This is a genomic window from Pseudomonas sp. USHLN015 (assembly GCF_037153275.1).
GTDB lineage: Bacteria > Pseudomonadota > Gammaproteobacteria > Pseudomonadales > Pseudomonadaceae > Metapseudomonas > Metapseudomonas tohonis.
This window is the reverse complement of record NZ_JBBCKP010000007.1, coordinates 56367-169827: the sequence shown is the minus strand read 5'-3', so window position 1 is coordinate 169827 and position 113461 is coordinate 56367. Positions and strand designations below refer to the sequence as shown.

The window sequence follows — 113461 nt, the reverse complement described above, 5'->3', positions numbered from 1 at the left end:
CTGCCGAGCCGGCGGCCGTGGTTGAAGCCCAGCTGGGTTTCGGTGATGCGCGGGCTGGAGCTGTCCAGCAGGGCGTTCTCGATGTAGTTGCGGGTTTCCAGGTGGGCGAGGCCGAGGCTGAGGCCGGTCTTGCTGACGCTGTCGCGGTGCAGGACGCGGTCGGCGCGCAGTTGGTGGGTCTTGCTTTCACCGTCGGTGACGAAGGGGAATCCGCTGCTCTCGTTGCGGGTACGGTAGTAGCTCTGGCTGTAGGCGTAGCTGAAGCTCCACCAGCCCTACGGCAGGCTGTAGGCGCAGCTCTGGTTGGCGGAGTGGCGCCAGCGGTCGCTGACGGCGTCGCCACCGGCGCGCAGGCTGAGCTGGTCGGCCAGGCCCAGGGGGCTGTCCCATTCCAGGCTGGCGCCCCACTGCTGTTCGCCGGTACTGCGCTGGCCGTCGTTGTGGCGGTTGAAGCCGACCCGCCAGGGCTTGCCGGGCTCGCCCTTGAGCTGCACGCGGCTGCCGCCCACTTCGCTGCCGGGCACCAGTTCCAGTTCGGCGGGGCGCGAGGGCAGGCGGTTGATCTGCTCCACCAGTTGCTCAAGTTCCCGCAGGTTCAGCGGCTCGCCGGTCTGCGCCGGGGAGGCCAGGGCCAGTTCGCGGTCGCTGGCGATCGCCGAGCCTTCCACGCCCTCCAGGCGACCTTCGACGACGATGACGTCCAGTTCGCCGTCGGCCAGGTCCTGCTGCGGCAGGTAGGCACGGGAGGTGACGTAGCCGCGGTCGATGTAGTGCTGGGTGATGGCCTTGAGCAGGTCGTTGAGGCGCCCGCTGTCCAGGCACTGGTGTTCGAAGGGCTTGAGCAGTTCGCGCTGGCGCGCCTCGCTGATCAGGTGCACGCCCTGCAGGCGGATGCGCTGGATGTCGAAGCACGGACCCTGTGCCTGGGGCTGGCTGGGGGCCACCGGCTCGGCGCGGCCGGGCAGTTGCTGCAGTTCCTGCAGGCGCTTGCGCTGCTCTTCCAGCAACCGCTCCTGGCGGTCGCGGATCAGGTCCCGATCGCCTGGAAGCGGCTCGGCAGCCTGCAATACCAGGGGCATCGAAAGTAGCGGTGAAAACAGCGCGAGAAAGGTCGAAAGACGCACGGCGAGCAGTCCTTGCAAGGGCCTGGCGAAACAGGCGCCTATGAGAGCAACTCGACAAAGACCGGCCTATCGGCCCTGGCCTGATGAGGCCAGGGGAAATTTCTCATGCAAAGGAACGATGCTGTGGCTCACCTGTAGGTCCACCGGGCAGGAGCTGCCGATTGCCCAATAAAAAGCCCCCGCCGGATCGCTCCGGCGGGGGCTTTTCAGTTACTGATCGAAGATCAGACCTTGCTGCGCTCGTAGCGCTTGCGGTCGTTCTCGTTCAGCATTTTCTTGCGCAGGCGGATGGACTTCGGCGTCACTTCCACCAGCTCGTCGTCGGCGATGAATTCCAGCGCCTGTTCCAGGGTGAACTTGATCGGCGGAACCAGGGCGATGACTTCGTCCTTGCCGGAAGCGCGCATGTTGTCGAGCTTCTTGCCCTTGGTGGGGTTGATCACCAGGTCGTTGTCACGGCTGTTGATGCCGGCCAGCTGGCCTTCGTAGATCTCGTCGCCCGGGGCCAGGAACAGCTTGCCGCGGCTCTGCAGGGTTTCCAGCGAGTAGGTCAGGGCGGTGCCGGTGGCCATGGAGACCAGTACGCCGTTCTGACGGTTGCTGACTTCGCCGGCCTTGATCGGGCCGTAGTGGCTGAAGGTCGAGGTCAGGATGCCGGTGCCGGAGGTCAGGGTCAGGAAGTTGTTGCGGAAGCCGATCAGGCCACGCGCCGGGATGGTGTACTCCAGGCGCACACGGCCCTTGCCGTCGGGGATCATGTTGGTCAGATCGCCCTTGCGCAGGCCCATCTGCTCCATCACCGAGCCCTGGTGCTGCTCTTCGATGTCGATGGTGACGTTCTCGTAGGGCTCCTGCTTCTCGCCGTCCTTCTCGATGATCACCACTTCCGGACGGCCCACGGCCATCTCGAAGCCTTCACGGCGCATGGTTTCGATCAGTACGGACAGGTGCAGCTCACCGCGGCCGGAGACCTTGAACTTCTCGGCGGACTCGCCCGCTTCGACGCGCAGGGCGACGTTGTGCAGCAGTTCCTTCTCCAGGCGGTCCTTGATGTTGCGGCTGGTGACGAACTTGCCTTCCTTGCCGGCGAAGGGCGAGTCGTTGACCTGGAAGGTCATGCTCACGGTCGGCTGGTCGACAGTCAGGGGCGGACGGGCTTCGACGTTCTGCGGGTCGCACAGGGTGTCGGAGATGAACAGCTCTTCCATGCCGCTGACGCAGACGATGTCGCCGGCTTCGGCTTCGGCGACTTCGACGCGCTGCAGGCCGGAGTGACCCATGATCTTCAGGATGCGGCCGTTGCGCTTGGTGCCGTCGTCGCTGATGGCGACCACCGGGGTGTTGGACTTGATCTTGCCGCGGGCGATGCGGCCGATGCCGATCACGCCGAGGAAGCTGTTGTAGTCCAGCTGGGAGATCTGCATCTGGAACGGGCCGTCGACGTCGACGTCCGGAACCGGGACGTGGTCGATGATCGCCTGGAACAGCGCGTCCATGTTGTCGTCCATCTTCTCGTGGTCGAGACCGGCGATGCCGTTCAGGGCGCTGGCGTAGACGATCGGGAAGTCGAGCTGCTCGTCGGTGGCGCCGAGGTTGTCGAACAGGTCGAAGATCTGGTCGATGACCCAGTCAGGGCGCGCGCCCGGACGGTCGATCTTGTTGACCACGACGATCGGGCGCAGGCCGGCCTTGAAGGCCTTCTGGGTCACGAAGCGGGTCTGCGGCATGGGGCCGTCCTGGGCGTCGACGACCAGCAGCACGGAGTCGACCATCGACATCACGCGCTCTACCTCACCGCCGAAGTCGGCGTGGCCGGGGGTGTCGACGATGTTGATGTTGTAGCCGTTCCACTTGATGGCGGTGTTCTTCGCCAGGATGGTGATGCCGCGCTCTTTCTCCTGGTCGTTGGAGTCCATCACGCGCTCGGATTCCGCTTCTTTGCGGTCGAGGGTGCCGGAGAGCTTCAGCAGCTTGTCGACGAGGGTGGTCTTGCCGTGGTCGACGTGGGCGATGATGGCGATGTTGCGTAGTTTTTCGATCACTTGTGTATCTCGATCAGAGGATTCGGTTCGCCGCTGAGTCTAGGCGGCCTGTATGAAAAGCGTTCGATTCAGCCCGCCCACTGGTCGGGGGGGCGGTGGCGGATGCTGCCGCCGTACAGCCCGGGCTGTTTAGGTCGGGCGATAAACGCGCACATTGGCATGCCCCTCGCTGAGCAGATGGTGAGCATGCAGGCGGCTCATGACGCCTTTATCGCAATACAGGAGGTACTGGCGGTTTTCGTCCAGTTCCTTGAAGCGGCTGTTGATGGCGTAGAACGGCAGGGCCTGGACTTCGATGCCGGGCAGCTCCAGCGGTTCATCTTCCTGGGCATCGGGATGGCGGATGTCGATGACGATCTGGCCCGGCAGCGCCTCGCCCACCTCTTCCACCTTCAGGTCCTGGCCCAGTTCCTCGATCACGCGGTCGATGGGGATCAGGCGGGCACGCTCGATGGCACGCTCCAGCACGGCCATGTCGAACTGCGCCTCTTCGTATTCGATGCGGCTCTGCTTGGCGCGGGTGGTCGGGTTCACCGAGATCACGCCGCAGTACTCGGGCATGTGCTTGGCGAACTCGGCGGTGCCGATCCGGGTGGCGGTGTCGATGATGTCCTGCTTGTGGCTGGCGATCAGCGGGCGCAGCACCAGCATGTCGGTGGCCGAGTCGATCACCGAGAGGTTCGGCAGGGTCTGGCTGGACACCTGGGAGATGGCCTCGCCCGTGACCAGCGCCTCGATGCGCAACTGCTCGGCCATGCGCGTGGAGACCCGCAGCATCATGCGCTTGAGGATCACGCCCATCTGGCTGTTGTCGACCTTGCCGAGGATCTCGGCCACCACTTCCTCGAACGGCACGCTGATGAACAGCACGCGCTGGGACCGGCCGAACTTCTCCCACAGGTAGTGGGCCACTTCCATCACGCCCAGCTCGTGGGCGCGGCCCCCGAGGTTGAAGAAGCAGAAGTGGGCCATCAGGCCACGACGCATCATCTGGTAGGCGGCGACGGTGGAATCGAAGCCACCGGACATGAGCACCAGGGTCTGTTCCAGCGAACCCAGCGGGTAGCCGCCGAGGCCGTCGTGCTGGTGATGGATGACGAACAGGCGCTGGTCGCGTACCTCGATGCGCACTTCCACTTCCGGGTTCTTCAGCGAGATGCCGGCGGCGTTGCACTCGCGACGCAGGCGGCTGCCCACGTGGCTCTCCAGCTCCATCGAGGTGAAGGTGTGCTTGCCGGCGCGCTTGCAGCGCACGGAGAAGATCTTCCCGGGGATCTGGTCGGCGTAGTGCAGCTTGCACTTTTCCAGCACGTCGTCGAAGTCGCCGAGCGGGTACTCGTTGACCTCGAGGAAGTGGGTGATGCCCGGGGTGCAGGTGAGGCGCTCGATCATCTCGGCGAGGAGCTTCGGATCGGTTTGCGTCGTAACCAGCTCCAGGTTGTCCCAGATGCCGCTCACTTCGACTTCCGGGTCGAGATCACGCAGCACCACGCGAATGTTCTTCGCAAGCTGGCGGATGAAATGCTTGCGCACCGGCCGGCTCTTGATGGTGATTTCGGGGAAGACCTTGATGATGAGTTTCATGAAAACAGCGCTTGCTGGGACAACGGAAAAAGAGGGGCGCGGATTATAGCGGAAATTGTTCAAGCTTTGACCAAAATCAATCACACCCCCTGAACGCGCACCAAACAGGTGCAATCACGACGTGCGGAGCACGGAATTGGTGCGCAAAACTGTACACAATCGATCTTCAGCCCCCGGCCTGCCTGTGTTCTAGGGCGCTTGCCCATTCCAGGGCACTGGCACGCAATTTGCTCCCTTGTGAGGCAGGTTGCCCTGGCGGACTATGCCGCCCCGGCTTCACCTTTTATTGGGGGCTCAAACTTTTCCAGCTCCCCATTCACCTGGAGGACACCATGTCGAAGTCGCTTCAACTGATCAAAGACCATGACGTGAAGTGGGTAGACCTGCGCTTCACCGATACCAAAGGCAAGCAGCACCACGTGACCATGCCGGCACGCGACGCACTCGACGACGAGTTCTTCGAAGTCGGCAAGATGTTCGACGGCTCGTCCATCCACGGCTGGAAAGGCATCGAAGCCTCCGACATGATCCTGCTGCCGGTCGACAGCACCGCCGTGCTCGATCCGTTCACCGAAGAGCCGACCCTGATCCTGGTCTGCGACATCATCGAGCCGAGCACCATGCAAGGCTACGACCGCGACCCGCGCTCCATCGCCAAGCGCGCCGAGGAGTACCTGAAGACCACCGGTATCGGTGACACCGTCTTCGTCGGCCCGGAACCCGAGTTCTTCATCTTCGACGAAGTGAAGTTCAAGTCCGACATCTCCGGCTCCATGTTCAAGATCTACTCCGAGCAAGGCTCCTGGATGACCGACCAGGACGTCGAAGGCGGCAACAAGGGCCACCGCCCGGCCGTCAAGGGCGGTTACTTCCCGGTTCCGCCGTGCGACCACGACCACGAAATCCGTACCGCCATGTGCAACGCCATGGAAGAGATGGGCCTGGTCATCGAAGTTCACCACCACGAAGTGGCGACTGCCGGCCAGAACGAAATCGGTGTGAAGTTCAACACCCTCGTTGCCAAGGCTGACGAAGTCCAGACCCTGAAGTACTGCGTGCACAACGTGGCCGATGCCTATGGCAAGACCGCCACCTTCATGCCGAAGCCGCTGTACGGCGACAACGGCTCGGGCATGCACGTTCACCTGTCGATCGCCAAAGACGGCAAGAACACCTTCGCAGGTGAAGGCTATGCCGGCCTGTCCGACACCGCCCTGTACTTCATCGGCGGCATCATCAAGCACGGCAAGGCCCTGAACGGCTTCACCAACCCGTCGACCAACTCGTACAAGCGTCTGGTTCCGGGCTTCGAAGCACCGGTCATGCTGGCCTACTCCGCCCGCAACCGTTCCGCCTCGATCCGTATCCCGTACGTATCCAGCCCGAAAGCACGCCGCATCGAAGCGCGCTTCCCGGACCCGGCTGCCAACCCCTACCTGGCCTTCGCCGCCCTGCTGATGGCCGGCCTGGACGGCATCCAGAACAAGATCCACCCCGGCGATGCCGCCGACAAGAACCTGTACGACCTGCCGCCGGAAGAGGCGAAAGAGATCCCGCAGGTTTGCGGCAGCCTGAAAGAGGCGCTGGAAGAACTGGACAAGGGCCGTGCGTTCCTGACCAAGGGCGGCGTGTTCAGCGACGACTTCATCGATGCCTACATCGAGCTGAAGAGCGAAGAAGAAATCAAGGTGCGCACCTTCGTGCACCCGCTGGAATACGACCTGTACTACAGCGTCTGATCCGGCAGCCTGCACAGGCAGCGTGCCGCGCGAGCGGCACGGACTAGAGAGGCCTCCTTCGGGAGGCCTTTTTTTGTCCCGGGAATGGGCCCCGTGCGCTCGGCATCGGCCACGCCGCAAGCGCAGCGCACTCCGGACGGATCACGATTTTCCGGCTGCGCCGCACAGCCGCATCAGGCCGAACTTGCCAGCCCGGCGCGCCGGTGCAACGCTTAGCGGCATCATCCAGAGGAGACCGGCCCATGCGCCTCCTGCTCACCTGCCTGCTGTTGTCGCTGACGCTTTCCGCGACGGCGCAGATCTACAAGTACACCGACGCCAACGGCAACACGGTCTTCACCAACCAGCCGCCGGATGGCACCCGGACCGAAGAGGTCACCCTGCCCACCACCAACACCGTGGAAGCGCAGAAGCCCGCCGCCACGCCCGCCGCCGCGAAGGACCAGCCAGCCGAGGCGGCCTACCAGGAACTCCGCCTGACCGACGTGCCCAGCGACGAAGCCCTGCGCGCCAACAACGGCACCTTCTCCGTCGGCGTGCACCTGGTGCCGCGCCTACGCACCGGCCACCGGCTGCAACTGCTGCTGGACGGCAAGCCCGAGGGCCAGAAGGTCAACGTGCCGCGCCTGCAGGTGGTCAACGCCGATCGCGGCGAGCACAGCCTCGCGGTCCAGGTGCTCGCAGGCGACCAGGTCGTGCAACAGAGCGAGACCATCACCTTCACCGTGCAGCGGGTCAACACCAGCAGCCCCGCGCTGCGCCCGCCGCCCCCTCCGAAACCCACTCCGAAGCCAGCCACCTGACCCATGCGCACGATCCTGTTCTGCCTGCTGTTCACCTGCCTGCCGGCGATGGCCCAGGTCTACACCTACATCGACGAGGAAGGTAACCGCGTCTTCACCGACCGGCCCAAGCCCGGCAACGCCGAGCGCATCGAACTGGCCCCCTCCAACGGCATGACCGCCCAGCCGGCGGCCCCGGCCGTACTGCCGCCCGCCGCCATCCCCCGCGAACTGGGCTACCAGGTGCTGCGCATCCTGGTACCCGAGCCGGACGCCACGGTGCGCGACATGGAGGGCAACCTCATCGTCACCGCCATGAGCGAGCCCGGCCTGCGCGACGGCCACAACTACCGCCTGGTGCTCGACGGCAAGGCCCAGGGCGAACCCGGTCGCAGCCCGGTCTTCCCGCTGAGCAACCTGGATCGCGGCACGCACCAGTTGGCGGTGGAGATCATCGACGACAAGCAACGGGTGGTGGAGCGCACGCCGAACCAGCCGGTGCACATCATGCGCATCACCCTGGCGCAGAAACGCCAGGCGCGCCCCTGCAAGAAGGCCGACTACGGCGTACGCCCCGAATGCCCGCTCAAGGACAAGCCCAAGGAGCCGGACAAGGGCATCATCGGCATCCTCCCGTTCTTCTGATCCCGCGACGCACCGCAATGGTGCGTCAGGCTGCACCGATTTCTATACTCTCCCCATTTTGGTTCGCCCGCATGCCGCCGCACTGCGCTGAAAAGCAGCCGCAAGCGGCTGGCGGCCTGTTCCAGCGCGTCTTTTCAGGGCTTGGTTTGCTTCTTGCATTTTCCTGCCCATCGCCGAGATGCCCGACCTATGACCATCAACGACGCCCTGCACCGACTGCTGCTCGACAACCTGACCACCGCGGTGATCCTGCTCAACGCCGACCTGCGGCTGGAGTACATGAACCCGGCGGCGGAGATGCTCCTGGCCGTCAGCGGCCAGCGCAGCCACGGCCAGTTCATCAGCGAGCTGTTCACCGAGTCGCCCGAGGCCCTGACCTCGCTGCGCCAGGCGGTGGAACAGGCGCACCCCTTCACCAAGCGCGAGGCCATGCTCACCTCCCTCGCCGGGCAGACCCTGACGGTGGACTATGCGGTGACGCCCATCCTCAACAAGGGCGCCACCCTGCTGCTGCTGGAAGTGCACCCGCGCGACCGGCTGCTGCGCATCACCAAGGAAGAGGCCCAGCTGTCCAAGCAGGAAACCACCAAACTGCTGGTGCGCGGCCTCGCCCATGAGATCAAGAACCCCCTGGGCGGCATCCGTGGCGCCGCCCAGCTGCTTTCCCGCGAGCTGCCGGAAGAGCACCTGAAGGACTACACCAACGTCATCATCGAGGAGGCCGATCGCCTGCGTAACCTGGTGGACCGCATGCTCGGCTCCAACAAGCTGCCGTCGCTGGCGATGACCAACGTCCACGAAGTGCTGGAGCGTGTCTGCAGCCTGGTGGAAGCGGAGAGCCAGGGCGGCATCACCCTGGTGCGCGACTACGACCCAAGCATCCCGGACGTGCTCATCGACCGCGAGCAGATGATCCAGGCCGTGCTCAATATCGTGCGCAACGCCATGCAGGCCATCTCCGCCAACAACGACCTGCGCCTCGGGCGCATCACCCTGCGTTCGCGCACCCTGCGCCAGTTCACCATCGGCCACACCCGGCACCGCCTGGTGACCAAGGTGGAGATCATCGACAACGGCCCGGGCATCCCGCCCGAGCTGCAGGAAACCATCTTCTACCCCATGGTCAGCGGGCGCCCGGACGGTACCGGGCTCGGGCTGGCCATCGCCCAGAACATCATCAGCCAGCACCAGGGGCTCATCGAGTGCGAGAGCCATCCCGGCCACACCGTCTTCTCGATCTTCCTGCCGCTGGAACAAGGAGCCGCATCCTCATGACTCGTAGTGAAACTGTCTGGATCGTCGATGACGACCGCTCCATCCGCTGGGTCCTGGAAAAGGCCCTGCAACAGGAAGGCATGACCACCCAGAGTTTCGAAAGCGCCGACAGCGTGCTCACCCGCCTGACCCGCCAGCAGCCGGACGTGATCATCTCCGACATCCGCATGCCCGGTGCCAGTGGCCTGGACCTGCTGGCGCGCATCCGCGAGCTGCACCCGCGCCTGCCGGTGATCATCATGACCGCCCACTCGGACCTGGACAGCGCGGTGGCGTCCTACCAGGGCGGTGCCTTCGAATACCTGCCCAAGCCCTTCGACGTCGACGAGGCGGTCTCCCTGGTCAAGCGCGCCAACCAGCACGCCCAGGAGCAGCAGAGCCTGGAAGCCCCGGCCAACCAGCCGCGCACCCCCGAGATCATCGGCGAGGCACCGGCGATGCAGGAGGTGTTCCGCGCCATCGGCCGCCTCAGCCACTCCAACATCACCGTGCTGATCAACGGTGAATCCGGCACCGGCAAGGAGCTGGTGGCGCACGCACTGCATCGCCACAGCCCGCGTGCCGCCTCGCCCTTCATCGCCCTGAACATGGCGGCGATCCCCAAGGACCTGATGGAGTCCGAGCTGTTCGGCCACGAGAAAGGCGCCTTCACCGGCGCGGCCAACCAGCGGCGCGGCCGCTTCGAGCAGGCCGACGGCGGCACCCTGTTCCTCGACGAGATCGGCGACATGCCGGCCGACACCCAGACCCGCCTGCTGCGGGTGCTGGCCGATGGCGAATTCTACCGCGTGGGCGGCCACACCCCGGTGAAGGTGGACGTGCGCATCATCGCCGCCACCCACCAGAACCTGGAAAACCTGGTGCAGGCCGGCAAGTTCCGCGAAGACCTGTTCCACCGCCTCAACGTCATCCGCATCCATATCCCGCGCATGTCCGACCGCCGCGAGGACATCCCCGCGCTGGCCCGCCACTTCCTCGCCCGTGCGGCCCAGGAGCTGGCCGTGGAGCCCAAGCTGCTCAAGCCGGAGACCGAGGAATACCTGAAGAACCTGCCCTGGCCGGGCAACGTGCGCCAGCTGGAGAACACCTGCCGCTGGATCACCGTCATGGCCTCGGGTCGCGAAGTCCACGTGGACGACCTGCCGCCGGAACTGCTCACCCAGCCCCAGGACGCGGCGCCGGTCACCAACTGGGAGCAGGCCCTGCGCCAGTGGGCCGACCAGGCGCTGGCCCGCGGCCAGTCCAGCCTGCTGGACAGCGCCGTGCCGTCGTTCGAGCGGATCATGATCGAGACCGCGCTCAAGCACACCGCAGGCCGTCGCCGCGACGCCGCCGTGCTGCTGGGCTGGGGCCGCAACACCCTCACCCGCAAGATCAAGGAACTGGGCATGAAGGTGGATGGCGGCGACGAGGACGACGGCGACGACGCCTGATCGGCCCGGCTCCACCCTCCACTCCGACCTCGCGGGCCTGCTGGCCCGCGAAGCATTTCAGGCGGCCACCCCGCCTCACCGCGTTGTAGGAGCGAGTTCGTTCGCGACGGACCGCCAGCCGGTCCTTGGAAGCCCCTCGGAAAGGCCGCCCGCGAATGGATTCGCTCCTGCTCCCTCCCCCCGCGTCTTTCTCCGTGACGCCAGCTTGAAGCCCGCCCGCTGTCCGGGACGCACCAACGCAGGCGGCAGCCGGGGAAAACGTTCACGACTGGTGCCATGCACCGCTTCGGCGCATCAAAAATGTGCTCAGAAAATGTTCAGGACCTGACTGCCGCCCGCCTGGAGACGGGCATTCCATGATGCTCCCGAAAAAGCCATGAAGGGCCAGAGCCCAATAACCACGGGGCCTCTGGCCATGAGGCGCGAACTCCAATGGAGGTGGACAGGGGCCGAATGCGAAAACTGGCACAGCCTCTGCATTGGTAGAGACAACCGTTTTCGGGGACCTTGGTACAGGCAGGCCGGGGATCCCTCTTTTATGCAAGACCCTTCACTGCCCCGCCGTCGCGTCGAGCCGAGCTCCGCGGGCGAGCGGTGAAGGACGATGGTTTTGGGGGCCTTGGTACAGGCAGGCCGGGGAATCCCCTTTCTTACAGCGCCACGCTGTCACGACGGCTTCGAGCCGGGACAGCGCAGCGACGACCCGTTTCGGGGGCCCAGGTACAGGCAGGCCGGGGATTCCCCTTTCTTATCCCGCCCGGGAGCCGAGACAACGGCCCCGGACAGCAGCGACGACCCGTTTCGGGGACCTTGGTACAGGCAGGCCGGGGAATCCCCTTTCTTATCCCTCCCGCAGGCTGATCTGCAGCCGCCACTTGCCATCCACCTCGGCACCGCTCCACTCCCCATGCAGGGGGCGGGTCGCCACGAAGTGCAAGAGCAACCCATTGCGGGTCATCTGCAAGCGCCAGTTCAGCGCCTTGCCACCCAATTGCAGGCGGCCCTTCTGCGGCTCGGCGCTGGCATCGAAGATGAAGGCCAGCGCCCCATCCATGTGCTCGGCACGCTGGCGCGGCTCGCCGTCGAACCACAGCGCCAGCCCGTCGGGCAAGGCCTCCACCCGCTCCAGGTGGATGGGCCCCGGTGCGGTCAGGCGGCCGATCATCAGCCCGACCAGCAGTCCGAAAATCGCCAGCGAACCCAAAAACCGCGGCCACATGCGCCGCCTCGGGTCCTCATCGGGAGTAGAATGCCGCCGGTTTTGGGGCAGGGGGCCACGCATGTTTCACGTCATCCTTTTTCAACCGGAAATTCCGCCGAACACCGGCAACATTATCAGGCTGTGCGCCAACTCGGGCTGCCACCTGCACCTGGTCGAGCCCCTGGGTTTCGAGCTCGACGACAAGCGCCTGCGCCGCGCCGGGCTGGACTACCACGAGTACGCCACCCTGCAGCGCCACGCCGACCTGGAGAGCTGCCTGGCGAGCCTGGGCCACCCCCGCGTGTTCGCCTTCACCACCAAGGGCACCCGGCTGTTCCACGAGGTCGCCTTCGAGAAGGGCGACGCCTTTCTCTTCGGCCCGGAAAGCCGCGGCCTGCCGGAAAAGGTGCGCGAGGCCCTGCCGCCCGAGCAGCGCCTGCGCCTGCCCATGCGTCCCGGCTGCCGCAGCCTGAACCTGTCCAACAGCGTGGCCGTGGCGGTCTACGAGGCCTGGCGCCAGCACGGCTTCAGCCTGGACTGAACCGGGCGAACACGCGCCCACAAAAAAGCGCCCCGAGGGGCGCTTTTTCTTCATCCAGCGTGGATCAGGCGTTGGCCGGAGCTTCGCCGGCGGCCTGCAGGCGCGCCATTTCCTGCGCGTACAGGGCGTCGAAGTTCACCGGAGCCAGCATCAGTGCCGGGAACGAGCCGCGTACGACGAGGCTGTCCAGGGTTTCGCGGGCGTAGGGGAACAGGATGTTCGGGCAGAAGGCGCCCAGGGTGTGGCTCATGGAAGCCGCGTCCAGGCCCTTGATCAGGAAGATGCCGGCCTGCTGCACTTCGGCGATGAAGGCGGTTTCTTCGCCGTTCTTCACGGTCACGGAGAGGGTCAGCACCACTTCATGGAAATCGCCGTCCAGCGACTTCTGGCGGGTGTTGAGGTCCAGCGCCACGCTCGGGGTCCACTCCTGGCGGAAGATCTCGGGGCTCTTGGGGGCCTCGAACGACAGGTCACGCACGTAGATGCGCTGCAGCGAGAATTGCGGGTTCTGAGCTTCCTGGGAAGCGCCGTTGCTTGCTTGTTCAGTCATGGCAGAGCCTTCTTGTTCGTACGTTTTCGAGTGGGGTCACGCCTTGAGCAGAGCATCCAGCTTGCCCGCCCGCTCAAGGGCATAAAGGTCGTCACAGCCGCCCACATGGGTCGAACCGATCCATATCTGCGGCACCGAGGTGCGGCCCGCCTTGCGGGTCATCTCGGCGCGGACGTCGGGCTTGCCATCGACCCGGATCTCTTCGTATTGGACGCCCTTGCTGCCGAGCAATTGCTTGGCCCGGATGCAGTAGGGGCACCAGTCACTGGAGTAGATGACGACGGCAGCCATGTTCACTTCACCAACGGCAGGTTTTCGCCACGCCAGCTGCCGATGCCGCCGGACAGCTTGAAGGCGGTGAAACCGGCTTTCTGCAGGTCACGGCAAACGGTACCAGCGTGCTGGCCCATGGTATCGACCACTATGATGGTCTTGTCCTTATGCTTATCCAGCTCCGCAAGGCGAGCAGCCAGCTTTTCGTAGGGGATGTTCAGCGAGTCGACGATGCGGCCGCTGGAGAAGTCCTTACTGCTGCGCACGTCGAGGACGATGCCCTGGCCGCTGTTGACCAGCGCGGTGAGCTCGCGGGTGCTGATGCTGCGGCCGCCACGGCGCAGTTCGTGGGCGATCAGGAGCACCAGCAGGACGACGAAGGATGCGCTCAGTACATAGTGGTTGGTGGCAAATTCAATCAGGTGGGCGAACATCGACGGGTCCCGGGACGGTAAAATGCCGGCCAGTATACACAGCACCACAGGTCCACCAAACCCCGCACGGCGGTGACGCACAAGGAACTTGTACGTAAAATGCCGCTCCCTTTTTGATCTTCTTGTGCCATGCGAGTCGGACTTATGACAGCCACGCCCAAACCCCTGGTTCTGATCATCCTGGACGGCTTCGGTCACAGTGACAGTCCCGAGTACAACGCCATCTACGCCGCCACCAAGCCGGTCTACGACCGCCTGCTGGCCACCCAGCCGCACGGCCTGATCTCGGGCAGCGGCATGGACGTGGGCCTGCCGGACGGGCAGATGGGCAACTCCGAGGTGGGCCACATGAACCTCGGCGCCGGCCGCGTGGTTTACCAGGACTTCACCCGCGTCACCAAGGCCATCCGTGATGGCGAGTTCTTCGCCAACCCCGTGATAGTCGAGGCCGTGGACAAGGCCGTTGCCGCCGGCAAGGCCGTGCACTTCATGGGCCTGCTTTCCGACGGCGGCGTACACAGCCACCAGGACCACCTGGTCGCCATGGCCGAGCTGGCCGCCCAGCGCGGCGCCGAGAAGATCTACCTGCACGCCTTCCTCGACGGCCGCGACACCCCGCCGAAAAGCGCCGAGCCCTCCATCGAGCTGCTCGATGCCACCTTCGCCCGCCTGGGCAAGGGCCGCATCGCCAGCCTGATCGGCCGCTACTTCGCCATGGACCGCGACAACCGCTGGGACCGCGTCGAAGCCGCCTACAACCTGATCACCGAAGGCCAGGCCGAATTCACCGCCGCCAGCGCCCGTGAAGGCCTCGCCGCCGCCTACGAGCGCGGCGAGAGCGACGAATTCGTCAAGGCCACTCGTATCGGCGACGCCGCCCCGGTGCAGGATGGCGACGCGGTCATCTTCATGAACTTCCGTGCCGACCGCGCCCGCGAGCTGTCCCGCGCCTTCGTCGAGCCCGGCTTCAAGGAATTCGCCCGTGCTCGTGAAATCGCCCTGGCCGGCTACGTGATGCTGACCCAGTACGCCGCCAGCATCCCCGCGCCCAGCGCCTTCAAGCCCGAGTCCCTGGACAACGTGCTGGGTGAATACCTCGCGGCCAACGGCAAGACCCAGCTGCGCATCGCCGAGACCGAGAAGTACGCCCACGTGACCTTCTTCTTCTCCGGCGGCCGCGAGGAGCCCTTCGAAGGCGAAGAGCGCATCCTCATCCCCTCGCCCAAGGTCGCCACCTATGACCTGCAGCCGGAGATGAGCGCCCCCGAGGTGACCGACCGCATCGTCGACGCCATCGAGAACCTGCGCTACGACGTGATCATCGTGAACTACGCCAACGGCGACATGGTCGGCCACACCGGCGTCTTCGAGGCCGCGGTCAGGGCCGTCGAGTGCCTGGACACCTGCCTGGGACGCATCACCGCCGCCCTCGACAAGGTCGGCGGCGAGGCGCTGATCACCGCCGACCACGGCAACGTCGAGCAGATGGAAGACGAAGCCACCGGCCAGGCGCACACCGCGCACACCTGCGAGCCGGTGCCCTTCATCTATTACGGCAAGCGCCAGGTCAGCCTGCGCGAAGGCGGCGTGCTCGCCGACGTGGCCCCCACCCTGCTGACCCTGATGGGCCTGCCGGTGCCGGCCGAGATGACCGGCAAGAGCATCGTCGAACTGAAATGACCCACGCGCCGACCACCGGCGCCGCGGTTTCGCATCGAACGCCCCGCAGCTCAGGCTTCGGGGCGTTTTTTTTGCCGAGCGCGACGGGCATACTAGGCCCGTCTTCTTCCCTGGTGCCGCACGCCCCCATGTTTCGCGCCCTCACCCTCATTCTCCTTGCCTGCCTGCTCGCGCCGGCCGTCGCCGACGAGCGCGCGCAGACCCAGCAACAGCTGGACCAGGCCGCCAAGGACGTCACCGAACTCAAGAAACTCCTCAAGCAGCTGCAGGAGGAGAAGTCCGGCGTGCAGGCGGACCTGAAGAAAACCGAATCGGAGATGGGCCAGCTGGAAAAGCAGGTCAAGGACCTGCAACAGGAACTCGACAAGGGCGAAGGCGAAGTGAGGCGCCTGGACCAGGAGAAAAAAAAGCTCCAGGGCGCGCGCCTTGAACAGCAGAGGCTGATCGGCATCCAGGCGCGCGCCGCCTACCAGAGTGGCCAGCAGGAATACCTCAAGCTGCTGCTCAACCAGCAGCACCCCGAGAAATTCGCCCGTACCCTCACCTACTACGACTACCTCAGCCAGGCCCGCCTGGAGCAGCTCGACGCCTTCAACGAGACCCTGCGCCAACTGGCCAACGTCGAGCGCGACATCGCCACCCAGCAGGCCGCGCTCGTCGAGCAGAAGAGCGCCCTGGACGGCCGCCGCGAGCAACTCGCCGGCCTGCGCAAGGAGCGCCAGCTGGCCCTGGCCAAGCTCAACCGCGACGTGACCGACCGCGACCAGAAGCTCAAGGCCCGCCAGCAGGAGCAGGCCGAGCTGGGCCGTGTGCTCAAGACCATCGAGGAAACCCTCGCCCGCCAGGCCCGCGAGGCCGAAGAGGCACGCAAGCGCGAACTGGCCGAACGGCAGCGCCAGGAAGACGAGCTCAAGCGCTCCCCGGCCGCCGCCAAATCCCTTTCCGGCCCCCTGGTTTCGAGCACCGGCGGCAACTTCGGCGGCCCCTTCGCCAGTGCCCGGGGCAAGCTGCCCTGGCCGGTCGATGGCCGTCTCGTTGCGAGATTTGGAACTCCTCGCGGCGAAGACGCACGAACTAAGTGGGACGGCGTGCTGATCGGCGCCGCCGCAGGCAGCCAGGTGCGCGCCGTGCATGGCGGCCGCGTGGTCTTCGCCGACTGGTTGCGCGGCGCGGGGCTGTTGGTCATCCTCGACCACGGCAACGGCTTCCTGAGCCTGTACGGCCACAACCAGAGCCTGTTGAAAAATGCCGGCGACATCGTCAAGGCGGGGGAGTCCATCGCCACCGTCGGCACCAGTGGCGGGCAGGATACGCCCGCGTTGTATTTCGCCATCCGCCAGCAGGGCCGCCCCAGCGACCCCGCGCAGTGGTGCCGGGCGCAAGGATAAGCGCCACTTCATTCCGTAGGAGTTGATTCGCATGCCGCATCTGTCCCGCCTTACCTCCCTGGCCATGGCCCTGGCGCTGCTCGGCGGTGCATCGCTCGCCTCCGCCGCCCAGGAGCCCGCAGCGCCGGCGCCCGCCCCGGCACCGGCGGCGAACGGCAAGGCACCGCTGCCCCTGGACGAGCTGCGCACCTTCGCCGAGGTGCTGGACCGGATCAAATCCGCCTACGTCGAACCGGTGGACGACAAGACCCTGCTGGAGAACGCCATCAAGGGCATGCTCAGCAACCTCGACCCGCACTCCGCGTACCTGGAGCCCGAGGCGTTCCAGGAGCTGCAGGAAAGCACCAGCGGCGAATTCGGCGGCCTGGGCATCGAAGTGGGCACCGAGGACGGCTTCATCAAGGTCGTCTCGCCCATCGACGACACCCCTGCCTCCAAGGCCGGCATCCAGCCGGGCGACCTGATCGTCAAGATCGACGGCCAGCCGACCAAGGGCCTGTCGATGATGGAAGCCGTGGACAAGATGCGCGGCAAGGCCGGCAGCCCTATCGTGCTGACCCTGGTACGCGAGGGCGGCCAGCCCTTCGACGTCGAGCTCAAGCGCGCGGTGATCAAGGTCAAGAGCGTCAAGAGCCAGCTGCTGGACAAGAACTACGGCTACATCCGCATCACCCAGTTCCAGGTCAACACCGGCGAGGAAGTGGGCAAGGCGCTGGCCAAGCTGCGCAAGGACAACGGTGACAAGAAACTCGCCGGCCTGGTCCTGGACCTGCGCAACAACCCCGGCGGCGTGCTGCAGTCCGCGGTGGAGGTGGCCGACCACTTCCTCACCAAGGGCCTGATCGTCTACACCAAGGGCCGCATCGCCAACTCCGAGCTGCGCTTCTCCGCCGACCCGGCCGACGCCAGCGAAGGCGTGCCGCTGGTGGTGCTGATCAACGGTGGCAGCGCCTCGGCGGCCGAGATCGTCGCCGGCGCCCTGCAGGACCACAAGCGTGGCGTGCTGATGGGCACCGACAGCTTCGGCAAGGGCTCGGTACAGACCGTGCTGCCGCTGAACAACGACCGCGCCCTGAAGCTCACCACCGCGCTCTACTTCACCCCCAACGGTCGCTCCATCCAGGCCCAGGGCATCGTCCCCGACGTGGAAGTGGCCCGCGCCAAGGTGACCCGCGAGCAGGACAGCGAGAACTTCAAGGAAGCCGACCTCGCCGGCCACCTCGGCAACGGCAACGGTGGCGCCGACAAGCCCAGCTCCGGCAAGGCCAAGGCCGCCCAGGCCCGCCCGCAGGACGACGACTACCAGTTGAACCAGGCGCTGAACCTGCTCAAGGGCCTGAACGTCACCCGCGGGGATTGAGGTGAGCCGGGGAGCCTGGCTGCTGGCGCTGCTGCTCGGCGCGTCGGCGACCCAGGCCCGCGATCCCCTTCCGCCCCTGCCCCGGCTGCCCCTCGCGGCGCCGGAGCAGGCGGCGCCCGCCCAGGCGCTGCCCATCCAGCCCGGCCCCTTGAGACTCGGCCCCGAGCAGCCGGCCACCGCCTCGCCCACCGCCCCTTCCAACCCAGGCCCGGCAACACCGCCCGCCAGGGCCGACAGGCCGGCGAAGACCGCCTCCCCCGCTCCGGCCACCCCGCTCGACAGCCGCCAGCGTCCACGCCTGACGCTGGTGATCGACGACCTCGGCCAGACGCCCGAGCGCGATCGCCGCGTGCTCGCCCTGCCCGGCCCGGTGGCCCTGTCGATCATCCCCGACGCGCCCCACGCCACCCAGTTGGCCAACACCGCCCACGCCGCCGGCAAGACGGTGATGCTGCATCTGCCCATGGACCCGGCCGGCGGCCCCTTCGCCTGGCACCCGGGCATGCCGGTGGACGAACTGCAGCGGCGCCTCGACGCCGCCTTGCGCGTCGTGCCCCACGCCCAGGGCCTGAACAACCACATGGGCAGCCGCATGACCGCCCAGCCCCAGGCCATGGCCTGGCTGATGCACCGCCTGCAGGGCGATCACCGTTTCTTCATCGACAGCCGCACCAGCGCCGCCACCGTGGCCGCCGCCGAAGCACAGAAGATCGGCCTGGCGAGCCTCTCGCGGGACGTCTTCCTCGACGACGACATGCACCCCGAAGCCATCGCCGCGCAGTTCGAAGCCGCCCTCAAGCTCGCCCGCAAGCAGGGCTCGGCGGTGATGATCGGCCACCCCCACCCCGCCACCCTGGCGTTGCTCGAACGCGAGCTGCCGCGCCTGAAGGCGCAGGGCTTCGAGCTGATCGGGGTGCAGCAGATGATCGCCCTGCGCAGCAACCGCGCCATGGCGGCCCACGGCAAGGGCGGCGTCTATCGCTGAATCGGCGTGCGCCAGCGCATGTTCCCCGGCACAGCGGCTGGGCAAACGGACGTCGAGTCCTTAGGCTTCAGCGCTTCTCCCGCAAAGATGCCGTTCCATGCCCCGTCGCCAATCCCTGATCAAGGCCCTCGTCATCCTGGCGTTCGTCATCGCCGCCGTGGTGCCCACGGGCTACCTCTGGATCATCGTCAGCGCCAAGCTGGAACTCGGCGGCGCCAGCCCGGGCGAAGCAGTCGTGGGCACCACCAGCCGCGTCGAGCAGCGGGCCCGGCAGCAATACTGCACCGGCGTGCTGGCGACACCGAAGAACACCTGGCTGGTCGGCCGCATGGACCGCGCGGAAAAGACCGAAGGCCAGCCCGGCATCGACCTCGATGCCCTGATCCGCGGCAATGCTGCCGAACAGGACGACGAGGAGCCCTCGGGCTTCGGCGGCCTCTTCGGTGGCGGCTTGTCCAGCGACCCGCAGACCACCTACCTGTCACGGCTCGACGACGAGGGTGAATTCGTCCAGGTCGCCCACCTCGGCGAAACCGCCTGCCTGGTGGCGACGCCCGATGGCGACACCCTCTACCTGCTCACCGGCGTCAACCGCCCCGAGGATGCGCAGCAGGCGGACATCCGGCAGACGGTGGTCCTGCGCAGCGACGACCAGGGCACCAGCTGGGCGCCCCTGGAACAGGGCCTGCTGGCCGAAGCCAACGACCTGGCCTGGTCGCTCGAGCCCTACTTCTTCGACAACCAGCAGTTCTGGGCCTGGGCCAGCCTGCCGCAGAGCAGCAGCGCCTATGGCGAGCCCGAGAACCTGCGCGGCGGCCTCTACTACTCGCCCGACCAGGGCGCGACCCGCGAGGCGATCATCGCCAGCGACGACCTCCTGGTCAGCCTCGACGCCATCCGCAGCCGCGCACCGGAAGGCGTCAACTGGGGCGACTACAACGGCGGGTACGGCCGCATCACAAGCCATGTCCAGCAGTTCGACGACCAGCACGCGGCGATCTGGGTCTCGCAGTCCTTCCTCTACGGCGAGCCCGACGGCAAGTACCTCACCACCCCGGTGTTCGTCACCAGCAGGGCCCGCCTGGTACGTGACGGCGGCCAGTGGCGGATGGGGCCGCTGGAGCGGGAGTACGGCCTGCACCTGGACGAGGTGGTGAGCAACGACGACGAGCGCGTGATCGCGGTGATCGAGCGCGAGGGGGAAGAAGCCGTCCAGGTCGCCGAACTGGACCGGCAGACCCTCGCCTGGCAACCCCGGGGCAGCCTGCCCAGCCCGTTCTGGCCACTGCCCTCCAGTACCGGCCTGCGCGGGTTCAGCATCGGCAAGGGGGTGCTGCTGGCCAATACCGACAGCAGCTACAGCGTCCCCCTGTGGCTCTACCCCACGGCCGATGGCGAGCCGGCGACCATTTCCTCCGACGCGGTGTTCTATTCACGGGACTGGGGCCGGAGCTGGAGCCGCCTCGCCATCGAAGGCTACCTGGGCGTGCAGGGACTGGACCCGCGCACCGACCGGGTGTTCTGGGCGGAAGGCGACTGGTACGACGTCAACCCGGACAAGCGCATCCACAGCTACCGCCTGGACTGACGCGCACGGCGAATCCTGCCGGAACGGCTCTGCATGAAGGTGTTCATGGGTAATGGGCAGCCCGCATGCATGCGGGGCCTGATCGACAGAACGTCAACGCACCAGAACGGTGCAAGCGCCACCCACCCCTGCTGGGTGGGTGGCGGCAGGCGGGATCACAGGTAGTTCTTGGTCACTTCGTCGACGAAGCCATCGGCGCGCATCTGGTCGAGGGCCTTCTGCAGGCGCTCGATCACCTCGTCCGGGGTGTCCTTGTTGAAGGCCAGGTACAGCTCGGCATCATTGAAGCGCAGCACGGTCTGCAGGCCGGTGACGCCTTCCTGCTTGGCCAGGTAGCGGCCGACCGGGTCGGTGGTGGCCCACAGGTCGATCTGGCCCTTGATCAGCTTCTTCACGTTCTCCTGGTCACGCAGGGCGTTCTGCGGGGACAGGCCCTGGCTTTCCAGGTGCTGGCTCACGGCGTCGTTCTTGTAGGCGCCGATGCGGTACTGGCCGGCGCTCTTCAGGTCCTTGAGGGCGATATTGTTGCCCGGGGCGGCGAGCAGCACCCAGCCGGTCTTGGCGACGGGGCCGACCCACTTGAACAGCGGCTGGCGCTCGGGGGTGAAGGTGGTGGAGAACAGGCCGTAGTTGGGCTTGTCCAGGGTCAGGCGATACAGCCGGTCCCAGGGGAAGCGCAGGGTGAGGGTGTATTCGATGTTCGCGCGCTTGAACATCTCGCGGACGATATCGGTGCTGATGCCGTCGATGCCGTCGTCGCGGGCGAAGTTCTTGTCGTCCACCGCCATGTTGAAGGGCGGGAAGTTCTCGGTCAGCAGCACGACCTTGTAGTCGGCCGGAAGCTCGGCGCGGGCCCCGAAGGCCAGGAACATCAGGCCCAGGGTCAGGGCGTTTCTCATCAGTTTGTGCATTGTCATCCGCTCGCTTGAATTTGTGGTTATGGCTAGCGACTTCCCTGCATGGGCCTCGGCCCACGGACGTATGGATCGCCCCGTCCTGCCATCCAATGGCAAGCGACCGGCTCTTGGCCGGTCGCTGGGTATCACAGGTAGCTGTTGAGGATCTGGTCGACCAGGCCCTCGGCGCGCATCTTGTCCAGCGCGTCCTGCAGGCGCTTGACCACCTCGTCGGGGGTCTCCTTGTTCAGCGCCAGGAACAGCTCGGCCTTGTTGAAGCGCAGCACGGTCTTCAGGCCCGAGACGCCTTCCTGCTTGGCCAGGTAGCGGCCGGCGGGGTCACCGGTGGCCCAGAGGTCGATCTGGCCTTTCTCCAGCTTCTTGGCGTTTTCCTGGTCACGCAGGGAGGTGGTGGCCTCGATGCCTTTCTCGGCCAGGGCCTGGGAGATGGCATCGCCCTTGTAGGCGCCGACCTTGTATTGCTTGGCCTGCTCCAGGCTGGTGAGGCTGATGGTGCTGTCGCCACGGGCGAGCAGGACCCAGTCGTCGGGGCCGATGGGGCCGACCCACTTGAAGGACTGCTCGCGCTCCGGCAGGCGGGCGGTGACGAAGATGCCGTAGTCGGGCTTCTCCAGCGCCAGCTTGTAGATGCGGTCCCACGGGAAGCGCAGGGTCAGGTTGTACTTGATGCCTGCGCGCTTGAACATTTCCTTCACCACGTCCACGGCGATGCCGTCGACGTTGTCTTCCTGAGCGAAGTTCTTTCCGTTGATCGCCATGTTGTAGGGCGGGAAATTCTCCGTCAGCAGCACCACCGAGTAATTCTCATCCACATCGGCGCGGGCGAATCCGGCCAGCACCATGAGGGTGCCCGCCAGAGCGAGCAGGAGGCGTTTCGACATATACAACTACCTTGTAAGGAGGGATGGGAAAAACCGCTGATTCGGTCCCCGTGGGTACAGGGTAACGACGTCAGCCGCCCAGGCTGCGAACCGGATCACGGTTGCAGCCGAAGCTCAATTAAAGGCAAGAATCGTGCTCAACGCACGACGATGCCGCGACTTGCGAGATAGGCCTTGGCTTCCGGCACGGTGAATTCGCCGAAGTGGAAGATGCTCGCCGCGAGGACCGCGTCGGCCTTGCCTTCGAGAATGCCGGCCGCCAGGTGCTCCAGATTGCCCACGCCACCGGAGGCGATCACCGGGATGCCGACGGTTTCGCTGATGGCCCGGGTGACGCCGAGGTCGTAGCCGCTCTTCACGCCGTCCTGGTCCATGCTGGTCAGGAGGATCTCGCCGGCACCCAGCTCTTCCATCTTCTTCGACCAGGCCACGGCATCCAGGCCGGTGGGCTTGCGCCCGCCGTGGGTGAAAATTTCCCAGCGCGGCGTTTCCCCGGGCGCGGAAACCTTCTTCGCATCGATGGCGACCACGATGCACTGGGAACCGAAGCGCGCGGCGGCCTCGCCGACGAACTCGGGGTTGAACACCGCGGCGGTGTTGATCGAGACCTTGTCGGCCCCGGCGTTGAGCAGGTTGCGGATGTCCTGCACGGTGCGCACGCCACCGCCCACGGTCAGCGGGATGAACACCTGGCTGGCCATGCGCTCCACCGTGTGCAGGGTGGTGTCGCGGCCATCGACGCTGGCGGTGATGTCGAGGAAGGTGATCTCGTCCGCGCCCTGCTCGTCGTAGCGACGGGCGATCTCCACCGGGTCGCCGGCGTCGCGGATGTTCTCGAACTTCACGCCCTTGACCACGCGGCCGTTGTCCACGTCGAGGCAGGGGATGATGCGTTTAGCCAGGGCCATGCTTTTTCTCCGAAAAACAGCTGCAGGCTGCAAGCGGCAAGCTTCAAGAGCGAGCCAGGGCCAGCAGCGCCGTTACGTGTCGCTTAAGGCTTGCCGCCTGTCGCCGCATCGCAGAAGGCCTGGGCCTCGGCGACGTCCAGGGTGCCTTCGTAGATGGCGCGACCGGTGATGGCGCCGATGATGCCGGGGGCCTTGGCGGCCAGCAGCTTCTCGATGTCACCCAGGTTGTGGATGCCGCCGGAGGCGATCACCGGGATGCGGCTGGCGGCGGCCAGGGCCGCGGTGGCCTCGACGTTGCAGCCCTGCATCATCCCGTCCTTGGCGATGTCGGTGTAGACGATGGCGGAGACGCCATCGGCCTCGAAGCGACGGGCCAGGTCCACGGCCTGCAAGGTGCTGACCTCGGCCCAGCCGTCGGTGGCGACGAAACCGTCCTTGGCGTCCAGGCCGACGATGACCTTGCCCGGGAAGGCCTTGCACGCCTCGGTGACGAATTCCGGCTGCTTCACCGCCTTGGTGCCGATGATCACGTAGCTGACGCCGGCCTTGACGTAGTGCTCGATGGTTTCCAGGGAGCGGATGCCGCCGCCGATCTGGATCGGCAGGTTCGGGTAGCGCCTGGCGATGGCGGTGACCACCTCGCCGTTCACCGGCTGGCCTTCGAAGGCGCCGTTCAGGTCCACCAGGTGCAAGCGGCGGCAGCCACCCTCCACCCACTTGGCGGCCATGCTCACCGGGTCATCGGAGAACACCGTGGAATCTTCCATGCGGCCCTGGCGCAAGCGCACGCAGGCACCGTCCTTCAGATCGATTGCGGGAATAATCAGCATGTCTTTTTTCCTAACGTCAAAAAGAGCGACAAGTTGCGAGCCTCAAGCTGCAAGCAGGCGCATTCGTGTCTCTTGCAGCTTGGCTGCCTGTCGCTTTCAGCTACCTTTTTCGAGCGCCCACAAATCACTCTCGATGCTTTCGAACCTGTCTTTCAGGTGCGCCTGCACATCGGAGATCGCCTTGTTGTAGAAACTCGGGGCGAATTCCCGGGCGAAGAAATCCAGTACTTCCTCGGCCTCGAAGGAGCCCAGCTCCAGCTCGAAGCGCTCCGCCATGAAACGCTTGATCGCCAGCACGGCGCCTTGCGTCTGGGCGGCATCGAGTTGCAGGACGGGGGCTTTCTTCGCGCGGCTCATGGCTTACCAGCGGCCATCCCAGGCGGCGAAGTTCTGCAGCAGCTGCAGGCCGTTGGTGTGGCTCTTCTCGGGGTGGAACTGCACGGCGAAGCGCGAGCCTTCGGCCAGCGCGGCGGCGAAATCCTTGCCGTAGTGGCCGCGACCGGCCACCTGGCGCGGGTTGCCGGCCTCGATGTAGTAGCTGTGCACGAAATAGAAGCGGCCGTGGTCGGGAATGCCGTGCCAGAGCGGGTGGTCCAGGGTACGGGCCACTTCGTTCCAGCCCATGTGCGGCACCTTCAGGTGCTCGCCGTCCTCCACCATGCCCTTGCCGAAGAAGCGCACCTTGCCGGGGAACAGGCCGATGCAGTCGACCCCGCCGTTCTCCTCGCTGTGCTCCAGCAGCGCCTGCATGCCGACGCAGATGCCGAGGAAGGGACGGTCCTTGCTCACTTCGCGCACCAGTTCGTCGAAGCCCAGGCGGCGGATCTCGGCCATGCAGTCGCGGATCGCACCCACGCCGGGGAAGACCACGCGGTCGGCCTCGCGGATGACGTTGGCGTCGCTGGTGACCATCACCCGCCCGGCGCCCACGTGCTCCAGGGCCTTGGCAACCGAGTGCAGGTTGCCCATGCCGTAATCGATGACAGCGACCGTCTGCATCAGAGCACGCCCTTGGTGGAAGGCATCTGGCCGGCCATGCGCGGGTCGAGCTCGATGGCCATGCGCAGCGCGCGGCCGAAGGCCTTGAACACGGTCTCGATCTGGTGGTGGGTGTTGTGGCCACGCAGGTTGTCGATGTGCAGGGTCACCAGGGCATGGTTGACGAAGCCCTGGAAGAACTCCTGGAACAGGTCGACATCGAAACCGCCGACCACGGCGCGGGTGAAGGGCACGTGCATCTGCAGGCCGGGGCGACCGGAGAAGTCGATCACCACGCGCGACAGCGCTTCGTCCAGCGGCACGTAGGAGTGGCCGTAGCGGACGACGCCCTTCTTGTCGCCGATGGCCTGGGCGAAGGCCTGGCCGAGGGTGATACCGACGTCTTCGACGGTGTGGTGGTCGTCGATATGCAGATCACCCTTGCACTCGATGTCCAGGTCGATCAGCCCATGGCGGGCGATCTGGTCGAGCATGTGCTCGAGGAAGGGCACGCCGATGTCGAAGCGCGCCTTGCCAGTGCCATCCAGGTTGATCGAGACCTTGATCTGGGTCTCCAGGGTGTTGCGTTCGACGGATGCCTTACGTTCGGCCATCACCAGCTCCGCAAAAATCATTGGGCAAAAGGGGCGACATTATAGGCCGAGAATGCGACGGGCTTGAAGCCGATCGGCGGGAGGACTGCAGGAGGGCTGAAACGCACGGGGCCGACATGATGTCGGCCCCGGCGATTCACAGGCGTGGCACTCAGCTGAACAGCGCGGCTGTCTTCTGCAGGGTGATCCACACGCCCCAGGCCAGCGGCAGGCCCACGGCCAGCCAGGCGGCGATCACCAGCGGCTTGCTGGACGGATCGGCCGCCCACTCGAGGTCCGCGGCTTCCTTGGTGGCGTCATGGCCGATGGCGCGCTCGGCGGCCAGCTCGGCGTCGGTCATGAAGTGCTTCGGATCGACCGGGCGCACCAGCATGTTGCAGATGAAGCCCAGCACCAGCAGGCCGGCGAGGATGTACAGGGTGATGTCGTACGCGGCGGCACGCTCGACGCCGATGCTCAGCTGGTATTCGCGGATGTAGTTCACCAGCACCGGGCCGAGGATGCCGGCGAAGGCCCAGGCGGTCAGCAGGCGACCGTGGATGGCGCCGACCATCTGGGTGCCGAACAGGTCCGCCAGGTAGGCCGGCACGGTGGCAAAGCCGCCGCCGTACATGGACAGGATCAGGCAGAAGCAGAACACGAAGAACGCGACGCTGCCCAGGTGACCGGTCCAGGGCACCAGCGCGTAGAGCACGAAGCCGAGGGCGAAGAACACGAAGTAGGTCGCCTTGCGGCCGATCAGGTCGGAGAAGGACGCCCAGAAGAAGCGGCCACCGATGTTGAACAGGCTCAGCAGCCCGGTGAAGCCCGCGGCGATGGCGGCGATCTGCGCCAGCTGCGCGGCATCGAGCTGGTTGAAGCTCAGGTGGTTGCCGATCAGCTTGCCGGCGAAGACTTCCTGCAGCAGCGGGGAGGCCATGCCGATGATGCCGATGCCGGCGGAGACGTTGAGGCACAGCACCGCCCAGACCAGCCAGAACTGCGGGGTCTTCCACGCGGTGTTCACGTGGACGTGGCCCTTGGTGATCATCGCGTTGTTGACGCGTTTCACCGGCGCGGTCCAGCCCTTGGGCTTCCAGCCGGTCGGCGGCACGCGGTAGGCCAGGGCACCACCGACCATGAAGACGAAGTAGATCGCCGCCATGACCACGAAGCTCTGCCACACGCCGACGCTTTCAGCGCTGGCGAAGTGGTTCATCAGCTCGGCGGCCAGGGGCGCACCGACCATCGCGCCACCGCCGAAGCCCATGATCGCCATGCCGGTGGCCATGCCGCGCTTGTCCGGGAACCATTTGATCAGGGTCGACACCGGCGAGATGTAGCCGAGACCGAGGCCGATGCCGCCGATCACGCCCAGGCCTACCCACATCAGCCAGATCTGGTGGATATAGACGCCGAACGCCGCGATCAGCAGACCGCCGCACCAACAGAAGGCCGAGACCAGGCCCGCCTTGCGCGGCCCGGCATGCTCCAGCCAGCCGCCCCAGACGGCGGCCGAGCAGCCGAGGAAGATGAAGAACAGGGTGTAGATCCAGCCGAGCATCGAGATCTGCCAGTCGCAATCGCTGGCGAAGACCTGGGCGAAGAAACCCAGCTCGGGGGCACAGGCGACCGGCGCGCTGATGCCGATGGCCTTGGACAGGGGCAGCCAGAACACGGAGAAACCGTAGGCCATGCCGATGCACAGGTGGATGGCGAGGGCTGCCGGCGGAACCAGCCAGCGGTTGAAGCCCTGTCGGGCCACCGTCCGTTCCTTCGACAGGAACGCAGGCCGGACGTCACTGCCCGGACTCAAGGTACTGCTCATTGATTATTTATCCTTTATAGGTGCACGCAGGTGGGCGGCCCGTACGAAACTGGTTGCTCCCCAAGCACGGGCCACACGCAAAACCGCAAGTCCCACGAGACTGCGGCATTGCGTCGCGTATTATCCCGCCGTCACCGCCCGCGCCTCAATAAGGACTCGCATGCCCGTCATCGTCGAAACCCCCAGCACGATCAGCGATCAGGACAGGAACGACCTCGCCCGCATCTATGCCGACGCCCCCGATTGGCTGTTCGCACCTTTTGCCGGGACTGAGCACCTGGTCACATCCGCGCTGGCAGAAGGCATCCTGATCACCGGCCGCTTCAACGATCGCCTGCTCGGTGCCGCGCTGCTGCGCCGAGGCGAAAAGCACTGGCAGCTCTCGCACCTGTGCGTCCGCGCCATCACCCGCCAGCGTGGCGTGGCCCGGCGCCTGCTCGACGAAGCCCGGCGCATGGCCCGCGAGGCCGGCTGCGAGCTGCAGCTGGCGGCCCCCGCCGACCACCTGGAAAGCCAGGCCCTGGCCGCCCGCACCCACCTGCCGCTGGTCGGCTTCTGAGCCTCAGGCCGTCGCGGCGCCCTCCGTCGCGCGGCCCAGCCACCCCAGCCAGGCGAGGCTGCCCAGGCAGAACCCCGCCAGCGCCACAGCCAGCCACCAATACCCCGGCGCCAGCCAGGCGGCCCAGCCCAGGGCCAGCCCGGCCATCGCCACTAGGCGCATCGCCTCGACTCGCCACAGGTTGCCGCGCCCCTCGAACAGCAACCCCAGGCTCAGGCAGCCGGAGAGGATCGCCAGCACAAGCAGCCAGGGCTCCCACACCGCCGCGCGGCGCACACAGGCGAGAAACCCCAGCGCCAGCAGGTTGATCACCAGGAACTGCACGAAGGCGTAGGCCACCAGCTGGCGGGGGTAGTTGGCCTCGAAGCGCGCCTCGGTCATCGCCGGCCAGGGCCGTTCGCGCACATCCGCCGGGCGCCAGCCGGTAGGCATCCACCACAGGCGCAGCTTGTCCCACCAGGAGCGCGTCGCCCGGGCGTCGGCCCAGAGCAGCCGCCACCAACTGAACTGCAGGCGGATCGGGTCGAAGGTGCGCACCGGCGTGGTCACGCCGTAGATCACCGGCTCGCGCTCCTCGGTGAAGGTGCCGAACAGCTTGTCCCAGAGGATGAACACGCCACCGTGGTTGCGATCGATGTAGCAATCGTTCTGGCCGTGGTGGACGCGGTGCAGCGATGGCGTCACCACCACCTTCTCCAGCCAGCCGAGGCGCCCCACGTGCTGGCTGTGGATCCAGAACTGGTAGGTGAGCTGCACGCCCAGCAGCACCAGGAACAGCGGCAATGGCAGCCCGAGCAGCGCCAAGGGCAGGTAGAAGGGCCAGTCGAAGGCGGTCTGGAAGGCCCCCTTGCGCAGCGCGGTGGAGAGGTTGAAGTCCTCGCTGGAATGGTGCGGCTGGTGCGCGCCCCACAGCAGGTTATAGCGATGCAGGGTGCGATGGGCCCAGTAGAAGCAGAAATCCACCGCGACGAAGCCCCCCAGCCAGACCCAGGGCGAGGCCGCATCCAGCTCCAGCAGCCGCCCGTGCTCGTAGAGCCAGGCATAGGGCAGCACCAGCAGCAGACGCAGCGGCCCCTCCAGCAGCACCCGCAGCACGGCGGTGTTGATGCTGGTGGCGGAGTCCGCCAGGCGATAGGTGGAGCGACCGGAATACCGCTCGTAGGCGAGCTCCAGCAGCATCAGCAGGATGTAGAGCGGGAAGGCCAGCACCGCCACGTTCATGGGCACCTCGTCATCGTCATACCGGTGACGGCCAGACTAGATCAGCGCCACGCCGCCCTTCCCGGCCGCTCGCGCCAAACGGTGGTGCGACGCGCGCCAGGTCCGCCGGGCAGCCGGTGAACCGCCGGGCGATTTCATCATCCAAACACCTGACCTCGCGGGCGCTATACTCGGCGCCCTCAATCCAAATGCATCCACCACAAGGACTCGTCCATGAAATCCATCGGCAAACTCCTGGGCCTCCTTCTCCTCGGACTGTTGCTGATCGTCGTGGCGCTGGGCTTCGCCCTGACCCACCTGTTCGACCCCAACGACTACAAGGACGAGATCCGCCAGATCGCCCGCGACAAGGCCAACCTGGAACTCGACCTCAAGGGCGACATCGGCTGGAGCCTGTTCCCCTGGCTGGGCCTTGAGCTGCACGACACCACCCTGGCCAGCGCCGCCAGCCCGGACAAGCCCTTCGCCGACCTCGCCATGCTCGGCCTCTCCGTGCGCGTGCTGCCGCTGCTGCGCAAGGAAGTGCAGATGAGCGACATCCGCGTCGAGGGCCTCAACCTGACCCTGGTGCGCGACGAGAAGGGCCACGGCAACTGGGAAGACATCGGCCGCCCGGCCCAGGCTACCCAGGCCGCGCCTGCCGACGCCGCCAAGCCGGGCGCCCCGGGCGATACCCCGGCCCAGCAGCCCGACAGCGCCCCGGCGCGCCCGCTCAAGCTGGACATCGACAGCCTCACGGTGAACAACGCCCGCGTCGACTACACCGATGCCAAGACCGGCAAGCAGTACAGCGCCGAAAGCATCGAGCTGACCACCGGCGCCATCCGCGAAGCCGCCAGCATCCCGTTCAAGCTCACCGCATTCTTCGGCAGCAACCAGCCGCTGATGCGCGCCAAGACAGAACTGGCCGCCAACCTGCGCTTCGACCGCGCCCTCAAGCGCTACCAGCTCGAAGACGCCAGGCTCAACGGCGAAACCTCCGGCGAGCCGCTCAAGGGCAAGACCCTCACCTTCAACGCCCAGGGCCAGCTGCTGGCCGACCTCGCCGCCAACGTCGCCGAGTGGAACGGCCTGAAGCTCTCCGCCAACCAGCTGCGCGCCCTCGGCGAACTCAAGGTCCACGACCTCGACAAGACCCCGCGCCTGGAAGGCGGCCTGTCCATCGCCCAGCTCGACTTGCGCGAGTTCCTCGCCGGGCTCGGCGTCGAACTGCCGCCCATGCAGGATGCCGGCACCCTGAAGAAATTCGAGATGGCCGCCAAGCTGGCCGGCACGCCCACCAGCCTCGCCCTGGAACAGCTCAACCTGAAGCTCGACGACAGCACCTTCAGCGGCCGCCTGGCCATCGCCGACCTCGACAAGCAGGCCCTGCGCGTGCAGCTCAAGGGCGACAAGCTCGACCTCGACCGCTACCTGCCGCCGCAGAAGAAGGACAAGGACGCCAGCGCCCGCCAGGCCGAAGTGCAAGGCGCCGTCGCCGCTGCTGGCCAAGCCGGCACCACGCCGCTGCCCGACAAGCCCACCCAGCAGGCCTGGACCGAGGAACCGGTACTGCCGCTGGAGACCCTGCGCAAGCTCGACCTGGAAGCCGACCTCGCCTTTGGCCAGCTGACCTTCGACAAGCTGCCCCTGGGCGACGCCCGCCTCAAGGCCCGCGGCAAGGGTGGCCTGGTCGAACTGGAACAGCTGCGTGGCGCCCTCTATGGCGGTGACTTCGACGCCAAGGCCAGCCTCGACGTGCGCCCGCCGGTGCCGCTGATCACCGCGCAGAAGCGCGTCAACCACATCCCGGTGGAGAAGATCCTCACCGCCCTGGAACAGAAGCCCCCGGTACGCGGCGCCCTGGACCTCACCGCCGACATCCGCACCAGCGGCAACAGCCAGAAGGCCTGGGTCGACGGTCTCAACGGCACCGCCAGCTTCGTCCTGAACGACGGCGCGCTGCTCGACGCCAACCTCGAACAGCAGCTGTGCCAGGGCATCGCCACGCTCAACCGCAAGGCCCTCACCACCACCTACAGCGGCAAGGAAACCCCCTTCGAGCAGCTGCAGGGCAGCCTGGTGTTCAACAACGGCGTGGCCAGCAACCCCGACCTCAAGGCGCGCATCCCCGGCCTGTCGCTGAGCGGCAACGGTGATGTGGACCTGCGCGTGCTCGGCCTCGACTACCGCGTAGGCATCGTCATCGAGGGCGACAAGGGCGAGATGCCCGACCCGGCCTGCCAGGTGAACAAGCGCTACGTCGGCATCGAATGGCCGCTGCACTGCCGTGGCCCGCTGGAGATCGGCGCCAAGGCCTGCCGCCTGGACAAGGACGGCATGGGCAAGATCGCCGCCAGGCTGGCCGGCGACAAGATCAGCGAGAAGCTCGAAGAGAAGCTCGGCGACAAGGTCAGCCCGGAACTCAAGGACGCGCTGAAGGGGTTGTTCAAGCGATGAGCCCCGAGCAGTTCTCCAGCGCCGTCCTCGACTGGTACGACCGCCACGGGCGCCATGACCTGCCCTGGCAGCTCGGCATCACCCCGTATCGCGTCTGGGTCTCCGAAATCATGCTGCAGCAGACCCAGGTCAGCACCGTGCTCGGCTACTTCGACCGCTTCATGGCCGCCCTGCCCACCGTGCGCGATTTGGCCGAAGCCCCCGAGGACGAAGTGCTGCACCTGTGGACCGGCCTGGGCTACTACACCCGCGCGCGCAACCTGCAGAAGACCGCGAAGATCGTCATGGAACGCCACGGCGGCGAGTTCCCCCGTGACGTCGAGCAGCTCGCCGAGCTGCCCGGCATCGGCCGCTCCACCGCCGGCGCCATCGCCAGCCTGTCCATGGGCCTGCGCGCGCCGATCCTCGACGGCAACGTCAAGCGCGTGCTGGCCCGCTACGTCGCCCAGGAGGGCTACCCGGGCGAGCCCAAGGTCGCCAAGCAGCTGTGGGCGGTCGCCGAGCGCTTCCTGCCCCACGAACGCGTGAACAACTACACCCAGGCGATGATGGACCTGGGCGCCACCCTCTGTACCCGCAGCAAGCCCAGCTGCCTGCTGTGCCCGCTGCAGAGCGGCTGCCAGGCGCACCTGCTCGGCCTGGAAATCCGCTACCCGATCCCCAAGCCGCGCAAGGAACTGCCGCAGAAGCGCACCCTGATGCCCATCCTGGCCAACCGCGAAGGCGCCATCCTGCTCTACCGTCGCCCCTCCACCGGGCTCTGGGGCGGGCTCTGGAGCCTGCCGGAGCTGGACGACCTCGCCGCCCTCGAACCCATCGCCAGCCAGCACGCCCTGAGCCTGGGCGAGCGCAAGGCGCTGCCGGAACTGACGCACACCTTCAGCCACTTCCAGCTGGCCATCGAGCCCTGGCTGGTGCACGTGGAGGGTGACCAAGGCGCCGTGGCCGATGCCGACTGGCTCTGGTATAACCTCGCCACCCCGCCGCGCCTGGGCCTCGCCGCCCCGGTGAAGAAGCTGCTCAAGCGCGCGGCCGATGTACTGAATGCAGGAGAAAAGCCATGACCCGCACCGTCAAGTGCCGCAAATACAACGAAGAACTGCCCGGCCTCGAGCGCCCGCCCTACCCCGGCGCCAAGGGCGAGGACATCTTCAACAACGTCTCCAGGCAAGCCTGGGACGAATGGCAGAAGCACCAGACCCTGCTGATCAACGAGCGGCGCCTGAACATGATGAACGCCGAGGATCGCAAGTTCCTCCAGGCCGAGATGGACAAGTTCTTCTCCGGCGAGGAATACGCCAAGGCGGACGGCTACGTCCCCCCGAGCGCGTAAGCGCCCGTAAAGGCTGAAAATTTTTTTCGAAACACGCTTGACGACCCCCGACGAAATCCGTTTAATAGCGCCCCGTTGCCCAGGTAGCTCAGTTGGTAGAGCAGGGGATTGAAAATCCCCGTGTCGGCGGTTCGATTCCGTCCCTGGGCACCACCTTCAAGCTTTCAGGTGGTACCGGCATCAGCTGAAAGCAAACGAAAAACCCGCCTAGTGCGGGTTTTTTGTTGCCTGCGATTTTCCTCCGGCACGTGCCATCCGGGTTTCGGATTGAACGCCTGCACCGCGGGCACGCTCGAAACAGCATGACCCCAGGAGGTGCCCCATGACCGGAAAAGACGACCTGCCCGCGGACAAGGATCCGCACAAGCCCGGACGCGACCCCGAGCCCGTCGACCCGGACCGCGACGATGGCGAGCAGCCGCGCGACCCGGACGAGTCGCAGGTGGAGTGAAGGGCCTCAGCCCAGGGGCAGCACCAGACTGAAGGTGGCACCCTCGCCCTTCTCGCTGGTGACGTCGATGCGCCCGCCGTGGGCCGCCACGATCTGCTCGGAGATGTACAGGCCGAGCCCGAGGCCGGCGATCTTCTCCGAGCCGTTGACCCGCTCGAACTGCTGGAAGATGCGGCGCTGGTCGGCCGGCGAGATGCCCACGCCCTGGTCGATCACGTCCACCCAGGCTTCGCCCCCTTCCGCCCGCACCCGCACCCGCACCGGCTTGCCCGGCCCATAGCGCAGGGCGTTGCTCAGCAGGTTGCTGATCACCTGCTCGATGCGGAAGGCATCCCAGACGCCATGCAGCTCGCCTTCCACCTCCAGGCCGAGCTCGCAGCCGGCGCTCTGCATCTGCTGCTCGAAGTTCTCGGTCACGTTGCGCACCAGCCGTCCCAGCTCGGTGCGTTCGGGGCGGATGGACAGCTTGCCGGTGCGGATGCGCGAGACGTCGAGCATGTCCTCGATCAGGCGGATCAGGCTCCTGATCTGGCGCTCGTCACGGTCGAACATGGCTTTGAGCTTGTCCTCGGTGAAGACCGCCGAGTTGCCCTTGGCCAGGTACATCTGGCGCAGCTGGGTGTCGAGGATCAGGCCGTTGAGCGGCGTGCGCAGCTCGTGGGAGACGATGGACATGAAGTCGTCGCGCATCTGCACCGCGCGCTGCAGCTCGGCCTGGGTGGCGCGCAGCTCGGCCAGCAGGGCGTCCTGCTCGCGACGGCCCTGCTCCAGGGCCTCCAGCTGGCAGGCCATGAGCTTGCGCTGGCGGTGCAGCTCGACGAACACCGCCACCTTGCTGCGTACCGCATGGTTGTCCAGCGGCTTGTAGAGGAAGTCCACCGCGCCGCTCTCGTAGCCCTTGAAGGCGTAGTTGAGTTCGCGCCCGGCAGCGCTGACGAAGACGATGGGGATGTGCTTGGTCTTCTCCGTGCCGCGCATCAGCTCGGCCAGCTCGAAGCCGTTCATGCCCGGCATCTGCACGTCGAGGATGGCCAGGGCGAACTCGTGCTCCAGCAGCAGCGCCAGCGCCTCGTCGGCGGAGCCGGCCTTGTACACCCCGCGCCCCTCGCCCTTGATCAACGCCTCCAGCGCCAGAAGGTTTTCCGGCAGATCGTCGACGATCAGCAGCTTGCTCGTTTGGCTAGTCGGCATGGGAGGGGTCCAGTTGGGCCAGGAGTGCGCGAATGCCGCGCAACGGAAGGATGTAGTCGGGCACGTGAGAGGCCAGGGCAGCTTCGGGCATGGTGGGCACCTGCGCCTCGGCCGGGTCCTGGACGATGCTCAGGCCGCCGGCGCGCTTGATCGCGGCGAGCCCGGCGGCACCGTCCTGGTTGGCACCGGTGAGCAGCACGCCCGCCAGCCGCTCCTGGTAGCTGTCCGCTGCCGACTCGAACAGCACGTCGATCGAAGGCCGCGAATAATGCAGCGGCTCCTCGCGACTCAGGGAGAAACTGTGGTCGCTCTCGATCGACAGGTGATAGCCGGGCGGTGCGAAGTACAGCGTGCCGGGGCGCAGGTCCTCCTTGTCCTGGGCCTCCTTGACGCGCAGCGCCAGGCGCCGGCCGAACAGGTCGGCCAACAGGCTGTCGCGGGATTCCGGCAGGTGCAGCACGCAGACCAGGGGCAGGCCGTAGCCGGCGGGCAGCCCGCTGAATACCGTCAGCAAGGCCTCCACGCCACCGGCGGATGCCCCGACCACCACTGCGTCCCGCTTCTGCGCGTTCATAGTTTGCGGAAGACCCTTTCCTGGCGGTTGAGCGCTTCGAAGCGTCCGGAATAGGCGGAGAAGTCCAGGCTCTCCTTGCTACCCAGGCCGAGGAAGCCCCGGTGGCACAGCGATTCGTGGAACAGGCCCAGGGCCCGGTCCTGCAACTGCTTGTTGAAATAGATCAGCACGTTGCGGCAGGAGATCAGCTGGGTCTCGGAGAACACCGCGTCGGTCGCCAGGCTGTGGTCGGCGAAGGTGACGTTCTCCCGCAGCGACTTGTCGAACAGCGCGCCGTCGTACGCCGCAGTGTAGTAATCCGACAGCGACCCGCGCCCGCCCGCCTTGCGATAGTTCTCGCTGTACTGGCGCATGTCGTCAAGGGAGTAGATGCCGCGGCGGGCCTTCTCCAGCGACTGCGGGTTGATGTCGGTGGCATAGATCAGGGTGCGTTCCAGCAGCCCCTCCTCGTGCAGCAGGATGGCCAGGGAGTGCACTTCCTCGCCCGTGCTGCAGCCGGCGATCCACACCTTGATGGAGGGGTAGGTGCGCAGGATGGGCACCACTTCCTGGCGCAGGGCGAGGAAGTAGGACGGGTCGCGGAACATCTCGCTGACCGGGATCGTCAGGTACTGCAGCAGCTCGTGGAATGCCTGGGCGTCGTGGATGATGCGTTCCTGCAGCGCCGAGATGGTGGCGCAGTCGAACTGGCGCAGGGCGTAGAGCACGCGACGCTTGAGGGACGCGCCCGAATAGTCGCGGAAGTCGTAGCTGTACTTCAGGTAGATCGCCTCGATCAGCAGGCGCAGCTCGATTTCCTGGGTGCGTTCGGACATCTCAGATGCGCTCCAGCTTCGGCAGCCACACGCGGATCAGCGAGAACAGCCGGTCCAGGTCGATGGGCTTGGCCAGGTAGTCGTTGGCACCGGCCTTCATGCACAGGTCCTGGTCGTCCTTCATCGCCTTGGCGGTGACGGCGATGATCGGCAGCTTGGCCCAGCGTGCGTCCTGGCGGATCAGGCGCGTGGCTTCGTAGCCGTCCATCTCCGGCATCATCACGTCCATCAGCACCAGGTCGATGTCGGCCACCTCGTCGAGCTTGTCGATGGCCTCGCGGCCGTTGCGGGCGATCTCCACCCGCGCGCCCTTCTGCTCCAGTGCGCTGGTGAGGGCGAAGATGTTGCGCACGTCGTCGTCCACCAGGAGGATGCGCCGCTCCTCGAATACCTTGTCGCGGCTGCGCGCGGTCTTGAGCATCTTCTGCCGCTCGCTGGAGAGTTCCGACTCGACCTTGTGCAGGAACAGCGTGACCTCGTCCAGCAGCCGCTCGGGCGAGCGCGCGCCCTTGATGATGATAGAGCGCGAGTACTTCATCAGCTCGGCTTCTTCGTCGCGGGTGAGGTTGCGCCCGGTGTAGACGATGACCGGCGGGAAGGAGCAGATGTCCTCGCTGCCCATGCGCTTGAGCAGGTCGTTGCCCTGCATGTCCGGCAGCTTGAGGTCGATGATCATGCAGTCGAACAGCGTGTTGCGCAGCAGCTCGAGGGCCTGCTCGCCGAACTCGACGGCGGTGATCTCGATGTCCTCGTCGCCGATCAGGCGGGCGATGCTGTCGCGCTGGAGGGCGTCGTCCTCCACCAGCAGCACGCGCTTGACCTTCTGCGTGAGCTTGGCCTCCAGCTTGCCGAACACATCCTTGAGCTGCTCACGGGTGGTGGGCTTGACCGCATAGCCGATGGCGCCCAGGTGCAGGGCCGCCTCGCTCAGGTCTTCCACCGAAATGACGTGCACGGGGATGTGGCGGGTACGCGGATTGCCTTTCAGGCGCTGCAGCACCGAGAGCCCGGACTCGTCCGGCAGGCGCATGTCGAGGAGGATGGCGTCCGGCGAATGACCGTCGGCCAGCTGGTAGCCCTCGTCGGCACCATGGGCCACCAGGCAGCGGTAGCCGAGTTCATGGGCCAGGTCGTAGAGGATCTGCGCGAACTTGGGCTCGTCCTCGATAACCAGCACGCAGCGCCCGCCCAGCTCGGCCAGGCCGCGATCATCGGGAAAACTGGGGATGGGTTCGGCGCGGGGCGCCTCCTGGGCCGGCGGCGGGGCGAGGCGCGGAGCCTGGCGTTCCACCGGCGGGCGCTCGACCAGCGCCAGGGGCCCGGCCTCGGCCTCGCCACGGCTCTGGTAGGTTTCCGGCAGCAGCAGGGTGAACAGGCTGCCCTTGCCCGGCTCGCTGGACACCAGGATGGAGCCACCGAGCAGCTCGGCGAGGTCGCGGGAAATGGACAGCCCCAGGCCGGTGCCGCCGAAACGCCGGTTGGTGGTGCCGTCGGCCTGGTGGAAGGCCTCGAAGATCGGCTCGAGCTGGTCACTGCGGATACCGATGCCGCTGTCGCTGACGGCGAAGGCGATGCCGCCCTGGGCGCGGCTGACACGCAGGCCGACGGCGCCGTGGTCGGTGAACTTGAAGGCGTTGGAGAGCAGGTTCTTGAGGATCTGCTCGACGCGCTGGCGGTCGGTGTAGAGCACGGTCGGCGCGTCGGCGTCGATGTCCAGGTGGAAAGCCAGGTGCTTCTCGTCGGCCAGCGGCTGGAACACCCCCTTGAGCCCCTCGACCAGGCGCTGGACGTTGGAGTTCTCGGCGCGCACGTCGAGCTTGCCGGCTTCGACCTTGGAGATGTCGAGGATGTCGTTGATCAGGTTCAGCAGGTCGTTACCGGCGGAGTAGATGGACTCGGCGAACTTGATCTGCTCCTCGTTGAGGTTGCCCGCCTGGTTGTCCGCCAGCAGCCTGGCCAGGATCAGCGAGCTGTTGAGCGGCGTGCGCAGCTCATGGGACATGTTGGCGAGGAATTCGGACTTGTAGCGGCTGGCGCGCTGCAGCTCCTCGGCGCGGGCCTCCAGCTCCAGGCGCGCCTGGTTGAGTGCGTTGTTCTTCTCGTCCAGGTCGTCGCGCTGGGCGGCCATTTCCTGGGCCTGCTCGCCGAGCCGCTCGTTGGTCTGCTCCAGTTCGGCCTGCTGGGTCTCCAGATGGGCCTGGGACTCGCGCAGCACGCGGGACTGTTCCTCCAGCTCCTCGTTGGCGGTCTTGAGCTCCTCCTGCTGCACCTGCAGCTCTTCGTTGAGCTGCTGGGTCTCCTCCAGCACCGCCTGCAGGCGCTGGCGGTAGCGGGACGCCTCGAGGGCGGTACCGAGGTTGCTGGCGATCATTTCCAGCAGCGCACTGTCGCGGGGCTCCAGGCGCCTGAGGAAACCCAGTTCGATGACGCCATTGACCTCGCCATCGCTGAAGGTCGGAACCAGCAGCACGGATTGCGGTTCTACGTCACCCAGCCCGGAATTGACCTTGATATAGCCTGCCGGCAGAGCATCGAGCACGCGCGCGCGCTTCTCGATGGCCACCTGGCCCACCAGGCTCTCGGCGCTGCCGAAGTTCTGCTCGCGCGCTTCCTGCTCGCGGGAGAAGCCGTAGGAGGCGACGCGCTGCAGGCCGCCATGCTCGTCGCGCCCATAGAGCGCCCCCACGGCCATGTCGAGGTAGCCGGCCAGGAACTCCAGCATGTTGCGCCCCAGCACCGGCGGGGTCTGCTGGCCGATGATGCGCTCGGAGAGCCGCGCCTGGCCGTCACGCAGCCAGGCCTGGCGCTGCAGGTGCTCGCTGTGGGCCCTCTGTTGCTCCAGGGAGGCGCTGTAGGTCGAAGACAGCGAGAGCAGTTCGCGGCGCCCGAAGTAGGCCAGCAGGCCACTCAAGCTGAGGCTGAAGAGCAGGTAGAGGACGATGGTGAGGATCGCCGTATCGCTGGCCTTCTCGTTGCGCTCGTGGCGCAGCTGGCGCTCCAGGTTGATGAAGATGCGGTACTGCTCGCGGATGCCGTCGACCAGTTGCTTGCCGCGCCCTTCGCTGACGGTGTCCACCACGTCCAGGCCGTTGCGCTTGCGCTCGATCATCTCCTTGGCGAAGCGATCCCACTCCTCCTGCAGCGCTTCGATGGTGCGCACGCGCTCCACCTGGGGCGGGTTGTCCTTGACCATCTCGCGCAGGCCGGCCATGGCCGCCCTGATGCGCGGGCGCGCCTGCTCGTAGGGCTGCAAGAAGGCGGCGTTGCCGGAGATCAGGTAACCGCGCAGGCCCGACTCCTGGTCCACGGACAGGCGCAGGCCGTCGTTGGCGTTGCTGATGACGATATCGGTGTGTTCGACCCAGCTCAGCACGTAGAGCAGGTAGGAGATCAGCGCCACGAAGAGCATGGCCCCGAGCACGCCGACACCCAGCGGCAGGGCGACGTTGCGGGCGAGAATGCGCCGGAAACTCTTCTCGTCGGTGGAATTTTCGTGAGTCATCTGGGGGTTCCCTGGCCTGGTGCCTAAAATCACCGATCTATTGGGGATATCGAAGGGTTTCGCATGGTAATGCGCCCGTTCCCTTTAACCAATCACCCCCGTCACATGGCAAATCGACACCAAGTGCCAGGGTTCCGCTTGGAACACGGGGAGCGGGAAAAAGGTTCATCAAGAAAAAGGGAATTTTTTCCGGCCGCCCATTTCAAAGTTATCCCGCTCCGGATTGCGCGCATGCGCCTCGAATGAAAGCGATGGAATCCAGCCAAAACGGACACCTCCAGCCCATGCAGGCGACGCCGCCGGACCTTTGCGTCGGGCCTGCGGCAGCGGGTGACTTCCTCACCAGCAGCGGGGCCATGGCTCCACTGATACGCGCCCACGACTGGAGCGCCACGCCGCTGGGCCCCCTGGAGGGCTGGTCGGGGCCCCTGAAGTCGATCCTCGGCGTCGGCCTCAACGCGCGCTTTCCCGTCTGCATCTATTGGGGCCGGGACTACCACCTGCTCTACAACGACGCCTACAGCGCGATTCCCGGCGACAAGCATCCCGCCGCCCTGGGCCGGCCGGCGCGGGAGGCCTGGTCGGACATCTGGGACACGCTCGAGCCGATGTTCGACGGCATCATGCAGACCGGCATCGCCGTGCACACCGAGGACGGACTGCTGCCGATGCAGCGCTTCGGCTATGTCGAGGAGTGCTACTTCAACTACAACGTCAGCCCGATCTTCGGCCCCGACGGCCGCCCGGTGGGGCTGTTCAACACGGTGATCGAAACCACCGCGCAGGTGCTGGAGAACCGCCGCGTACGCCTGCTCAGCGATCTGCGCAGCAGTACCCGCAACGCCACCAATCCCGACGAAACCTGCCAGGTCGCCCAGACGATGCTGGCCATGGCCGGCGCCGACCTGCCCTTCTGCCTGCTCTACCGCCTCGACGGGGACGGCCGCAGCGCCCGGCTTGCAGTGCGCTGCGGGCTCGAAGCGGACAGCCCACTGGCCCCCGCGACGATCGACCCGGGCGATGCCGACGGGCCCTGGGACCTGTCGATCGGCATGCCTGCGCAGGATTGCACGCTCGCCACGGCGCTGCCGCTCGCCCCCTGGCCGGAGGCGGTGACCCGTGCACGCATCCTGCCGTTGCTGGAGCCACAGGGTGAAGCCCGGACGCTGGGCTTCCTGGTCTGCGGCATCAGCCCCCGCCGGCAGCTGGATGAGCGCTACAGCGCCTTCCTCGACGAACTCGCCGGCAGCCTGGCGAACGACCTGCAACGCAGCGCGCGCCACGCCGAAGAGGCCCAGCGCCTGCACCTGCGCACCCTGGAGCGCGACCGCATCTGGAACCTGAGCCAGGACCTGCTCTGCGTCGCCGACCAGCAGGGGCGCCTGCTCAGCATCAACCCGGCCTGGACCGCCACCCTGGGCTGGAGCGAGGAGGAGCTGCTGGGCCGTACGACACATTGGCTGGAGCACCCGGACGACATCCCCGGCACCGACAAGACCCGCCAGGCGCTGGCCGAAGGGCAGCGCATCTGGCGCTTCGAGAACCGCCTGCGCCACCGCGACGGCAGCTACCGCTGGCTGTCCTGGAGCGCCACCCCGGAAAACGACATCCAGTACGGCAACGGCCACGACATCACCGAGGAAAAACGCACCGCCGAGGTGCTCCAGCGCACCGAAGAAGCGCTGCGCAACGCCCAGCGCATGGAGGCGGTCGGGCAACTGACCGGTGGCATCGCCCACGACTTCAACAACCTGCTGGCGGGCATCCGTGTCGGCCTCGACCTGATCCGCCGGCGCCTGCCCGACGAGGCGCGCCGGGACCTGGAGCGCTTCATCGACGCTGCCACCGATTCGGCGGAGCGGGGCGCCGCGCTGACCCACAACCTGCTTTCCTTCGCCCGCCGGCAGGCCCTGGACATCCAGCCGGTACGCCTGGAGACCCTGCTCGCGGCACACCGCCAGCGCCTGGCAGAACGGGCAGGTCCGGCGGTCGAGCTGGAGCTGCAGGTGGAGGAGCTGCCCGCCAGCGTGCTGTGCGACGCCGAGCAGTTGCGCAAGGCGCTGGAACACCTGGTGGAAAACGCCCGTGAGGCGATGCCCGACGGCGGCCGGCTGCTGATCCGCGCCAGCGCTCCGGAAGCCGCACCGGAAGAATCCGAGGGTGCCCCCATGGGCCATCTGCTGCTGGAGGTCCGCGACACCGGGCATGCCATGGACGAACGGGTGCTGAGCCACGCCTTCGAGCCCTTCTTCACGACGAAACCGCTGGGTCAGGGAAGCGGGCTGGGGCTGTCCATGGTATATGGCTTCATCAAACAGACCGGAGGCCAGATCCGCCTGCAGAGCATTGCCGGTCAAGGCACCTGTGTCAGCCTTCTATTACCGCGAGGTCCCGTTTTGTCGGAACAACCAGAGAACCCAATCGAGCAACCGACGACGGCCGCCAGCCGTGAAACCGTACTGGTGGTGGAAGACGCCGATGTCGTGCGCATGCTGACGGTCGAGGTGCTGGACGAGCTCGGCTACCAGGTGCTGGAAGCCTGCGATGGCCAGCAGGCCTTGGCGATCCTGCGCAGCGACACCGAGATCGACCTGCTGCTCACCGACATCGGCCTACCCGGCATGAACGGCCAGGAACTGGCCGCCGTGGCCCGTGAGCTGCGACCGGGCCTGCGGGTGCTGTTCGCCACCGGCTACGCCGAGATCGTCAGCATCGACGGCAGCGAGCTGGCCACCCAGATGGACATGATCGCCAAGCCCTTCTCCATCGACGAACTGCGCGACAAGGTCGCCAGCCTGCTGGATGGCCGCGGCAAGACCCGCTGAGACGCCCTGCCCCACTTCCGCCTGGCACTGGAATTGCGAGCGGTTTGCGCGTAGGGTGCGCCGCCTTTGCGTCGAACCCAGGCAAAAACCGTCTTTTCTTGCGTTTGCGCGACAATCGTCTGCATCCATGCGACAAGCCCCACAAGCGAGCCGGCGCGGTACCAGTACCGCCCTTGGCGCCCCCTGGGGCCTATGCTAGGTTGGCCTCCTTCGCCAGGAAGGCCGATCGCAGCCGGAGCGCATCCGAACAATAAGAGGAACCCCCATGGCCGAGGCCACGCCCGCGCTAGAAATCCGCAACCTGCACAAACGCTACGGCGATCTTGAAGTGCTCAAGGGCATCTCCCTTACCGCCCGCGATGGCGACGTCATCTCCATCCTCGGCTCTTCCGGCTCCGGAAAGTCCACCTTCCTGCGCTGCATCAACCTGCTGGAAAACCCTCACAAGGGCCAGATCATCGTCGCCGGTGAAGAACTCAAGCTCAAAGCCGCCCGCACGGGCGAGCTGGTCGCCGCCGACAGCAGGCAGATCAACCGCCTGCGCAGCGAGATCGGCTTCGTATTCCAGAACTTCAACCTGTGGCCACACATGACCGTCCTCGACAACATCATCGAGGCACCGCGCCGCGTGCTCGGCCAGAGCAAGGCGGAGGCCACCGAAATAGCCGAGGCCCTGCTGGCAAAGGTCGGCATCGCCGACAAGCGCCACGTCTACCCCGCCCAGCTCTCCGGCGGCCAGCAGCAGCGCGCGGCGATCGCGCGCACCCTGGCAATGCAGCCTAAAGTGATCCTGTTCGACGAACCCACCTCGGCGCTCGACCCCGAGATGGTACAAGAAGTGCTTAACGTGATCCGCGCGCTCGCCGAAGAGGGCCGGACCATGCTGCTGGTGACCCACGAGATGAACTTCGCCCGCCAGGTGTCCAGCGAGGTGGTCTTCCTCCACCAGGGCCTGGTCGAAGAACAGGGGACGCCACAACAGGTGTTCGAAAACCCGAACTCGGCGCGCTGTAAACAATTCATGTCCAGCAATCGCTAAACACGGAGCAACATCGCATGAAGAACTACAAGAAGATCCTGCTGGCCGCTGCCGCCACCCTGGCCTTCGGGACCAGCGCCGTCGCCGCCGACAAACTCAAGATCGGTACCGAAGGCGCCTACCCACCCTTCAACCTGATCGACGCCAGCGGCCAGGTCGGCGGCTTCGACGTCGAGATCGCCCAGGCCCTCTGCGCCAAGATGAAGGCCGAGTGCGAAGTGGTCACCTCCGACTGGGACGGCATCATCCCGGCCCTGAACGCCAAGAAATTCGACTTCCTCGCCGCCTCCATGTCGATCACCGAGGAGCGCAAGCAGGCCGTCGACTTCACCGACGCCTACTACACCAACAAGCTGCAGTTCATCGCCCCCAAGGACGCTGACTTCAAGACCGACAAGGCCAGCCTGAAAGGCAAGGTCATCGGTGCCCAGCGCGCCACCATCGCCGGCACCTGGCTCGAAGACAACATGGCCGACGTCGTCGACATCAAGCTCTACGACACCCAGGAGAACGCCTACCTGGACCTGTCCTCCGGCCGTCTCGACGGCGTCCTGGCCGACAAGTTCGTCAACTGGGAATGGCTCAAGAGCGATGCCGGCAAAGGCTTCGAATTCAAGGGCGAACCGGTGTTCGACAACGACAAGATCGCCATCGCCGTGCGCAAGGGCGACCCGCTGCGCGAGAAGCTGAACGCGGCCCTGAAGGAAATCGTCGCTGACGGCACCTACAAGAAGATCAACGACAAGTACTTCCCCTTCAGCATCTATTGATGCCCGCCTGACCGGCGCCGCCCACGCGGCGCCGGTCCCCAGCAGTAGCCTTGCAGATGAACCTCGACCTCTACGGATTCGGCCCCGCCCTGGCGGCCGGCACCCTCATGACCATCAAGCTGGCGCTCTGCGCGCTGTCGCTCGGTCTGGTGCTGGGCCTGCTCGGCGCCCTGGCCAAGACTTCCCCCAAAAAGCCGCTGCAGTGGCTTGGCGGAACCTATTCCACCCTGGTACGCGGTGTGCCCGAGCTGCTCTGGGTCCTGCTGATCTATTTCGGCACCGTGAACCTCATGCGCGCCATCGGCGAGAAGATCGGCGTGCCCGGCCTGGAGCTGTCGGCCTTCGCCGCCGGCACCATCGCCCTGGGCCTGTGCTTCGGCGCCTACGCCACCGAGGTGTTCCGCGGCGCCATCCTGGCCATCCCCAAGGGGCATCGTGAGGCGGGCCTGGCGCTCGGGATGTCCAACGGGCGCATCCTCTGGCGCCTGATCCTGCCGCAGATGTGGCGCATCGCCCTGCCGGGCCTGGGCAACCTGTTCATGATCCTGATGAAGGACACCGCGCTGGTCTCGGTGATCGGCCTCGAGGAAATCATGCGTCGCTCGCAGATCGCCGTGACCGCCAGTAAGGAGCCCTTCACCTTCTACATGGTGGCGGCCTTCATCTACCTGGGCCTGACCATCCTCGCGATGATCGGCATGCACTGGCTCGAAAAACGCGCCGGACGCGGCTTCAAGAGGAGCGCGGCATGAACTGGGACGTGATCGTCAAATACCTGCCGCGCCTGTTCGACGGGGCGCTGCTGACCCTGGAGCTGGTGGCCATCGCCGTGGTCGCCGGGCTGATCCTCGCCCTGCCCATGGGCATCGCCCGCTCCTCGCGCCACTGGTACGTGCGCGCCCTGCCCTACGGCTACATCTTCTTCTTCCGTGGCACGCCGCTGCTGGTCCAGCTGTTCCTGGTCTACTACGGCCTCGCCCAGTTCGACCTGGTGCGCAAGGGCCCGCTCTGGCCCTACCTGCGTGACCCGTTCTGGTGTGCGGTCATCACCATGACCCTGCACACGGCGGCCTATATCGCCGAGATCATCCGCGGCGCCATCCAGGCCATCCCGCCGGGCGAGATCGAGGCCGCGCGGGCGCTGGGCATGTCGCAGTTCAAGACCCTGGTGCACATTGTCCTGCCGCGCGCTGCGCGCATCGGCCTGCCGGCGTACAGCAACGAGGTGATCCTTATGCTCAAGGCCAGCGCCCTGGCCAGCACCGTGACCCTGCTGGAACTCACCGGCATGGCCCGCACCATCATCGCCCGCACCTACCTGCCGGTGGAGATCTTCTTCGCCGCCGGGATGTTCTATCTGGTGATCGCCTTCCTTCTGGTGCGCGGCTTCCGCCTGCTGGAACGCTGGCTGCGCGTCGACGCCTGCCAGGGCCGCTGACCAGGCGCCGCCCCTCGCCACGAGGGGCGGCGCTATACTGCGCACCCGATCGCCGTCGTCCCCCTCGCCATGCCAAGCCCCGCGCCCCTTCAGGGCCCCCTGCTGCTCGAACGCTTCGCCGCGCTGGATGAGTTCCTCAGCCACGGCTACCCGTTGTGGCACCCGGAGCCTTTCACCGAGCTGCGCCTGGGCTGGGAAGACGAATTGCCCGATCTCGCCCGCTGGCTTCGCAGTCGCAGCCTGGAGCAGGCGGAAGCCAGCCATGGCCTGTTGCAGCTGCCCGATGCGCCTGCGCCCTTCCCCGGGCTGGCCGGCCGCTCGCGCGAGCTGGCCGAGATCGGCGCCTTCGACCCGGCCCCAGCGGGCGAGTGGCCGTCCGCCTTATGCCTCGACGTACCCGGGCGCAAATGGCAGCAGATCCAGGCCTTCGCCGGTAGCCTGCGGTTCAGCCGGGCGCCCCGTCACTGGCTCGACTGGTGTGCCGGCAAGGGCCACCTGGGGCGCAGCCTGGCCCACCCTGATGCGGCGCTCACCTGCCTGGAATTCGACCCCCTGCTGGTGGAAGACGGCCAGCGCCTCAGCGACCGGCTCGGGATCGACGCATCGCACCGGCTGCAGGACGTGATGGCCTGCAACACCGCCGCCCAGCTGCGCCCCGAACACACCGCCATCGCCCTGCATGCCTGCGGCGACCTGCACGTACGCCTGCTGCACCTGGCCAGCGACCAGGGCTGTGGACAACTGGCCGTGGCGCCCTGCTGCTACAACCGCATCAGCGAACAGCACTACCAGCCCCTGTCCACCGCCGCGCAACGCTCCAGCCTGCGCCCGGACCGGCGGGACCTGCGCCTGGTGCAGAGCGAAACCGTCACCGCCGGCGCCCGCGTCCGTCGCCAGCGCGACCAGTCCATGGCCAGGCGCCTGGCCTTCGACCTGCTGCAGCGGGAGCAGCGCGGCATCGACCTCTACCTGCCCACGCCCTCGCTACCGGTGAGCTGGCTGGAGAAACCCTTCGAGCGCTACTGCCACGACCTCGCCGAATTAAAGGGCTTGGCCACCCCCGCTTCACGCGATTGGGATCGGCTGGAAGCCCAGGGCCGGGAACGCCTGGCCCAGGTGCGCAACCTCGAACTGCTGCGCGCCCTCTTCCGCCGCCCACTGGAGATCTGGCTGCTGCTCGACCGCGCCCTGTTCCTCCAGGAGCGCGGCTACCGGGTGCAGGCCGGCCGCTTCTGCGAACACCGCCTCACACCCCGCAACCTCTTGCTGCTCGCGGAGCGCAGCGACTTGCCCACAGAACCTGTGGATAACTTTGTTGATGATTTATGAGCAACTGCCCGAATGCCCATCCGGGCAAGGCCTGCTGAGAATTGATCGCTTTTTGAGCAAAAAATAAATCATCAGAAAAACAGCCAGTTACGCCATTCCGCGATCCGGATCACAGATCGCGAGTACTCCCGTGCCAAAAACCTCACACTTGTGCATAAGCCCACGCCTTCTGATTCTGAGCAGCACCATCAGGTGGTTTACTCAGCCCAGCCAATCGCTATAATGGCCGCCCCTTGCCGGTATAGCTCAGCTGGTAGAGCAACTGACTTGTAATCAGTAGGTCCCGGGTTCGATTCCTGGTGCCGGCACCAAGACATGAAAAAGCCCCGCAGCGATGCGGGGCTTTTTTGTGCCTGAGACGCTAAAAATGGCGGCCTGGAGATACCGTCGGAACGGTAGATATAATCTGTTTTTTTTCCGGGCTCAGTCATGCGCATCCTCATCACCGGCGGAGCCGGCTTCATTGGCTCCGCACTCGTCCGGCATCTGCTGGTCCACAGCGATCACGAAGTTCTCAACCTCGACAAGCTGACCTACGCCGGCAACCTCGAGTCCCTGGCCAGCGTCGCGGACAACCCCCGCTACCAGTTCCTCAAGGCCGATATCGCCGACAGCGCCGCCGTAGGCGCCGCCCTGCAGCGCTTCCAGCCCGACGCCATCATGCACCTGGCGGCCGAGTCCCATGTCGACCGCTCCATCGACGGCCCGGCCGAGTTCATCCAGACCAACATCGTCGGCACCTATGCGCTGCTGGAAAGCACCCGTGCTTACTGGTCCGGACTGGACGCCGAGCGCAAGGCCGCCTTCCGCTTCCATCACATCTCCACCGACGAGGTGTATGGCGACCTGCATGGCGTGGACGACCTGTTCACCGAGACCACGCCCTATGCCCCCAGCTCCCCCTATTCGGCGAGCAAGGCGGCATCCGATCACCTGGTCCGCGCCTGGAACCGCACCTATGGCCTGCCGGTGCTGCTGACCAATTGCTCCAACAACTACGGCCCCTATCACTTCCCCGAGAAGCTGATCCCGCTGATGATCCTCAATGCCCTCGAAGGCAAGCCGCTGCCGGTCTATGGCAATGGCCTGCAGGTGCGCGACTGGCTGTTCGTCGAGGATCACGCCCGCGCCCTGGTCGAGGTCGTCACCCGTGGTGTGGTCGGCGAGACCTACAACATCGGCGGCCATAACGAGCAGAAGAACATCGACGTGGTGCGCGGCATCTGCGCGCTGCTGGAAGAGCTCGCACCCGCCAGGCCCCAGGGCGTCTCCCGCTTCGAGGAGCTGATCACCCACGTCAAGGATCGCCCGGGCCACGACCTGCGCTACGCCATCGACGCCGGCAAGATCGAACGCGAGCTGGGCTGGAGGCCACAAGAAACCTTCGAGACCGGCCTGCGCAAGACGGTGCAGTGGTATCTCGACAACCTGGAGTGGTGCCGCCGCGTACAGGACGGCAGCTACCAACGCGAACGCCTGGGAGCCCAAGCATGAAAGGCATCATCCTCGCCGGGGGCTCCGGCACCCGCCTGCACCCCATCACCCTCGGCGTGTCCAAGCAGTTGCTGCCGATCTACGACAAGCCGATGATCTACTACCCCATCTCCGTGCTGATGCTCGCCGGCATCCGCGAGATCCTGATCATCTCCACCCCCCAGGACCTGCCCCAGTACCGCAACCTGCTGGGTGACGGCAGCCAGTTCGGCGTGCGCTTCGCCTACGCCGAGCAACCCTCGCCGGACGGCCTGGCCCAGGCCTTCCTGATCGGCGAGGAATTCATCGGGGGAGACTCGGTCTGCCTGATCCTCGGCGACAACATCTTCCACGGCCAGCACTTCACCGAGAAGCTCAAGCGCGCGGCCGAAGGCAAAATGGGCGCGACCGTATTCGGCTACTGGGTCAACGACCCGGAGCGCTTCGGCGTCATCGAGTTCGATGCCCAGGGCCAGGCCATCTCGATCGAGGAAAAGCCCGCCAAGCCCAAGTCCAGCTACGCCGTCACCGGCTTGTACTTCTACGACAACGACGTCATCGACATCGCCAAGGCGGTGAAGCCCTCACCCCGCGGCGAGCTGGAGATCACCGACGTCAACAACGCCTACCTGCAGCGCGGCGACCTGCGGGTCGAGAAACTCGGACGCGGCTTCGCCTGGCTCGACACCGGCACCCATGACAGCCTGCTGGAAGCCTCCCAGTACGTTCAGACCATCGAACACCGCCAGGGCCTCAAGGTCGCCTGCCTGGAAGAGATCGCCTTCCAGAACGGCTGGATCGACAAGACGCGGCTACTGGAGCGCGCCAAGGCGTTCGGCAAGACCGGCTACGGCCAGTACCTCTACAAGCTGGCGGGGGAGCAGGCATGAAGGCCATCGCCACCAACCTGCCGGACGTGCTGATCCTCGAACCCCGCGTCTTCGGCGACGAACGCGGCTTCTTCTTCGAGAGCTTCAACGCCCGCACCTTCGAAGAGGCCACCGGCCTCAAGCGGGACTTCGTCCAGGACAACCACTCGCGCTCGCAGAAAGGCGTGCTGCGCGGCCTGCACTATCAGCTGCAGCAAGCGCAGGGCAAGCTGGTGCGGGTCACCGCCGGCGAGGTGCTCGACGTCGCCGTCGACGTGCGCCGCAGCTCGCCGACCTTCGGCCGCTGGGTCTCCGTACTCCTCTCTGCCGAGAACAAGCGCCAGCTCTGGGTCCCGGAAGGCTTCGCCCACGGCTTCGTGGTCCTCAGCGAGTTCGCGGAGTTCCTCTACAAGACCACCGACTACTACGCCCCTGCCCACGAGCGCTGCATCCGCTGGGACGACCCGACCCTCGCCATCGACTGGCAACTGAGCGAAGCGCCCCAGCTCTCCGCCAAGGATCAGGCCGGTCTCAGCCTCGCCGAGGCCGACGTATTCCCATGAAGATCCTCATCACCGGCCACAACGGCCAGGTCGCCCGTGAACTGCGACTGGCCCTCGCCGACCGGGCCGAGCTGCTCGTCCTCGGCCGCGACCGCCTGGACTTGGCCGACAGTGACGCCATCCGCCGCCTGGTACGCACCGAGCGCCCCGACCTGATCATCAACGCCGCCGCCCACACCGCCGTGGACCAGGCCGAAAGCGAGCCCCAGGCCGCCTTCGCCCTCAACGCCAGCGCCCCCGGCGTGCTGGCCGAAGAGGCCGCCGCCCTGGGTGCGCCGCTGATCCACTACTCCACCGACTACGTCTTCGACGGCAGCAAGAACGCGCCCTACACCGAAGACGACCAGCCCAGCCCGCTGGGCGTCTACGGCCGCAGCAAGCTGGCCGGGGAAGAGGCAATCCGCGCGGTGGGCGGTGCGCACCTGATCCTGCGCACCAGTTGGGTCTACTCCCTGCACGGCCGCAACTTCCTGCTCACCATGCAGCGCCTGCTGCAGGAGCGCGAACACCTGCGCGTGGTGGACGACCAGGTCGGCGCGCCCACCTGGGCCGGCCACATCGCCGCCGCCACCGCCACGCTGATCCAGCGCTGGCAGGACGGCCGCCAGGCCTGGGGCACCTATCACTTCAGCGCAGGCGGCGAGACCTCCTGGTTCGGCTTCGCCAGCGCCATCGCCGATACGCTCAAGGCCGAGGGCAAGCCCTGCGCCCGCCTGGAGCCCATCCCCAGCAGCGCCTACCCGACGCCGGCACAGCGGCCACTCAACTCGCGGATGGACGGCAGCAAGCTGCTGCGGGACTGGGACGTCGCCCTGCCCGACTGGCGCCAGGGCCTGGACGAGTGCCTGCGTCACCCTCGCTGAGCCCGCCGGTGTCATAATGCGCCGCATCCCCGGCGCATTCCGACACCCATGACCGCCAACGCCCTCCCCTATCGCCCCCGCTGGCGCAGCCTCGTCCTGCTGGCCCTGGTCCTGGCGCCCCTGCTGTGGCCGGCCCATCACCTGGCCGAGCGCTACTACAACCAGGCCCTTGCCGAGCAGAACCGGCAGACCCTCGACCTCTACGTCGCCAACCTGCTGGGCACCCTGCGTCGCTTCGAAGTCCTGCCGCCGATCCTCGCCGACCTGCCCGCCCTGCGCAGCCAGCTGGCCGAGCCGCACGACCCGGCGCGCCTGGAAGCCGCCAACCGGTTGCTGAGCGAGGTACGCGACGAGACCGGCGCCGACGTCATCTACCTGATGAACCCCCAGGGCATTACCCTCAGTTCCTCCAACTGGGACAAGGCGGACAGCTTCATCGGCCGCGACTTCGCCTTCCGCCCGTACTACCGCGAGGCGCTGCAGGGCCGCCAGGGGCGCTTCTTCGGCCTCGGCACCACCTCCGGCAAGCGCGGTTACTTCTACGCAAGTCCCGTGCGCGAGGGCCAGGCGGTGATCGGCATCCTGGTCGTCAAGGTCGACCTGGACGACGCCGAATCGCTCTGGGGCAACACCCCGGAACAGCTGCTGGTGACGGACTCCAACGGCGTCGCGATCATCACCTCGCGCCCGCAATGGCGCTTCCATGCCACCCGTGAGCTGGACAACGCCGAACGCGCCGCCATCGCCGCCAACCAGCCCTACCCGACCCAGTCACCCGAGCCGATCCGCCTGCGCCCCGGCGAGTGGATCACCCAGAGCCGCGAGCTCCGTGAAACCGGCTGGACGGTGAGCATCCTCGCGCCGCAGGTCCTGGTCGACCGCCAGGTGCGCACCACCGACGCCATCGCCGCCGCCACCCTGCTCGCCCTGCTGCTGCTGCTCGGCCTGATGATGCAGCGCCGCCGCCACTACCTCGACCGCATCGCCCTGGACACCCGAGCCCGCCGCGAACTGGAGCAGCGCGTGCAGGAGCGCACCCAGGACCTCGAAGCCCTCAACAGCCGGCTCAAGGTCGAGGTGCTGGAGCGCGAACAGGCCCAGCAGGAGCTGGTGCGCGCCCAGGACGAAGTGGTGCAGGCCGGCAAGCTCTCCGCCCTCGGCACCATGTCCGCCAGCATCAGCCACGAGCTCAACCAGCCGCTGGCCGCCATCCGCAGCTATGCCGACAACGCCGGCGTGCTGCTGGACCACGAACGCTACGACGATGCCCGCGGCAACCTGCGGCAGATCAGCGAGCTGACCGGACGCATGGCCTCGATCATCGCCCACCTGCGCGCCTTCGCCCGGCGCGACCGCCATGCGCCGGAGAACGTCGCCCTGCAACCTGCGCTCGACGACGCCCTGGCGCTGCTGGCCAAGCGGCGCCGGGCGATGGAGGTCGAACTGATCCGCGACATGCCCGAGGCCCAGCTCTGGGTACAGGCCGGCGAAACCCGACTGCGCCAGGTGCTCGGCAACCTGCTCGCCAACGCCCTCGACGCCCTGGGCGAGAAGCCGCAGCCCCGGCGCATCTGGCTCAGCGCCGAAGCCCATGCCGACGGGGTGACCCTGACCCTGCGCGACAATGGCCCCGGCTTCACCCGCGAAGCCCTGCAGCGCGCGCGCGAGCCCTTCTTCACCACCAAGACCAGCGCCCAGGGCCTGGGCCTCGGCCTGGCCATCTGCGACAGCCTGATCCGTGCCCTCGGCGGCGAACTGCTGCTGGCCAACCACCCCGAAGGCGGCGCCTTGCTGACCCTGCACCTGCGCTCGGCCATCCCCGGCGCCAACCCCCTCTCACCCGAGGACCATTCCGCATGACCCAGCCACTCGAAGCCGGAACCCAGGTCCTGCTGGTCGACGACGACCCGCACCTGCGCCAGGCCCTGAGCCAGACACTCGACCTCGCCGGCCTCAAGGTCGCCACCCTGGGCGACGCCAAGGGCCTGGCCGCGAACCTGCCCGCCGACTGGCCGGGCGTGGTGGTCAGCGACATCCGCATGCCCGGTGTCGACGGCCTCGAACTGCTGCGCCAGCTTCACGAACGCGACCCCCAGCTGCCCGTGCTGCTGATCACCGGCCACGGCGACGTGCCCCTGGCCGTGCAGGCCATGCGCGCCGGTGCCTATGATTTCCTGGAGAAGCCCTTCGCCAGCGAAGACCTGCTCGACAGCGTGCGCCGCGCCCTCGACCTGCGCCGCCTGGTGCTGGAGAACCGCAGCCTGCGCCTGGCCCTCTCCGACCGCCAGCAGCTCAGCGCCCGCCTGGTGGGCCAGTCCGCCGCCGCCCAGCGCCTGCGCGAGCAGATCGGCGCGCTCGCCGGCACCAGCGCCGACGTACTGATCCTCGGCGAGACCGGTGCCGGCAAGGAGGTGGTGGCCCGCGCGCTGCACGACCTGTCCGCACGCCGCGACGGCCCCTTCGTCGCCATCAACGCCGGCGCCCTGGCGGAGTCCGTGGTGGAGAGCGAACTCTTCGGCCACGAACAGGGCGCCTTCACCGGCGCGCAGAAGCGCCGCATCGGCAAGTTCGAGTACGCCAACGGCGGCACCGTGTTCCTCGACGAGATCGAGAGCATGAGCCCCGACGTGCAGGTCAAGCTGCTGCGCCTGCTGCAGGAGCGCGTTGTCGAACGGCTCGGCGCCAACCAGTTGATCCCGCTCGACATCCGTGTCATCGCCGCCACCAAGGAAGACCTGCGCCAGGCCGCCGACCAGGGCCGCTTCCGTGCCGACCTCTACTACCGCCTCAACGTCGCCAGCCTGCGCATCCCACCGCTGCGTGAACGCGGCGAGGACATCCTCCTGCTGTTCCAGCACTTCGCCGAAGCCGCCGCCGCGCGCCACGGCAGCCAGCCGCGCACGCTGGACAGCTCGCAGCGCGCCCTGCTGCTGACCCACGACTGGCCCGGCAACGTGCGCGAACTGCAGAACGCTGGCGAGCGCTTCGCCCTCGGCCTCGACCTGGCCCTGGACAACGGTGCGCCGGAGCTGCCCAGCAGCAGCGGCGGCCTGAGCGAGCAGGTGGAAGCCTTCGAGCGGGCGCTGATCCTCGCGGAGCTGGGCAACCCGCACAACTCCATGCGCAGTCTCGCCGAGGCCCTGGGCCTGCCGCGCAAGACGCTGTCGGACAAGCTGCGCAAGCACAACCTCAGCTTCGGTGGCGGAAATCCCGCCGACGAGCAGGACTGATAGGCGGACTTCCGCTCAGACCGGAGCCGCTCCCTCGGGCCGATGCCAGCAATCCCGGCATTCACGGGCACTGGCACAGGCCTTGCTCCATGCACCGCATCTCAATGCCAAGGCATTGAACCAGGGCATCCCGCCTCCCCGGGATGCCCGCCCGCAGCGGCCACAAGCCGCCACCGGGTTTCTTTCCCCAGCGCAGCCTCGGCCCTCCCCGGCCCTGGCGGCAGGCGACGGTCCATCAGCCCGTCGCCTTCCACGTCGAACCCGGCCCTCGTGCCGGGTTCGTCGTATCCACCCCGTCAAAGCGACCTGTCGAGAAGAAAGCGCGCCAGGTCCACCGGCGTCCCCGGCGCGGCGTGCAATTGCCTGCGCAGGTCGGCGAACACCCGCTCGTAATCCCCACGCATGCCCGCCGTGATCCGCAGGTGCGGGGGGAATCCATGCCGTCGCAGGCGCCGGCAGGTGCTCTGCAGGAAGTTGTAGGCGACATCGCGATGCAGCTCGAAGGTGTCATGGAAGCCGTGCCCGGCCACCTACCCCCGCAGATCGAAGTGCACGTAGGTTTCGCGATCACGCTGCCGGAGCTGGTAATCCATGTCGATGAAATAGCCAGGGCAAGGCCCCGCCCCATCACGTCTGACGACCAGGTGCCCTGGTCGAAACATGCTCGATCCCCCTTATGGAAAGTTGATGTAAGAAACGTCCAGGCGAGTTTGCTTATATCCATTCGAAATCAAGTGAAACTTGAATAAATCCGATATAAGCAAATGGCATTTGGCCATGTTTCTTACAGCAAATCCTTACAACTTGAACTGTCACAAAAACCAACTAGCTTGAACTGGGCGCCGCCTGGGATGGCTTGCCGACCCCCTATTTTGCTCGCTCCGAGCCTGCCTCCGATGCTGCCATGTCCCCTCCGAAGTCTGTAAGGAAATAGTCCCGCGCGAATTGTTAGCTAGCTATTGACCTACGTCATAACTCTTCCCCGAAAGGAAGAGCCAACTAAGCACAGTTCCTACTCCTACTGGAGGTGCAAGATGTCAGACTCCACCCAAAAACTCCGACTAGGCGCCTTGGTGGCGCTGGTCGTTGGCTCCATGGTCGGCGGCGGTATCTTCTCGCTGCCGCAGAACATGGCGGCCAGCGCCGATGTCGGCGCCATTCTCATCGGCTGGGGTATCACCGCCATCGGCATGCTGACCCTGGCCTTCGTCTTCCAGACCCTGGCCAACCGCAAGCCCGATCTCGACGGCGGCGTGTACGCCTACGCCAAGGCCGGCTTCGGCGACTACATGGGTTTCTCCTCGGCCTGGGGCTACTGGATCAGCGCCTGGCTGGGCAACGTCGGCTACTTCGTCCTGCTGTTCAGCACCCTCGGCTACTTCTTCCCGATCTTCGGCGAGGGCAACACCCCGGCGGCCATCATCGGGGCCTCGGTGGTGCTCTGGGCCGTGCATTTCCTGGTGCTGCGCGGGATCAAGGAGGCAGCGTTCATCAACCTGGTGACCACGGTCGCCAAGATCGTGCCGCTGTTCCTGTTCATCCTCATCTGCCTGTTCGCCTTCAAGCTGGACATCTTCACCGCCGACATCTGGGGCTCGATGAACCCCGAGCTGGGCAGCGTGATGAACCAGGTGCGCAACATGATGCTGGTCACCGTCTGGGTGTTCATCGGCATCGAGGGCGCGAGCATCTTCTCCGCCCGCGCCGAGAAGCGCAGCGATGTCGGCAAGGCCACCATCATCGGCTTCGTCACCGTGCTGCTGTTGCTGGTACTGGTGAACGTGCTGTCGCTCGGCATCATGACCCAGCCTGAACTGGCCAAGCTGCAGAACCCGTCCATGGCGGCGGTGCTGGAGCACGTGGTCGGCCACTGGGGCGCGGTGCTGATCAGCGTCGGCCTGATCATCTCCCTGGTCGGTGCCCTGCTGTCCTGGGTGCTGCTGTGCGCGGAGATCCTCTTCGCCGCCGCGAAGGACCACACGATGCCGGAGTTCCTCCGTCGCGAGAACGCCAACCATGTGCCGGCCAACGCCCTGTGGCTGACCAACGCCATGGTCCAGCTGTTCCTCATCGTCACGCTGTTCAGCGCCAGCACCTACCTGTCGCTGATCTACCTGGCGACCTCGATGATCCTGGTGCCCTACTTCTGGTCCGCCGCCTACGCCCTGCTGCTGCCGATCCGTGGCGAGACCTACGAGACGGACGGCCGCGACCGCAACAAGGACCTGGCCATCGCCGCCGTCGCCCTGGTCTACGCCGTGTGGCTGCTCTACGCCGGCGGCGTGAAGTACCTGCTGCTCTCGGCCCTGCTCTACGCCCCTGGCGCGATCCTCTTCGCCAAGGCCAAGCACGAGCTCGGCCAACCCATCTTCACCAACGTTGAGAAGCTGATCTTCGCCGCCGTGGTAATCGGCGCGCTCGTGGCGGCCTACGGCCTCTACGACGGCTTCCTGACTCTGTAACTCGTAAGGAGACCTGCCATGTCCAAAGTCAAACTCGGCGTTCATTCCGAAGCCGGCAAACTGCATAAGGTGATGGTCTGCTCGCCCGGTCTGGCCCATATGCGCCTGACCCCCAACAACTGCGACGAGCTGCTGTTCGATGACGTCATCTGGGTCAACCAGGCCAAGCGCGACCACTTCGACTTCGTCACCAAGATGCGCGAGCGCGGCGTCGAGGTGATGGAGATGCACAACCTGCTCACCGACACCGTGCAGAACCCCGAGGCCCTGAAATGGATCCTCGACCGCAAGATCACCGCCAACCAGGTCGGCATCGGCCTGACCAACGAAGTGCGCTCCTGGCTCGAGGGCCTTGAGCCACGCAAACTCGCCGAGTTCCTCATCGGCGGGGTCGCCGGCTCCGACCTGCCGGACAGCGAGGGCGTCAGCGCGGTCAAGATGTACCGCGACTACCTGGGCCATTCCAGCTTCATCCTGCCGCCGCTGCCCAACACCCAGTTCACCCGCGACACCACCTGCTGGATCTACGGCGGCGTGACGCTCAACCCGATGTACTGGCCGGCGCGACGCCAGGAAACCCTGCTCACCACCGCCATCTACAAGTTCCACCCCGAGTTCACCAACGCCGAGTTCGAAGTCTGGTACGGCGACCCCGACCAGGACCACGGCAGCGCCACCCTCGAAGGCGGCGACGTGATGCCCATCGGCAACGGCGTGGTGCTCATCGGCATGGGCGAGCGCACCTCGCGCCAGGCCATCGGCCAACTGGCCCAGTCGCTGTTCGCCAAGGGCGCGGCACAGAAGGTGGTGGTCGCCGGCCTGCCGAAGTCCCGCGCGGCCATGCACCTGGACACCGTCTTCACCTTCTGCGACCGCGACCTGGTCACGGTCTTCCCGGAAGTGGTCAAGGAGATCGTCCCCTTCATCCTGCGCCCGGACGAAAGCCGCCCCTACGGCATCGACATCCGCCGCGAGGAGAAGAGCTTCATCGACGTGGTCGCCGAGTCCCTCGGGCTCAAGCAGCTGCGCGTGGTGCAGACCGGCGGCGACAGCTTCGAGGCCGAGCGTGAGCAGTGGGACGACGGCAACAACGTCGTCTGCCTGGAGCCCGGCGTGGTGGTCGGCTATGACCGCAACACCTACACCAACACCCAGCTGCGCAAGGCCGGTGTCGAGGTGGTGACCATCAGCGCCAGCGAACTCGGCCGCGGCCGTGGCGGTGGCCACTGCATGACCTGCCCGATCCTGCGCGACCCGATCGACTATTGATCCAAGAAGCCGAACCCCGGCGGCCGCCACCCGCGGCCGCCCGCCCCGCCAGCCACGAGCTGTTCTGACGGGGCCTGGATTCCGACCTGCCCAAAAGGAGAAAGACCATGGCTTTCAACATGCACAACCGCAACCTGCTCAGCCTGATGCACCACAGCACCCGCGAGCTGCGCTACCTGCTGGACCTCTCCCGCGACCTGAAGCGCGCCAAGTACACCGGCACCGAGCAGCAGCACCTGAAACGCAAGAACATCGCGCTGATCTTCGAGAAGACCTCCACTCGCACCCGCTGCGCCTTCGAGGTCGCCGCCTATGACCAGGGCGCCAACGTCACCTACATCGACCCCAACTCCTCGCAGATCGGCCACAAGGAGACCATGAAGGACACCGCCCGCGTGCTCGGGCGCATGTACGACGCCATCGAGTACCGCGGCTTCAAGCAGGAAATCGTCGAAGAACTGGCCAAGTTCGCCGGCGTCCCGGTGTTCAACGGCCTGACCGACGAGTACCACCCCACCCAGATGCTCGCCGACGTGCTGACCATGCGCGAGCATAGCGACAAGCCGCTGCACGACATCAGCTACGCCTACCTGGGCGATGCCCGCAACAACATGGGCAACTCCCTGCTGCTGATCGGCGCCAAGCTGGGCATGGACGTGCGCATCGCCGCACCCAAGGCGCTGTGGCCGGAGGACGACTTCATCGCCCAGTGCAAGGAATTCGCCGAGGAAAGCGGCGCGCGCATCACCATCACCGAAGACCCCAAGGCGGCGGTCAAGGGCGTCGACTTCATCCACACCGACGTCTGGGTCTCCATGGGCGAGCCGGTGGAGGCCTGGGGCGAACGCATCAAGCAGCTGCTGCCCTACCAGGTCAACGCCGAGATGATGAAGGCCTCCGGCACCGCGCGGACCAAGTTCATGCACTGCCTGCCGGCCTTCCACAACAGCGATACCAAGGTCGGCAAGCAGATCGCCGAGCAGTACCCGCACCTGGCCAACGGCATCGAGGTGACCGACGACGTGTTCGAGTCCCCGGCCTGCATCGCCTTCGAGCAGGCGGAGAACCGCATGCACACCATCAAGGCGATCCTGGTATCGACCCTCGCCGACGTCTGATTCCAGTCCGCCACAGGGGCGCTGGCGTTGTCGGCGGCACTGCGGCGCCTCACGGGGTCGTCGCTGCTCGCTCGCCTTCGCGCCTCCATCTCTATGGCTTCCTGGGATATCCGTGATCCGGGGAGGGAGTGGCAGAGCCGCTCCCTCTCCACCGCAACAGGAGAACAATCATGCGAATAGTCGTCGCATTGGGCGGCAACGCCCTGCTGCGCCGTGGCGAGCCCATGACCGCGGAGAATCAGCGCATCAACGTGCGCATCGCCGCCGAGCAGATCGCCAAGATCCAGCCCGGCAACGAACTGGTGGTCGCCCATGGCAACGGTCCCCAGGTTGGCCTCCTGGCCCTCCAGGGCGCCGCCTACACGGCGGTCAGCACCTACCCGCTGGACGTCCTCGGCGCCGAGACCGAGGGCATGATCGGCTACATGATCGAACAGGAACTGGGCAACCTGCTGCCCTTCGAGGTGCCCTTCGCCACGCTGCTCACCCAGGTGGAAGTGGACGCCAAGGACCCCGCCTTCCAGAACCCCACCAAGCCCATCGGCCCGGTGTACTCCAGGGAAGAGGCCGAGCGCCTGGCCGCGGAGAAAGGCTGGGCCATCGCCCCCGACGGCGACAAGTTCCGCCGTGTGGTCGCCAGCCCCCGGCCCAAGCAGATCTTCGAGATCCGCCCGGTGAAGTGGCTGCTGGAGAAGGGCTCGGTGGTCATCTGCGCCGGTGGCGGCGGCATCCCCACGCTCTATGACGACAACGGCAAGCTCAAGGGCGTCGAGGCGGTGATCGACAAGGACCTGTGCTCCGCGCTGCTGGCCCAGCAGTTGGAGAGCGACCTGCTGGTGATCGCCACCGACGTCGACGCCGCCTACATCGACTGGGGCAAGCCGACCCAGAAGGCCATCGCCGAAGCCCACCCGGATGAGCTCGAACGCCTCGGCTTCGCCGCCGGCTCCATGGGACCCAAGGTCCAGGCCGCCAGCGAATTCGCCCGCAACACCGGGCGCGTCGCGGTGATCGGCTCCCTGGCCGATATCGAGGCCATCGTCCAGGGCAAGGCCGGCACCCGCGTCAGCACCGCCAACCCGGGCATCAGCTACCGCTGAAGCCTCCAACCCACGGGGTCGTGCAGGCGGCCCCGGCTCCTCCCGCCGCCCCGCACGACCATGCCCGCCGTCGATGCACACGGGCAGTACCGATCAATCCTCAAGTGACTCGACGGTCAGCTGCCGCGTCAGGTTAGGCATTCGAATCTTTCGAGCTGCCACCTGGTTCGTCCACGGTGGCCGGACATCCCCGACGCGTTCCCTGGCCAGCCGCACCTGCGGCCCTCACGGCCCATCTTCACCGCGCTCGGCCCGGCCCCGGTCACGAAATGGTCTATTTGAGGAGTTCCCGCGTCATGTCTCGACTTCCGGTCATCGTTGGTTTCGGCGGTTACAACGCAGCGGGCCGAAGCTCGTTCCACCATGGCTTCCGCCGTACCGTGATCGAGTCCGTCGACGCCGCCGCGCGCCAGGAAACCCTGGCCGGCCTGGCAGTGATGACCAAGCTGGTGACCGTGGTCGATGGCCAGTACCTGGACGCCGACGGCGCGCCGCTGAGCCTGGCCGACATCGAGTCGCGCTTCGGTGAACGCCTCCTCGCCTCGACCCTGGTGCGCCGCATCGAGAAGCAGCACCTGGACGTCGACGCCGCCCCCTGGCAGAAGAGCATCGGCGTCTCCGCCGAACCGGGCTCCAGCATCCGCTTCGTCACCTCGCGCAAGCAGTTGCCCGAACCGCTGCCGGCCAGCTGGTCGGTCGAGCCGCTGGAATCCGGCGAGGTGCGCGTCACCCTCAATGACGCCACCGAGTTCAAGGTCGAGAGCTTCCGCGCCCTGCCGGTCAAGTCCGCCGGCCAGCTGCCCACCGGCTTCGAGCCGGGCGAGCTGTACAACTCGCGCTTCCACCCGCGCGGCCTGCAGATGTCCGTGGTCGCCGCCACCGACGCCATCCGCTCCATCGGCCTGCCCTGGCAGCACATCGTCGACCGGGTGCAACCCGACGAGGTCGCGGTGTTCTCCGGCAGCATCATGAGCCAGCTCGACGAGAACGGTTTCGGCGGCCTGATGCAGTCGCGCCTCAAGGGTGGCCGCGTCACCGCCAAGCAACTGCCGCTGGGCCTGAACACCATGCCCGCCGACTTCATCAACGCCTACGTGCTGGGCAGTGTCGGCACCACCGGCAGCGTCACCGGCGCCTGCGCCACCTTCCTCTACAACCTGCAGAAGGCCATCGAGCTGATCGGCTCCGGCCGCGCGCGGGTCGCCCTGGTGGGCAACGCCGAGGCGCCGATCAACCAGGAATGCATCGACGGCTACGGCGCCATGGGCGCCCTGGCCACCGAGGACGGCCTGCGCCAGGTCGGCGGCCGCGAGGACGTGGACTTCCGCCGTGCCAGCCGCCCCTTCGGCGAGAACTGCGGCTTCACCCTGGCCGAGTCCAGCCAGTACGTGGTGCTGATGGACGACGCCCTGGCCCTGGAGCTGGGTGCCGATATCCATGGCGCGGTGACCGACGTCTTCATCAACGCCGACGGCTTCAAGAAATCCATCTCCGCCCCCGGCCCGGGCAACTACCTGACCCTGGCCAAGGCCGTGGCCAGCGCCACCCAGCTGTTCGGCAGCGAGACCGTGCGCCAGCACAGCTTCGTCCACGCCCACGGCTCCAGCACCCCGGCCAACCGCGTCACCGAGTCCGAACTGCTGGACCGCGTCGCCGCCGCCTTCGGCATCGAGTCCTGGCCCATCACCGCGGTCAAGGCCTTCGTCGGCCATAGCCTGGCCACCGCCAGCGGCGACCAGGTGGTCTCGGCCCTCGGCACCTTCCGCTACGGCATCCTGCCGGGCATCAAGACCATCGACCGGGTCGCCGACGACGTGCACCAGCAGCACCTGTCTATCTCCACCCGCGACCAGCGCATGGAGCAGCGCAGCCTGGACATCTGCTTCGTCAACTCGAAGGGTTTTGGCGGCAACAACGCCAGCGGCGTGGTGATCTCGCCGCGCCTGACCGAGAACATGCTGCGCAAGCGCCATGGCGAGAAAGCCTTCGCCGACTACTGCGAGAAGCGCGAAGCCACCCGCGCCGCCGCCCGCCAATACGACGAGCGCGCGCTCAAGGGCGAACTGGACATCATCTACAACTTCGGCAACGACCTGATCGACGACAAGGCCCTGGAAGTCACCGCCGAAGGCATCAAGGTCCCGGGCTTCGCCCAGCCGCTGCTCTACGGCAAGGACGAACGCTTCAAGGACATGCTCGACTGATCCGGAGCCGAAGAGCGGGTTGAGCGATGGGTTTCGCTTCGCTCTACGCCATCCTACAAAAGCCGCCGGCCGCAACGCAGGTAAAGTGGCGATGCGCACATCAATATGAAGCATGAGCATCAATGTTGGAGCAGCAGCCAAACGCTCCTTTCAGGAGGCCGAGCGCAATCGTCGTTTCAGGGGTTGAGCGACATGGATGTCGCGAGAGCCGCGATGGGCCAGGGATGGCCCTTCGCGGCGTGCCCCTGAAACGAGGATGGAGCGAGGGAAGTCTGGCGTCAGCCAGACCCGTATGGAGGGGCGAGCGCTTTTGGTTCCTTTTAAGTGGTTCGGCATTCCGACGATTGTTAAAAGGGACTCGCCCGGGGCGGGGCGAAACCAGAAGCATCAGCAAAGCTCGGCAACCGGCGTGGCCAAAAACCTTCTAGCAACACCTAGCTCACAATTCATTCGCCCCCGCTCTGATCAATCCAGGGCGCGCGCCAGCTCCAGCAGCTCGCCACGCCAAGCGGCGGCCGCCGGCAGGGCCAGGAAGGACGGGTTGAGGAAGGATTCGCGGGCCGCGTAGCCCAGCGGTTCGCCGGCCAGGTCGAGCACCTCGCCACCGGCGCCTTCCAGCACGCCCTGCGCGGCGGCGGTGTCCCACTGCGAGGTGGGCGCCAGGCGCGGGTAGCAATCCGCCGCCCCTTCGGCCAGCAGGCAGAACTTCAGCGAGCTGCCGATATTGGCCAGCTGCAATTCCCCGAAGCGCTCCCCCAGCCCGGCCAGCAGGCGTTCCTGCGCGGGGCTCGAATGGCGCTTGCTGGCCACCAGGGTGAAGGCCTGTGCAGGCGCCACGCGCACCCCGATCGGCTCGCGCACGCCCGCGTCGATGCGCCAGGCCCCCAGGCCCGCGCCGCCCAGGTAGCAGCGGCCGGTGACCGGCACGCCGACGACGCCGAAGACCACCCGCCCACGCTCGATCAGCGCGACGTTGACGGTGAACTCATCGGAGCCGGAGATGAATTCCTTGGTGCCATCCAGCGGGTCGACCAGCCACCAGCGCTCCCAGGCGGCGCGCTCGGCGAGGGGGATGTCCGCCGCTTCCTCGGAAAGCACCGGGATGCCGGCATCCAGCGCTGCCAGGCCGTCGGCGAGGATACGGTGGGCGGCCAGGTCGGCGGCGGTGACGGGAGACGCGTCGGCCTTCTCCACCACGGCGACGTCCGCGCGCCAGAACGGCAGGGTGGCCTGGCCGGCGAGGCCGACCAGTTCGATGACGGCAGGCAGCAGCGAGTGGCTCATGCGGGGAACTCCCCGCGCTGGCCCAGCAGGTCACGGGCCAGGTAGAGCGCCGCCAGGGCGCGCCCCTCGCTGAACTGCGGGTGCTGCACCAGGCTCGCGATCTCGCGCAGGCTGATCTTCTCCACGCCCAGCGGCTCGGGTTCGTCGCCCGGCAGGCGCTCTTCATAAAGGTCACGGGCCAGCACCACCTGGATCTTCTGGCTCATGTAGCCCGGCGACAGCGACAGCTCGGTCAGCAGCTCCAGCTTGCGTGCACCGTATCCCGCCTCTTCCTTGAGTTCGCGGTCGGCCGCCACCAGCACGTCCTCGCCCGGCTCGATCAACCCCTTGGGCAGCGACAGCTGGTAGTCGTCGGTGCCGGCGCAGTACTCCTCCACCAGCAGCACGTGCTCGGCATCCACCATCGCCACCACCATCACCGCGCCATAGCCGGAGCCCTTGCCCACCAGACGCTCGTAGGTGCGCTCGACACCGTTGGAGAAGCGCAGCTGCAGCTCCTCGACACGGAACAGGCGGCTGCTGGCGACGATCTCGCGAGCGAGCACGGTGGGCTTCTGACGCATAACGGAACTCCTTGGCATGACCGGCGGGTTATCATACCCCGGCTTTTCCGATTATCTGCGTAGGAGATTGCACGCCGACGACCGTCCACGGTGCAATCGCGACAGCCCTCCCACCTACAGCCCCGGACGCGCATGCCACAGCTCAACTGGTCCGCCATCGACACCGTCCTGCTGGACATGGATGGCACCCTCCTCGACCTGCATTTCGACAACCACTTCTGGCTGGAATACCTGCCCCAGCGCTACGCCGAACACCACGGCATCAGCCGCGAGGCGGCCGACGCCGAACTGGTGCCGCTGTTCAAGCACCACGCCGGCCAGCTCAACTGGTATTGCACGGACTTCTGGAGCCGCGAGCTGAAGCTGTCGATCCGCGACCTCAAGCGCGAGGTCGCCGACCTGATCGCCCTGCGCCCCGACGCCGACCACTTCCTCGCCGCCCTGCGCCGCGCCGGCAAGCGCGTGGTGCTGATCACCAACGCCCACCGCGACTCGCTGTCGCTGAAGATGGAACGGGTCGAACTGGCCCCCTGGTTCGATCGCCTGATCAGCTCCCACGACTACGGCTTCCCCAAGGAAGACCAGCAGTTCTGGCACGCCCTGCAGCAGGACTCGCCCTTCGACCCGGCGCGCACGCTGTTCATCGACGACAGCCTGCCGATCCTGCGCAGCGCCCGCGCCCATGGCGTCGCCCACCTGCTGGCGGTGCTGCAGCCCGACAGCCGGGGCGCGCTCAAGGACACCGAGGAATTCGCCGCGGTCGACGGCTACCGCGAACTGGTGGACGGGCTCTAGCCCGGCGGGAGCGACCATGGACATCAAGCAGCTCAAGTTCCTCGTCGCCCTCGACGAGACCCGCCACTTCGGCCAGGCCGCCGCGCGCTGCCACGTCACCCAGCCCACCCTGTCCATGCGACTGCGCAGCCTGGAAGAGGAGCTGGGCCTGGAACTGGTGCAGCGCGGCCAGCGCTTCGAAGGCTTCACCGATGCCGGCCAGCGCGTGCTCGCCTGGGCGCGCACCCTGCTCGCCGCCCATGACGGCCTGCACGCCGAGGCGGCCGCCTGCCGCGGCCACCTGGTCGGCACCCTGCGCCTGGGCGTGGTGCCCCTGGCCGGCTACGACCCCATGCGCCTGGTCCAGGCCTTCGCCGGGCAGCATCCCGACCTGCGCTTCCAGTTGTTCGCCCTCAGCTCCGAGCAGATCCTCGAGCGCCTGGCACGCAACCAGCTCGACCTCGGCCTCTCCTACCTGGACCGCCTCGATCGCGAACACTTCGACAGCCTGGAAGTCGCCGACACCCGCATGGGCCTGCTGCACGACCGCCGCCACTTCGCCTTCGACGCCCCGCAACTGACCTGGGAGGCCCTCGCCGGCCTGCCCCTGGGCCTGCTCTCGGCCGGCATGCACTTCCGCCAATCGATCGACCACGGCTTCCGCAGCCGGGGCCTGGCGCCGCAGCCGCGCCTGGAGACCGACGCCGTGCACCAGCTGCTGCAGGCGGTCAACGTCGGCCTGTGCTGCGCCATCATGCCGCTCGCCAGCGGCCTCGACGAACTCACCGAACACCTCGCGCTGCTGCCCATCGAGCACGCCCACACCCTGGCCCCGCTGGGGCTCATCCAGCGCCGCGGCCAACCCCGCTCCGCACTGGCGGATGCCTGCTTCGAAGAGGCCCGCCGGCTGTTTTTCCCAGCCTGATAGACACTGTCGATCACAGTATCGGCAATAGCGATTAGACGGACCCCGCCACCAACGCCTAGGCTGCCTGTGTCAATCCGTCGCAGGGGCGCCACCCGTGCCACGCCAGCTATCCACCACCCCTCTCAACGACACCGAGCCCGTGACCCAGGCGCGGGGCTATGCCTATGCCGAACTGGGCGGCGCAGCCACGACCGGCGAGGGCCTGCTGGCCGAGGAATGCGCCCTGGCCATCGCCTACAACGGCATCAGCCACGCGGTGATGATGGTCTCGCCCGCCGATCTGGAAGACTTCATCGCGGGCTTCAGCCTCAGCGCCGGTATCGTCGATTCGATCGATGACATCTATGACACCCGCCTCGGGGGCTGCGACGACGCCCGCCAAGCCGAGGTGGAAATCGCCAACCGCGCCTTCTGGGCCCTGAAGGACCAGCGCCGCCAACTGGCCGGCACCACCGGCTGCGGCCTTTGCGGCGTGGAGGCCCTGGAGCAGGCCCTGCCCACCCTCGCCGTGCTGCAGCCACAGCCGCTGCCCCCGCCGGAGCACCTGGCCGACCTGCGCCAGCGCATCGCCGCCAAGCAGGACCTCGCGCGCCGCAGCGGCGCCCTGCACGCCGCGCTCTTCGTCGACGCCAGCGGCGCACTGGCGCTGTGCCGCGAAGACATCGGCCGCCACAACGCCCTCGACAAACTCATCGGCGCCGTCCTGCGGCACAAGCTCGACCCGCGTGCCGGTTTCGCCGTGGTCACCAGCCGCTGCAGCCTGGAACTCATCCACAAGGCGGTGCGTGCCGGCCTCGGCACCCTGGTCAGCCTCTCGGCCCCCACGGCACTCACCGTGCAGTGGGCGCGCCGGCACAACCTGAACCTGATCCACCTGCCCCATCACAGCGCGCCCCGGGTCTACAGCCCGGCGCCCCGGACAGAAGAAGTACAGCCATGAGCCTGCAACCCGTGCATCCCCGCTACAAGCCCTACAACGGCGCCGCCGCCGGCTGGGGCGCGCTGAAGAGCGTCGCTCACTTCTGGCTCGACAGTAAGCAGCCGTTCAAGAACCTGCGCGCCCTGCTCAAGACCAACCAGAACGGCGGCTTCGACTGCCCCGGCTGCGCCTGGGGCGACTCCCCCGAAGACGGCCGCATCAAGTTCTGCGAGAACGGCGCCAAGGCGGTCAACTGGGAAGCCACCAAGCGCCGCGTCGACGCCGCCTTCTTCGCCCGCTACAGCGTCAGCCAGCTCCGCGAGCAGAGCGACTACTGGCTCGAATACCAGGGCCGCCTGACCCAGCCGATGCGCTACGACGCCGCCAGCGACCACTACCTGCCGGTCAGCTGGGACGACGCCTTCGCCCTGGTCGCCAGCCACCTCAAGCGCCTGCCCGACCCGAACCAGGCCGAGTTCTACACCTCCGGCCGCGCCAGCAACGAAGCTGCCTACCTCTACCAGTTGTTCGTCCGCGCCTACGGCACCAACAACTTCCCCGACTGCTCGAACATGTGCCACGAGGCCAGCGGCGTCGCCCTCGGCCAGAGCGTGGGCGTCGGCAAGGGCAGCGTGACCTTCGCCGACTTCGAGCACGCCGACGCCATCTTCGTCCTCGGCCAGAACCCCGGCACCAACCACCCGCGCATGCTCGAACCGCTGCGCGAGGCGGTGAAGCGCGGCGCCCAGGTGGTCGCCTTCAACCCGCTCAAGGAGCGCGGCCTGGAACGCTTCCAGCATCCCCAGCACGCCCTGGAGATGCTCACCAACGGCTCCGCCCCGCTGAACACCGCATTCTTCCGCCCGGCCCTGGGCGGCGACATGGCCGCCATGCGCGGCATCGCCAAGTTCCTCCTGCAGTGGGAGCGCGAGGCCCAGGCCGCAGGCCAGCCGGCGGTGTTCGACCACACCTTCATCGCCGAACACACCGACGGCGTCGACGCCTACCTGGCCGAGCTGGACGCCACCGACTGGGACCACATCGAGCGCCAGTCCGGCCTCACCCTCGCCGAGATCGAGCAGGCCGCGCGCATGTACCGCCGCGCCGAGCGGGTCATCATCTGCTGGGCCATGGGCATCACCCAGCACCACCATTCGGTGCCGACCATCCAGGAAATCGTCAACCTGCAACTGCTGCGCGGCAACCTCGGCCGCCCCGGCGCCGGCCTGTGCCCGGTGCGCGGCCACAGCAACGTGCAGGGCGACCGCACCATGGGCATCAACGACCGCCCGCCGGCGGCCCTGCTCGACGCGCTGGAGAAGCGCTTCCAGTTCAAGGTGCCCCGCGAGAACGGCCACAACACCGTGGAAGCCATCAACGCCATGCTCGACGGCCAGGCCCGCGTCTTCATCGGCCTGGGCGGCAACTTCGCCCAGGCGACCCCGGACAGCCCGCGCACCCACCAGGCGCTGATGAACTGCGACCTCACCGTGCAGATCAGCACCAAGCTCAATCGCAGCCACCTCACCGTCGGCCGCGACGCACTGATCCTGCCCTGCCTCGGCCGTACCGACATCGACCACCAGGCCCACGGCCCGCAGGCGGTGACGGTGGAAGACTCCTTCAGCATGATCCACGCCTCCAACGGCCAGCTGGAGCCGCTGTCCCGCGAAATGCGCTCGGAGCCGGCCATCGTCGCCGGCATCGCCAAGGCCACCCTGGGCAACCACCCGGTGGACTGGGACGCGATGATCGCCAACTACGACCGCATCCGTGAGCTCATCGCCGACACCATCCCCGGCTTCGCCGACTTCAACCAGCGCGTGCAGCACCCGGGCGGCTTCTACCTGGGCAACTCGGCCGGCGCCCGCACCTGGAAGACCGCCAGCGGCCGCGCCAACTTCAAGGCCAACCCGCTGCCGGAAACCCTGATCCACGAACGCATCCGCGCCAGCGGTCTCAAGCCCGACCTGATCCTCCAGACCCTGCGCTCCCACGACCAGTACAACACCACCATCTACGGCCTCGACGACCGCTACCGCGGCGTGCGCGGCCAGCGCCAAGTGGTGTTCGCCAACGAGGCCGACATCCAGCGCCTGGGCTACCAGAGCGGGCAGAAGGTGGACATGGTCTCGCTCTGGGACGACGGCATCGAGCGCAAGGTCGAAGGCTTCACCCTGCTCGCCTTCGACATCCCCGCCGGCCAGGCCGCCGCCTACTACCCGGAAACCAACCCCCTGGTGCCCCTGGACAGCTTCGGCGTCGGCAGCCACACACCCACCTCCAAGTTCATCGCCGTGCGCCTCCAGCCGGCGCAGGAAAGCGGGCGCATTCTCTGACCGTTCGGCACGCATCACACCCTACGGCGGGCACGGAGCCTCCCGCAGGGTGTGCCGCGCGTACCTGCCCCCTCCGCGCCCGCGCACAGGTCCAGGCACGCGATGGAAACGGTGCGAACGACACAAACAGGGTGCATCGATCATGCGCATCGAAGGTCTGGGGAAAAGCGGAATCACCCCCACTGCAGGGGGCGCAAAGACAAGGCGCAATGCCATCAGGAAATGGCCTGGAAAAGGGCCGAAACGCAGTGCTGGAATAGGCCTCTGACACCGCCGAAACAGCCAAAGTTCTCCAGCAAAAACAATTATTTAGAGATTGTGAAAAACCCTGTGCAATTCGTCGGGAGACGCTTGTACGGCGCCGCTCCGCTCGCAACTATCGCCTCGTCCAAACCACAGAGGCTCTCCTCTCCATGAAGCACTCCTCGATCCTCCTTCTGTCTTTCTGCCTCGCCAGTGGCGGCGCCTTCGCGGGCGGCACCACCGAAGCCGGGGTGGGTGGCGCGCTGGGCGGGGTACTGGGCGCGGCCGTCGGTCAATCCATCGGTGGCAACACCGGCGCGGCCATCGGTGCCGGCGTCGGCGGTGCAGCGGGTAGCGCGGTCGGCGCCGACCGGCGCAGCCGCACCGAAGCGGCCCTCGGTGGCGCCCTGGGCGCAGCCGGCGGCAACGTCATCGGCCGCCAGGTCGGCGGCGACACCGGCAGCCTGATCGGCGCCGCAGCCGGCGGTGGTGCCGGTGGCGCGCTGGGCAACTACATGGGCAACGAGAGCCGCGACGACGACCGTGACGATCGTCGTTACTACGACCGCCGTGGCGATCGCCACGAACATGGCCGCGGCCATGGCTGGGGTCACCGCAAGCACAAGCACCGCCACCACCATGACTGGGATGACTGATCGCGACCGTTAGTCGCCAATCCCGGCCGATCGCATCCCCTCACAGAACTCCCGTAACACTCTCAGCCTCTTACTGTTCGAGGGCCACTTGCCACGCAGGCGAGCGGCCCTCGTCACCTTGCCTGGAGAAACACCCGATGCGCCTCACTCTTCCCGCCCTGGCCCTGAGCCTGCTCGCGACCCAAGCCGTGGTCGCCGGCGAAACCACCAAGAACGCCCTCGGCGGCGGCATCGGCGGTGCGCTGGGCAACGTGGTCGGCCAATCCATCGGTGGCAGCACCGGCGCCGCCATCGGTGCCGGCCTCGGCGGTGCCGCCGGCGGCGTGATCACCGCGCGTGACGGCAACAAGACCGGCGCCGCGCTGGGCGGCGGCCTGGGTGCCGCCGGCGGCTCGGTGGTAGGCGGCAAGCTCGGCGGCAGCACCGGCTCGACCATCGGTGCGGGCCTGGGCGGCGCGGCCGGTGGCGCCATCGCCAGCGAGCTGGACAAGGACAGCGGTGGCAAGAAGCACCGCAAGCACAGGCACCGCGATTGAGCATCATGGAGCCACACGCCCAGCCTCCGCGTTGCACGCTGCGGGGGCCGGTGCTGCCGGTGGCTTACGAGAATCCCCTGCCCCACCTGCAACGCTGGCTGCGCGGCGACGGCCAGCGCCTGCTGGCCCTGCGTTGCGTCGCCAGCCTGGGCCTGCGCGATGCCTGGCTGGCCGCCGGCTTCGTGCGCAACCTGGCCTGGGACCGGCTGCACGGCTACCGCGACAGCACGCCGCTCGCCGATCTCGACCTCATCCACTTCGACCCCGATGACCTCGACCCCGAGACCGACCTGCGCATCGAGCACACCCTGCGCGGCATGACCGGGCACCTGCCCTGGTCGGTGAAGAACCAGGCGCGCATGCACCTGCGCAACGGCGACGACCCCTACCGCGACAGCCGCGACGCCATGAGCCACTGGCCCGAAGTGCAGACCGCCATCGGCGTGCGCCTGCGCCCGGGCGGCGGCATCGAGATCATCACGCCCTTCATCCAGTCCGGCCTGCTCGACCTGCGCGTCACCCCCAACCCCCTGCACCCACGCCAGGAAGCTTTCAGCGAACGTCTGCGGGAAAAAGGCTGGCTGCAACGCTGGCCGCGCCTGCAGGTGGACACGGCGCCCCTGGGCTGCCTGCTGCATAGCAGCCACTTCGACGACGCCTGAAGGGCGCGCCTCCCTGCGCGCCGGGTGCATCAGGCCGAACGCCTGCCCAACTGCTCGCGCAGGGCCATCGCCAGCGGCTCCGGGCGCAGCTCCACGCGACGGTACTCGCGCCCGTCGGGCGTGCGCACCAGCCAGCCGGCATCGACCATCTCGCGCCGCAACAACACGTGGTCACCCAGGCTCGCAGCCGCGCGGATATGGCCGTCGACCTCGCGCTCGCTCATCGCGATGCGCGGCGGCAGCGCCATCCAGGTCATCCACAGGCAGGGGCGCCGGTGGCTGTGCTTGCCCGGCCAGGCATGCAGGCGGCCCTGCTCGTCGAAGTAGCGCAGCAGGCGGCGGACCAGCACGTAGTCCACCGCATCGCCGGCGGGCACCTCGGCCAGCTGGCGCTCGGCGACCTGGCTCGCGCGCAGCGCCTGGAAGCTGCGAAAGCCCCGGGCACGGGCAAGCAGGTTGAGCATCTCCACATGGCCCGGCGGCCGCTCGCGTCCCTCCAGCTGGCGGACCAGCGAGCGGGCGAGCGCGGACATGTCATGGGTGGCGAAAGGGATAAGCGTCTTGGACACAGTTCGTTCCTCGTGTGTGCCAAGTCCTCGGACGAGGATGTCGGGGGTCGCCGGGTTCCGACGCGGCACGGGACGAGTGTCGGTCGAGGGTGAGCCTGGGGCTCGTGGCAGGTTTAGCTGCCCGAATGGGCACCGGTGACGCCTGGGTGAACTGCCGACCGCGCGCCAGAATAGCTCTGGGTGTCGAGTAGCTCAACAGCTACCGGGCGAAGCGTCTGAGAAGACTGTAATCTTCTGCCATTACCCTGCTGGCGCATGCACGCCGGTCGCCGTGGAAACGCCATGGGCTTCATCCGATACGCCGCACCTTTGCTCTGCCTCTTCACCCTGCTCCCGGCCGCCTTCGCCGGGCAGCAACTGCGTGTCTGCCAGCAGAACCCCGTCACCTACGCCTACCGCATAGAGCTGGCGAACCTCATCCTCGCCCGCACCGCCGAGCGCTACGGCGCGGCCAACATCGCCCCCAGCGACGCACCGGACCCATCCCAGGAACGTTGCCTGGCGATGCTCAAGGCCGGCCAGGTGGACCTCGCCTACGTGCCACCGAACCGCGAACGCCTGGCCGACTTCCGCATGCTGCCCATCGACATGCACCAGGGCCTGCTCGGCTACCGCGTGCTGATCATCCGCAAGGACCGCCAGGCCGACTTCGCGCGCATCGACGACCTCGACGGCCTGCGCCGCATGACCGGTGGCTTCGGCAGCCAATGGAGCGATTTCCCGCTGTTCGCCCGCAACCACCTGCCGGTGCTGGGCATGGCCAACCCCGGCAACCTGCTGCCGATGCTCGAACAGCGCCGCTTCGACTACTTCCACCGTGGCCTCAGCGAAGCCTGGGCCGAGGTGGACGCCAACCGCCTCGCGCTGCCGGACCTGATGGTGGAGCAGCACCTGGCGCTGAAATACCCGATGCCGGTGTACTTCACCTTCGCCCACGACAACCGGGTGCTGGAACGGCGCTTTGCCGAAGGCTTCGAGATGATCCGCGCGGACGGCACCTTCCAGGCGCTGTTCCTGCGCCATCACGGCCACCTGATCGACCAGGCGGGGATGGCCGGGCGGCGGGTCATCGAGCTGGACTCCGACCTGCCGGGCCGGCTACCGGACGGCGGCGAGGGGTTCGCCGAACCCGCCACCGCCAGGACGGGCGACACGCCCTAGGCGTGCGCCCGGGCTATCAGCCGATGTGCGCTTCGCCCGGCTCGTCGACATCCCCGCTGGCGATGCAGGCCGCGGCGGTGAACAGCACGTCGGTGGAGGAGTTCAGCGCGGTCTCGGCGGCGTCCTGGAGGATGCCGATGATGAAGCCCACTGCAACCACCTGCATTGCCACCTCGCTGGGAATGCCGAACAGGCTGCAGGCCAGCGGGATCAGCAGCAGCGAGCCGCCGGCCACACCGGAGGCACCACAGGCGCAGATGGACGCCACCACGCTGAGCAGGATGGCGGTGGGGATGTCCACGGCAATGCCCAGGGTCTTCACCGCCGCCAGGGTCAGCACCGTGATGGTGATCGCCGCGCCGGCCATGTTGATGGTCGCGCCCAGGGGGATCGACACCGAGTAGGTGTCCTCGTGCAGGCCGAGCTTTTCGCACAACTGCAGGTTCACCGGGATGTTGGCCGCCGAACTGCGGGTGAAGAAGGCGGTGATGCCGCTCTCGCGCAGGCAGGTCAGCACCAGCGGATAAGGGTTGCGGCGGATCTTCCAGTAGACGATCAGCGGGTTCACCACGAAGGCCACGAACAGCATGCAGCCGATCAGCACCGCCAGCAGGTGGGCGTAGTCCGCCAGCACCTTCAGGCCGTTCTCCGCCAGGGTCGAAGCCACCAGGCCGAAGATGCCCAGCGGGGCGAAGGCGATCACCACGCGCACGATCAGCGACACACCGTGGGACAGGTCGCTGAACACCGCGCGGGTGGTCTCGCTGCCCTGGCGGATGGCGATGCCCAGGCCCACGGCCCAGACCAGGATGCCGATGAAGTTGGCCTCCATCAGCGCCTTGACCGGGTTGGCCACGGCGCTGGAGAGCAGGCTCAGCAGCACCTCGGAGATATTGCCGGGCGGCGCCAGCTCAGTGGCCGCCGCGCTCAGGTGCAGGGTGGACGGGAACAGGCTGGAGGCCAGCACCGCCACCACCGCGGCGGAGAAGGTGCCGATCAGGTAGAGCAGCAGGATCGGGCGGATGTGCGTGCGCTCGCCCGGCTTGTGGTTGCCGATGGCGGCGATCACCAGGACGAACACCAGCACCGGTGCCACGGCCTTCAGGGCGGTGACGAACAGGGTGCCGAGCAGGCCCACGGCCGCAGCCGCTTCGGGCTTGAGCATGGCCAGCAGCACACCGGCCACGAGGCCGATGAGGATGCGCGTCACCAGGCTGGTGCCCTTGAGGCGCTGGAGGGTGGAGCGTTTTTCCGAAGACATGGCAGATTCACTGAACAGGGGCCGTGGACACGGCCGATACCCAAGATGCCCCGCTGCACCACCCCGGCCCGGCCGAAACGGAAATACTCGCCAGGCCGCAGGGTCTGTCGCCCTGCAGTCAGTGGAAGCGCAGCGGATTTGCCGCGCATTCTGCGGGCAGAAGCCCATTTAGGGTAGAGCGACCGGTCAGCGCACCCCGCCGATGTCGCCATTCCGGCTGTTCGGGGTCGATCTGGTGAAAAAACCGGCCCGCGAACCGCGCATGGGAATGAACCGTAGCCCGGGCTTCAGCCCGGGAGCGGTCTTGCCGACGCCGCGATCAACCCGCGACGACGAGTTCCGCCAGGGCCGCGCGCAGCCGCTCGGGTATCGGCACGGGGCGGTTGCTGGCGCGGTCGACGAAGACGTGGACGAAGCGGCCGGCGGCGCAGGCCTCGTCTTCGCCGGCCTTGAAGATGGCCAGTTCGTACTGCACCGAGCTGTTGCCCAGCTTGCCGACGCGCAGGCCCACCTCGATGCGATCGGGGAAGGCGATGGAGGCGAAGTAGTCGCAGGAGGAGCTGACCACGAAGCCGACGACCTCGCCGTCGTGGATGTCCAGGCCGCCCACTTCGATCAGGTAGGTGTTCACCGCGCTGTCGAAGAAGCCGTAGTAGACGACGTTGTTCACGTGCCCATAGACGTCGTTGTCGTGCCAGCGGGTGGTGATCGGCTGGAAGTGGCGGTAGTCGCTGCGCAGGTGCTGGGGTTGGCTCATGGGGTTCCCTGGTTCGGATGGGCTCAGTACGCCGCTTGGTAGATCGCCAGCGCGTCGCGCTCGCTGACTTCGCGCGGATTATTCACCAGCAGGCGCTGTTGCAACATGGCGTCCTTCGCCAGCTGCGGCAGCATCGCCTCGGCGACGCCAGCATCGCGCAGGCGCGTGGGCAGGCCGCTGCGCTCGCTGAAGTCGGCCAGCTCGAAGATCAGTTGCTCGGTGAGGTGCAGGTCGTTGCCCGGCTGCAGCTTGCGGCCCAGCACCAGCGGCGCCAGTTCGGCGTAGAGCGGCGCGGCGACCTCGGCGTTGAAGCCCAGTACATGGGGGAGCACCAGCGCGTTGGAGAGGCCGTGAGGGATGTGGTAGTGCCCGCCTAGCGGATAGGCCAGGGCGTGCACCGCCGCCACCGGGGCGTTGGCGAAGGCCTGGCCGGCGAGGCAGGCGCCCAGCAGCATGGCCTGGCGCGCCTCGCGGTTGCGGCCGTTGTGCACCGCCTCGTCGAGGTTGGCGCAGAGCAGGCGCAGCGCCTCGCGGCCGAGCAGGTCGGACATGGGGTTCTTCTTGTGCCGGCTGGTGTAGGACTCGATGGCATGGACCATGGCGTCGATGCCGGTGGCGGCGGTCACCGCGGCGGGCAGGCCGAGGGTGAGGTCGGCGTCGAGTACCGCCAGGTCCGGCAGCAGCAGCGGGGAGACCACGCCCATCTTGGTGGTTTCGCCGGTGGTGATGATGGCGATCTGGGTGACTTCCGAGCCGGTGCCGGCGGTGGTCGGCACCTGGATCAGCGGCAGGCGTCGGCCCCGGGCATTGCCGACGCCGTAGAGGTCCTTGAGCCCCTGCCTGCACTCGGGATGGGCCAGCAGCGCCACCAGCTTGGCCACGTCCATGGAGCTGCCGCCGCCGAAGCCGATCACCAGCTCGGCGCGCAAGGCCTTCGCCTGTTCCACCGCCTGCAGCACCACCGCTTCCGGCGGGTCGGCCTGCACCTGGTCGAAGATCTCCACCGCCACACCGGCGGCGGCGAAACCCGGGAGGATCGGGTCGAGCATGTTCAGGCGGGTGATGCCCGGGTCGGTGACGATCAGCACGCGGTGGGCATCGCGCTCGCGGCACAGCTCGGCCAGGCGCAGGGCCGAGCCGGATTCGCAGAGGATCTGCGCGGTGGTGGCAAAGCTGAAGGGCTGCATGGGGTGGCCTCTTGTTGTGGTGCGGCGTGATCCGTTGAGTGAAGCCTCTTTGCCGGGGCCCTGCGCTCGCGAGGTGGCAGGAAGGCTCCCGTCACCTCGTGAACGCGGGGTTGCACTCAGAACGCGAAGTGCGCTTCCGGCAGGGCCATCAGGCAATCCGCGCCGCCGAGCAGCGACTCGCGGTGGCCGCTGGCTCGGGGCAGCAGGCGGCGCACGTAGAAGCGCGCGCTGTGCAGCTTGGCCTGGTAGAAGTCTGCCTCACCGGTGCCGCCCTCCAGGGCGTCCTGGGCGCGGGCGGCGGCCTGCAGCCAGAGCCCGGCCAACAACACATAGGACGAGTACTGGAGGAAGTCCACCGAGCAGGCGCCGATTTCCTGGGGGTCGTGGCGCGCGCGGTCGAGCACGGTGGCGGTGAGGTCGCGCCATTCCTTGAGGCGCGCCAGCACGGCACCGGCCAGTTCCGCCAGTTCGCTACGGCCGGCCTGGGCTTCGGCCATGGCGGCCAGCTCGTCCTGCAGCGCATGGAGTTCGGCGCCGCCGTCGCCCATCAGCTTGCGGCGGATCAGGTCCAGCGCCTGGATGCCGTTGGTGCCTTCGTAGATCTGCGTGATGCGGCTGTCGCGCATCAGTTGCTCCATGCCCCATTCGCGGATGTAGCCATGCCCGCCGTACACCTGCACGCCGAGGCTGGCCACTTCCTGGCCCATGTCGGTGAAGAAGGATTTGACGATGGGGATCAACAACGCCGCGCGCTTGCCGGCGGCCTTGCGCGCGGCCGCGTCGGGGTGGCCGTGCTCCAGGTCCAGCTGGCGCCCGCAATAGGCGGCGAGCATGCGGCTGCCTTCCACCAGGGTCTTCTGGGTCAGCAGCATGCGCCGCACGTCGGGGTGATGGATGATCGGGTCGGCGGCCTTGTCGGGTTCGGCGGCCCCGGTCAGCGCGCGGGATTGCAGGCGCTCGCGGGCATAGGAAAGCGCCCCCTGGAAGGCGCGCTCGGCGATGCCCAGGCCTTGCAGGCCGACCTGGAAGCGCGCGTCGTTCATCATGGTGAACATGCAGGCCAGGCCCTGGTTGGCCTCGCCGATCAGCCAGCCGGTGGCCCCGTCGAAGTTCATCACGCAGGTGGCCGCGCCCTTGATGCCCATCTTGTGCTCGATGGCGCCGCAGGACAGGGCGTTGCGCGCACCCGGCGTGCCATCGGCGTTGGCGATGAACTTGGGCACCAGGAACAGCGAGATGCCCTTCACCCCGGCCGGGGCATCGGGCAGGCGCGCCAGGACCAGGTGGACGATGTTGTCCGAGAAGTCCTGCTCGCCACCGCTGATGAAGATCTTGCTGCCGCTGACCTTGTAGCTGCCGTCCGCCTGGGGCTCGGCGCGGCTACGCAGCAGCGCCAGGTCGGTGCCGGCCTGGGGCTCGGTGAGGCACATGGTGCCGGTCCAGGTGCCGCCGACCATCTTGTCCAGGTAGGCCTGCTTGAGCGCCTCGCTGCCGTGCTTGTAGAGCGCCAGCACGGCGCCTTCGGTGAGGCCGGAATAGACGCGGAAGGACAGGCTGGCGGCCATCAGCATCTCGTGGAAGCTGGCGGCGACCATCTGCGGGAAACCCTGGCCGCCATGCTCCACCGGGCCGGTCATGCTGGCCCAGCCGTTGTCGCAGTACTGCTTGTAGGCCTCGCGGAAGCCCGTGGGGGTGGTCACGGCGCCGCCCTCGAGGGTCACGCCTTCTTCGTCGCTGGTGCGGTTCAGCGGGGCGATGACCTCGCCGGCGTAGCGCGCGCCTTCTTCCAGCACGCCGTCGATCAGCTCGCGGTCCAGGCCATTGCCCAGCAGTTCGCAGTGGCCGGCGACGTCGAAGACTTCATGGAGTACGAAACGCATGTCGCGCAGGGGGGCGGTGTAGCTCATCTCAGGCTTCCTCTTGGAAATCGGCGAAGCGGCGGCCTTCGGCGGCCAGGCGCTGGATCAGGGCAGCGGGCTGCCAGTGCAGGCCGTGGCGGCCGGCGAGGTATTCCAGGCGCTCGCGGATGAGCTCCAGGCCCTGGCCATCGGCCCAGCTCATGGGGCCGCCCTTGTCGGCGGGGAAGCCGTAGCCGTTGAGGTAGACGGTGTCGATGTCGGCACTGGAGGCGGCGATGCCTTCTTCGAGGATCTTCGCGCCTTCGTTGACCAGCGCCAGCAGGCAGCGCTCGAGGATTTCCTCCTGGCCGATGCCGCGACGCTCGAAGCCGAGCTGCTCGGATACCTGCAGCACCAGGGCATCCACTTCCGGGTCGTGCTCGGCCTGGCGGCTGCCTTCGGCGTAGCGGTAGTAGCCCATGCGCGACTTCTGGCCGAAGCGGCCGAGGGCGCAGAGGCGGTTGTCCACCTGCACCGCCGGGTCGTCCTGGCCCTTGCCGGCCAGTTCGCGGGCACGCCATTCGAGGTCGATGCCGACCACGTCGTACATGCGGAACGGGCCCATGGCGAAGCCGAAGCCTTGCAGGGCGGCGTCGACCTGATGCGGATAGGCGCCTTCGAGCAGCATCATCCGCGCCTCGCGTACATAGGTATGGAGCATGCGATTGCCGATGAAGCCGTCGCAGTTGCCGGCGATGACGCTGACCTTGCCCATGCGCTTGCCCAGCTCCAGGGCCGCGTCCAGCACCGGCCTGGCGGTCCTGGCGCCACGCACGATCTCCAGCAGCTTCATGATGTGCGCCGGGCTGAAGAAGTGCAGGCCGAGGACCTGCTCGGGGCGCCCGGTGACGGCGGCGATGGCGTCGATGTCCAGCGCCGAGGTGTTGCTGGCGAGGATGGCCGAGGGCTTCAGCCGGGCGTCCAGCTCACGGAAGATCTGCTGCTTGAGCTCGAGGTTCTCGTACACCGCCTCGATCACCAGGTCGACGTCGGCCAGGGCGTCATAGTCGCTCACCTGGGTGATGCAGGCGCGACGCGCGGCCGCCTGGGCCTCGTCGATGCGCCCCTGGCGCACGTTGTGGGCATAGGTGTCGGCGACCACGCCCAGGGCCTGCACCAGCATCTGCGGGTTGTTGTCCAGCCACAGCACCTGCACGCCGGCATTGGCCAGGCTCATGACGATGCCTCGGCCCATGGTGCCGGCGCCGATCACGGCGGCTTGTCGAATATCGCGGGGGCTCTGGGTCATCGGATCGTCCTCTTGTTGTTCTGCGGTGGCTCGGGCCTGCGCGCGGGGATACGAAAATCGCCAGACACCTTAAGGAAGCCGGTACTATTTTTGAAATTTAGTCTTGTGATAGGTCGTATTCCCACGGTGAATATCTCCACATTCGATCTCAACCTGTTGCGTGTGCTCGACGCCCTGCTGCGCGAGCGCAATGTCTCCCGTGCCGCCGAGCGCCTGTCCCTCAGCCAGCCGGCAGTGAGCAACGCGCTCAATCGCCTGCGCGAGCTGCTCGGCGACCCGCTGCTGGTGCGCGTGGGCCGCAGCATGCAGCCGACGCCCCGGGCGCTGGCGCTGGAGGGCCCGATCCGTGCCGCCCTGGCGCAGATCGAGCAGAGCCTCGTCGCCGGCGAGGCCTTCGACCCGGCACGCAGCCGCCAGCGCTTCAGCATCGCCGTGACCGACTACGTGGAGCTGATCTGCATGACCCGCCTGCTGGAGCGCCTCGCGGTGCTGGCGCCCGGCGTGCAGATCGCCATCAGCCACCTCAGCCCCAGCCTGCCCGCCGAGGCGTTGGACAAGGGCGAGCTGGACCTTGTGCTGGGGCGCTTCCAGGGCATTGCGCCGCGCTTCGCCAGCCGCCGCTGGATGAGCGAGACCCTGCGCCTGACCGCACGCCGCGACCACCCGCTGCTGCAAGGCCAGCCGGACCTGGAGGGCTTCCTCAGGCTACGCCACCTCTGGGTGCATGGCGGCCAGACCAAAGGCATGGTCGACCTGTGGCTCGCCGAGCGTGGCCTGAGCCGGCAGATCCTCTACACCACGCCCAACTACCTGCAGGCGGCCCACATCGTCGCCGGCAGCGACCTGGTGGCCGTGCTGCCCACGCAACTGGCCCACTACTTCGCCCGCCTGCTACCGCTGGAGCTGCACGAGCTGCCCTTCGCCGTGGGGCCCTTCCACCTGGATGTGGTCAGCGTGCAGGCACGGGAACGGGACGCGGCGCTGCAGTGGCTGATCGGGCAGATCCTCGAATTGGGCGAGCCCGGCTGAGCCTCGACCGACGAACGGTAGAAGAGGCGTTTCCTGCACGTGCGTACCCAGCTGCCAGCGGCCGCCTCCAGCACGGATCACTCGCAACGCCCATGGCTCGGGCGATGCAAGCGCGACGGGAGCGCGCGCAGCGAAGCGGCGGGACAGAAGGAGGCGGAAAAAGTGCTAGACGATCGAGTCACGAGCCTTATGCGCGATCGACCTAAAAGAGGGCTTCTCCTGCCCTTAGACTGAAGCTCCCAGGCCGAAAAACCAGGGAGAACCCAATGGCTATCGCAATCACACCGACAGGACCGACCCTGTTCACCAATACCCCGCTGCCGCGGACCAACGACCCGCTGGCGATCACCGCCCAGCCCGGCGTCACCACCCAGAACGCCATCGACACCCGGAACGAGCGGGCGCGTATCGCCCGGGAAGAAGCCCAGCAGCAGTTCGAGGAGAACCGGCAGCTGGCCCGGGAACGGGCACAGGCGTTGCGGGAGGAACAGGCCCAGCAGATCCGCGAGAACGCCGCCGAGACAGCCCGGCTGCAGCAGCAACAGCTCCAGCAGCAGCGGATCGCCGACTACATCGAAGCTCAGCAGACCGATGACCTGAACCCCGACAACCCGCTTTCCGGGGACTTCATCGCTCGTCAGCGTCTGCAGCTGGATGGCAACCAACAGGCCTTCACCCAGCCCGATCTGGGCCTGGTGACGCCGCGACTGGCCAACCAGGCCATCTCCACCTACCAGGCCGTGCAACAGCCCAGCTTCAGTGACCGGGCCCTGGTGGCCTGACGAGGCTGCAGGCAGGCCATGGTGAATCCCGGGCTACAGGTCGAGCTGGCGGCTGACCCAGTCGCGCACCTGGGCGTAGGGGTAGTCCTCCAGCGCCGCGAAGCCCGGCAGGTTGCGGGCCTTCAAGCGGGTGAAGACCGGCGTGGCGATGCCGCAGAGGAAACGGGTGAGGCTCTCCGCCCCCGCATCGCGGCCGTCGTATTCGTGCTGGCGCTGGCGGAATGCTTCGCACAGCGCGGCGAAATCCTTCCCCTCCAGCGCGGGTAGCGCCGCCGGCTCGGGCAGGCGTGCCACCTGGCCACGGCACACCGAGCAGTGACCGCACCGTGCGGGTGCCTGGTGGTCCCCGAAGTAGCCGGCCAGGCGCTGGCTGAGGCAGGTGTCGCTGGCGAACAGGTCGAGCATCGCGTTGATGCGGCCGATCTCGCTGGCCTCCTGGCGCTTGAAGTAGCCGTGCAGTTCATCCGCCAGGGCGTCGGTGTTCCAGTCGCTGCGCAGCGAGGCGTAGACCTCGGTCATCTGCTTGCTTTCCAGTTCGATCCAGCCGCGCTCCTGGAAGAAATCCAGGGCCTTGACCACCCGCGCACGCTCGGCCTGGTGTTCGTTCCACAAGCGGTCGAAGTCCACCGTGCTCCAGGTCCGTGCCCGTTGCGAGGTGGCCACCAGCGCCTCGACGAACCGGCGCCGCTCGCCCTCGAACCGGGCCACCAGCGCCTCGGGCTCCACGAGGTACTTGAAGCGGTATTCGGCGAAGTAGGCGAACAGCGGGGCGATGATGCCGCGCAGCTCCAATTGCACCAGCAGGGTCTTCAGCGGCAGCTGGCGGATGTTGCTCTGGTCCGACAGCGCGTTGAGGGTCAGCTCCCAGCGCCCGCCCTCCCCAACCGCGCCCCTGAGTTCCTGCAGCACGCGGAGGATGCCGTCGCGCTCCGGCGTGTCGCCGTAGACGAAGTTCTCCAGCACGTTGAGCCCATCGCGATTGGCCAGTACCAGGCACTCGGAGCGAGCGCCATCACGCCCGGCGCGGCCGATCTCCTGGCTGTAGTTTTCCACCGACTTGGGCAGGTCGTAGTGCACCAGGTTGCGCACGTCGCTCTTGTCGATGCCCATGCCGAAGGCGATGGTCGCGACGATCATGTCCACCTGCCCGGCCATGAACCGCCGCTGCAGCGCCTCACGGGCCTCATGGCCCATACCGGCGTGGTAGGCGGCGGCGGACAGGCCGCTGCGCACCAGCACCTCGGCCACCTGCTCGGCGGTCTTCTGCAAGGTGACGTAGACGATGCCCGGCTGGCCCTTGCGCGGGGTCAGCCAGTCCACCAGGCGCGCCATGCGGGCCGGCCCGGGCACCGCCTCGACGGCGAGGTCGAGGTTGCTGCGGTAGAAGCCGGTGGTGACCACGTCCTCTAGGGCGATGGCGAACTTCTTCTGCATGTCGGCAATCACCGCCGGTGTCGCCGTGGCGGTCAGCAGCAGCACCTGGGGAATGCCGAACTGGCGCTGGTAGTCCGGCAGCTTGAGGTAGTCGGGACGGAAGTTGTGGCCCCACTCGGAGATGCAGTGCGCCTCGTCCACCACCAGCAGGGAGATCGGCACCTGCTGGATGAAACCCCGGAAGCGCTCGTTCTTCAGGCGCTCCACCGAGATCATGAGGATCTTCAGCTCGCCCGAGCGCGCCCGCGCCATGACCTCGGCGGCCTCCTCGCGGCTCTGCGCGGAGTCGATGCTGGCGGCGGCGATGCCGTGGCGATGGAGAAAGGCCAGCTGGTCCTGCATCAGTGCCAGCAGCGGCGAGACCACCAGGGTCAGGTGCGGCAGGTGCAGCGCCGGGAGCTGGTAGCACAGCGACTTGCCGGAGCCGGTGGGAAAGATCGCCGCCGTCGAGCGGCCGGCCAGCACCGAGCGGATCGCCGCCTCCTGGCCGGGGCGGAAGGCGTCGTAGCCGAAGGTGGCGGCGAGGGTGTTGCGAGGCATGGCTTCACTCCGTCGAAAGGGGCCGTCGATCATGGCCCGAAGCGCAACGCAACAGCGCCGCGACAGGGCAAGGCGCCGCCCTGTATGTCCGTAGGATGGCGTAGAGCGCAGCGAAACCCATCATGATCCGTTCCCAGCATCAGCGCCCGGCTCAGGCACCGCGAACGCGGGCGTCGCACGGCGAGCAATGAAAAAGCCGCCCGGAGGCGGCTTCTTCTACAACGGGCTCGCTTACAGCTGCGGGCCGGCGTTGCGGATGGCGTCGGAGACGTCGAACTTCTTGAAATTCTCGATGAACTTCTCGGCCAGGCCCTTGGCGGCTTCGTCGTAGGCAGCCTTGTCAGCCCAGGTGTTGCGCGGGTTGAGCAGGTTGGTCTCGACGCCCGGAACGGCCTTCGGCACGTCCAGGTTGATCAGCGGCAGGTGCTCGGTCTCGGCACCGATCAGAGCGCCGCTCTGGATGGCCGCGATCACGCCACGGGTGGTGGGGATGTTGAAGCGCTTGCCGACGCCGTAGCCACCACCGGTCCAGCCGGTGTTGACCAGGTACACCTTGGAGCCGAAGCCCTTGATGCGCTTGATCAGCAGCTCGGCGTACTCGCCGGCCGGGCGTGGGAAGAAGGGCGCGCCGAAGCAGGTGGAGAAGGTCGACTTGATGCCGCCGCCGGAACCCATCTCGGTGGAACCCACCAGGGCGGTGTAGCCGGACAGGAAGTGGTAGGCAGCCTGCTCGTTGTTGAGGATCGACACGGGCGGCAGTACGCCGGTCAGGTCGCAGGTCAGGAAGATCACGGCGTTCGGCTCGCCGGCACGGTTGGCCTCGACGCGCTTCTCGACCAGCTCCAGCGGGTAGGCCGCACGGGAGTTCTGGGTCAGGCTGTCGTCGCTGTAGTCGGGCAGGCGGGTTTCCGGATTCAGCACGACGTTTTCCAGGACGGCGCCGAACTGGATGGCTTTCCAGATCACCGGCTCGTTCTTCTCGGACAGGTCGATGCACTTGGCGTAGCAGCCGCCTTCGATGTTGAACACGGTGCCCACGCCCCAGCCGTGCTCGTCGTCACCGATCAGGTAACGGCTTTCGTCGGCGGACAGGGTGGTCTTGCCGGTGCCGGACAGGCCGAAGAACAGGGTGGTGTCGCCGTCTTCGCCGACGTTGGCGGCGCAGTGCATCGGCAGCACGTCTTTTTCCGGCAGCAGGAAGTTCTGCACGGAGAACATGGCCTTCTTCATTTCACCGGCGTAACGCATGCCGGCGATCAGCACTTTCCTGGCGGCGAAGTTGAGGATCACGCAGCCATCGGAGTTGGTGCCGTCACGCTCCGGCTCGCAGACGAAGTTCGGGGCGTTGATGATCTGCCATTCCTGGCGGGCCTGCGGGTTGTACTGCTCGGGGTTGATGAACAGGCAGCGGCCGAACAGGTTGTGCCAGGCGGTCTCGGTGGTCATCTTGACCGCCAGGTAATGCTCGGGGTCGGAGCCGACGTGCACGTGGGAAACGAAACGCTCGCGCTCGGTCACATAGGCTTCGACGCGGTCCCACAGGGCATCGAACTTGTCCGCCGGGAAGGGACGGTTGATGGCGCCCCAGGCGATCTTGGATTCGGTGGTCGGCTCCTGGACGATGAAGCGGTCGGCCGGAGAACGGCCGGTGCGGTGACCGGTCCTAACTACCAGCGAACCGTTGGCGGCCAGCTCACCCTCGCCACGGCGGATGGCCTCTTCGACCAGTTGCGCGGCGCTGATATCGGTGTACACGGCGGTATTGGCTTGCGTCATGTGGTTCCCCGTCGGCGAGAGGCCGAGTCCTCCAATCAAATATGTAGTGGGTCATGCGACCCGCTACAGCGAAAAAAGTGCGCCGGATTATGCCAGAGGAACTATGGCTTAGGCGAGATGACTGGACGTAAGGCAGACGATACGGGGGTTTCAGTCAGACCGGGCACCGGGAGCCGCGACTCTGGCGAGCGCTTTTCAAGCGGGTTCGTCGCTGGAAATGACCGAGTCGGCAATGCCGGTCACCCTCGGAACGCCACGCGAGAAAACGAGGCCAGGCGGGCGCTTGCGGAGATATCCACAGGCCCGGGCTGCGCTACGAAACACTACAAATAGGTAGGAGACTTATTAGTTGGACGAGATAGCTGGAAGCCTGAAGAAGGCGTCGTGCCACTTCCGGCTTCGAGCTTCGAGCTTCGCCCGTCAGTGTTTTGTGCTGGACGGCGCCGCGCTGCCGCCACCGGCGAACAGTTGCGCCACGTCGGCGGCGTCGAAGCTGTAGCGCTGGTTGCAGAACTGGCAGTCGATGACCACTGTGCCGCCGTTCTCGTCCAGCAGGGCTTCGGCGTCGGTGCGGCCCAGGCTGACCAGGGCGTTGGCCGAGCGCTGGCGCGAGCAGCTGCAGCGGAAGCTGATGGGGCGCGGGTCGAACAGGCGCACCTGCTCCTCGTGGTAGAGGCGGTGCAGCACGGTTTCGTTGTCCAGGCCCAGCAGTTCCTCGGCGGTGAGGGTGTCGGCCAGGGTGGTCAGGTGCTGCCAGCTGGCGGCACGGGCTTCCGGGTCCTTCAGGCGGTCCGCCGGCAGTGCTTGGAGCAGGAGGCCCCGGGCGTTGCGGCCATCGGCGTTGAGCCAGAAGCGGGTCGGCAGCTGTTCGGAGTTGGCGAAGTAGGCGGACAGGCTCTCGGCCAGGTTGCTGCCCTCCAGGCTGACGATGCCCTGGTAGCGCTGGCCCTGCCTGGGGTCCACGGTCAGGGTCAGCACGCCCTCGGGCATCAGTTCGTGCAGGCCGGCACCCGGCTCCACCTGCTCGGCGTGGTAGCGGGCGATGCCGCGCAGCTCGCGATCGCTGGAGCACTCGACCATCAGCAGCGGCACGGCGCCGGAGGAGCGCGCCTGGAGCACCAGGAGGCCGTCGAACTTCAGGGTGCCGACCAGCAGCGAGGCGGCGGCGAGCATTTCACCGAGCAGCTGGGCCACCGGCTCCGGGTAGGGGTGCTTGGCCAGCACGTGGGCGTAGCTCTCGCCCAGGGCGACCATCTCACCGCGCACGTCGGTGTCGTCGAAAAGGAAGCGCTGGGTATTGTCGAAGGTCGGCATGAGGAGGGAACCCGGGAAGGAAAGATGACAGAACGATGACGGCGGACTATAAAGCGCGCCTTTCCACGGCCTGCGATAGATGAGGATGGGAATTTTATGGAGAAACCGATGCGTGTCCAAGCCTCCTGGCGATGGCCGGCCCTGATCGGCCTGCACGCCTTCGCCCTGCTGCTGCTCGCCAGTTGGCTGTCGCCGGCCACCCGGGCGCTCTGGGACCAGGCCGACCGGGCCGTCTACCTGGCCCTCAACGGCTCCCTGGAAGGCCACCCGCTGTGGATGGGCTTCTGGGCCTTTTGCAGCACGCGGCTGTTCGACATCCTCGCCGGCGGCCTGATGCTCGCGCTGCTGATCCGCCAGGACTGGGTGTTCCGCCGCCACCAGTTGCGCCCCGCGCTGTTCACCTTCATCGCCCTGATGCTGGTGCTCGTGGCGGTGCGCATCCTCTTCACCCGCATCGCCGTGCACCATGGCTGGCAGCACGCCAGCCCGTCCATGGTGCTGGGCGGCATGCAACTGTCCGATCACTTCCCGCTGCTGGAAAGCGTGTTCGAGGTGAAGGACCGCTCCAGCCGCAGCTTCCCCGGCGACCACGCCTCGGTGCTGATGCTCTGGGGCCTGTTCATGGCGATCTTCGCCCGTGGCTGGAACCGCGTGACGGTGATCGCCCTGGCCACCGCGATGATGCTGCCGCGCCTGGTGGCCGGTGCCCACTGGCTGGCGGACGACCTGGTCGGCGGCCTGTTCATCACCCTGCTGGTGCTGGCCTGGGGCTGGTGCACCCCGGCGGGCGACCACCTCGCCCGCGTGCTGGCCTGGCTGGCCAGCCCGGCCATGCGCCTGGGCAGCCGCGTGCCTTTGCTCAACCGCCTGGCGCTGCTGGACGACAAGCGCCTGCGCTAGCCCTCGAAATCGCCGGAGCCGCCGCGCAGGTAGTGGATCTGCCGGCGCTGCTTCTTGGTCGGCCGGCCCTCGGTCTGCACGCCCAGGGCGCCGGCCTTGCGCAGGGCCGCCGCCTCCTCGCGGCGGGCGATGCTCTCGGCGGTCTCCTCGTAGAGCGTCTGCGCCTCGGGCGCGCCCCGGCGCACCACCGACAGCGCACGGACCACCACGGTGCGCTCCTCGAAGCCGGTGCGGATCACATACTGGTCACCGATCCGTGGCTCCTTGCCCGGCTTGCAGCGCTCACCCCGGTGGTGGACCTTGCCGCCCTCGATGGCCTCCTTGGCCAGCGCGCGGGTCTTGTAGAACCGCGCAGCCCACAGCCACTTGTCCAGGCGCACCTTGTCGTCGTCTTTGTCGCTCATGCCTCGGTTTCCATGCTGGCAGGCTGCACGGGATCGCAACCTGAAAATTTGCCTCCCGGGCGCACGCCGGGCCGGATGCAGTTGTCACAAGGGGCAACTAGAATGCCGACAACTTTACCGGAAAGCATGCTTTGAAGACTTTCGACCAACTCTCCGTGATCGGCCTGCGTGAATGGATAGCCCTGCCCGAACTCGGCATGGTCGGCCTGCGCGCCAAGATCGACACCGGGGCCAGCACCTCCACCCTGCATGCCAGCGACATCGTGCCCTTCGAGCGCGATGGCCAGCGCTGGGTGCGCTTCACCGCGCACCTCGGCACCCTGGTACAGCGGCGCCATCGCTGCGAGGCGCAGGTGGTCTCGGTGAAGACCATCAAGAGTTCCAACGGCCAGGCCCAGAGCCGCTATGTGATCAGCACCACGGTCGCCCTGGGCGATCGCGCCTGGCCGATCGAGTTCACCCTGGCCTGTCGCAAGACCATGCGCTACCGCGTGCTGATCGGATCCAAAGCCCTGGTGGACGGCCAACTGGTGGTCAACCCGGCCCTTAGCTACGTACAGGACAAGCCGACCCTACCGGCCTTCGACTCCCTTCCAGGTGCCCAATGAAAATTGCCGTGCTGTCGCGCAACCCGCGTCTGTATTCGACCCGTCGCCTGGTGGAGGCCGGCCAGCAGCGCGGGCACGAGATCCAGGTGATCGACACCCTGCGCGCGTACATGAACATCGCCAGCCACAAGCCGCAGATCCACTACCGCGGCCAGCCGCTGGAAGGCTTCGACGCGGTGATCCCGCGCATCGGCGCCTCGGTGACCTTCTACGGCTGCGCCGTGCTGCGCCAGTTCGAGATGATGGGCGTGTTCCCCCTCAACGAGTCGGTGGCCATCAGCCGCTCGCGGGACAAGCTGCGCTCCCTGCAACTGCTCTCGCGCAAGGGCATCGGCCTGCCGGTGACCGGCTTCGCCCACTCCCCCGACGACATCCCCGACCTGATCCGCATGGTCAACGGCGCCCCGCTGGTGATCAAAGTGCTGGAAGGCACCCAGGGCATAGGCGTGGTGCTGTGCGAAACGGAGAAGGCGGCCGAATCGGTGATCGAGGCCTTCATGGGGCTGAAGCAGAACATCATGGTGCAGGAGTACATCCGCGAGGCCGGCGGCGCCGACATCCGCTGCTTCGTGGTGGGCGACAAGGTCATCGCCTCGATGAAGCGCCAGGCCAAGCCGGGCGAGTTCCGCTCCAACCTGCACCGTGGCGGCAGCGCCAGCCTGATCAAGATCACCCCGGAAGAACGCATGACCGCCATTCGCGCCGCCAAGGTCATGGGCCTGTCGGTGGCCGGCGTCGACATCCTGCGTTCCAACCACGGCCCGCTGGTGATGGAGGTGAACTCCTCCCCCGGCCTGGAAGGCATCGAAGTGACCACCGGCAAGGATGTCGCCGGGATCATCATCGAACACCTGGAAAAACACGCCGGCCCCAACATGACCCGCACCAAGGGCAAGGGCTGAACCGCCCTCCCCTGTCCACAAGGCGCCGGGTTGCACCCGGCATCAAGGAAGCATTGCGCTGAAGCAGGCTCCGCTCCCTGGCCGGGGGGCGGAGCCGTCCCGTCAATGGGGGGTGGTGTCCCCGGCGGCCTTCTTCGCCAGGTAATGCGCGAACAGCTGGTTGGCGTTGCCCAGGGAGATCAGGTGGGCGTAGATCCAGCCGAGGAAGCCGGACTTGTGCAGGTCCAGCACCTTGTCGTCGGAAAGGGCCAGGAAGCGCTCCTCGTCCACCGCCAGGAAGTCGCTGAGCACGAAGCTCTCGCCGTTGCTGTGGCTCAGCTTGAGGCTGCGCGGGGACAGCAGTTCCAGCTCGTTTAGCTTGTCGACGAAGCGGCGGGTGCGCTCCATCTCCGTGGTGAAGTTCTGCAGGAAGTGGATCATCTCTTCGAGGAAGGGGCTGTTCTGGCCTTGCTCGTCGAACAGCTCGCGGCCTTCTTCCTCGTTCCAGCCCGAGTAGGCGGCGTCGAAGCAGACGGTGAAGTTCTCCGCGCTGTCCTGGGCCAGGACGAACGGGTAACGGCGCACGAAGGCCGGGATGTAGCAGTTCTCCTGCCACAGGTTGTTGGCGTCGACGTAGCCGTTGTGGCCGGCCTTCAGGCCCAGCAGGGCGATGGGCACGGCCTGGACGCCCTCGCCGATGAACACGATCGGGTAGTGACGGGAGGCCTGGAAGAACTCCAGGCCGGCCAGCGGCACCAGGTGGGTGCTGGCGGCGAATTCGCTGTTGTGGAGGCTGGCGAGCTTCAGCGAGCGGTGCTCCTCGCGGTTCAGCGCCTTGATGTCCTTGTACAGCAGCAGCGTGGTCATTACGGGGATCTCCTGGGAAGAGCGGGTTGACGGATGACGATCTACGCCAGGACCTGTCCACCATCCTGGTCGGGCACCCCATCCTTGAGGGTATGGGCCGCCACCAGGCTGATGTTCGGGTGGCGAGCCCCGTTGAAGTTAAGACCAGCACCGACGCTTTGCCGCGCCGGCCCCGGCACCCCGGGATGCAGGAGCAGGCTCACGGGGCGCGCTGCCCCATCCAGTCGACGAAGGCGGCCTCGTCCAGCGGCGGGCTGAAGTGGAAGCCCTGGCCGAGGGCGCAGCCCAGGGCGCGCAGGCTCTGGTGCTGGCCGCTGGCCTCGATGCCTTCGGCGATGCACTCCAGGCCGAGGTTGTGGCCGATGGCGAGGATGGTGTCCACCAGCGCGGCGTCGCTGCCGGCCTGCTCCAGGCCTTCGACGAAGCTGCGGTCGATCTTCAGGCGGTCCAGCGGCAGGCGCTTGAGGTAGGTGAGCGAGGAATAGCCGGTGCCGAAGTCGTCGATGGCGAAGCGCACGCCCAGGCTCTTGAGTGCCTGCATGGCGGCGATGCACTGCTCGACGTCCTCCAGCAGGCTGCCTTCGGTGATCTCCAGCTCCAGGCGCTGGGCCGGTACGCCATGGCGCTGCAGGCAGTCGCTGACCCGGGCGACGAAATCACCCTGGCGCAGGTCGCGCGGGCTGATGTTGATGGCCATGACCAGCTCCGGCCAGCGCGGCAGCCACTGGGCCAGGGCGGCGCAGGCGCGGTCGAGCACCCAGTCGCTGAGTTCCAGGATCAGCCCGGTCTCCTCCGCCAGGGCGATGAACTGGGCAGGCGGCACCACACCGCGCGTTGGGCTGCGCCAGCGCAGCAGCGCCTCGGCGCCGACCACGCGCTCGTCGGCCAGGGCCAGTTGCGGCTGGAACTCGAGGAACAGCTGCTCGCGCGCCACGGCCTGGCGCAGCTCGCTCTGCAACTGCAGGCGCTGGTCGATGGCGGCCTGCATGGCCGGGGCGAAGAAGTGCAGCGCATTGCGGCCGCCCTGCTTGGCCCGGTACATGGCGGTGTCGGCCTGCTTGAGGACGTCCGACGCGCCCTGGCGCTCGAAGGGGTGCAGGGCGATGCCGATGCTGGCGCTGACCGACAACTCGTGCTCGCCGATGCGATAGCTGCCATGCAGGCTGTGGAGCAGCTTGGTACCCACCTCGGCGGCATGTTCGGCGGCCGCCTCGGGGTGTTCGCCCAGGGCCTCGAGCAGCACCACGAATTCGTCGCCGCCCAGGCGCGCCAGGGTGTCCTCGGCACGCAGGCAACTGGCCAGGCGCGCGGTGACCTCGCGCAGCAGCGCATCGCCCACCGGGTGACCGAGGCTGTCGTTGACCGTCTTGAAATGGTCCAGGTCGATGAACAGCAGGGCGCCGAAACGGCCCTCGCGCACCTCCCGGGCCATCGCGTGCTGCAGGCGGTCGAGCAGCAAGCGGCGGTTGGGCAGGCCGGTGAGTTCGTCGCTGTAGGCCAGGCGCTCGATCTCGCGCTGGTAGCGCTGGCGCTCGGAGATGTCGGTGATGCTCAGGCGGATCAGCGGCGCGGCGCCGCCGGGCAGGCGCACCAGGCGCACTTCGCAGGGGCGCACGCGGCCGGCGACGTCGCGCATCAGCCATTCGAACACCGGTGCCTCGCCGGCCAGCGCGGCCTGTGCGTAGGCGTGGCCGACGTCCCGCGAGGGGCGGCCGTCGGCCTGCAGCGGCGGACTGAAGCTGGTGGGCATGCGCCCGATCAACTGTTCGCGGGGCAGCCCGTAGAGGCGGGCGGCGTTTTCGTTGGCCTCGGTGATGCCGCGCTCGACGTCGAATACCAGGATCGCCTCGGGAGCGTGCTCCACCAGGATGCGGTAGCGCGCCTCGGCCTCGCGACGGGCGCTGACGTCTTCCACCAGGGCCAGCAGGGCGTACATGCGACCATCGCCATCACGCACCGCGCGGACGTTGACGCGGGTGTAAACGATGCTCCCGTCGGGCCGCAGGAAGCGCTTGTCCAGTTCGTAGCCGTCGCGCTGGGCGCTGCGCACCTGATGCAGCAAAGCCTGCTCGGCGCCCCGGTCGTCGGTGTGGGTGATGCTCATCCAGTCGGCGCCCTGGAGCATCTCGCGGGAGCGCCCGAGGATGCTGCAGAGCTTGAAGTTGACCTCTTCCCAGCAGTGCTCGGGCGAGCACAGGGCCATGCCGATCAGCGGGGCCTCGAAGAACAGATGCAGGTGCTCTTCGCGCTCGCGCTGGCGGCGCGCGGCGCGCTTCTGCTCGGTAAGGTCCTGGATCGCGCCGTAGATGCGGATGACCCGCTCGCCATCGTGCTCGGCCAGCCCCTTGAGGCGCACCCAGCGGTAGTTGCTCTTGGCGGTGACGACACGCAGCTCGATGTCGAAGGGGTCAGCGCTGCGCAGCACATGATCGAGGGTGGCGCGGGCGCGGGCGCGGCTGTCCTCGTCGAAGTAGTTCATCGCCTGCTCCAGGTTGGGTGCGCCACCCACCGGCTCCAGGTCGTAGATGCGGAAGGTGCCCTCGCTCCAGAACATCTGCTCGCTGGGCAATTCCAGTACCCAGCCGCCGATGTCGGCGATGGCCTCGGTCTGGCTCAGCAGGTGGGTCTGGCGCATCAGTTCCTCGCGGCGCATGCCCAGCTCCTCGGCAAGCAGTTCGCGGCGGCTGACGTCATGCTGCAGGGCGACGAAATGGCTGATGCCATGGTCGTCGTGCATCGGCGCCAGGGTCACTTCGTTCCAGAACAGGCTGCCGTCCTTGCGGTAGTTGCGCAGGATCGCCTGGCACGGCTCGCCGCGCCGGATGGCCGCCAGCAGGCGCGGCAGTTCGGGCTGGTTGCGGTCGTGGCCGACCAGGAAGCGGCAGTTGCGCCCCAGCACTTCCTTGCGGCTGTAGCCGGTGATGCGCAGGAAGGCGGGGTTGCAGTAGGTCAGCGGGAAGTCGGGCTGGCGCGCGTCGACGATGATCACGCCGAGCGGGCTGGCCTCCAGTGCCAGGCTGTTCATCGCCAGGGCCTGCTGCATCTCGGCACGACGGCGCAGCTCCAGGCGCAGGTCGCTGAGGGTCCGCCCCACCAGCAGAGTCGAAACCATCAGCAGCAGCACGCTCAGGTGCAGTTCGATGCGCTGCGGCTCCAGCCACTGCGGAGCTTCGCCCAGCTCACGCAGGAGCGGCAGCGAGAGCACGGTGGCGGTGGCCAGGCCGGCGCCGCAGAGGGCTCCGGGGAACCCCCGGGCGAGGGCCAGGCTGAGCATCACCAGGCCGATCAGGGGGAGGGTCAGCAGCAGCGGCATCACCGCGATCGCCAGCGGCAAGGCGATGGCCAGCAGCAGCAGCAGCGGCCAGGGCGGCAGGCGCAGCATGGATTCTGCCAGCGGCGCGGGGGTCCCCAGCGCCCAGCGACGACGACGCAGCCAGGGGGTTAGGTAGGTGAGCAGCGGCAGGCAGATCACCAGGGTGGTCAGGCTGTCGCCCAGCCACATCAGCAGGCTGGCGGTGCCCCAGGCTTCAGGGCGGATCACACCGGTGAGCAACAGACTGCCCTGCACGCCGACGGCCACCAGGGTCACGGGCACCAGCACGCCGAGCAGCATGAAACGCAGCAGGCTGGCGAAATCCGGCAGGGCGACATCGAAGCGCGGCGGCCGCAGGAGCAGCCAGCCGACGCCGATGCTGAGGGTCTCGGGCAGGGCGTAGAAGGGCGCGAGATGCCAGTCCAGTCCCCAGAGCGGTGCACTCAGAACGGCATTGAGAAAGACCGCGAGCAGTACCCGTGGGCCCCACCAGAGGCACGCCACAAGCCCCAGGGAAAAGGGCAGGTACCAAAGCGCGACGCCGCCGGAAACCTGGGTGCCCAGGGAGAGCCAGGTGGCGAGGTGCAGCAACGGCAGTGACGACCACCAGGTCCAGTTGGGCAAGCGGGCTTTAGCGGCGGGCATTCTGACCTCAAGTCTACGCGCGCAGGAGGATTGTCCAGGGCGCCTAGAGTACGTGGGTCAGGGCAAAGTGACACTATGCAACAACGAGCCCGCGTCGCAGCCTGACGGAAGGCGTCGCGGTTGGACGCGGGCCCCGCCGCGCGGGGCCTGTCAGGCGGCGTCGCGGGGCAGCAGCAGGCCCAGGGGAAGGCACACGCGGGCTTCCAGCCCACCGCCGGAACGGTTGCGCAGCTCGACGCTGCCGCCGTGCAGCGCGGCGATGCGCTTGACGATGGCCAGACCCAGCCCGGTGCCCTTGCCGCCACGGGCGCGGTCGCCACGGATGAAGGGGTTGAAGATGTCGCCCAGCTCGGCCGGGTCGATGCCCTGGCCACGGTCGAGCACGCTGAGGACGACATAGGGTGCGGTGTGATCGCCCGCCACGAAGGCGGCCACTTCGACGCCGTTGCCGCCATAGCGCAGCGCGTTCTCGATCAGGTTGGCCAGGAGGCGCTTGATCGACACGCGCCGCAGGGGGAACGGCGGCACCGGCTCCAGGCACAGGCGCACGCGCTCCTCGTGCTGGTTGTAGGGGGCCACCACCTCGCGCACCAGCTCGCCCAGGTCGAGCTCTTCCTGGCGCTCGTCGCGGCCGTCGCGGATGAAGGCGAGGAACTGGTCGAGGATGGCGTCCATGTCCTCGATGTCGCGAACCATGTCCTCGGTGAACTCGCTGTCGCTGCTCATCAGCTCCAGGGACAGGCGCAGCCGCGTCAGCGGGGTGCGCAGGTCGTGGGAGACGCCGGCCAGCATCAGCTCGCGCTCGCGGGCGGCCTGCTCGACGTCCTCGGCCATCTGGTTGAAGGCGCGGTAGACCTCGGTCATCTCGCTGGGCGTGTCGCTCACCGGCAGGCGCACGCTGCGGCCCTGGCCGAGCTGGCGGGCGGCGAACACCAGGCGCTTGAGCGGGGCGTTGAGCTGGCGCACGAAGATCCACGCGGCGGCGGTGGACAGCAGGCCGATGCCGAGGAACCAGCCGAGCACGCTCCAGATGCGTTGCCCGCGCAAGGGGTGTGGATAAAGCGGGATGCGCACCCAGTCGGGGCCCAGTGCCGGTGCCCGCACCCAGAGCGCCGGCGGGCTCTTGGCGCGCAGGCGCACCTCGGTCTCGGGGCCGAGCTCGGTCTGCATCTGCCGCTCGAAGATCTCGCTGTAGGGCCAGTGCTGCTCGCTGGGCGGCACGGCGTCGCTGGTCACCCGCTTGAGGCCGGCGGCGCGCGCCAGGTCGTCGCGCTCGGATTCGCTGGCCGCCCAGTAGGCACGCAGGGTCAGCGCCGCGCCGTGGCTGTACTGGCGGTCCACGAGGACGTCCTCGTTCATCATCAGGTAGACCAGGGTCAGCGCCTTGGAAAACAGCACGACGATGAGCACCAGCCAGAGGGTGCGGGAGAAGAAACTCTGCGGGAACCAGTACGGCGCTTTCATCGGGTTTTCCGGGCAGGAGGCTCAGGTGCCTTGCGAGGCAGTGCCGCGCCCGGGATGCGGGCGCGGCGGGGGGAGGTCACTTGTTGCCGTCGGGCACGAACACGTAGCCGACGCCCCAGACGGTCTGGATGTAGCGGGGCTTGGACGGGTCGGGCTCGATCAGCCGGCGCAGGCGGGAGATCTGCACGTCGATGGAGCGCTCCAGGGCGTCCCACTCGCGGCCACGGGCGAGGTTCATCAGTTTGTCGCGGGTCAGCGGCTCGCGGGCATGCTGGACCAGGGCCTTGAGCACGGCGAACTCACCGGTGGTGAGCATGTGCACGTCCTCGCCCCGCTTCAGCTCGCGGGTGGCCAGGGACAGCTCGTACTCGCCGAAGGTGACGCTCTCGTCGGCGGCGGCCGGGGCGCCGGGCACCTGGGGCGCCTGGCGGCGCAGCACGGCCTTGATCCGCGCCAGCAGCTCGCGCGGGTTGAAGGGTTTGGCCAGGTAGTCGTCGGCGCCCAGTTCCAGCCCCTGGATACGGCTGGACTCGTCACCTTTGGCGGTGAGCATGATGATCGGCACCTGGTTGTTCGAGGCACGCAGGCGGCGGCAGGCGGAAAGGCCGTCCTCGCCAGGCAGCATCAGGTCCAGGACCACGAGGTTGAACAGTTCGCGGGCCAGCAGGCGGTCCATCTGCTCGACGTTCTCCACCGCCCGCACGCGGTAGCCCTGCTCTTCGAAAAAGCGCTCGAGCAAGCGACGCAGGCGCGCGTCGTCGTCGACGATCAGGATCTTTTCGCCCTCGGCATTGGGGATGCTGCTCATGTTCTCTCCTGGTTTCTCAAGCGCGGCATTATTACTCAGCACCGGTGTCGCGCGGCTCGACCATTGTTAGCAGATTTTTCCCCGAACGGTTCCCTGGCCAGCGCAACGGGGTGTTTATAATGCGCCGCTTGTTTCCCGGCCAGGGCCAGGCCCGGCCGGTCTTTCGTTGGTCATCAGGTGTGTCTTTTTCATATGGAAAGCATCAACAACCGTATCGCTGAAGAGCTGGGCGTGCGCCCGCAACAAGTCGCCGCCGCCGTCGCCCTGCTCGATGAAGGCTCCACCGTTCCCTTCATCGCCCGCTACCGCAAGGAAGTCACCGGCAGCCTGGACGACACCCAGCTGCGTACCCTGGAAGAGCGCCTGCGCTACCTGCGCGAGCTGGAGGACCGCCGTGGCGCGATCCTCGCCAGCATCGAGGAGCAGGGCAAGCTGACCCCGGAACTGGCCCGCGAAATCAAGCTGGCCGACACCAAGACCCGCCTCGAAGACCTCTACCTCCCCTACAAGCAGAAGCGCCGCACCAAGGGCCAGATCGCCCTGGAAGCCGGCCTCGGCGAGCTGGCCGACGGCCTCTTCGCCGACCCGACCCTGAACCCGGAGACCGAAGCCGCGCGCTTCATCGATGCCGAGAAAGGCTTCGCCGACACCAAGGCCGTGCTCGAAGGCGCCAAGTACATCCTCATGGAGCGCTTCGCCGAAGACGCCACGCTGCTTGCCAGCCTGCGCGGCTTCCTCAAGGACAACGCCACCCTGACCGCCCGCCTGGTTCCCGGCAAGGAGCAGGAAGGCGCCAAGTTCAGCGACTACTTCGAGCACGACGAGCCCCTCAAGGGCGCGCCCTCGCACCGCGCGCTGGCGATCTTCCGCGGCCGCAACGAGGGCGTGCTCAGCGTCGCCCTGAAGGTCGGCGAGGAGCTGCCCGGCACCATGCACCCCTGCGAGGTGATGATCGGCGAGCGCTTCGGCGTGAAGGACCAGGGCCGCGCCGCCGACAAATGGCTGGGCGAGGTGGTGCGCTGGACCTGGAAGGTCAAGCTCTACACCCACCTGGAGACCGACCTGCTGGGTGAGCTGCGCGAAGGCGCCGAGACCGAGGCGATCAACGTCTTCGCCCGCAACCTGCATGACCTGCTGCTGGCCGCCCCGGCCGGCCCGCGCGCCACCCTGGGCCTGGACCCGGGCCTGCGCACCGGCTGCAAGGTCGCCGTGGTCGACGCCACCGGCAAGCTGCTGGAGACCGCCACCGTCTACCCGCACGTCCCGCACAACAAGTGGGACGACACCCTGGCCACCCTCGGCAAGCTCTGCGCCAAGCACGGCGTCGACCTGATCGCCATCGGCAACGGCACCGCCAGCCGCGAGACCGACAAGCTGGCTGGCGAGCTGATCAGCAAGCTACCGGGCCTGAAGATGACCAAGATCATGGTCAGCGAGGCCGGCGCATCGGTGTACTCGGCCTCGGAACTGGCCGCCAAGGAGTTCCCCGAGCTGGACGTGTCCCTGCGTGGCGCGGTGTCCATCGCCCGCCGCCTGCAGGACCCGCTGGCCGAACTGGTGAAGATCGAGCCGAAGTCCATCGGCGTCGGCCAGTACCAGCACGACGTCTCCCAGCTGCAGCTGGCGCGTAGCCTGGACGCCGTGGTCGAGGACTGCGTGAACGCCGTCGGCGTGGACGTGAACACCGCCTCCGCCGCCCTGCTGGCGCGCATCTCCGGCCTCAACGCGACCCTGGCGCAGAACATCGTCGCCCACCGCGACGCCAACGGTGCCTTCAAGACCCGCGAGGAGCTGAAGAACGTCAGCCGCCTGGGCGAGAAGACCTACGTGCTGGCCGCCGGCTTCCTCCGCGTGATGAACGGCGACAACCCGCTGGATGCCTCGGCGGTGCACCCGGAGACCTACCCGCTGGTGCAACGCATCGCCGAGGGGACCGGCCGCGACGTGCGCTCGCTGATCGGCGATTCCGCCTTCCTCAAGCGCCTCGACCCGGCCAAGTTCACCGACGAGACCTTCGGCCTGCCGACCGTCACCGACATCCTCAAGGAGCTCGACAAGCCCGGCCGCGACCCGCGCCCGGAGTTCAAGACCGCCGAGTTCCAGGAAGGCGTCGAGAGCCTCAAGGACCTCAAGCCCGGCATGGTGCTGGAAGGCGTGGTGACCAACGTCACCAACTTCGGCGCCTTCGTCGACATCGGCGTCCACCAGGACGGCCTGGTGCACATCTCCGCGCTGTCGGAGAAGTTCGTCAAGGACCCGTACGAGGTGGTCAAGGCCGGTGACATCGTCAAGGTCAAGGTCATGGAGGTGGACATCCCGCGCAACCGCGTCGGCCTGTCCATGCGCATGAGCGACACCCCCGGCGAGAAGGTCGAGGGCCCGCGCGGCGGCGGTCGCCCGCAGGGCGGCCAGCGTCCCGAGCGTGGTGCTCCGCGCCAGCAGCAGGCGGCCCCGGCGAACAACGCCATGGCCTCGCTGTTCGCCAACGCCAAGCAGATCAAGAAGAAGTGAGCTGATGGAAGTCTCCGACCTGCACACCGCCAGCGCCTACAGCAAGCTGCTGGGCATCGAACCGGTCAGCCTGGGCGACGGCGTCGCCGAGGCGCGCCTGTCCATGGCCGAGCACCTGCGCAATCGCGGCCAGGTGATGCACGGCGGAGCCATCTTCTCGCTGCTCGACATCGCCATGGGCCTGGCCTGCACCAGCGTCCATGGCTTCGAGCGGCGCAGCGCCACGATCGAATGCAAGATCAACTACATCCGCCCCGTGGCCGAGGGTGACATCCTCTGCCGCGCGCGGGTGGTGCACGCCGGCTCGCGGACCCTGGTGGTCGAGGCCGATGTGCTGCAGGGCGACAAGCTGGTCGCCAAAGGGCAAGGCACCTTCGCCCAGCTGTAAGCGCCAGGACGGCGACGCTCTATTCTGGACAAAGCGACAACGCAGTCATGTCCGCCCCTTGTAGACCGACCAGTCCACCCTCATATTGGGGCGACTGTCCCTGGGACCCACAGGATTCCAAATTGAGCGACCTTCTCTCCCGCCGCCTGGCATTGCTGGGCGAGCGTGCCCACCTGTCCCTGCTGACCCAGTGCCTGCACGGCATCGAGCGCGAATGCCTGCGCGTCGACGACAACGGCCAGTTGGCCCTGACCCCGCATCCGGTGGCCGTCGGTTCCGCGTTGACCAACCCGCAGATCACCACCGACTACTCCGAGTCGCTGCTGGAATTCATCACCCCCACCGAGCACGACCCGGCGGCGACCCTGGCGGACCTGGAGAAGATCCATCGCTTCACCTACCAGAAGCTCGACGGCGAGCTGCTGTGGAGCGCCTCGATGCCCGGCCGGCTGCCCAGCGAAGAGGCGATCCCGATCGCCCGCTACGGCACCTCGCCCATCGGCCGCCTCAAGTACGTCTACCGGCGCGGCCTGGCCGTGCGCTATGGCAAGACCATGCAGTGCATCGCCGGCATCCACTACAACTTCTCCCTGCCGGAAGCCCTGTGGCCGCTGCTCAAGGAGGCCGAAGGCGATCCGCAGAGCGACCGCGACTTCCAGTCCGCGCGCTACATCGCGATGATCCGCAACTTCCGGCGCTACAGCTGGCTGCTGATGTACCTGTTCGGCGCGGCACCGGCGCTGGACCAGAACTTCCTCCGCGGCCGCCCCCACGACCTCGACCGCCTCGACGCCGACACCCTGTTCCTGCCCTGGGCCACCAGCCTGCGCATGAGCGACCTGGGCTACCAGAACAACGCCCAGTCCGGCCTGACGCCCTGTTACAACAGCCTCGACAGCTACCTGTCGAGCCTGCGCCAGGCCGTTTCCACGCCCTATCCGCCCTATGCCGAGATCGGCACCAAGCGCGATGGCGAATGGATCCAGCTGAACACCAACGTCATCCAGATCGAGAACGAGTACTACTCCTCGATCCGTCCGAAGCGCGTCACCTACACCGGCGAGCGCCCGATCCAGGCGCTGATGGCCCGTGGCGTGCAGTACGTCGAAGTGCGCTGCCTGGACATCAACCCCTTCCTGCCGCTAGGCATCGACCTGGCCGAATCGCGTTTCCTCGACGCCTTCCTGCTGTTCTGCGCCCTGCAGGACAGCCCGCCCCTGGCCGGCGGCGAGTGCCGCGACTGCACCGACAACTTCCAGCGCGTGGTCAAGGAAGGCCGTCGCCCCGGCCTGCACCTGCAGCGCAACGGCCAGGAGATCGGCCTCAAGGAATGGGCCTTCGAGTTGCTCGGGCAGATCGCCCGCACCGCCGACCTGCTGGACCGCGCCCAGGGCGGCCAGGCCCATGCCGAAGCCCTCCAGGCCCAGCGCCTCAAGGTCGAGGACACCCGCCTCACGCCGTCGGCACAGGTGCTGGCCGAGCTGCGCGAACGCGGCGAGAGCTTCAGCGAGTTCTCCCTGCGCCAGAGCCGCCTGCACGCCGAGTATTTCCGCGCCGAGGCCCTGGCCCCGGACGACCAGGCACGCCTCGAAGCCATGGCCCGCGAATCCCTGGAGGAACAGGCGCGCCTGGAAGCCGAGCCCGACGTCGACTTCGACACCTTCGTCGCCGCCTACCAGGCCAGCATCCTCGGCTTGCTGAGCAACTGACGCGGTCCCTGCCGTTCCCGGGCTGAAACCCGGGCTACGTCAACGTAGGTTGGCGCCGAGCGCAGCGAGGCCCAACGGTGCTAGCCGCAACCCCGCTCGTTGGGCTTCGTACCTCAGCCCAACCTACGGATTGCAACTGCGCCCAGCGGCACCGAAACCACCCGTGAACCCACGCGCCCCAAAAAGGCGCGGCCCGTCACAAAACCGACAAGCTGGGGCTCGAAGCGGGACAGGCGGCCACCCGCGCCGGAAAACCGACAGCTAGCATGAGCACAAATCCAGAGCCTGCGAGCTTTGCCCATGGCGCCCCCAGACGCCCACCCCGAAGACAGCCAGCAATGGAGCCTGGAAAGCCTCAACAAGGCCTACCAGCAAGGCTACATGGCGGGCCTCACCGGCCAGACGATCGACCAGCAACCCTACCCCGCCGAAGTCCTCGCCGCGGCCTGGGAAGCCGGTTGGGACGACGGCCACGACCAGTACGAGCTGCAGCGTCCCTCGCGGATCGCCTGAATCAGTCCTCGCGAAACGCCGCGTCCAGCGGAACCCGATAGCCCGTCGCCAGCCGGTTGGTCTCGTTGGCCATGCCGATCACCGCCTGCAGCTCGCCGAACATCGCCTCGGTCATCCCCGCCTTGCGTGCCGCCGCCGTGTGCGAGCCGATGCAGTAGGCGCAGTTGTTGGTCACGCTGACGGCGACGTAGAGCAGTTCCTTGGTCAGCGGGTCCAGCGCGCCGGGGGCCATCACCTGCTTCAGGCTCTCCCAGGTGCGGCGCAGGTTCTCAGGATGCTGGGCCAGGGCCTTCCAGAAATTGTTGACCTGGTCGACCTTGCGCGTGGCCATGATGTCGTCATAGACCGCACGGACTTCCGGACTGGCATGTTCATATTCGATCAAGTGCTTAGACGACATCACGTTTCCCCTTCTAAGTTATGAGTCAGCCAGTATAGGCAGAGCGCCCATACCGGCCCGGTCCCAACCATGGAGAAGGTCACGCATGTCGATACGCACCCTGGGCCGCCTGGCCCTCACCGCCTCGCTGTCCCTGCCGTTGCTGGCCCAAGCCGCGCAACCCGGCCTCTGGGACACCTACGCCACCCTGAAAGCCAAGACCTGGGTCGACCTGACCCACGCCTACGACGAGCAGGTGCCGCACTGGAAGGGCTTCGAGAACGCCCAGCGCAAGACGCTCTACACCGTCGACAAGGACGGCTTCCAGGTGGACCTCTACACCCACGTCGGCCAGTGGGGCACCCATGTCGACCCGCCGGTGCATTTCCACAAGGGCCTGCGCGGCATCGACCAGATCGACGTGAAGGAACAGCTGCTGCCGCTGGTGGTGCTGGACATCCACGAGCAGGCGGCGAAGAACCCCGACTACGTGCTGACCCTGGCCGACGTGAAGGCCTGGGAAGCCAAGCACGGCCCGGTGCCCGAAGGCGCCTTCGTGGCCCTGCGCAGCGACTGGTCCAAGCGCTGGCCGAGCCAGGAGAAGATCCAGAACGCCGACGCCCAGGGCGTGGCCCACTACCCGGGGTGGAGCAAGGAGGCGCTGGTCTACCTCTACGAGACGCGCAAGATCACCGCCTCCGGCCACGAGACCACGGACACCGACCCGGGCATCGCCACCAGCAAGGACGACTATTCGCTGGAGTCCTACATCCTCGGCAAGGACCACTACCAGATCGAACTGCTGGCCAACCTGGACCAGGTGCCGGAAGCCGGCGCGCTGGTGGTCGTGAGCTTCCCGAAGATCGCCCGGGGCACCGGCTTCCCGGCGCGGGTGTTCGCCATCCTGCCGTGATGGAGTAAGCGGGACTCCCCCCTGTGGGAGCGGCTTCAGCCGCGATGGGCCCGGCTCGGCGCCGGGCCCTTTGAACTCGAAGCAGGCAGCCGTCGCTCACACCCTACGGCACACGCCCATCCTGCCGAGTCCTCAGCCCCGTAGGAGCGGCCTCACAGCACCTTTTCGAAGATCTTCGAGTTGCGCTGGTAGTTGTAGAGCGAGGCGCGCGCCGCCGGCAGGCTTTCCACGCCGCTGGGCTGGAAGCCGCGCTCGCGGAACCAGTGGGCGGTGCGCGTGGTGAGCACGAAGAGGGTCTTCAGGCCCAGGGCACGGGCGCGGTCCTCGATGCGCTCCAGCAGCTCGTCGCCACGGCCGCCGTGGCGGTACTCGGGGTTCACCGCCAGGCACGCCAGCTCGCCCGCATCGGAGTCGGCGATGGGATAGAGCGCCGCGCAGGCGATGATGTGGCCGTCGCGCTCGACGATGGTGAACTGGCCGATCTCGCGTTCCAGCACCTCGCGGGAGCGGCGCACGAGGATGCCCTGGTCCTCCAGCGGAGTGATCAGGTCGATCAGCCCGCCGACGTCGTCGATGGTGGCTTCGCGCAGGGACTCGAACTGCTCCTGGTCCACCAGGGTGCCGCCACCGTCGCGGGTGAACAGCTCGGTGAGCAGCGAGCCGTCCTCGGCGTAGCTGACCATGTGGCTGCGCTTGACCCCGCTGCGGCAGGCCTGGGCGGCGGCGTCCAGCAGCTCGGCCTGGTAGCTGTTGCCCAGGCGCACGAGGTGGCCGGGCACCTGTTGCGGGCGCAGTTCGCGCACCAGCTTGCCGGATTCGTCGATCAGCCCGCGCTCGCTGCCGAACAGCACCAGCTTGTCCGCGCCCAGGTCGATGGCGGCGCGGGTGGCGACGTCCTCGCAGGCGAGGTTGAAGATCTCCCCGGTGGGCGAGTAGCCCAGGGGCGAGAGCAGCACGATGGAGCGCTCGTCGAGCTGGCGGCCGATGCCCTTGCGGTCGATGCGGCGCACCTCGCCGGTGTGGTGGTAGTCGACGCCATCGACGACGCCTATGGGCCGTGCGGTGACGAAGTTGCCGCCTGTCACGCGCAGGCGCGAGCCCTGCATGGGCGAGGCGGCGATGTCCATGGACAGGCGCGCTTCGATGGCGATGCGCAGCTGGCCCACGGCGTCGATCACGCACTCCAGGGTCGGGCCGTCGGTAATGCGCAGATCGCGGTGGAAGTGCGGGGTCAGCCCGCGCGCAGCCAGGCGTGCCTCGATCTGCGGACGCGAGCCGTGCACCAGCACCAGGCGCACGCCCAGGCTGTGCAGCAGCACCAGGTCGTGGACGATGTTGCCGAAATTCGGGTGGGCGACACCCTCGCCGGGCAGCATCACCACGAAGGTGCAGTCCCGGTGGGCGTTGATATAGGGCGATGCGTGGCGAAGCCAGTTGACGTAGTCGTGCATGGAATCCATGAGCCTGTGGACGTTGGCGAAATGAGCGTTGCTACTCCGGAGACGGAGTTGGGGGCGTCGCGTTTATCGTCGTCGCAGGAGCATCAACGGATTCCCTCCACGTCAGGCCTTGTCGGCGGGGTTCAGGCAGTAGTGCTGGATGAGCTGGCGCAGCAGCGCCACGGTAGGCTCGATGCGTGACAGTTCGAGGTGTTCATCGGGCTGGTGGGCGCAGGCGATGTCGCCGGGCCCGAGCACCAGGGTCTCGCAACCGAGCTGCTGAAGATACGGGGCTTCGGTGCCGAAGGCCACCGCTTCTGCGGCATGCCCGGTGAGACGTTCGGCCAGGCGCACCAGATCACTTCCGGCCGGCTCCTCGAAGGGGGGCACGGCGGGGAACAGCGGCTGGTAGTCGATGGCCACGCCATGGCGCTCGGCGAGCGGCGCCAGGCGCTGGCGGATGGCCGCGCGCAGCGTCTCCGGCTGCATGCCCGGCAGTGGGCGCAGGTCGAATTCCAGGCTGCACTGCCCGCAGATCCGGTTGGGGTTGTCGCCACCATGGATGCAGCCGAGGTTGAGGGTCGGCTGCGGCACGTTGAACAGCGGGTTGTGGAATTCGCGCTGCCACTCGCCACGCAGGGCCACCAGCGCGGCGATGCTCTCGTGCATCGCCTCCAGGGCGCTGCGGCCCAGGCTCGGGTCGGAGGAGTGGCCGCTCTGCCCGAGGATGTCGATGCGCTCCATCATCACGCCCTTGTGCAGGCGGATCGGCTTCAGCCCGGTGGGCTCGCCGATCACCGCGGCGCGGCCCAGCGGCTGCCCGGCGGCGGCCAGGGCACGGGCGCCGGACATCGAGCTTTCCTCGTCGCAGGTGGCCAGGACGATCAGCGGGCGGCGGAACGGCTGGTCGCGCAGGGTGCGCACCGCCTCGATCACCAGGGGGAAGAAGCCCTTCATGTCGCAGCTGCCCAGGCCGTACCAGCGGTCATCGGCCTCGGCGAGCTTCAGCGGGTCGCTCTTCCACAGCGCGGCGTCGAAGGGCACGGTGTCGCTGTGGCCCGCCAGCACCAGGCCGCCGGGGCCGCTGCCCAGGGTGGCCAGCAGGTTGGCCTTGCCGGGCGCCACCTGCTGCACCTCGCATCGGAAGCCGAGCTCGCCCAGCCAGGTCGCCAGCAGGTCGATCACCGCCTGGTTGGACTGGTCCCAGCCGGGCTGGGTGCAACTCACCGAAGGCGCGGCGATCAGCGCGGCGAACTGGCTCTTCAGGTCTGGAACGGGCATCGGCTTTCTCCACGGACGAGGACTCATCATAGGGACAACGCCCCGGCGGCGAAACCGCCCGGCAGGGCGCCTCGGCCTCCTGTAGACTTCACGGCCTCGGCAGCCATCCCGTGCTGCGATTGATAAAACTCCGGCCATGCAAAAAGAAACCGAAATCAAGCTCCGCGCCAGCCGCGAGACCCTCGAAGCCCTCCGTGACCACCCGCTGCTGAAGAAGCGCAACAAGAGCGGCTGGGAGAAACGCGAACTCTTCAACCAGTACTACGACACTCCCGAGCGGGATCTGTCCCGGGCCAGGGTCGCCCTGCGCCTGCGTCGCGACGGCGACCAGTTCATCCAGACCCTCAAGAGCCGTGGCCAGAGCGTGGCCGGGCTGTCCGAGCGCAACGAATGGGACTGGTACCTGCCCAAGGCCAAGCTCGACCCGAAGAAGCTCGGTGACGACTGCTGGCCGGCCAGCCTCGCCGACCTGGACAAGAAGACGCTGGCGCCGATCTTCACCACCGACTTCGTCCGCGAGCGCGCCGAGATCGCCTGGGGCCGCGGCAAGGCCAAGGTCGTGGTGGAAGCCGCGCTGGACCTGGGCAAGGTCATCGCCGGCAAGGCCGAGGAGGAAATCTGCGAGCTGGAGCTGGAACTGCGCCAGGGCGAACCCGAGGCGCTGCTGGAGCTGGCCCGCGAACTGGCCACCGACCTGCCCCTGATGCCCTGCGACATCAGCAAGGCCGAGCGTGGCTACCGCCTGTTCGACGCCAACAGCTACAGCGTCGCCCTGCCGGCCCCGGCGCTGGACGCCGAGATGCCCCTGGACGACGCCATCGCCGCCATCGCCTGGCACCTGCTCGGCAGCAGCCAGCGCCTGGCCGAGCAATACCGTTTCAACGGCCACTGGAAGCTGCTCGGCGAATGGCTGCAACAACTGATCGACCTGCGCGCCCTGCTCGGCAGTCTCGGCCAAGCCGCGCCGCGTGCCAGCAGCCACGGCCTGCGCGAAGCCCTGGACGCCCTGATCGGTGACTGGCGCCCGCGCCTGGCTGCCGGCCGGGACGACGAAGCCGCGCGCCAGGCGGCGCCGCAGCAATTCGCCGATGAACTGGCCGGCACCCGCTGGGGCCTGTTCTCCCTCGACGCCTCCAGCTGGCTGCTGGCCCGCTCCTGGGCCGTCGGCCGCAACGACCGTGGCAACCGCCAGGGCAAGGCCGCGCTGGGCAAGTGGCTGCCGCGCCTGCTGGGCGACGAAGCCCGCGACCTGCAGCTGGACCGCTACAAGCGCCAGCCCGAGGACCTCGCCGAGCAGCTGCCGCGCATCGAGCGCCTGCTGGTCTGGCTGCGCCTGGCCCGCAGCGTGCTGCTGGAGATCCCCGAGACCGACCGCTGCTACGGCGAGCTGAACAAGCTGGCCGAACTGGCCGGCCGGCCGATCGACGAGGAGGCCCTCGAAGCCCGCGTCAGCCAGGCCCACCAGGTGCTGACGCTCAAGAGCTGGAAGCAGTTGCTCAAGTGATGCGACCCGGCACCGCGCGCCCGCGCGGTGCCGACGAGGACCCCCGCGATGTTCAAGCAAAGCTTCAGATCCCTGCTCGGCACCTGGCTGACCGGCCTGCTGGCCCTTTTGCCCCTGGTGCTGACCCTGGCGCTGCTGGCCTGGATCGTCAGCCTGCTCAATCGCCTGGTGGGCCCCTCGACGCTGATCGGGCAACTGCTCGCCGCCCTCGGCCAGCCGTTCGCCAGCAGCCCGGTCCTGGCCTGGTTCGTCGGCACCCTGGTGCTGCTGGCCAGCCTCTATCCCCTCGGCCTCGCCGTGCAACTGGGCCTGCGCCGGCCGCTGGCCTGGCTGTTCGACCAGACCCTGCGGCGCACCCCGCTGATCGGCAACGTCTACAACATCGCCGACCGCTTCGTCGGCATGCTCGACAAGGAAAAGAACGCCGACATCACCACCATGCAGCCGGTCTGGTGCTTCTTCGGTGGCGACGGCGCGGCGGTGCTCGCCCTGCAACCGAGCTCCGCGCCCATCGAACTGGAAGGCCGGCCCTACTGCGCCATCCTGGTGCCCACCGCGCCCATCCCGGTGGGGGGCGGCCTGCTCTACGTACCGGTGGACTGGGTGCGCCCGGCCGACATGGGGGTCGATGCGCTGACCAGCATCTATGTCTCCATGGGCCTGACACCACCCCCCGCCACCACGCCGCCCGACGCCTCGCGGACCTGATCCGCCGACGCGCTTGGCCAAGGCGCCGCCGCGCTGGTTACAATGCGCGCCCCGCTCTTCATTCGTCTGTCCGAGAGAGTCCGCCATGGTTTTCAAAGTGTTCGTAGATGGTCAGGAAGGCACCACCGGCCTCCGTTTGCTCGACTACCTGTCCGGCCGTTCCGACGTGGAGCTGCTGCGCATCGCCGATGACAAGCGCAAGGACCCGCAAGAGCGTGCACGCTTCCTCAATGCCGCCGACGTCGCCTTCCTCTGCCTGCCCGACGTCGCCTCGCGCGAGGCGGTGTCCCTGGTGACCAACCCGAACACCTGCATCATCGACGCCAGCACCGCCTTCCGCACCGACGACAGCTGGGCCTACGGCCTGCCGGAACTGGCTGCCGGCCAGCGCGAGAAGATCCGCACCAGCAAGCGCATCGCCGTGCCCGGCTGCCACGCCAGCGCCTTCATCCTCGCCGTGCGCCCGCTGATCGACGCCGGCCTGCTGCCCGCCGACTACCCGCTATCCGCCTTCTCCCTCACCGGCTACAGCGGCGGCGGCAAGGGCATGATCGCCGAGTACGAAGCCGGCAACGACGCCAGGCTGATGAGCCCGCGTCCCTACGCCCTGGGCCTGGAGCACAAGCACCTGCCGGAAATGCGCGTGCAGGGCCGCCTGGCCCAGGCACCGGTGTTCAACCCCATCGTCGGCCCCTTCCTCAAGGGCCTGGCCGTGACCGTGCCGCTCTACACCGAGCGCCTGGCACGCAAGGCCAGCGCCGCCGAGATCGCCGAGATCTACCGCCAGCACTACGCCGGCGAGCAGTTCGTGCGGGTGATGCCGGCCGGTGACGAAGGCAACCTCGACGGCGGCTTCTTCGACGTCCAGGGCTGCAACGACACCAACCGCGTCGACCTCTTCGTCTTCGGCTCCGCCGAGCGCCTCAACCTGGTCGCGCGCCTGGACAACCTCGGCAAGGGCGCCGCCGGCGCCGCCGTGCAGTGCATGAACGTGCACATCGGCGCCGACGAGGCCACCGGCCTCAACGCCTGATCCGCACCACCCTGGAAAAGCCCCGCCGATGCGGGGCTTTTTCGTTTCCGCGGGATAAGCCGGCGGGTTTCACCTGCCCTACGGCAGCCAGCGCATCGGCATGCTCCTGTAGGGGCGAATTCATTCGCCCAAGGACTTCCAGCAGGCCTGAGCCCATATGACCGGTAGGAGCGAATTCATTCGCGAAAGGGCCGCGCAGCGGTCCCGTCGTGACCTCGAGGGGCGGACCTACGGCCCGCTTGGCGACTGAAGTCGCCCCTACAAGGGTGCCCATGAAGGTCCCAGCACTACCCCCCCACCGGCAAACGGGTGGTCGACTTGATCTCCGACAGCGCGACAATGGAGTTGACCTCCTGGATGCCCGGCACCATGGACAGCTTCTCGAAGAAGAAGCGCTCGTAGGCCTCGATGTCCTTCGTGACGATGCGCAGCATGAAATCCACCGCGCCCATAAGCACGTGGCACTCCAGCACCTCGGGGAAGCCCTGCATGGCTTCGGCGAACTCGGTGAGGTTGGAGCGGCCGTGGGCGTTGAGCTTCACCTGGGCGAAGATCTGCGCGTTGAGGCCGATCTTGCGCCGGTCCAGCAGGGTCACCTGGCGGCGGATCACCCCCTCCTCCTTGAGCCGCTGGATGCGCCGCCAGCAGGGCGACTGGGACAGGCCGATGCGCTCGGCGATCTCGGCGGTGGCGATGCCGGCGTCCTCCTGCAGCAGCTCGAGGATGCGGCGATCGTAGGGATCGAGCTCGATAGGCATGAAAAACCCCAATAAATGGATATAGGGGAAATTCTATTCCCCAATCAGTCGGAACGACCAATAAACAGGCAGAAATTCTCCCTCCGGCGCCCGGAAAATAGGCCATCGCCTCCGGAGCCACGCCACCATGCTCGATCTCGACGAATCGCCCCGCGTCACCCCGCCACTGCCCTTCCCCACCGCCCTAGCGCCGCGTGAGGATGTATGGAGCAAGACGCACCTGCCCGGCCAGGCGCGCACCCTGAGCTTCACCATCCTCGCCGAGGCCGACGCGGACATCCTCAGCCGCCTGCTCGCCTACTTCGCCCAGCTGCAGTTGGTGCCGCAGTGGCTGGAGTCGAGCCGCCAGGGCGACGAGCTGCTGCTGCGACTGCGCCAGGACGGCCTGACCCTGCACCGCGCCGAGGTGATCGCGCAGAAGATGCGTTCCCTGGTCAGCGTGTTTTCGGTGGACGTGCAGCCTGCGGCATCCTGACCGCGCCGTTCGGTGCACCCGGTCACGCATTGCCCTTCGCTCCGGGGCGCCGATTCGGGCATCCTGTGCACCCTCCACGGAAGAGTGCGTTGGCTACTCTTCCCTGACCGGGATCGCGTGACCAAGGAGCCTGCATGTCCGCTTTTGCCTCAGCCGCCCAGGATCGCTGGCTGGACCTCAACGACCTCCTGCGGGAGCTGGTGAACCAGGGCCGGATCGCCCAGGACACCGCCGAGCAGTGCATGGCGATTCGCCGCAGTGCGGTGAACAACCAGCAGCACCCGCTGGAATTCCTCGCCAGCCAGCAGGTCGACGACCTCAAGCGCCCCGGCAAGAAGCTCGACCTCGAAGCCCTGACCGTATGGCTCGCCGAGTACGCCGGCCAGCCCTACCTGCGCATCGACCCGCTGAAGATCGACGTCGCCGCGGTCACCCCGCTGATGTCCTACGCCTTCGCCCAGCGCCACAAGATCCTCGCCGTGGCCGCCGACAGCGAGAGCGTCACCATCGCCAGCGCGCAGCCCTTCGTGCACAGCTGGGAAGGCAACCTGACCCACGTCCTCAAGCGCCCGATCAAGCGCATCGTCGCCAACCCGGCGGACATCCAGCGCTTCACCGTCGAGTTCTACCGCCTGGCCAAGTCGGTCAGCGGCGCCAACGCCGTGGACCAGAAGATCAGCGGCGTCGGCAACTTCGAACAACTGCTGAAACTGGGGGCGAACGACCAGGAACCCGACGCCAACGACGCGCATATCGTCAACATCGTCGACTGGCTGTTCCAGTACGCCTACCAGCAGCGCGCCAGCGACATCCACATCGAGCCGCGCCGCGAGCAGGGCACCGTGCGCTTCCGTATCGACGGCGTGCTGCACACCGTCTACCAGTTCCCGCCCCAGGTGACGATGGCCATCGTCAGCCGCCTGAAGAGCCTCGGCCGCATGAACGTGGCGGAGAAGCGCAAGCCCCAGGACGGCCGGGTCAAGACCAAGACCCCGGAGGGCGGCGAGGTGGAACTGCGCCTGTCGACCCTGCCCACCGCCTTCGGCGAGAAAATGGTGATGCGGATCTTCGACCCCGAGGTGCTGCTGAAAAGCTTCGACCAGCTGGGCTTCTCCCAGGACGACCTCAAGCGCTGGCAGAGCATGACCAACCAGCCCAACGGCATCATCCTGGTCACCGGCCCCACCGGCTCGGGCAAGACCACCACGCTCTACACCACGCTCAAGCAGCTGGCCACCAGCGAGGTGAACGTCTGCACCATCGAAGACCCCATCGAGATGATCGAGGGCGCCTTCAACCAGATGCAGGTGCAGCACAACATCGACCTGACCTTCGCCAGCGGCGTGCGCGCCCTGATGCGCCAGGACCCGGACATCATCATGGTCGGCGAGATCCGCGACCTGGAGACCGCCGAGATGGCCATCCAGGCCGCCCTCACCGGCCACCTGGTGCTCTCCACCCTGCACACCAACGACGCCCCCAGCGCCATCACCCGCCTGCTGGAACTGGGCGTGCCCTACTACCTGCTGCGCGCCACCCTGCTCGGGGTCATGGCCCAGCGCCTGGTGCGCACCCTGTGCCCGCACTGCAAGGCGCCCATCGAGCTGGAGGAGGAAGACTGGCAGAACCTCACCCGCCCCTGGAGCGCACCGCTGCCCACCGGGGCGCATCGCGCCGTGGGCTGCCTGGAATGCCGCGACACCGGCTACCGGGGCCGTGCCGGGGTCTACGAGATCATGCTGCTGTCGGATTCGGTGAAGAGCTACATCACCGCCGATACCGACCTCGTCGGCCTGCGTCGCAACGCCTTCAAGGAAGGCATGCGCAGCCTGCGCCTGTCCGGCGCGCAGAAGGTCGCCGCCGGGCTCACCACGGTCGAGGAAGTGCTGCGGGTCACGCCGCAGAGCGAACAGAAGTAACCACCGCCGCCCGGCGCAGAATCCGGGCGGATCACCGAGAAAGGCCGCTGCCGGCACTCACCTACAGGGAACAGTCATGGGCATCACCACAGTCGTACTCCTCTTCGTCGCGCTCGCCGTGGCCATCGTCTTCATGGGCTTCAAGGTCGTGCCGCAGGGCTACGAATGGACGGTGGAGCGCTTCGGGCGCTACACCAACACCCTCAAGCCGGGCCTGAACATCATCGTCCCGGTGATGGACCGCATCGGCCGCAAGCTCAACGTCATGGAGGCGGTGCTGGACATCCCCCCGCAGGAAGCCATCAGCGCCGACAACGCCATCGTCGAGATCGACGCCGTGTGCTTCTTCCAGGTGATCAACGCGGCCCAGGCGGCCTATGAGGTGAACAACCTCGAGCACGCCATCCGCAACCTGGTGATGACCAACATCCGCACCGTGCTCGGCTCCATGGAGCTGGACGCCATGCTCAGCCAGCGCGACGCCATCAACGAGCGCCTGCTGCGCACCGTCGACGAGGCCACCGCGCCCTGGGGCATCAAGGTCACCCGTATCGAGATCAAGGACATCAGCCCGCCCGCCGACCTGGTCGAAGCCATGGCCAGCCAGATGAAGGCCGAGCGCCTGAAGCGCGCGCAGATCCTCGAGGCCGAAGGCTCCCGCTCCGCCGCCATCCTCACCGCCGAGGGCCACAAGCAGGCGGAGATCCTCCGCGCCGAGGGCGAGCGTGCCGCCGCCTTCCTCGAAGCCGAGGCCCGCGAACGCGCCGCCCAGGCCGAAGCCGAGGCGACCCGCGTGGTGTCCCAGGCCATCGCCAGCGGCAACGTGCAGGCGGTCAACTACTTCGTCGCGCAGAAATACGTCGAGGCCCTGGGCAGCCTGGCCAGCGCCAACAACAGCAAGGTGATCCTCATGCCGCTGGAGGCCAGCCAGGTGATCGGCTCGGTGGGCGGCATCGGCGAGATCGTCAAGGCCACCTTCGGCGACAAGAAGGCCTGACCATGCTCGGCTACCTGCAGACCCTGTCCTTCTGGGACTGGCTGGCACTGGGCACCCTGCTGCTGATCCTCGAAGTCTTCGGCGCCGGCGGCTACCTGCTGTGGATCGGCCTGGCCGCCGCCGCGGTCGGCGCCCTCACCTTCATCGTGCCGGGCATCCCCTGGGAGGTGCAGTTCCTCCTCTTCGGCGTGCTCTCGGTGTGCACCGCCGTCTACTGGTGGCGCCGCCAGCGCAGCGCCGCCAAGCCCTCCGACCAGCCAGGGCTGAACCGCCGGGGCCAGGAATTCATTGGCCGCCAGTTCGCCCTGCACCAGGCCATCGAAGGCGGGCGCGGCAAGATCAAGGCCGGCGACTCGGTGTGGCTGGTGGTCGGGCCCGACCTGCCCGCCGGCGCCCAGGTGCGTGTCATCGGCCAGGACGGCGTGCTGCTCAAGGTCGAACCGGTCAGCGCCGGTTGAACGAACGGGACGCGTCGGTATTGCATGGGGCTCATGGCTAACGTCCAATAGCCGCCTCATGCCAAGGAGCCGTCCATGCCGCGTCCCGCCACCCCCCGCAAACCCCGCGCCAGCAGCCAGCTGCGCATCGCCGGGATCCTCGACGCCGCCCGCGCGCTGCTGGCCGAGGAAGGCGTGGCCAACCTGTCGATCTACAGCGTGGCCGAGCGCGCGGAGATGCCGCCCTCCTCCGTCTACCACTTCTTCGCCAGCGTGCCGGCGATCCTCGAAGGCCTCACCGCCGAAGTCCATGCCGCTTTCCGCGCCTGCCTGCAGGAGCCGGTGGAGCACGAGCGCCTGGGCAACTGGCGCGACCTCTCGCGCCTGGTGGAAGTACGCATGCTGGCGATCTACGCCGAGGACACCGCCGCCCGCCAGTTGATCCTCGCCCAGCACGGCCTCACCGAAGTGACCCAGGCCGACCGCCAGCACGACATCGAGCTGGGCCGCCTGATGCACCGCCTGTTCGAGCGCCATTTCGAACTGCCGG

General features: G+C 67.3%; 99 protein-coding genes, 2 tRNA genes and 1 pseudogene (2 of these 102 only partly in view). 61 read left to right on the top strand and 41 right to left on the bottom strand.

The annotated features are described in order from the left end of the window. The 3 genes and pseudogenes from WFQ67_RS15935 to thiI all read right to left on the bottom strand — a co-directional run. Nucleotides 1-1079 (bottom strand): annotated as a pseudogene (locus WFQ67_RS15935) (ShlB/FhaC/HecB family hemolysin secretion/activation protein); it reaches 571 nt to the left of the window's first position. Nucleotides 1080-1348: 269 nt separating this feature from the next. Then, the gene (typA, locus tag WFQ67_RS15930; protein WP_111264267.1) at nt 1349-3166 is read right to left on the bottom strand and encodes a translational GTPase TypA; all 1818 of its coding nucleotides are present in this window, start codon (nt 3164-3166) and stop codon (nt 1349-1351) included. A gap of 129 nt (nt 3167-3295) precedes the next feature. Beyond that, the gene (gene thiI, locus WFQ67_RS15925; protein ID WP_337057457.1) at nt 3296-4750 is read right to left on the bottom strand and encodes a tRNA uracil 4-sulfurtransferase ThiI; all 1455 of its coding nucleotides are present in this window, start codon (nt 4748-4750) and stop codon (nt 3296-3298) included. Nucleotides 4751-5082: 332 nt separating this feature from the next. Between thiI and glnA the strand changes: the two genes are divergently transcribed. The 5 genes from glnA to ntrC all read left to right on the top strand — a co-directional run bounded on the left by glnA (nt 5083) and on the right by ntrC (nt 10624). Next, complete coding sequence (gene glnA, locus WFQ67_RS15920; protein WP_111264265.1) at nt 5083-6489, top strand: glutamate--ammonia ligase; 1407 nt, start codon at nt 5083-5085, stop codon at nt 6487-6489. A 242-nt stretch (nt 6490-6731) separates the two neighbouring features. After that, nucleotides 6732-7292, top strand: a complete 561-nt coding sequence (locus tag WFQ67_RS15915; RefSeq protein ID WP_337057456.1) for a DUF4124 domain-containing protein — start codon at nt 6732-6734, stop codon at nt 7290-7292. Between the two features lie 3 nt (nt 7293-7295). Next, nucleotides 7296-7916, top strand: coding sequence for a DUF4124 domain-containing protein (locus WFQ67_RS15910; RefSeq protein WP_213626843.1), 621 nt, complete (start codon nt 7296-7298; stop codon nt 7914-7916). 189 nt (nt 7917-8105) lie between these two features. Continuing rightward, the gene (glnL, locus tag WFQ67_RS15905) at nt 8106-9191 is read left to right on the top strand and encodes a nitrogen regulation protein NR(II) (protein WP_111264262.1); all 1086 of its coding nucleotides are present in this window, start codon (nt 8106-8108) and stop codon (nt 9189-9191) included. Next, nucleotides 9188-10624: a nitrogen regulation protein NR(I) gene (gene ntrC, locus WFQ67_RS15900; protein WP_111264261.1), complete on the top strand. Its 1437-nt coding sequence runs from the start codon at nt 9188-9190 to the stop codon at nt 10622-10624. Before glnL ends, ntrC begins: the two co-directional genes overlap by 4 nt. 841 nt (nt 10625-11465) lie before the next feature. On the opposite strand, the gene WFQ67_RS15895 is transcribed toward ntrC, so the two are convergent. After that, entirely contained in the window at nt 11466-11906 is a 441-nt protein-coding gene (locus tag WFQ67_RS15895) for a hypothetical protein (protein ID WP_213626845.1), read from the bottom strand. On the opposite strand from WFQ67_RS15895, the gene trmL reads away from it, so the two are divergent. Beyond that, nucleotides 11905-12366, top strand: coding sequence for a tRNA (uridine(34)/cytosine(34)/5-carboxymethylaminomethyluridine(34)-2'-O)-methyltransferase TrmL (trmL, locus tag WFQ67_RS15890; protein ID WP_337057454.1), 462 nt, complete (start codon nt 11905-11907; stop codon nt 12364-12366). The two genes, WFQ67_RS15895 and trmL, sit on opposite strands and share 2 nt — an antisense overlap. Nucleotides 12367-12430: 64 nt before the next feature. Here trmL and secB read toward each other — a convergent pair whose 3' ends face one another. The 3 genes from secB to WFQ67_RS15875 are packed head-to-tail and all read right to left on the bottom strand — an operon-like array spanning nt 12431 to nt 13623. After that, complete coding sequence (secB, locus tag WFQ67_RS15885) at nt 12431-12916, bottom strand: protein-export chaperone SecB (RefSeq protein ID WP_021218677.1); 486 nt, start codon at nt 12914-12916, stop codon at nt 12431-12433. A gap of 36 nt (nt 12917-12952) precedes the next feature. Next, nucleotides 12953-13207: a glutaredoxin 3 gene (gene grxC / locus WFQ67_RS15880; protein WP_111264746.1), complete on the bottom strand. Its 255-nt coding sequence runs from the start codon at nt 13205-13207 to the stop codon at nt 12953-12955. Nucleotides 13208-13209: 2 nt separating this feature from the next. Further along, the gene (locus WFQ67_RS15875; RefSeq protein WP_213626847.1) at nt 13210-13623 is read right to left on the bottom strand and encodes a rhodanese-like domain-containing protein; all 414 of its coding nucleotides are present in this window, start codon (nt 13621-13623) and stop codon (nt 13210-13212) included. Between the two features lie 144 nt (nt 13624-13767). On the opposite strand from WFQ67_RS15875, the gene gpmI reads away from it, so the two are divergent. The 5 genes from gpmI (at nt 13768) to WFQ67_RS15850 (ending at nt 20624) form a co-directional block, all read left to right on the top strand. Then, complete coding sequence (gene gpmI / locus WFQ67_RS15870) at nt 13768-15303, top strand: 2,3-bisphosphoglycerate-independent phosphoglycerate mutase (RefSeq protein ID WP_337057453.1); 1536 nt, start codon at nt 13768-13770, stop codon at nt 15301-15303. Nucleotides 15304-15431: 128 nt separating this feature from the next. After that, nucleotides 15432-16691 carry a murein hydrolase activator EnvC family protein gene (locus tag WFQ67_RS15865; protein ID WP_337057452.1) on the top strand — a complete coding sequence of 420 codons (1260 nt, stop codon included), beginning with the start codon at nt 15432-15434 and terminating at the stop codon, nt 16689-16691. A gap of 31 nt (nt 16692-16722) precedes the next feature. Beyond that, entirely contained in the window at nt 16723-18051 is a 1329-nt protein-coding gene (locus WFQ67_RS15860) for a S41 family peptidase (protein WP_236234729.1), read from the top strand. Between the two features lie 298 nt (nt 18052-18349). Continuing rightward, entirely contained in the window at nt 18350-19036 is a 687-nt protein-coding gene (locus WFQ67_RS15855) for a divergent polysaccharide deacetylase family protein (protein WP_244863102.1), read from the top strand. A gap of 97 nt (nt 19037-19133) precedes the next feature. After that, the gene (locus WFQ67_RS15850; RefSeq protein WP_337057451.1) at nt 19134-20624 is read left to right on the top strand and encodes a hypothetical protein; all 1491 of its coding nucleotides are present in this window, start codon (nt 19134-19136) and stop codon (nt 20622-20624) included. A 155-nt stretch (nt 20625-20779) separates the two neighbouring features. Here the strand turns inward: WFQ67_RS15850 and WFQ67_RS15845 are convergent, their stop codons facing one another. From WFQ67_RS15845 to WFQ67_RS15810, 8 genes are all read right to left on the bottom strand, one after another. Further along, nucleotides 20780-21535, bottom strand: a complete 756-nt coding sequence (locus WFQ67_RS15845) for a substrate-binding periplasmic protein (protein WP_111260736.1) — start codon at nt 21533-21535, stop codon at nt 20780-20782. Nucleotides 21536-21666: 131 nt separating this feature from the next. Next, a complete protein-coding gene (locus WFQ67_RS15840) occupies nt 21667-22422 on the bottom strand; it encodes a substrate-binding periplasmic protein (protein ID WP_173170984.1) in 756 nt (251 codons plus the stop codon). Nucleotides 22423-22559: 137 nt separating this feature from the next. Further along, nucleotides 22560-23330 carry an imidazole glycerol phosphate synthase subunit HisF gene (gene hisF / locus WFQ67_RS15835; protein WP_111260738.1) on the bottom strand — a complete coding sequence of 257 codons (771 nt, stop codon included), beginning with the start codon at nt 23328-23330 and terminating at the stop codon, nt 22560-22562. A gap of 83 nt (nt 23331-23413) precedes the next feature. Continuing rightward, a complete protein-coding gene (hisA, locus tag WFQ67_RS15830; RefSeq protein WP_337057450.1) occupies nt 23414-24160 on the bottom strand; it encodes a 1-(5-phosphoribosyl)-5-[(5-phosphoribosylamino)methylideneamino]imidazole-4-carboxamide isomerase in 747 nt (248 codons plus the stop codon). Nucleotides 24161-24256: 96 nt separating this feature from the next. Next, nucleotides 24257-24517, bottom strand: a complete 261-nt coding sequence (locus WFQ67_RS15825; protein ID WP_213626857.1) for a DUF2164 domain-containing protein — start codon at nt 24515-24517, stop codon at nt 24257-24259. 3 nt (nt 24518-24520) lie between these two features. Continuing rightward, on the bottom strand, nt 24521-25159 hold the full coding sequence (gene hisH, locus WFQ67_RS15820; RefSeq protein ID WP_213626859.1) for an imidazole glycerol phosphate synthase subunit HisH: 639 nt from the start codon (nt 25157-25159) through the stop codon (nt 24521-24523). Next, the gene (gene hisB, locus WFQ67_RS15815; protein WP_111260742.1) at nt 25159-25752 is read right to left on the bottom strand and encodes an imidazoleglycerol-phosphate dehydratase HisB; all 594 of its coding nucleotides are present in this window, start codon (nt 25750-25752) and stop codon (nt 25159-25161) included. Before hisB ends, hisH begins: the two co-directional genes overlap by 1 nt. Nucleotides 25753-25903: 151 nt before the next feature. Next, nucleotides 25904-27559, bottom strand: coding sequence for an OFA family MFS transporter (locus WFQ67_RS15810; RefSeq protein WP_213626860.1), 1656 nt, complete (start codon nt 27557-27559; stop codon nt 25904-25906). A 160-nt stretch (nt 27560-27719) separates the two neighbouring features. Here WFQ67_RS15810 and WFQ67_RS15805 point away from each other — a divergent pair, with 160 nt between their 5' ends. Then, on the top strand, nt 27720-28118 hold the full coding sequence (locus tag WFQ67_RS15805) for an acetyl-CoA sensor PanZ family protein (RefSeq protein WP_337057449.1): 399 nt from the start codon (nt 27720-27722) through the stop codon (nt 28116-28118). Nucleotides 28119-28121: 3 nt separating this feature from the next. Here WFQ67_RS15805 and WFQ67_RS15800 read toward each other — a convergent pair whose 3' ends face one another. Beyond that, nucleotides 28122-29339, bottom strand: a complete 1218-nt coding sequence (locus WFQ67_RS15800) for a sterol desaturase family protein (RefSeq protein ID WP_337057447.1) — start codon at nt 29337-29339, stop codon at nt 28122-28124. Nucleotides 29340-29552: 213 nt separating this feature from the next. Between WFQ67_RS15800 and WFQ67_RS15795 the strand changes: the two genes are divergently transcribed. The 5 genes from WFQ67_RS15795 (at nt 29553) to WFQ67_RS15775 (ending at nt 33562) form a co-directional block, all read left to right on the top strand. Beyond that, the gene (locus WFQ67_RS15795) at nt 29553-31778 is read left to right on the top strand and encodes an AsmA family protein (protein WP_337057445.1); all 2226 of its coding nucleotides are present in this window, start codon (nt 29553-29555) and stop codon (nt 31776-31778) included. After that, nucleotides 31775-32842 (top strand): A/G-specific adenine glycosylase, encoded by a 1068-nt coding sequence (gene mutY / locus WFQ67_RS15790; protein ID WP_213626868.1) that lies wholly within the window; start codon nt 31775-31777, stop codon nt 32840-32842. The genes WFQ67_RS15795 and mutY overlap by 4 nt, the downstream gene beginning before the upstream one ends. Continuing rightward, on the top strand, nt 32839-33111 hold the full coding sequence (locus tag WFQ67_RS15785; RefSeq protein WP_173170964.1) for an oxidative damage protection protein: 273 nt from the start codon (nt 32839-32841) through the stop codon (nt 33109-33111). The genes mutY and WFQ67_RS15785 overlap by 4 nt, the downstream gene beginning before the upstream one ends. 77 nt (nt 33112-33188) lie before the next feature. Then, a tRNA-Phe gene (locus tag WFQ67_RS15780) sits at nt 33189-33264 on the top strand. A 169-nt stretch (nt 33265-33433) separates the two neighbouring features. Then, complete coding sequence (locus WFQ67_RS15775) at nt 33434-33562, top strand: hypothetical protein (RefSeq protein ID WP_337057444.1); 129 nt, start codon at nt 33434-33436, stop codon at nt 33560-33562. Nucleotides 33563-33568: 6 nt separating this feature from the next. On the opposite strand, the gene WFQ67_RS15770 is transcribed toward WFQ67_RS15775, so the two are convergent. From WFQ67_RS15770 to WFQ67_RS15755, 4 genes are read right to left on the bottom strand one after another with little or no spacing between them, the layout of a single operon-like run. Further along, nucleotides 33569-34753, bottom strand: a complete 1185-nt coding sequence (locus tag WFQ67_RS15770) for a hybrid sensor histidine kinase/response regulator (RefSeq protein ID WP_213626869.1) — start codon at nt 34751-34753, stop codon at nt 33569-33571. Beyond that, nucleotides 34743-35327 (bottom strand): chemotaxis protein CheB, encoded by a 585-nt coding sequence (locus WFQ67_RS15765; protein WP_337057443.1) that lies wholly within the window; start codon nt 35325-35327, stop codon nt 34743-34745. Before WFQ67_RS15765 ends, WFQ67_RS15770 begins: the two co-directional genes overlap by 11 nt. Beyond that, a complete protein-coding gene (locus tag WFQ67_RS15760) occupies nt 35324-36142 on the bottom strand; it encodes a CheR family methyltransferase (RefSeq protein WP_173170951.1) in 819 nt (272 codons plus the stop codon). Before WFQ67_RS15760 ends, WFQ67_RS15765 begins: the two co-directional genes overlap by 4 nt. Before the next feature lies 1 nt (nt 36143). Next, entirely contained in the window at nt 36144-39644 is a 3501-nt protein-coding gene (locus WFQ67_RS15755; RefSeq protein WP_337057442.1) for a response regulator, read from the bottom strand. Between the two features lie 356 nt (nt 39645-40000). On the opposite strand from WFQ67_RS15755, the gene WFQ67_RS15750 reads away from it, so the two are divergent. The 13 genes from WFQ67_RS15750 (at nt 40001) to WFQ67_RS15690 (ending at nt 54043) form a co-directional block, all read left to right on the top strand. Next, nucleotides 40001-42469: a PAS domain-containing protein gene (locus WFQ67_RS15750; RefSeq protein WP_337057441.1), complete on the top strand. Its 2469-nt coding sequence runs from the start codon at nt 40001-40003 to the stop codon at nt 42467-42469. A 265-nt stretch (nt 42470-42734) separates the two neighbouring features. Then, nucleotides 42735-43508: an ABC transporter ATP-binding protein gene (locus WFQ67_RS15745; RefSeq protein WP_111260755.1), complete on the top strand. Its 774-nt coding sequence runs from the start codon at nt 42735-42737 to the stop codon at nt 43506-43508. Nucleotides 43509-43525: 17 nt separating this feature from the next. Further along, nucleotides 43526-44278, top strand: a complete 753-nt coding sequence (locus WFQ67_RS15740) for an ABC transporter substrate-binding protein (RefSeq protein WP_021218649.1) — start codon at nt 43526-43528, stop codon at nt 44276-44278. Between the two features lie 56 nt (nt 44279-44334). After that, nucleotides 44335-45030, top strand: coding sequence for an ABC transporter permease (locus WFQ67_RS15735; protein ID WP_173170942.1), 696 nt, complete (start codon nt 44335-44337; stop codon nt 45028-45030). After that, nucleotides 45027-45716 carry an ABC transporter permease gene (locus WFQ67_RS15730; protein ID WP_213626877.1) on the top strand — a complete coding sequence of 230 codons (690 nt, stop codon included), beginning with the start codon at nt 45027-45029 and terminating at the stop codon, nt 45714-45716. The genes WFQ67_RS15735 and WFQ67_RS15730 overlap by 4 nt, the downstream gene beginning before the upstream one ends. Before the next feature lie 69 nt (nt 45717-45785). Then, nucleotides 45786-47045: a methyltransferase gene (locus tag WFQ67_RS15725; protein ID WP_337057440.1), complete on the top strand. Its 1260-nt coding sequence runs from the start codon at nt 45786-45788 to the stop codon at nt 47043-47045. 235 nt (nt 47046-47280) lie between these two features. Continuing rightward, a tRNA-Thr gene (locus WFQ67_RS15720) sits at nt 47281-47356 on the top strand. A gap of 118 nt (nt 47357-47474) precedes the next feature. Further along, nucleotides 47475-48539 carry a dTDP-glucose 4,6-dehydratase gene (rfbB, locus tag WFQ67_RS15715; RefSeq protein ID WP_337057439.1) on the top strand — a complete coding sequence of 355 codons (1065 nt, stop codon included), beginning with the start codon at nt 47475-47477 and terminating at the stop codon, nt 48537-48539. Beyond that, a complete protein-coding gene (rfbA, locus tag WFQ67_RS15710) occupies nt 48536-49408 on the top strand; it encodes a glucose-1-phosphate thymidylyltransferase RfbA (RefSeq protein WP_271104233.1) in 873 nt (290 codons plus the stop codon). The genes rfbB and rfbA overlap by 4 nt, the downstream gene beginning before the upstream one ends. After that, complete coding sequence (gene rfbC / locus WFQ67_RS15705; RefSeq protein ID WP_337057438.1) at nt 49405-49950, top strand: dTDP-4-dehydrorhamnose 3,5-epimerase; 546 nt, start codon at nt 49405-49407, stop codon at nt 49948-49950. Before rfbA ends, rfbC begins: the two co-directional genes overlap by 4 nt. After that, on the top strand, nt 49947-50813 hold the full coding sequence (gene rfbD / locus WFQ67_RS15700) for a dTDP-4-dehydrorhamnose reductase (protein WP_213626995.1): 867 nt from the start codon (nt 49947-49949) through the stop codon (nt 50811-50813). Before rfbC ends, rfbD begins: the two co-directional genes overlap by 4 nt. Nucleotides 50814-50861: 48 nt before the next feature. Further along, nucleotides 50862-52673, top strand: coding sequence for a sensor histidine kinase (locus WFQ67_RS15695; RefSeq protein WP_213626997.1), 1812 nt, complete (start codon nt 50862-50864; stop codon nt 52671-52673). Continuing rightward, nucleotides 52670-54043, top strand: coding sequence for a sigma-54-dependent transcriptional regulator (locus tag WFQ67_RS15690; RefSeq protein ID WP_213627005.1), 1374 nt, complete (start codon nt 52670-52672; stop codon nt 54041-54043). The genes WFQ67_RS15695 and WFQ67_RS15690 overlap by 4 nt, the downstream gene beginning before the upstream one ends. Before the next feature lie 296 nt (nt 54044-54339). On the opposite strand, the gene WFQ67_RS15685 is transcribed toward WFQ67_RS15690, so the two are convergent. After that, entirely contained in the window at nt 54340-54573 is a 234-nt protein-coding gene (locus WFQ67_RS15685; RefSeq protein WP_337057436.1) for a DUF5064 family protein, read from the bottom strand. Between the two features lie 504 nt (nt 54574-55077). Between WFQ67_RS15685 and arcD the strand changes: the two genes are divergently transcribed. The 5 genes from arcD to WFQ67_RS15660 all read left to right on the top strand — a co-directional run bounded on the left by arcD (nt 55078) and on the right by WFQ67_RS15660 (nt 62196). After that, nucleotides 55078-56505 carry an arginine-ornithine antiporter gene (gene arcD / locus WFQ67_RS15680; protein WP_213627008.1) on the top strand — a complete coding sequence of 476 codons (1428 nt, stop codon included), beginning with the start codon at nt 55078-55080 and terminating at the stop codon, nt 56503-56505. Nucleotides 56506-56523: 18 nt separating this feature from the next. After that, on the top strand, nt 56524-57774 hold the full coding sequence (gene arcA / locus WFQ67_RS15675; protein ID WP_337057435.1) for an arginine deiminase: 1251 nt from the start codon (nt 56524-56526) through the stop codon (nt 57772-57774). A 107-nt stretch (nt 57775-57881) separates the two neighbouring features. Beyond that, the gene (locus WFQ67_RS15670; RefSeq protein ID WP_213627011.1) at nt 57882-58892 is read left to right on the top strand and encodes an ornithine carbamoyltransferase; all 1011 of its coding nucleotides are present in this window, start codon (nt 57882-57884) and stop codon (nt 58890-58892) included. A 170-nt stretch (nt 58893-59062) separates the two neighbouring features. Next, on the top strand, nt 59063-59992 hold the full coding sequence (gene arcC, locus WFQ67_RS15665) for a carbamate kinase (protein WP_213627013.1): 930 nt from the start codon (nt 59063-59065) through the stop codon (nt 59990-59992). Nucleotides 59993-60288: 296 nt separating this feature from the next. Further along, complete coding sequence (locus tag WFQ67_RS15660) at nt 60289-62196, top strand: beta-ketoacyl synthase (protein ID WP_337057433.1); 1908 nt, start codon at nt 60289-60291, stop codon at nt 62194-62196. Between the two features lie 465 nt (nt 62197-62661). Here the strand turns inward: WFQ67_RS15660 and cysQ are convergent, their stop codons facing one another. Both cysQ and nudE read right to left on the bottom strand, forming a co-directional pair. After that, nucleotides 62662-63480 carry a 3'(2'),5'-bisphosphate nucleotidase CysQ gene (gene cysQ / locus WFQ67_RS15655; protein WP_337057432.1) on the bottom strand — a complete coding sequence of 273 codons (819 nt, stop codon included), beginning with the start codon at nt 63478-63480 and terminating at the stop codon, nt 62662-62664. Further along, complete coding sequence (gene nudE / locus WFQ67_RS15650) at nt 63477-64043, bottom strand: ADP compounds hydrolase NudE (RefSeq protein WP_173178606.1); 567 nt, start codon at nt 64041-64043, stop codon at nt 63477-63479. The genes cysQ and nudE overlap by 4 nt, the downstream gene beginning before the upstream one ends. 132 nt (nt 64044-64175) lie before the next feature. Between nudE and yrfG the strand changes: the two genes are divergently transcribed. The 7 genes from yrfG (at nt 64176) to WFQ67_RS15615 (ending at nt 71100) form a co-directional block, all read left to right on the top strand. Further along, a complete protein-coding gene (yrfG, locus tag WFQ67_RS15645) occupies nt 64176-64838 on the top strand; it encodes a GMP/IMP nucleotidase (RefSeq protein WP_337057430.1) in 663 nt (220 codons plus the stop codon). Nucleotides 64839-64854: 16 nt separating this feature from the next. Then, entirely contained in the window at nt 64855-65742 is an 888-nt protein-coding gene (locus WFQ67_RS15640) for a LysR family transcriptional regulator (RefSeq protein ID WP_213627023.1), read from the top strand. 97 nt (nt 65743-65839) lie between these two features. Next, on the top strand, nt 65840-66685 hold the full coding sequence (gene fdhD / locus WFQ67_RS15635) for a formate dehydrogenase accessory sulfurtransferase FdhD (protein WP_337057429.1): 846 nt from the start codon (nt 65840-65842) through the stop codon (nt 66683-66685). Beyond that, nucleotides 66682-69003 carry an FdhF/YdeP family oxidoreductase gene (locus WFQ67_RS15630; RefSeq protein WP_337057428.1) on the top strand — a complete coding sequence of 774 codons (2322 nt, stop codon included), beginning with the start codon at nt 66682-66684 and terminating at the stop codon, nt 69001-69003. The genes fdhD and WFQ67_RS15630 overlap by 4 nt, the downstream gene beginning before the upstream one ends. A gap of 413 nt (nt 69004-69416) precedes the next feature. Next, nucleotides 69417-69902 (top strand): YMGG-like glycine zipper-containing protein, encoded by a 486-nt coding sequence (locus WFQ67_RS15625; protein ID WP_213627029.1) that lies wholly within the window; start codon nt 69417-69419, stop codon nt 69900-69902. Nucleotides 69903-70039: 137 nt separating this feature from the next. Further along, nucleotides 70040-70438, top strand: coding sequence for a hypothetical protein (locus WFQ67_RS15620; protein ID WP_173178600.1), 399 nt, complete (start codon nt 70040-70042; stop codon nt 70436-70438). Nucleotides 70439-70497: 59 nt separating this feature from the next. Further along, entirely contained in the window at nt 70498-71100 is a 603-nt protein-coding gene (locus tag WFQ67_RS15615; protein ID WP_337057426.1) for a nucleotidyltransferase family protein, read from the top strand. A 29-nt stretch (nt 71101-71129) separates the two neighbouring features. Here the strand turns inward: WFQ67_RS15615 and WFQ67_RS15610 are convergent, their stop codons facing one another. Beyond that, nucleotides 71130-71669 (bottom strand): DUF2087 domain-containing protein, encoded by a 540-nt coding sequence (locus tag WFQ67_RS15610; RefSeq protein ID WP_244862954.1) that lies wholly within the window; start codon nt 71667-71669, stop codon nt 71130-71132. 282 nt (nt 71670-71951) lie between these two features. Here WFQ67_RS15610 and WFQ67_RS15605 point away from each other — a divergent pair, with 282 nt between their 5' ends. Further along, the gene (locus WFQ67_RS15605) at nt 71952-72830 is read left to right on the top strand and encodes a hypothetical protein (protein ID WP_337057425.1); all 879 of its coding nucleotides are present in this window, start codon (nt 71952-71954) and stop codon (nt 72828-72830) included. 16 nt (nt 72831-72846) lie between these two features. On the opposite strand, the gene sstT is transcribed toward WFQ67_RS15605, so the two are convergent. From sstT to WFQ67_RS15580, 5 genes are all read right to left on the bottom strand, one after another. Further along, nucleotides 72847-74091 carry a serine/threonine transporter SstT gene (gene sstT / locus WFQ67_RS15600; RefSeq protein ID WP_213627035.1) on the bottom strand — a complete coding sequence of 415 codons (1245 nt, stop codon included), beginning with the start codon at nt 74089-74091 and terminating at the stop codon, nt 72847-72849. A 319-nt stretch (nt 74092-74410) separates the two neighbouring features. Continuing rightward, a complete protein-coding gene (locus tag WFQ67_RS15595) occupies nt 74411-74848 on the bottom strand; it encodes an acyl-CoA thioesterase (protein WP_213627037.1) in 438 nt (145 codons plus the stop codon). Nucleotides 74849-74871: 23 nt separating this feature from the next. Beyond that, a complete protein-coding gene (locus tag WFQ67_RS15590) occupies nt 74872-76035 on the bottom strand; it encodes an iron-containing alcohol dehydrogenase (protein ID WP_337057424.1) in 1164 nt (387 codons plus the stop codon). Between the two features lie 116 nt (nt 76036-76151). Continuing rightward, nucleotides 76152-77942, bottom strand: a complete 1791-nt coding sequence (locus tag WFQ67_RS15585; RefSeq protein ID WP_263151601.1) for an acyl-CoA dehydrogenase C-terminal domain-containing protein — start codon at nt 77940-77942, stop codon at nt 76152-76154. 1 nt (nt 77943) lies between these two features. Next, nucleotides 77944-79182: a 3-hydroxyacyl-CoA dehydrogenase gene (locus WFQ67_RS15580; RefSeq protein ID WP_285960537.1), complete on the bottom strand. Its 1239-nt coding sequence runs from the start codon at nt 79180-79182 to the stop codon at nt 77944-77946. Between the two features lie 126 nt (nt 79183-79308). Between WFQ67_RS15580 and WFQ67_RS15575 the strand changes: the two genes are divergently transcribed. Both WFQ67_RS15575 and WFQ67_RS15570 read left to right on the top strand, forming a co-directional pair. Further along, on the top strand, nt 79309-80211 hold the full coding sequence (locus WFQ67_RS15575; protein WP_271104250.1) for a LysR family transcriptional regulator: 903 nt from the start codon (nt 79309-79311) through the stop codon (nt 80209-80211). A 266-nt stretch (nt 80212-80477) separates the two neighbouring features. Continuing rightward, nucleotides 80478-80993: a hypothetical protein gene (locus tag WFQ67_RS15570; RefSeq protein ID WP_213627047.1), complete on the top strand. Its 516-nt coding sequence runs from the start codon at nt 80478-80480 to the stop codon at nt 80991-80993. A 33-nt stretch (nt 80994-81026) separates the two neighbouring features. On the opposite strand, the gene WFQ67_RS15565 is transcribed toward WFQ67_RS15570, so the two are convergent. The 3 genes from WFQ67_RS15565 to hslO all read right to left on the bottom strand — a co-directional run bounded on the left by WFQ67_RS15565 (nt 81027) and on the right by hslO (nt 86057). Next, on the bottom strand, nt 81027-82967 hold the full coding sequence (locus WFQ67_RS15565) for a RecQ family ATP-dependent DNA helicase (protein WP_337057420.1): 1941 nt from the start codon (nt 82965-82967) through the stop codon (nt 81027-81029). 231 nt (nt 82968-83198) lie between these two features. Continuing rightward, nucleotides 83199-84743 carry a phosphoenolpyruvate carboxykinase gene (locus tag WFQ67_RS15560; RefSeq protein WP_213627050.1) on the bottom strand — a complete coding sequence of 515 codons (1545 nt, stop codon included), beginning with the start codon at nt 84741-84743 and terminating at the stop codon, nt 83199-83201. Between the two features lie 420 nt (nt 84744-85163). Continuing rightward, nucleotides 85164-86057, bottom strand: a complete 894-nt coding sequence (gene hslO, locus WFQ67_RS15555; RefSeq protein WP_173178587.1) for an Hsp33 family molecular chaperone HslO — start codon at nt 86055-86057, stop codon at nt 85164-85166. A 108-nt stretch (nt 86058-86165) separates the two neighbouring features. Here hslO and WFQ67_RS15550 point away from each other — a divergent pair, with 108 nt between their 5' ends. Further along, on the top strand, nt 86166-86957 hold the full coding sequence (locus WFQ67_RS15550; protein WP_173178586.1) for a phosphatase PAP2 family protein: 792 nt from the start codon (nt 86166-86168) through the stop codon (nt 86955-86957). Here the strand turns inward: WFQ67_RS15550 and WFQ67_RS15545 are convergent. After that, nucleotides 86954-87361: an RNA-binding S4 domain-containing protein gene (locus tag WFQ67_RS15545; RefSeq protein WP_111260796.1), complete on the bottom strand. Its 408-nt coding sequence runs from the start codon at nt 87359-87361 to the stop codon at nt 86954-86956. The two genes, WFQ67_RS15550 and WFQ67_RS15545, sit on opposite strands and share 4 nt — an antisense overlap. 131 nt (nt 87362-87492) lie before the next feature. Between WFQ67_RS15545 and rimB the strand changes: the two genes are divergently transcribed. Together rimB and rimK are read left to right on the top strand one after the other, a co-directional pair. After that, nucleotides 87493-87969 carry a retropepsin-like aspartic endopeptidase RimB gene (gene rimB / locus WFQ67_RS15540; RefSeq protein ID WP_111260797.1) on the top strand — a complete coding sequence of 159 codons (477 nt, stop codon included), beginning with the start codon at nt 87493-87495 and terminating at the stop codon, nt 87967-87969. Continuing rightward, nucleotides 87966-88871: a 30S ribosomal protein S6--L-glutamate ligase gene (rimK, locus tag WFQ67_RS15535; RefSeq protein ID WP_173178584.1), complete on the top strand. Its 906-nt coding sequence runs from the start codon at nt 87966-87968 to the stop codon at nt 88869-88871. Before rimB ends, rimK begins: the two co-directional genes overlap by 4 nt. Before the next feature lie 102 nt (nt 88872-88973). On the opposite strand, the gene WFQ67_RS15530 is transcribed toward rimK, so the two are convergent. The 4 genes from WFQ67_RS15530 to ompR form a co-directional block, all read right to left on the bottom strand. Further along, nucleotides 88974-89717 (bottom strand): SapC family protein, encoded by a 744-nt coding sequence (locus WFQ67_RS15530; RefSeq protein ID WP_337057415.1) that lies wholly within the window; start codon nt 89715-89717, stop codon nt 88974-88976. Nucleotides 89718-89916: 199 nt separating this feature from the next. Next, nucleotides 89917-93675, bottom strand: a complete 3759-nt coding sequence (locus WFQ67_RS15525) for a bifunctional diguanylate cyclase/phosphodiesterase (RefSeq protein ID WP_337057413.1) — start codon at nt 93673-93675, stop codon at nt 89917-89919. Nucleotides 93676-93825: 150 nt separating this feature from the next. Next, nucleotides 93826-95139: an ATP-binding protein gene (locus WFQ67_RS15520; RefSeq protein ID WP_173178580.1), complete on the bottom strand. Its 1314-nt coding sequence runs from the start codon at nt 95137-95139 to the stop codon at nt 93826-93828. A 76-nt stretch (nt 95140-95215) separates the two neighbouring features. Further along, nucleotides 95216-95986: an osmolarity response regulator transcription factor OmpR gene (ompR, locus tag WFQ67_RS15515; RefSeq protein WP_442969596.1), complete on the bottom strand. Its 771-nt coding sequence runs from the start codon at nt 95984-95986 to the stop codon at nt 95216-95218. Nucleotides 95987-96139: 153 nt separating this feature from the next. On the opposite strand from ompR, the gene WFQ67_RS15510 reads away from it, so the two are divergent. The 4 genes from WFQ67_RS15510 to rmf all read left to right on the top strand — a co-directional run bounded on the left by WFQ67_RS15510 (nt 96140) and on the right by rmf (nt 101068). Then, nucleotides 96140-98458 carry a Tex family protein gene (locus WFQ67_RS15510; RefSeq protein WP_213627059.1) on the top strand — a complete coding sequence of 773 codons (2319 nt, stop codon included), beginning with the start codon at nt 96140-96142 and terminating at the stop codon, nt 98456-98458. Between the two features lie 4 nt (nt 98459-98462). Then, a complete protein-coding gene (locus WFQ67_RS15505; RefSeq protein ID WP_111260805.1) occupies nt 98463-98846 on the top strand; it encodes a PaaI family thioesterase in 384 nt (127 codons plus the stop codon). A gap of 122 nt (nt 98847-98968) precedes the next feature. Further along, a complete protein-coding gene (gshA, locus tag WFQ67_RS15500) occupies nt 98969-100555 on the top strand; it encodes a glutamate--cysteine ligase (RefSeq protein ID WP_213627062.1) in 1587 nt (528 codons plus the stop codon). Nucleotides 100556-100855: 300 nt separating this feature from the next. Next, complete coding sequence (rmf, locus tag WFQ67_RS15495) at nt 100856-101068, top strand: ribosome modulation factor (RefSeq protein WP_173178575.1); 213 nt, start codon at nt 100856-100858, stop codon at nt 101066-101068. 1 nt (nt 101069) lies between these two features. On the opposite strand, the gene WFQ67_RS15490 is transcribed toward rmf, so the two are convergent. Then, nucleotides 101070-101468 (bottom strand): carboxymuconolactone decarboxylase family protein, encoded by a 399-nt coding sequence (locus tag WFQ67_RS15490; protein WP_337057411.1) that lies wholly within the window; start codon nt 101466-101468, stop codon nt 101070-101072. 85 nt (nt 101469-101553) lie between these two features. Between WFQ67_RS15490 and WFQ67_RS15485 the strand changes: the two genes are divergently transcribed. Continuing rightward, nucleotides 101554-102360: a cyclase family protein gene (locus WFQ67_RS15485; protein WP_173178574.1), complete on the top strand. Its 807-nt coding sequence runs from the start codon at nt 101554-101556 to the stop codon at nt 102358-102360. 152 nt (nt 102361-102512) lie between these two features. Here WFQ67_RS15485 and argA read toward each other — a convergent pair whose 3' ends face one another. Both argA and argE read right to left on the bottom strand, forming a co-directional pair. Next, a complete protein-coding gene (gene argA / locus WFQ67_RS15480) occupies nt 102513-103811 on the bottom strand; it encodes an amino-acid N-acetyltransferase (protein ID WP_213630732.1) in 1299 nt (432 codons plus the stop codon). Between the two features lie 111 nt (nt 103812-103922). Beyond that, the gene (gene argE, locus WFQ67_RS15475; protein WP_213627075.1) at nt 103923-105080 is read right to left on the bottom strand and encodes an acetylornithine deacetylase; all 1158 of its coding nucleotides are present in this window, start codon (nt 105078-105080) and stop codon (nt 103923-103925) included. Nucleotides 105081-105216: 136 nt separating this feature from the next. On the opposite strand from argE, the gene WFQ67_RS15470 reads away from it, so the two are divergent. The 3 genes from WFQ67_RS15470 to argC all read left to right on the top strand — a co-directional run bounded on the left by WFQ67_RS15470 (nt 105217) and on the right by argC (nt 108325). Next, a complete protein-coding gene (locus tag WFQ67_RS15470; protein WP_337057409.1) occupies nt 105217-106584 on the top strand; it encodes a CYTH domain-containing protein in 1368 nt (455 codons plus the stop codon). 48 nt (nt 106585-106632) lie between these two features. Beyond that, nucleotides 106633-107292, top strand: coding sequence for a DUF502 domain-containing protein (locus WFQ67_RS15465; RefSeq protein WP_213627079.1), 660 nt, complete (start codon nt 106633-106635; stop codon nt 107290-107292). An 85-nt stretch (nt 107293-107377) separates the two neighbouring features. Continuing rightward, entirely contained in the window at nt 107378-108325 is a 948-nt protein-coding gene (gene argC, locus WFQ67_RS15460; RefSeq protein WP_285960532.1) for an N-acetyl-gamma-glutamyl-phosphate reductase, read from the top strand. 287 nt (nt 108326-108612) lie between these two features. Here the strand turns inward: argC and WFQ67_RS15455 are convergent, their stop codons facing one another. Next, nucleotides 108613-109083: an Lrp/AsnC family transcriptional regulator gene (locus WFQ67_RS15455; protein WP_337057406.1), complete on the bottom strand. Its 471-nt coding sequence runs from the start codon at nt 109081-109083 to the stop codon at nt 108613-108615. A 127-nt stretch (nt 109084-109210) separates the two neighbouring features. On the opposite strand from WFQ67_RS15455, the gene WFQ67_RS15450 reads away from it, so the two are divergent. The 5 genes from WFQ67_RS15450 to WFQ67_RS15430 form a co-directional block, all read left to right on the top strand. Then, nucleotides 109211-109558 carry a hypothetical protein gene (locus WFQ67_RS15450; protein ID WP_213627085.1) on the top strand — a complete coding sequence of 116 codons (348 nt, stop codon included), beginning with the start codon at nt 109211-109213 and terminating at the stop codon, nt 109556-109558. Between the two features lie 134 nt (nt 109559-109692). Next, complete coding sequence (locus WFQ67_RS15445; RefSeq protein WP_173178566.1) at nt 109693-111477, top strand: GspE/PulE family protein; 1785 nt, start codon at nt 109693-109695, stop codon at nt 111475-111477. A 76-nt stretch (nt 111478-111553) separates the two neighbouring features. Beyond that, nucleotides 111554-112474: an SPFH domain-containing protein gene (locus WFQ67_RS15440; RefSeq protein ID WP_337057405.1), complete on the top strand. Its 921-nt coding sequence runs from the start codon at nt 111554-111556 to the stop codon at nt 112472-112474. Between the two features lie 2 nt (nt 112475-112476). After that, a complete protein-coding gene (locus WFQ67_RS15435; RefSeq protein ID WP_337057404.1) occupies nt 112477-112932 on the top strand; it encodes an NfeD family protein in 456 nt (151 codons plus the stop codon). Nucleotides 112933-113007: 75 nt separating this feature from the next. Beyond that, nucleotides 113008-113461: the 5' portion of a TetR/AcrR family transcriptional regulator gene (locus WFQ67_RS15430; RefSeq protein ID WP_337057403.1), read on the top strand. 197 nt of this gene lie beyond the right edge of the window; only the first 454 of its 651 coding nucleotides appear in the window; it begins with the start codon at nt 113008-113010; its stop codon lies off the right edge, out of view.

Excerpts from the sequence above, each read along its gene's own strand:
- WFQ67_RS15490 (WP_337057411.1), bottom strand. The coding sequence starts at position 101,468 with ATGTCGTCTAAGCACTTGATCGAATATGAACATGCCAGTCCGGAAGTC.
- WFQ67_RS15570 (WP_213627047.1), top strand. The coding sequence starts at position 80,478 with ATGGCTATCGCAATCACACCGACAGGACCGACCCTGTTCACCAATACC.
- WFQ67_RS15810 (WP_213626860.1), bottom strand. The coding sequence starts at position 27,559 with ATGAGCAGTACCTTGAGTCCGGGCAGTGACGTCCGGCCTGCGTTCCTG.
- WFQ67_RS15895 (WP_213626845.1), bottom strand. The coding sequence starts at position 11,906 with ATGCGTGGCCCCCTGCCCCAAAACCGGCGGCATTCTACTCCCGATGAG.
- WFQ67_RS15440 (WP_337057405.1), top strand. The coding sequence starts at position 111,554 with ATGGGCATCACCACAGTCGTACTCCTCTTCGTCGCGCTCGCCGTGGCC.
- WFQ67_RS15445 (WP_173178566.1), top strand. The coding sequence starts at position 109,693 with ATGTCCGCTTTTGCCTCAGCCGCCCAGGATCGCTGGCTGGACCTCAAC.
- WFQ67_RS15595 (WP_213627037.1), bottom strand. The coding sequence starts at position 74,848 with ATGAGCCAACCCCAGCACCTGCGCAGCGACTACCGCCACTTCCAGCCG.
- WFQ67_RS15760 (WP_173170951.1), bottom strand. The coding sequence starts at position 36,142 with ATGTCCGAACGCACCCAGGAAATCGAGCTGCGCCTGCTGATCGAGGCG.
- WFQ67_RS15625 (WP_213627029.1), top strand. The coding sequence starts at position 69,417 with ATGAAGCACTCCTCGATCCTCCTTCTGTCTTTCTGCCTCGCCAGTGGC.
- WFQ67_RS15550 (WP_173178586.1), top strand. The coding sequence starts at position 86,166 with ATGCGTGTCCAAGCCTCCTGGCGATGGCCGGCCCTGATCGGCCTGCAC.
- arcC (WP_213627013.1), top strand. The coding sequence starts at position 59,063 with ATGCGAATAGTCGTCGCATTGGGCGGCAACGCCCTGCTGCGCCGTGGC.
- arcD (WP_213627008.1), top strand. The coding sequence starts at position 55,078 with ATGTCAGACTCCACCCAAAAACTCCGACTAGGCGCCTTGGTGGCGCTG.
- WFQ67_RS15580 (WP_285960537.1), bottom strand. The coding sequence starts at position 79,182 with ATGACCCAGAGCCCCCGCGATATTCGACAAGCCGCCGTGATCGGCGCC.
- WFQ67_RS15730 (WP_213626877.1), top strand. The coding sequence starts at position 45,027 with ATGAACTGGGACGTGATCGTCAAATACCTGCCGCGCCTGTTCGACGGG.
- WFQ67_RS15530 (WP_337057415.1), bottom strand. The coding sequence starts at position 89,717 with ATGACCACGCTGCTGCTGTACAAGGACATCAAGGCGCTGAACCGCGAG.
- WFQ67_RS15850 (WP_337057451.1), top strand. The coding sequence starts at position 19,134 with ATGCCCCGTCGCCAATCCCTGATCAAGGCCCTCGTCATCCTGGCGTTC.
- WFQ67_RS15865 (WP_337057452.1), top strand. The coding sequence starts at position 15,432 with ATGTTTCGCGCCCTCACCCTCATTCTCCTTGCCTGCCTGCTCGCGCCG.
- rimK (WP_173178584.1), top strand. The coding sequence starts at position 87,966 with ATGAAAATTGCCGTGCTGTCGCGCAACCCGCGTCTGTATTCGACCCGT.
- WFQ67_RS15755 (WP_337057442.1), bottom strand. The coding sequence starts at position 39,644 with ATGACTCACGAAAATTCCACCGACGAGAAGAGTTTCCGGCGCATTCTC.
- argC (WP_285960532.1), top strand. The coding sequence starts at position 107,378 with ATGGTTTTCAAAGTGTTCGTAGATGGTCAGGAAGGCACCACCGGCCTC.
- WFQ67_RS15805 (WP_337057449.1), top strand. The coding sequence starts at position 27,720 with ATGCCCGTCATCGTCGAAACCCCCAGCACGATCAGCGATCAGGACAGG.
- WFQ67_RS15585 (WP_263151601.1), bottom strand. The coding sequence starts at position 77,942 with ATGAGCTACACCGCCCCCCTGCGCGACATGCGTTTCGTACTCCATGAA.
- WFQ67_RS15840 (WP_173170984.1), bottom strand. The coding sequence starts at position 22,422 with ATGTCGAAACGCCTCCTGCTCGCTCTGGCGGGCACCCTCATGGTGCTG.
- glnA (WP_111264265.1), top strand. The coding sequence starts at position 5,083 with ATGTCGAAGTCGCTTCAACTGATCAAAGACCATGACGTGAAGTGGGTA.
- rfbD (WP_213626995.1), top strand. The coding sequence starts at position 49,947 with ATGAAGATCCTCATCACCGGCCACAACGGCCAGGTCGCCCGTGAACTG.
- WFQ67_RS15765 (WP_337057443.1), bottom strand. The coding sequence starts at position 35,327 with ATGAACGCGCAGAAGCGGGACGCAGTGGTGGTCGGGGCATCCGCCGGT.
- hisF (WP_111260738.1), bottom strand. The coding sequence starts at position 23,330 with ATGGCCCTGGCTAAACGCATCATCCCCTGCCTCGACGTGGACAACGGC.
- WFQ67_RS15505 (WP_111260805.1), top strand. The coding sequence starts at position 98,463 with ATGGAAGTCTCCGACCTGCACACCGCCAGCGCCTACAGCAAGCTGCTG.
- argE (WP_213627075.1), bottom strand. The coding sequence starts at position 105,080 with ATGCCCGTTCCAGACCTGAAGAGCCAGTTCGCCGCGCTGATCGCCGCG.
- yrfG (WP_337057430.1), top strand. The coding sequence starts at position 64,176 with ATGCCACAGCTCAACTGGTCCGCCATCGACACCGTCCTGCTGGACATG.
- WFQ67_RS15825 (WP_213626857.1), bottom strand. The coding sequence starts at position 24,517 with ATGAGCCGCGCGAAGAAAGCCCCCGTCCTGCAACTCGATGCCGCCCAG.
- arcA (WP_337057435.1), top strand. The coding sequence starts at position 56,524 with ATGTCCAAAGTCAAACTCGGCGTTCATTCCGAAGCCGGCAAACTGCAT.
- WFQ67_RS15725 (WP_337057440.1), top strand. The coding sequence starts at position 45,786 with ATGCCAAGCCCCGCGCCCCTTCAGGGCCCCCTGCTGCTCGAACGCTTC.
- sstT (WP_213627035.1), bottom strand. The coding sequence starts at position 74,091 with ATGTCTTCGGAAAAACGCTCCACCCTCCAGCGCCTCAAGGGCACCAGC.
- mutY (WP_213626868.1), top strand. The coding sequence starts at position 31,775 with ATGAGCCCCGAGCAGTTCTCCAGCGCCGTCCTCGACTGGTACGACCGC.
- WFQ67_RS15590 (WP_337057424.1), bottom strand. The coding sequence starts at position 76,035 with ATGCAGCCCTTCAGCTTTGCCACCACCGCGCAGATCCTCTGCGAATCC.
- WFQ67_RS15520 (WP_173178580.1), bottom strand. The coding sequence starts at position 95,139 with ATGAAAGCGCCGTACTGGTTCCCGCAGAGTTTCTTCTCCCGCACCCTC.
- WFQ67_RS15860 (WP_236234729.1), top strand. The coding sequence starts at position 16,723 with ATGCCGCATCTGTCCCGCCTTACCTCCCTGGCCATGGCCCTGGCGCTG.
- hisB (WP_111260742.1), bottom strand. The coding sequence starts at position 25,752 with ATGGCCGAACGTAAGGCATCCGTCGAACGCAACACCCTGGAGACCCAG.
- WFQ67_RS15560 (WP_213627050.1), bottom strand. The coding sequence starts at position 84,743 with ATGACGCAAGCCAATACCGCCGTGTACACCGATATCAGCGCCGCGCAA.
- WFQ67_RS15785 (WP_173170964.1), top strand. The coding sequence starts at position 32,839 with ATGACCCGCACCGTCAAGTGCCGCAAATACAACGAAGAACTGCCCGGC.
- rfbA (WP_271104233.1), top strand. The coding sequence starts at position 48,536 with ATGAAAGGCATCATCCTCGCCGGGGGCTCCGGCACCCGCCTGCACCCC.
- WFQ67_RS15690 (WP_213627005.1), top strand. The coding sequence starts at position 52,670 with ATGACCCAGCCACTCGAAGCCGGAACCCAGGTCCTGCTGGTCGACGAC.
- argA (WP_213630732.1), bottom strand. The coding sequence starts at position 103,811 with ATGCACGACTACGTCAACTGGCTTCGCCACGCATCGCCCTATATCAAC.
- WFQ67_RS15620 (WP_173178600.1), top strand. The coding sequence starts at position 70,040 with ATGCGCCTCACTCTTCCCGCCCTGGCCCTGAGCCTGCTCGCGACCCAA.
- thiI (WP_337057457.1), bottom strand. The coding sequence starts at position 4,750 with ATGAAACTCATCATCAAGGTCTTCCCCGAAATCACCATCAAGAGCCGG.
- nudE (WP_173178606.1), bottom strand. The coding sequence starts at position 64,043 with ATGCGTCAGAAGCCCACCGTGCTCGCTCGCGAGATCGTCGCCAGCAGC.
- WFQ67_RS15630 (WP_337057428.1), top strand. The coding sequence starts at position 66,682 with ATGAGCCTGCAACCCGTGCATCCCCGCTACAAGCCCTACAACGGCGCC.
- hslO (WP_173178587.1), bottom strand. The coding sequence starts at position 86,057 with ATGCCGACCTTCGACAATACCCAGCGCTTCCTTTTCGACGACACCGAC.
- WFQ67_RS15735 (WP_173170942.1), top strand. The coding sequence starts at position 44,335 with ATGAACCTCGACCTCTACGGATTCGGCCCCGCCCTGGCGGCCGGCACC.
- rmf (WP_173178575.1), top strand. The coding sequence starts at position 100,856 with ATGGCGCCCCCAGACGCCCACCCCGAAGACAGCCAGCAATGGAGCCTG.
- hisH (WP_213626859.1), bottom strand. The coding sequence starts at position 25,159 with ATGCAGACGGTCGCTGTCATCGATTACGGCATGGGCAACCTGCACTCG.
- WFQ67_RS15775 (WP_337057444.1), top strand. The coding sequence starts at position 33,434 with ATGACCGGAAAAGACGACCTGCCCGCGGACAAGGATCCGCACAAGCCC.
- WFQ67_RS15800 (WP_337057447.1), bottom strand. The coding sequence starts at position 29,339 with ATGAACGTGGCGGTGCTGGCCTTCCCGCTCTACATCCTGCTGATGCTG.
- trmL (WP_337057454.1), top strand. The coding sequence starts at position 11,905 with ATGTTTCACGTCATCCTTTTTCAACCGGAAATTCCGCCGAACACCGGC.
- WFQ67_RS15910 (WP_213626843.1), top strand. The coding sequence starts at position 7,296 with ATGCGCACGATCCTGTTCTGCCTGCTGTTCACCTGCCTGCCGGCGATG.
- WFQ67_RS15485 (WP_173178574.1), top strand. The coding sequence starts at position 101,554 with ATGTCGATACGCACCCTGGGCCGCCTGGCCCTCACCGCCTCGCTGTCC.
- secB (WP_021218677.1), bottom strand. The coding sequence starts at position 12,916 with ATGACTGAACAAGCAAGCAACGGCGCTTCCCAGGAAGCTCAGAACCCG.
- WFQ67_RS15845 (WP_111260736.1), bottom strand. The coding sequence starts at position 21,535 with ATGCACAAACTGATGAGAAACGCCCTGACCCTGGGCCTGATGTTCCTG.
- glnL (WP_111264262.1), top strand. The coding sequence starts at position 8,106 with ATGACCATCAACGACGCCCTGCACCGACTGCTGCTCGACAACCTGACC.
- WFQ67_RS15915 (WP_337057456.1), top strand. The coding sequence starts at position 6,732 with ATGCGCCTCCTGCTCACCTGCCTGCTGTTGTCGCTGACGCTTTCCGCG.
- WFQ67_RS15670 (WP_213627011.1), top strand. The coding sequence starts at position 57,882 with ATGGCTTTCAACATGCACAACCGCAACCTGCTCAGCCTGATGCACCAC.
- rfbC (WP_337057438.1), top strand. The coding sequence starts at position 49,405 with ATGAAGGCCATCGCCACCAACCTGCCGGACGTGCTGATCCTCGAACCC.
- WFQ67_RS15465 (WP_213627079.1), top strand. The coding sequence starts at position 106,633 with ATGTTCAAGCAAAGCTTCAGATCCCTGCTCGGCACCTGGCTGACCGGC.
- ntrC (WP_111264261.1), top strand. The coding sequence starts at position 9,188 with ATGACTCGTAGTGAAACTGTCTGGATCGTCGATGACGACCGCTCCATC.
- WFQ67_RS15750 (WP_337057441.1), top strand. The coding sequence starts at position 40,001 with ATGGCTCCACTGATACGCGCCCACGACTGGAGCGCCACGCCGCTGGGC.
- WFQ67_RS15605 (WP_337057425.1), top strand. The coding sequence starts at position 71,952 with ATGGGCTTCATCCGATACGCCGCACCTTTGCTCTGCCTCTTCACCCTG.
- WFQ67_RS15510 (WP_213627059.1), top strand. The coding sequence starts at position 96,140 with ATGGAAAGCATCAACAACCGTATCGCTGAAGAGCTGGGCGTGCGCCCG.
- cysQ (WP_337057432.1), bottom strand. The coding sequence starts at position 63,480 with ATGAGCCACTCGCTGCTGCCTGCCGTCATCGAACTGGTCGGCCTCGCC.
- WFQ67_RS15450 (WP_213627085.1), top strand. The coding sequence starts at position 109,211 with ATGCTCGATCTCGACGAATCGCCCCGCGTCACCCCGCCACTGCCCTTC.
- WFQ67_RS15545 (WP_111260796.1), bottom strand. The coding sequence starts at position 87,361 with ATGAGCGACAAAGACGACGACAAGGTGCGCCTGGACAAGTGGCTGTGG.
- rfbB (WP_337057439.1), top strand. The coding sequence starts at position 47,475 with ATGCGCATCCTCATCACCGGCGGAGCCGGCTTCATTGGCTCCGCACTC.
- WFQ67_RS15455 (WP_337057406.1), bottom strand. The coding sequence starts at position 109,083 with ATGCCTATCGAGCTCGATCCCTACGATCGCCGCATCCTCGAGCTGCTG.
- WFQ67_RS15470 (WP_337057409.1), top strand. The coding sequence starts at position 105,217 with ATGCAAAAAGAAACCGAAATCAAGCTCCGCGCCAGCCGCGAGACCCTC.
- WFQ67_RS15565 (WP_337057420.1), bottom strand. The coding sequence starts at position 82,967 with ATGCCTCGCAACACCCTCGCCGCCACCTTCGGCTACGACGCCTTCCGC.
- WFQ67_RS15875 (WP_213626847.1), bottom strand. The coding sequence starts at position 13,623 with ATGTTCGCCCACCTGATTGAATTTGCCACCAACCACTATGTACTGAGC.
- WFQ67_RS15660 (WP_337057433.1), top strand. The coding sequence starts at position 60,289 with ATGTCTCGACTTCCGGTCATCGTTGGTTTCGGCGGTTACAACGCAGCG.
- grxC (WP_111264746.1), bottom strand. The coding sequence starts at position 13,207 with ATGGCTGCCGTCGTCATCTACTCCAGTGACTGGTGCCCCTACTGCATC.
- WFQ67_RS15640 (WP_213627023.1), top strand. The coding sequence starts at position 64,855 with ATGGACATCAAGCAGCTCAAGTTCCTCGTCGCCCTCGACGAGACCCGC.
- WFQ67_RS15695 (WP_213626997.1), top strand. The coding sequence starts at position 50,862 with ATGACCGCCAACGCCCTCCCCTATCGCCCCCGCTGGCGCAGCCTCGTC.
- hisA (WP_337057450.1), bottom strand. The coding sequence starts at position 24,160 with ATGCTGATTATTCCCGCAATCGATCTGAAGGACGGTGCCTGCGTGCGC.
- WFQ67_RS15435 (WP_337057404.1), top strand. The coding sequence starts at position 112,477 with ATGCTCGGCTACCTGCAGACCCTGTCCTTCTGGGACTGGCTGGCACTG.
- WFQ67_RS15525 (WP_337057413.1), bottom strand. The coding sequence starts at position 93,675 with ATGCCCGCCGCTAAAGCCCGCTTGCCCAACTGGACCTGGTGGTCGTCA.
- WFQ67_RS15740 (WP_021218649.1), top strand. The coding sequence starts at position 43,526 with ATGAAGAACTACAAGAAGATCCTGCTGGCCGCTGCCGCCACCCTGGCC.
- WFQ67_RS15795 (WP_337057445.1), top strand. The coding sequence starts at position 29,553 with ATGAAATCCATCGGCAAACTCCTGGGCCTCCTTCTCCTCGGACTGTTG.
- gpmI (WP_337057453.1), top strand. The coding sequence starts at position 13,768 with ATGACAGCCACGCCCAAACCCCTGGTTCTGATCATCCTGGACGGCTTC.
- WFQ67_RS15745 (WP_111260755.1), top strand. The coding sequence starts at position 42,735 with ATGGCCGAGGCCACGCCCGCGCTAGAAATCCGCAACCTGCACAAACGC.
- WFQ67_RS15770 (WP_213626869.1), bottom strand. The coding sequence starts at position 34,753 with ATGCCGACTAGCCAAACGAGCAAGCTGCTGATCGTCGACGATCTGCCG.